This is a genomic window from Thiomicrorhabdus aquaedulcis, assembly GCF_004001325.1.
In the GTDB taxonomy this organism is placed as follows: Bacteria; Pseudomonadota; Gammaproteobacteria; order Thiomicrospirales; family Thiomicrospiraceae; genus Thiomicrorhabdus; species Thiomicrorhabdus aquaedulcis.
The window spans coordinates 979,908-1,095,250 of record NZ_AP018722.1; the positions used below are offsets into that span (position 1 = coordinate 979,908).

Annotated in this window: 111 protein-coding genes, 3 pseudogenes and 1 riboswitch (1 of these 115 only partly in view); of the genes and pseudogenes, 85 read left to right on the top strand and 29 right to left on the bottom strand. The window is 44.5% G+C overall.

The features are described 5' to 3' along the window. The 5 genes from nuoN to EP181_RS04435 form a co-directional block, all read left to right on the top strand. Positions 1–589, top strand: the end of a protein-coding gene (gene nuoN, locus EP181_RS04415) for an NADH-quinone oxidoreductase subunit NuoN (protein ID WP_127470582.1). 863 nt of this gene lie to the left of the window's left edge; 589 of the gene's 1,452 nt are visible here — the last part of the coding sequence; its start codon lies beyond the left edge, outside the window; its stop codon occupies positions 587–589. Between the two features lie 161 nt (positions 590–750). Then, positions 751–1,068, top strand: coding sequence for a DUF2818 family protein (locus tag EP181_RS04420; protein WP_127470583.1), 318 nt, complete (start codon positions 751–753; stop codon positions 1,066–1,068). 49 nt (positions 1,069–1,117) lie between these two features. After that, on the top strand, positions 1,118–2,386 hold the full coding sequence (locus tag EP181_RS04425) for a mechanosensitive ion channel family protein (protein ID WP_127470584.1): 1,269 nt from the start codon (positions 1,118–1,120) through the stop codon (positions 2,384–2,386). A gap of 103 nt (positions 2,387–2,489) precedes the next feature. After that, on the top strand, positions 2,490–2,951 hold the full coding sequence (locus EP181_RS04430) for a tetratricopeptide repeat protein (protein WP_127470585.1): 462 nt from the start codon (positions 2,490–2,492) through the stop codon (positions 2,949–2,951). 152 nt (positions 2,952–3,103) lie between these two features. After that, positions 3,104–3,979, top strand: coding sequence for an alpha/beta hydrolase (locus tag EP181_RS04435; protein WP_127470586.1), 876 nt, complete (start codon positions 3,104–3,106; stop codon positions 3,977–3,979). 161 nt (positions 3,980–4,140) lie between these two features. On the opposite strand, the gene EP181_RS04440 is transcribed toward EP181_RS04435, so the two are convergent. From EP181_RS04440 to EP181_RS12290, 4 genes are all read right to left on the bottom strand, one after another. Beyond that, a complete protein-coding gene (locus EP181_RS04440; protein WP_127470587.1) occupies positions 4,141–5,139 on the bottom strand; it encodes a cation diffusion facilitator family transporter in 999 nt (332 codons plus the stop codon). Positions 5,140–5,209: 70 nt separating this feature from the next. After that, a complete protein-coding gene (locus EP181_RS12280; protein ID WP_232023515.1) occupies positions 5,210–5,830 on the bottom strand; it encodes an L-lactate permease in 621 nt (206 codons plus the stop codon). After that, a complete protein-coding gene (locus EP181_RS12285; RefSeq protein ID WP_420824411.1) occupies positions 5,803–6,174 on the bottom strand; it encodes an L-lactate permease in 372 nt (123 codons plus the stop codon). The genes EP181_RS12280 and EP181_RS12285 overlap by 28 nt, the downstream gene beginning before the upstream one ends. After that, the gene (locus tag EP181_RS12290) at positions 6,159–6,890 is read right to left on the bottom strand and encodes an L-lactate permease (RefSeq protein ID WP_232023517.1); all 732 of its coding nucleotides are present in this window, start codon (positions 6,888–6,890) and stop codon (positions 6,159–6,161) included. The genes EP181_RS12285 and EP181_RS12290 overlap by 16 nt, the downstream gene beginning before the upstream one ends. Positions 6,891–7,043: 153 nt before the next feature. On the opposite strand from EP181_RS12290, the gene EP181_RS04450 reads away from it, so the two are divergent. Then, positions 7,044–7,784, top strand: a complete 741-nt coding sequence (locus EP181_RS04450; RefSeq protein WP_127470588.1) for an SDR family NAD(P)-dependent oxidoreductase — start codon at positions 7,044–7,046, stop codon at positions 7,782–7,784. Between the two features lie 90 nt (positions 7,785–7,874). Here EP181_RS04450 and EP181_RS04455 read toward each other — a convergent pair whose 3' ends face one another. Continuing rightward, positions 7,875–8,990: a pyridoxal-phosphate-dependent aminotransferase family protein gene (locus EP181_RS04455; protein WP_127470589.1), complete on the bottom strand. Its 1,116-nt coding sequence runs from the start codon at positions 8,988–8,990 to the stop codon at positions 7,875–7,877. Positions 8,991–9,167: 177 nt separating this feature from the next. Here EP181_RS04455 and EP181_RS04460 point away from each other — a divergent pair, with 177 nt between their 5' ends. The 7 genes and pseudogenes from EP181_RS04460 to EP181_RS04480 all read left to right on the top strand — a co-directional run bounded on the left by EP181_RS04460 (position 9,168) and on the right by EP181_RS04480 (position 14,808). Beyond that, positions 9,168–10,604 carry an FAD-linked oxidase C-terminal domain-containing protein gene (locus EP181_RS04460; protein WP_127470590.1) on the top strand — a complete coding sequence of 479 codons (1,437 nt, stop codon included), beginning with the start codon at positions 9,168–9,170 and terminating at the stop codon, positions 10,602–10,604. Then, positions 10,604–11,572: an FAD-binding protein gene (locus EP181_RS04465; RefSeq protein ID WP_127470591.1), complete on the top strand. Its 969-nt coding sequence runs from the start codon at positions 10,604–10,606 to the stop codon at positions 11,570–11,572. Before EP181_RS04460 ends, EP181_RS04465 begins: the two co-directional genes overlap by 1 nt. Positions 11,573–11,586: 14 nt before the next feature. Beyond that, positions 11,587–12,246, top strand: a complete 660-nt coding sequence (locus tag EP181_RS12295; RefSeq protein WP_232023518.1) for a 4Fe-4S dicluster domain-containing protein — start codon at positions 11,587–11,589, stop codon at positions 12,244–12,246. Between the two features lie 80 nt (positions 12,247–12,326). Then, positions 12,327–12,668, top strand: a complete 342-nt coding sequence (locus EP181_RS12300; RefSeq protein ID WP_232023519.1) for a heterodisulfide reductase-related iron-sulfur binding cluster — start codon at positions 12,327–12,329, stop codon at positions 12,666–12,668. Further along, positions 12,632–12,769 (top strand): hypothetical protein, encoded by a 138-nt coding sequence (locus EP181_RS12305; RefSeq protein WP_232023520.1) that lies wholly within the window; start codon positions 12,632–12,634, stop codon positions 12,767–12,769. Before EP181_RS12300 ends, EP181_RS12305 begins: the two co-directional genes overlap by 37 nt. An 83-nt stretch (positions 12,770–12,852) precedes the next feature. Next, a pseudogene (locus EP181_RS04475) lies at positions 12,853–14,495 on the top strand (formate--tetrahydrofolate ligase). A gap of 103 nt (positions 14,496–14,598) precedes the next feature. Next, entirely contained in the window at positions 14,599–14,808 is a 210-nt protein-coding gene (locus EP181_RS04480; protein ID WP_127470592.1) for a hypothetical protein, read from the top strand. 195 nt (positions 14,809–15,003) lie between these two features. Here the strand turns inward: EP181_RS04480 and cbiB are convergent, their stop codons facing one another. From cbiB to EP181_RS04505, 5 genes are read right to left on the bottom strand one after another with little or no spacing between them, the layout of a single operon-like run. Next, entirely contained in the window at positions 15,004–15,945 is a 942-nt protein-coding gene (gene cbiB / locus EP181_RS04485; protein ID WP_127470593.1) for an adenosylcobinamide-phosphate synthase CbiB, read from the bottom strand. Then, the gene (locus EP181_RS04490) at positions 15,932–17,020 is read right to left on the bottom strand and encodes an aminotransferase class I/II-fold pyridoxal phosphate-dependent enzyme (protein ID WP_127470594.1); all 1,089 of its coding nucleotides are present in this window, start codon (positions 17,018–17,020) and stop codon (positions 15,932–15,934) included. Before EP181_RS04490 ends, cbiB begins: the two co-directional genes overlap by 14 nt. Further along, positions 17,020–17,628 (bottom strand): cob(I)yrinic acid a,c-diamide adenosyltransferase, encoded by a 609-nt coding sequence (cobO, locus tag EP181_RS04495; RefSeq protein ID WP_127470595.1) that lies wholly within the window; start codon positions 17,626–17,628, stop codon positions 17,020–17,022. Before cobO ends, EP181_RS04490 begins: the two co-directional genes overlap by 1 nt. After that, positions 17,625–17,861: a hypothetical protein gene (locus tag EP181_RS04500; RefSeq protein ID WP_127470596.1), complete on the bottom strand. Its 237-nt coding sequence runs from the start codon at positions 17,859–17,861 to the stop codon at positions 17,625–17,627. Before EP181_RS04500 ends, cobO begins: the two co-directional genes overlap by 4 nt. 52 nt (positions 17,862–17,913) lie before the next feature. Further along, the gene (locus EP181_RS04505) at positions 17,914–19,896 is read right to left on the bottom strand and encodes a TonB-dependent receptor (protein WP_127470597.1); all 1,983 of its coding nucleotides are present in this window, start codon (positions 19,894–19,896) and stop codon (positions 17,914–17,916) included. Positions 19,897–20,080: 184 nt separating this feature from the next. Beyond that, a riboswitch (cobalamin riboswitch) is annotated at positions 20,081–20,284 on the bottom strand. A 345-nt stretch (positions 20,285–20,629) separates the two neighbouring features. Between EP181_RS04505 and EP181_RS04510 the strand changes: the two genes are divergently transcribed. From EP181_RS04510 to EP181_RS04525, 4 genes are all read left to right on the top strand, one after another. Continuing rightward, positions 20,630–22,120: a cache domain-containing protein gene (locus tag EP181_RS04510; protein ID WP_127470598.1), complete on the top strand. Its 1,491-nt coding sequence runs from the start codon at positions 20,630–20,632 to the stop codon at positions 22,118–22,120. Between the two features lie 35 nt (positions 22,121–22,155). After that, positions 22,156–22,803 carry a hypothetical protein gene (locus EP181_RS04515; RefSeq protein WP_127470599.1) on the top strand — a complete coding sequence of 216 codons (648 nt, stop codon included), beginning with the start codon at positions 22,156–22,158 and terminating at the stop codon, positions 22,801–22,803. Positions 22,804–22,919: 116 nt separating this feature from the next. Further along, positions 22,920–24,770, top strand: a complete 1,851-nt coding sequence (locus EP181_RS04520; RefSeq protein WP_127470600.1) for an autotransporter assembly complex protein TamA — start codon at positions 22,920–22,922, stop codon at positions 24,768–24,770. Further along, positions 24,724–28,551 carry a translocation/assembly module TamB domain-containing protein gene (locus tag EP181_RS04525; protein WP_127470601.1) on the top strand — a complete coding sequence of 1,276 codons (3,828 nt, stop codon included), beginning with the start codon at positions 24,724–24,726 and terminating at the stop codon, positions 28,549–28,551. The genes EP181_RS04520 and EP181_RS04525 overlap by 47 nt, the downstream gene beginning before the upstream one ends. A gap of 73 nt (positions 28,552–28,624) precedes the next feature. Here the strand turns inward: EP181_RS04525 and recN are convergent, their stop codons facing one another. Then, complete coding sequence (recN, locus tag EP181_RS04530) at positions 28,625–30,301, bottom strand: DNA repair protein RecN (protein WP_127470602.1); 1,677 nt, start codon at positions 30,299–30,301, stop codon at positions 28,625–28,627. Between the two features lie 62 nt (positions 30,302–30,363). Beyond that, on the bottom strand, positions 30,364–31,239 hold the full coding sequence (locus tag EP181_RS04535) for an NAD(+) kinase (protein ID WP_127470603.1): 876 nt from the start codon (positions 31,237–31,239) through the stop codon (positions 30,364–30,366). Between the two features lie 130 nt (positions 31,240–31,369). Here EP181_RS04535 and hrcA point away from each other — a divergent pair, with 130 nt between their 5' ends. From hrcA to EP181_RS04630, 19 genes are all read left to right on the top strand, one after another. Beyond that, positions 31,370–32,413 (top strand): heat-inducible transcriptional repressor HrcA, encoded by a 1,044-nt coding sequence (gene hrcA, locus EP181_RS04540; protein WP_127470604.1) that lies wholly within the window; start codon positions 31,370–31,372, stop codon positions 32,411–32,413. 41 nt (positions 32,414–32,454) lie between these two features. After that, on the top strand, positions 32,455–33,021 hold the full coding sequence (gene grpE, locus EP181_RS04545; RefSeq protein ID WP_127470605.1) for a nucleotide exchange factor GrpE: 567 nt from the start codon (positions 32,455–32,457) through the stop codon (positions 33,019–33,021). Between the two features lie 192 nt (positions 33,022–33,213). Next, positions 33,214–35,127 carry a molecular chaperone DnaK gene (gene dnaK / locus EP181_RS04550; protein ID WP_127470606.1) on the top strand — a complete coding sequence of 638 codons (1,914 nt, stop codon included), beginning with the start codon at positions 33,214–33,216 and terminating at the stop codon, positions 35,125–35,127. 409 nt (positions 35,128–35,536) lie between these two features. Continuing rightward, positions 35,537–36,703, top strand: coding sequence for a molecular chaperone DnaJ (gene dnaJ / locus EP181_RS04555; protein ID WP_127470607.1), 1,167 nt, complete (start codon positions 35,537–35,539; stop codon positions 36,701–36,703). A 41-nt stretch (positions 36,704–36,744) separates the two neighbouring features. Further along, on the top strand, positions 36,745–37,545 hold the full coding sequence (gene dapB, locus EP181_RS04560) for a 4-hydroxy-tetrahydrodipicolinate reductase (protein WP_127470608.1): 801 nt from the start codon (positions 36,745–36,747) through the stop codon (positions 37,543–37,545). A gap of 272 nt (positions 37,546–37,817) precedes the next feature. Next, a complete protein-coding gene (locus EP181_RS04565; protein ID WP_197723395.1) occupies positions 37,818–38,414 on the top strand; it encodes an NlpC/P60 family protein in 597 nt (198 codons plus the stop codon). Positions 38,415–38,732: 318 nt separating this feature from the next. Further along, positions 38,733–39,884: a glutamine-hydrolyzing carbamoyl-phosphate synthase small subunit gene (gene carA / locus EP181_RS04570; protein ID WP_127470609.1), complete on the top strand. Its 1,152-nt coding sequence runs from the start codon at positions 38,733–38,735 to the stop codon at positions 39,882–39,884. Positions 39,885–39,907: 23 nt separating this feature from the next. Next, positions 39,908–43,123: a carbamoyl-phosphate synthase large subunit gene (carB, locus tag EP181_RS04575; protein ID WP_127470610.1), complete on the top strand. Its 3,216-nt coding sequence runs from the start codon at positions 39,908–39,910 to the stop codon at positions 43,121–43,123. Positions 43,124–43,229: 106 nt separating this feature from the next. Then, positions 43,230–43,706, top strand: coding sequence for a transcription elongation factor GreA (gene greA, locus EP181_RS04580; protein WP_127470611.1), 477 nt, complete (start codon positions 43,230–43,232; stop codon positions 43,704–43,706). A 39-nt stretch (positions 43,707–43,745) separates the two neighbouring features. Next, on the top strand, positions 43,746–44,195 hold the full coding sequence (locus EP181_RS04585; protein WP_127470612.1) for a DUF4149 domain-containing protein: 450 nt from the start codon (positions 43,746–43,748) through the stop codon (positions 44,193–44,195). A 140-nt stretch (positions 44,196–44,335) separates the two neighbouring features. Then, the gene (locus tag EP181_RS04590; protein ID WP_127470613.1) at positions 44,336–44,689 is read left to right on the top strand and encodes a hypothetical protein; all 354 of its coding nucleotides are present in this window, start codon (positions 44,336–44,338) and stop codon (positions 44,687–44,689) included. Positions 44,690–44,846: 157 nt separating this feature from the next. Further along, a complete protein-coding gene (locus tag EP181_RS04595; RefSeq protein ID WP_232023521.1) occupies positions 44,847–45,665 on the top strand; it encodes a ferritin-like domain-containing protein in 819 nt (272 codons plus the stop codon). Between the two features lies 1 nt (position 45,666). Further along, positions 45,667–46,359, top strand: a complete 693-nt coding sequence (locus tag EP181_RS04600) for a class I SAM-dependent methyltransferase (RefSeq protein ID WP_127470614.1) — start codon at positions 45,667–45,669, stop codon at positions 46,357–46,359. Between the two features lie 8 nt (positions 46,360–46,367). Further along, complete coding sequence (locus EP181_RS04605; RefSeq protein WP_127470615.1) at positions 46,368–47,255, top strand: ROK family protein; 888 nt, start codon at positions 46,368–46,370, stop codon at positions 47,253–47,255. A 287-nt stretch (positions 47,256–47,542) separates the two neighbouring features. Then, entirely contained in the window at positions 47,543–47,749 is a 207-nt protein-coding gene (locus tag EP181_RS04610) for a cold-shock protein (RefSeq protein WP_127470616.1), read from the top strand. Positions 47,750–48,000: 251 nt separating this feature from the next. Next, on the top strand, positions 48,001–49,356 hold the full coding sequence (locus EP181_RS04615) for a DEAD/DEAH box helicase (RefSeq protein ID WP_127470617.1): 1,356 nt from the start codon (positions 48,001–48,003) through the stop codon (positions 49,354–49,356). Between the two features lie 195 nt (positions 49,357–49,551). Next, positions 49,552–50,751, top strand: coding sequence for a methyl-accepting chemotaxis protein (locus tag EP181_RS04620; protein ID WP_232023522.1), 1,200 nt, complete (start codon positions 49,552–49,554; stop codon positions 50,749–50,751). A 40-nt stretch (positions 50,752–50,791) separates the two neighbouring features. Next, a complete protein-coding gene (locus tag EP181_RS04625; RefSeq protein ID WP_127470618.1) occupies positions 50,792–52,072 on the top strand; it encodes a sensor domain-containing diguanylate cyclase in 1,281 nt (426 codons plus the stop codon). Between the two features lie 25 nt (positions 52,073–52,097). Continuing rightward, positions 52,098–52,337, top strand: coding sequence for a (2Fe-2S)-binding protein (locus EP181_RS04630; RefSeq protein ID WP_127470619.1), 240 nt, complete (start codon positions 52,098–52,100; stop codon positions 52,335–52,337). A 42-nt stretch (positions 52,338–52,379) separates the two neighbouring features. Here the strand turns inward: EP181_RS04630 and EP181_RS04635 are convergent, their stop codons facing one another. Beyond that, complete coding sequence (locus EP181_RS04635) at positions 52,380–53,444, bottom strand: peptidase M42 (protein ID WP_127470620.1); 1,065 nt, start codon at positions 53,442–53,444, stop codon at positions 52,380–52,382. A 55-nt stretch (positions 53,445–53,499) separates the two neighbouring features. Then, complete coding sequence (gene rluF / locus EP181_RS04640; protein WP_232023523.1) at positions 53,500–54,294, bottom strand: 23S rRNA pseudouridine(2604) synthase RluF; 795 nt, start codon at positions 54,292–54,294, stop codon at positions 53,500–53,502. A 181-nt stretch (positions 54,295–54,475) separates the two neighbouring features. On the opposite strand from rluF, the gene EP181_RS04645 reads away from it, so the two are divergent. Next, positions 54,476–54,829, top strand: coding sequence for a thioredoxin family protein (locus EP181_RS04645; protein ID WP_232023524.1), 354 nt, complete (start codon positions 54,476–54,478; stop codon positions 54,827–54,829). A gap of 27 nt (positions 54,830–54,856) precedes the next feature. On the opposite strand, the gene EP181_RS04650 is transcribed toward EP181_RS04645, so the two are convergent. The 3 genes from EP181_RS04650 to EP181_RS04660 are packed head-to-tail and all read right to left on the bottom strand — an operon-like array spanning position 54,857 to position 57,646. Continuing rightward, the gene (locus tag EP181_RS04650) at positions 54,857–55,747 is read right to left on the bottom strand and encodes an SDR family NAD(P)-dependent oxidoreductase (RefSeq protein ID WP_338064746.1); all 891 of its coding nucleotides are present in this window, start codon (positions 55,745–55,747) and stop codon (positions 54,857–54,859) included. A gap of 52 nt (positions 55,748–55,799) precedes the next feature. Next, positions 55,800–56,174, bottom strand: coding sequence for a thioredoxin (gene trxA, locus EP181_RS04655; protein ID WP_127470622.1), 375 nt, complete (start codon positions 56,172–56,174; stop codon positions 55,800–55,802). Positions 56,175–56,221: 47 nt separating this feature from the next. After that, entirely contained in the window at positions 56,222–57,646 is a 1,425-nt protein-coding gene (locus EP181_RS04660) for a class II fumarate hydratase (protein WP_127470623.1), read from the bottom strand. 332 nt (positions 57,647–57,978) lie between these two features. Between EP181_RS04660 and EP181_RS04665 the strand changes: the two genes are divergently transcribed. Beyond that, positions 57,979–60,111, top strand: coding sequence for an ATP-binding response regulator (locus EP181_RS04665; RefSeq protein WP_127470624.1), 2,133 nt, complete (start codon positions 57,979–57,981; stop codon positions 60,109–60,111). A 130-nt stretch (positions 60,112–60,241) separates the two neighbouring features. After that, positions 60,242–60,889, top strand: a complete 648-nt coding sequence (locus EP181_RS04670; protein ID WP_127470625.1) for a response regulator — start codon at positions 60,242–60,244, stop codon at positions 60,887–60,889. A gap of 142 nt (positions 60,890–61,031) precedes the next feature. Here the strand turns inward: EP181_RS04670 and EP181_RS04675 are convergent, their stop codons facing one another. Next, on the bottom strand, positions 61,032–61,751 hold the full coding sequence (locus EP181_RS04675; RefSeq protein ID WP_172959691.1) for a DUF5610 domain-containing protein: 720 nt from the start codon (positions 61,749–61,751) through the stop codon (positions 61,032–61,034). Between the two features lie 245 nt (positions 61,752–61,996). On the opposite strand from EP181_RS04675, the gene prfB reads away from it, so the two are divergent. The 6 genes from prfB (at position 61,997) to rfbD (ending at position 67,841) form a co-directional block, all read left to right on the top strand. Beyond that, positions 61,997–63,092 (top strand): peptide chain release factor 2 gene (prfB, locus tag EP181_RS04680; protein ID WP_127470626.1). Its coding sequence is split into 2 segments (ribosomal slippage): positions 61,997–62,068 and positions 62,070–63,092, totalling 1,095 coding nucleotides; the frame shifts between segments, so codons are not numbered across the junction. A 104-nt stretch (positions 63,093–63,196) separates the two neighbouring features. Continuing rightward, positions 63,197–64,708, top strand: a complete 1,512-nt coding sequence (lysS, locus tag EP181_RS04685) for a lysine--tRNA ligase (RefSeq protein ID WP_127470627.1) — start codon at positions 63,197–63,199, stop codon at positions 64,706–64,708. A gap of 343 nt (positions 64,709–65,051) precedes the next feature. Further along, complete coding sequence (locus EP181_RS12855; RefSeq protein WP_127470628.1) at positions 65,052–65,189, top strand: ArsR family transcriptional regulator; 138 nt, start codon at positions 65,052–65,054, stop codon at positions 65,187–65,189. Next, positions 65,171–66,337, top strand: coding sequence for a HipA domain-containing protein (locus EP181_RS04695; protein ID WP_232023566.1), 1,167 nt, complete (start codon positions 65,171–65,173; stop codon positions 66,335–66,337). The genes EP181_RS12855 and EP181_RS04695 overlap by 19 nt, the downstream gene beginning before the upstream one ends. An 18-nt stretch (positions 66,338–66,355) precedes the next feature. After that, complete coding sequence (gene rfbC, locus EP181_RS04700) at positions 66,356–66,949, top strand: dTDP-4-dehydrorhamnose 3,5-epimerase (protein WP_127470630.1); 594 nt, start codon at positions 66,356–66,358, stop codon at positions 66,947–66,949. Further along, positions 66,936–67,841 (top strand): dTDP-4-dehydrorhamnose reductase, encoded by a 906-nt coding sequence (gene rfbD / locus EP181_RS04705; protein WP_127470631.1) that lies wholly within the window; start codon positions 66,936–66,938, stop codon positions 67,839–67,841. The genes rfbC and rfbD overlap by 14 nt, the downstream gene beginning before the upstream one ends. 138 nt (positions 67,842–67,979) lie before the next feature. Here rfbD and EP181_RS04710 read toward each other — a convergent pair whose 3' ends face one another. After that, positions 67,980–68,987 (bottom strand): LPS O-antigen chain length determinant protein WzzB, encoded by a 1,008-nt coding sequence (locus tag EP181_RS04710; RefSeq protein ID WP_127470632.1) that lies wholly within the window; start codon positions 68,985–68,987, stop codon positions 67,980–67,982. A 302-nt stretch (positions 68,988–69,289) separates the two neighbouring features. Between EP181_RS04710 and EP181_RS04715 the strand changes: the two genes are divergently transcribed. The 39 genes and pseudogenes from EP181_RS04715 to EP181_RS04900 all read left to right on the top strand — a co-directional run bounded on the left by EP181_RS04715 (position 69,290) and on the right by EP181_RS04900 (position 105,901). Further along, positions 69,290–69,697: a nucleotidyltransferase domain-containing protein gene (locus EP181_RS04715; protein ID WP_197723396.1), complete on the top strand. Its 408-nt coding sequence runs from the start codon at positions 69,290–69,292 to the stop codon at positions 69,695–69,697. Positions 69,698–69,723: 26 nt separating this feature from the next. Beyond that, positions 69,724–70,935 carry a dTDP-glucose 4,6-dehydratase gene (rfbB, locus tag EP181_RS04720; protein WP_127470633.1) on the top strand — a complete coding sequence of 404 codons (1,212 nt, stop codon included), beginning with the start codon at positions 69,724–69,726 and terminating at the stop codon, positions 70,933–70,935. Positions 70,936–71,060: 125 nt separating this feature from the next. Next, positions 71,061–71,657: an ATPase gene (locus tag EP181_RS04725; protein WP_127470634.1), complete on the top strand. Its 597-nt coding sequence runs from the start codon at positions 71,061–71,063 to the stop codon at positions 71,655–71,657. A 409-nt stretch (positions 71,658–72,066) separates the two neighbouring features. After that, on the top strand, positions 72,067–73,965 hold the full coding sequence (glmS, locus tag EP181_RS04730; protein ID WP_127470635.1) for a glutamine--fructose-6-phosphate transaminase (isomerizing): 1,899 nt from the start codon (positions 72,067–72,069) through the stop codon (positions 73,963–73,965). A 3-nt stretch (positions 73,966–73,968) separates the two neighbouring features. After that, entirely contained in the window at positions 73,969–74,472 is a 504-nt protein-coding gene (gene rfaH / locus EP181_RS04735; RefSeq protein WP_127470636.1) for a transcription/translation regulatory transformer protein RfaH, read from the top strand. Between the two features lie 473 nt (positions 74,473–74,945). Continuing rightward, the gene (locus tag EP181_RS04740; protein ID WP_127470637.1) at positions 74,946–76,247 is read left to right on the top strand and encodes a nucleotide sugar dehydrogenase; all 1,302 of its coding nucleotides are present in this window, start codon (positions 74,946–74,948) and stop codon (positions 76,245–76,247) included. 430 nt (positions 76,248–76,677) lie between these two features. Continuing rightward, positions 76,678–77,745, top strand: a complete 1,068-nt coding sequence (locus tag EP181_RS04745) for an NAD-dependent epimerase (protein WP_127470638.1) — start codon at positions 76,678–76,680, stop codon at positions 77,743–77,745. Between the two features lie 5 nt (positions 77,746–77,750). Next, complete coding sequence (gene rfbB, locus EP181_RS04750) at positions 77,751–79,028, top strand: dTDP-glucose 4,6-dehydratase (protein WP_127470639.1); 1,278 nt, start codon at positions 77,751–77,753, stop codon at positions 79,026–79,028. Then, the gene (locus tag EP181_RS12310; RefSeq protein ID WP_232023525.1) at positions 79,025–79,420 is read left to right on the top strand and encodes a KilA-N domain-containing protein; all 396 of its coding nucleotides are present in this window, start codon (positions 79,025–79,027) and stop codon (positions 79,418–79,420) included. Before rfbB (EP181_RS04750) ends, EP181_RS12310 begins: the two co-directional genes overlap by 4 nt. 71 nt (positions 79,421–79,491) lie before the next feature. After that, a complete protein-coding gene (locus EP181_RS12315; RefSeq protein ID WP_232023526.1) occupies positions 79,492–79,863 on the top strand; it encodes a hypothetical protein in 372 nt (123 codons plus the stop codon). A gap of 3 nt (positions 79,864–79,866) precedes the next feature. Then, positions 79,867–80,733 (top strand): glucose-1-phosphate thymidylyltransferase RfbA, encoded by an 867-nt coding sequence (gene rfbA, locus EP181_RS04760; protein WP_127470640.1) that lies wholly within the window; start codon positions 79,867–79,869, stop codon positions 80,731–80,733. A gap of 169 nt (positions 80,734–80,902) precedes the next feature. Then, entirely contained in the window at positions 80,903–81,895 is a 993-nt protein-coding gene (locus EP181_RS04765) for an Abi family protein (RefSeq protein WP_127470641.1), read from the top strand. A gap of 17 nt (positions 81,896–81,912) precedes the next feature. Continuing rightward, entirely contained in the window at positions 81,913–82,053 is a 141-nt protein-coding gene (locus EP181_RS11895) for a hypothetical protein (protein ID WP_172959692.1), read from the top strand. Then, a pseudogene (locus EP181_RS04770) lies at positions 82,050–82,444 on the top strand (sugar 3,4-ketoisomerase). The gene EP181_RS11895 and the pseudogene EP181_RS04770 overlap by 4 nt, the downstream one beginning before the upstream one ends. Then, complete coding sequence (locus tag EP181_RS12675; RefSeq protein WP_127470642.1) at positions 82,437–83,015, top strand: acyltransferase; 579 nt, start codon at positions 82,437–82,439, stop codon at positions 83,013–83,015. The pseudogene EP181_RS04770 and the gene EP181_RS12675 overlap by 8 nt, the downstream one beginning before the upstream one ends. A 36-nt stretch (positions 83,016–83,051) precedes the next feature. Beyond that, positions 83,052–83,576 (top strand): GNAT family N-acetyltransferase, encoded by a 525-nt coding sequence (locus tag EP181_RS04780; protein ID WP_127470643.1) that lies wholly within the window; start codon positions 83,052–83,054, stop codon positions 83,574–83,576. A 16-nt stretch (positions 83,577–83,592) separates the two neighbouring features. Further along, the gene (locus EP181_RS04785) at positions 83,593–83,847 is read left to right on the top strand and encodes a hypothetical protein (protein ID WP_127470644.1); all 255 of its coding nucleotides are present in this window, start codon (positions 83,593–83,595) and stop codon (positions 83,845–83,847) included. Continuing rightward, on the top strand, positions 83,844–85,412 hold the full coding sequence (locus tag EP181_RS04790) for a DegT/DnrJ/EryC1/StrS family aminotransferase (protein WP_127470645.1): 1,569 nt from the start codon (positions 83,844–83,846) through the stop codon (positions 85,410–85,412). Before EP181_RS04785 ends, EP181_RS04790 begins: the two co-directional genes overlap by 4 nt. Further along, entirely contained in the window at positions 85,409–86,659 is a 1,251-nt protein-coding gene (locus EP181_RS04795; protein ID WP_127470646.1) for an O-antigen translocase, read from the top strand. Before EP181_RS04790 ends, EP181_RS04795 begins: the two co-directional genes overlap by 4 nt. Next, positions 86,656–87,162 carry a hypothetical protein gene (locus EP181_RS04800; protein ID WP_127470647.1) on the top strand — a complete coding sequence of 169 codons (507 nt, stop codon included), beginning with the start codon at positions 86,656–86,658 and terminating at the stop codon, positions 87,160–87,162. Before EP181_RS04795 ends, EP181_RS04800 begins: the two co-directional genes overlap by 4 nt. A gap of 111 nt (positions 87,163–87,273) precedes the next feature. After that, complete coding sequence (locus EP181_RS12040) at positions 87,274–87,594, top strand: hypothetical protein (RefSeq protein ID WP_197723397.1); 321 nt, start codon at positions 87,274–87,276, stop codon at positions 87,592–87,594. Between the two features lie 104 nt (positions 87,595–87,698). Beyond that, a complete protein-coding gene (locus tag EP181_RS12045; RefSeq protein ID WP_197723398.1) occupies positions 87,699–88,340 on the top strand; it encodes a hypothetical protein in 642 nt (213 codons plus the stop codon). Then, complete coding sequence (asnB, locus tag EP181_RS04810) at positions 88,341–90,230, top strand: asparagine synthase (glutamine-hydrolyzing) (protein ID WP_127470648.1); 1,890 nt, start codon at positions 88,341–88,343, stop codon at positions 90,228–90,230. It abuts the gene before it with no gap. Continuing rightward, positions 90,218–91,054, top strand: a complete 837-nt coding sequence (locus tag EP181_RS04815) for a glycosyltransferase family A protein (protein WP_127470649.1) — start codon at positions 90,218–90,220, stop codon at positions 91,052–91,054. The genes asnB and EP181_RS04815 overlap by 13 nt, the downstream gene beginning before the upstream one ends. A gap of 82 nt (positions 91,055–91,136) precedes the next feature. Next, positions 91,137–92,234, top strand: coding sequence for a glycosyltransferase (locus EP181_RS04820; RefSeq protein WP_127470650.1), 1,098 nt, complete (start codon positions 91,137–91,139; stop codon positions 92,232–92,234). A 9-nt stretch (positions 92,235–92,243) separates the two neighbouring features. Then, a complete protein-coding gene (locus tag EP181_RS04825; RefSeq protein WP_127470651.1) occupies positions 92,244–93,233 on the top strand; it encodes an EpsG family protein in 990 nt (329 codons plus the stop codon). Further along, positions 93,234–94,364, top strand: a complete 1,131-nt coding sequence (locus tag EP181_RS04830) for a glycosyltransferase family 4 protein (protein WP_127470652.1) — start codon at positions 93,234–93,236, stop codon at positions 94,362–94,364. It abuts the gene before it with no gap. 334 nt (positions 94,365–94,698) lie between these two features. Beyond that, complete coding sequence (locus EP181_RS04835; protein WP_197723400.1) at positions 94,699–95,496, top strand: glycosyltransferase family 4 protein; 798 nt, start codon at positions 94,699–94,701, stop codon at positions 95,494–95,496. A 3-nt stretch (positions 95,497–95,499) separates the two neighbouring features. Beyond that, positions 95,500–96,495: pseudogene (locus EP181_RS04840) on the top strand (NAD-dependent epimerase/dehydratase family protein). Positions 96,496–96,557: 62 nt separating this feature from the next. After that, positions 96,558–96,965, top strand: coding sequence for a nucleotidyltransferase substrate binding protein (locus EP181_RS04845; protein WP_127470653.1), 408 nt, complete (start codon positions 96,558–96,560; stop codon positions 96,963–96,965). A 110-nt stretch (positions 96,966–97,075) separates the two neighbouring features. Continuing rightward, on the top strand, positions 97,076–98,569 hold the full coding sequence (gene istA / locus EP181_RS04850; protein WP_127470654.1) for an IS21 family transposase: 1,494 nt from the start codon (positions 97,076–97,078) through the stop codon (positions 98,567–98,569). Then, positions 98,562–99,314 carry an IS21-like element helper ATPase IstB gene (gene istB / locus EP181_RS04855; RefSeq protein ID WP_127470655.1) on the top strand — a complete coding sequence of 251 codons (753 nt, stop codon included), beginning with the start codon at positions 98,562–98,564 and terminating at the stop codon, positions 99,312–99,314. The genes istA and istB overlap by 8 nt, the downstream gene beginning before the upstream one ends. 85 nt (positions 99,315–99,399) lie before the next feature. After that, positions 99,400–99,675, top strand: coding sequence for a nucleotidyltransferase domain-containing protein (locus EP181_RS04860; protein ID WP_127470656.1), 276 nt, complete (start codon positions 99,400–99,402; stop codon positions 99,673–99,675). 453 nt (positions 99,676–100,128) lie between these two features. Further along, the gene (locus EP181_RS04870; RefSeq protein ID WP_232023527.1) at positions 100,129–100,326 is read left to right on the top strand and encodes a hypothetical protein; all 198 of its coding nucleotides are present in this window, start codon (positions 100,129–100,131) and stop codon (positions 100,324–100,326) included. 239 nt (positions 100,327–100,565) lie between these two features. Then, the gene (gene galE, locus EP181_RS04875) at positions 100,566–101,579 is read left to right on the top strand and encodes a UDP-glucose 4-epimerase GalE (RefSeq protein ID WP_127470659.1); all 1,014 of its coding nucleotides are present in this window, start codon (positions 100,566–100,568) and stop codon (positions 101,577–101,579) included. A 614-nt stretch (positions 101,580–102,193) separates the two neighbouring features. Next, positions 102,194–102,499: a helix-turn-helix domain-containing protein gene (locus EP181_RS04885; protein ID WP_127470660.1), complete on the top strand. Its 306-nt coding sequence runs from the start codon at positions 102,194–102,196 to the stop codon at positions 102,497–102,499. After that, complete coding sequence (locus EP181_RS04890) at positions 102,496–103,740, top strand: type II toxin-antitoxin system HipA family toxin (protein WP_127470661.1); 1,245 nt, start codon at positions 102,496–102,498, stop codon at positions 103,738–103,740. The genes EP181_RS04885 and EP181_RS04890 overlap by 4 nt, the downstream gene beginning before the upstream one ends. Before the next feature lie 195 nt (positions 103,741–103,935). Continuing rightward, complete coding sequence (locus tag EP181_RS04895) at positions 103,936–104,772, top strand: transposase (RefSeq protein WP_127470662.1); 837 nt, start codon at positions 103,936–103,938, stop codon at positions 104,770–104,772. Between the two features lie 148 nt (positions 104,773–104,920). Continuing rightward, positions 104,921–105,901, top strand: a complete 981-nt coding sequence (locus EP181_RS04900) for an NAD-dependent epimerase/dehydratase family protein (protein WP_127470663.1) — start codon at positions 104,921–104,923, stop codon at positions 105,899–105,901. A 282-nt stretch (positions 105,902–106,183) separates the two neighbouring features. On the opposite strand, the gene EP181_RS04905 is transcribed toward EP181_RS04900, so the two are convergent. Continuing rightward, positions 106,184–106,468, bottom strand: a complete 285-nt coding sequence (locus EP181_RS04905) for an IS3 family transposase (protein ID WP_172959694.1) — start codon at positions 106,466–106,468, stop codon at positions 106,184–106,186. An 8-nt stretch (positions 106,469–106,476) separates the two neighbouring features. After that, positions 106,477–106,797 carry a hypothetical protein gene (locus tag EP181_RS04910; protein WP_127470665.1) on the bottom strand — a complete coding sequence of 107 codons (321 nt, stop codon included), beginning with the start codon at positions 106,795–106,797 and terminating at the stop codon, positions 106,477–106,479. Positions 106,798–106,883: 86 nt separating this feature from the next. Here EP181_RS04910 and EP181_RS04915 point away from each other — a divergent pair, with 86 nt between their 5' ends. Beyond that, on the top strand, positions 106,884–107,216 hold the full coding sequence (locus tag EP181_RS04915; RefSeq protein ID WP_127470666.1) for a hypothetical protein: 333 nt from the start codon (positions 106,884–106,886) through the stop codon (positions 107,214–107,216). A 237-nt stretch (positions 107,217–107,453) separates the two neighbouring features. Here EP181_RS04915 and hemL read toward each other — a convergent pair whose 3' ends face one another. The 8 genes from hemL to EP181_RS04955 form a co-directional block, all read right to left on the bottom strand. Then, complete coding sequence (hemL, locus tag EP181_RS04920) at positions 107,454–108,737, bottom strand: glutamate-1-semialdehyde 2,1-aminomutase (protein ID WP_127470667.1); 1,284 nt, start codon at positions 108,735–108,737, stop codon at positions 107,454–107,456. 123 nt (positions 108,738–108,860) lie between these two features. Continuing rightward, positions 108,861–109,511 carry a thiamine phosphate synthase gene (gene thiE, locus EP181_RS04925; RefSeq protein ID WP_232023528.1) on the bottom strand — a complete coding sequence of 217 codons (651 nt, stop codon included), beginning with the start codon at positions 109,509–109,511 and terminating at the stop codon, positions 108,861–108,863. Between the two features lie 28 nt (positions 109,512–109,539). After that, positions 109,540–110,043: a TlpA family protein disulfide reductase gene (locus EP181_RS04930; RefSeq protein ID WP_127470668.1), complete on the bottom strand. Its 504-nt coding sequence runs from the start codon at positions 110,041–110,043 to the stop codon at positions 109,540–109,542. Between the two features lie 162 nt (positions 110,044–110,205). Then, entirely contained in the window at positions 110,206–110,871 is a 666-nt protein-coding gene (gene rpiA / locus EP181_RS04935; protein ID WP_127470669.1) for a ribose-5-phosphate isomerase RpiA, read from the bottom strand. A 204-nt stretch (positions 110,872–111,075) separates the two neighbouring features. Beyond that, positions 111,076–111,600, bottom strand: a complete 525-nt coding sequence (locus tag EP181_RS04940) for a hypothetical protein (RefSeq protein ID WP_127470670.1) — start codon at positions 111,598–111,600, stop codon at positions 111,076–111,078. A 148-nt stretch (positions 111,601–111,748) separates the two neighbouring features. Then, positions 111,749–112,252 (bottom strand): copper chaperone PCu(A)C, encoded by a 504-nt coding sequence (locus EP181_RS04945; protein ID WP_172959695.1) that lies wholly within the window; start codon positions 112,250–112,252, stop codon positions 111,749–111,751. 118 nt (positions 112,253–112,370) lie between these two features. After that, a complete protein-coding gene (locus EP181_RS04950) occupies positions 112,371–113,000 on the bottom strand; it encodes an SCO family protein (RefSeq protein ID WP_127470671.1) in 630 nt (209 codons plus the stop codon). 211 nt (positions 113,001–113,211) lie between these two features. Beyond that, a complete protein-coding gene (locus tag EP181_RS04955) occupies positions 113,212–115,260 on the bottom strand; it encodes a TonB-dependent receptor domain-containing protein (protein WP_127470672.1) in 2,049 nt (682 codons plus the stop codon). Positions 115,261–115,343: the final 83 nt, after the last annotated feature.

Here is a 115,343-nt window from a genome sequence, read left to right on the forward strand (position 1 = left end):
TATTGCGGCCATTGTGCAAGACAATTTAAAACGTATGTTGGCGTATTCGGGTATTGGGCATATTGGGTTCTTATTGTTGGGGGTTATAGCCGCCACACCTGATGGTTATTCGGCCTCTATGTTTTATGTGATTGTGTACGCAATAACTGGTTTAGCTGGTTTTGGGATGATTGTTGCGCTGTCGCGTACTGGCAATGAATTTGACCGTGTCGTTGATTTTAAAGGCTTAAATGCACGAAATCCATGGTTAGCGGTAATGATGTTGATTGTTATGTTTTCTATGGCAGGTATCCCACCGTTTATTGGTTTTTGGGCAAAAATTATTGTGATTGAAGAGGTCATTAAAGCAGGCTTTACGTGGATTGCTGTTGTTGCAGTAATTACAGCTGTTATTAGTGCCTACTATTATTTGCGCGTGGTTAAAGCGATGTACTTTGATGAACCCGAAGATAACACTAAAATTGAACCGGTTAGCGGCAGTTTAAATTGGACGGTAAGTTTTGTTGCGCTTTCTTTGCTAGTATTGGGTTTAATGCCAAGTTCATTGATTAACTTGTGTTACCAGAGCATTAATTCACTGGCCTTATAAGCACTTAATAATTTAGATGTGATTTAGTTGATTTAGAGTTACCTTATGTAACAAAATAAAGCCCGTTTTAACGGGCTTTATTTTGTTAGAAACGCGTGTACTTAATTGTACGGGTCAGAATTTTTAAAAGTATTTTTAATAAACCTTTAAAGGACAGCAGAATGGACATCAATCAATCAGTTTGGTTATTACTTTTTACGGCGATTGTTTTAGCCAACATTCCATTTTTAATGGCGAATAGATTATTTTTAGTGATTAAAGTACCGCATAAGTCGATAGTGATTAATTTAATTGAGTGGTTTACGTATTTTGTCATTACCGGTCTATTTGCTTATTTATTAGAACAGAAAAGCATGGGGCATGTGGCTTCGCAAGGTTGGGAGTTCTATACTATTACTTTGTTTATGTTTATGATTTTTGCTTTTCCAGGATTCATCTATCGTTACAATCTCAAAAGTTTTTTAAAGAAACACGGCTAATAGTTTAGAGCTTGTTTAACGTGCGCTTTAGGCGCTGCAGTAGGAAAAAATGTTGGCCTTTCAAAATCAGTTTATAGTTGATTACTTACAAGACCCCCTGGTAAACATGGTGCTGGGTGTTGTATTGCTTATTTTTGTTGCCTGGTTGGCCAACTACATTGTTAAGCGCGTCTTATTAAGAGGGCTTTATACGCTGTTGGGCAATCATGCGCCGCAGCCGCATAATGGTCACAAGCTTGATTTTTCGTTTATTGATCGGTTATCCCATGTTGTTCCCGCGTTGATTATTTCTACTGGCGTCAGCCGAATCCCTGAACTTCCTAATGTAATTGTAGTCGTCACTGAAAATGTTACCAATGCCTTTATGGTGGTTACAGTTGGCTTAGTGTTTACAAGCTTACTCACTTTGTTTAATGGCCTTTACGAGCGCAAGCCAGAATCTAAAAATAAACCCATCAAGGGTTATATTCAAGTATTGAATATTATCATTTACTTAATTGCAATTATTCTTATGATTGCCGTTTTGTTCGACCGCTCGCCTCTGATTTTGCTTTCGGGCTTAGGCGCAATGGCTGCTGTGTTGATGTTGATATTTCAAGACACTATTTTGTCATTGGTAGCCAGTGTGCAAATATCATCTAACGACGTTATTCGTGTAGGCGACTGGGTAGAAATGCCGGATCTAAATGCCGATGGCGATGTGATTGATATTGCTCTGCACACAGTAAAAATTCAAAACTGGGACAAGACCATTACGACCATTCCAACACGTCGTTTTATGACGGACTCGTTCAAAAACTGGCGTGGAATGCAAGAATCCGGTGGACGAAGAATTAAAAGAAGTTTAATGTTTGATCAGCAAACAATTCATTTTTTGGATGCATCAGAAATAACTTGGCTTAAAAAAATTAATCTTTTAAAAGATTATATGGCGCATAAAGAGCAAGAAGTCGCTCAATGGAACACGGCGTTAGAACAAAAAGCTTTAGAACCCGTCAACTTTAGACGTTTAACCAATATAGGAACCTTTAGAGCCTATGTTATGTGTTATCTGCAGCAACATCCCAAAATTCATCAAGGCATGACACAAATTGTTAGACAGATGTCGCCCACGGCAGAAGGGTTGCCCATAGAAATATACTGCTTTACCGATACGGTTGTTTGGGCAGAGTACGAGGCTATTCAGTCTGATATTTTTGACCATTTGTACTCGATAGCACCTGAGTTTGGATTGAGGGTTTTTCAAAGTCCTAGCGGTTATGACTTAATGCAATTGGCTAAGACTGTGATGCCTAAAGGTGCCGTTGACGCTGTCTAAGCGGCTCAATTCCTATGCGTATTTTTTAGGTTACTTTTAAAGGTCTCTATAAGAATGATTTTAATCAGTGCAAATAAGTCTCTGATAGGCTGGGGTAAGGCAGATGTGGATAACAAGTGTGACCCGTTTTATGTTGGGTTTTGTGCTGATATTTGCAGCTTATAATTCAGTGGCGGCTGTCGTTCAAAACTCTGAAATGTTACTTTCAGAAGACGTTAAACACGCGATTAACGCTTACTCAAACAAAGAGTATTCACGCGCAATTCAACTGTTTACGCCGCTAGCCGAGCAAAACAATGTATTTGCCCAGTTTGGTTTAGCGCAGATGCATCGTTTAGGTCAAGGGGGTGCGGTGGATTATGCCTTGGCTTTAAAATGGTATTTAAAAGCGTCTCAAAGCAGCTATGGTGTTGCTCAAAGCCAATTGGGTGAAATGTATGAACAAGGTCTTGGCGTACCGGTTGATTTGGCTATGGCAAAAAACTGGTACCAAGTTTCGTGCAGCAATCAATGTTCACAAGGCTGTTTAAATTTTTCTAGACTTGAACAAACGGTTCAATATTAAACATAAGCCAGCGCGTGCGCTTTGCAAACTAAGCGTTGCTAAGCCATACGAAGCGATATGAAGAAGCAATATGAAACAATATAATTCGGAAGCTCGATTTCCTTAATCTAGTAGCACAACAAACACGTTAAGTTGTAAATAGAGGTGTCAAGTTGTCCCTAGTCTTATACGCAGTAGCCGCGTTAGTGATTTTGGCGTTGGTCTTTATGGCCGCCATTCATTTGGGGTTTAAAGCCCCCCGTATGGCAAATCAGCAAACGCCTAAAGAATATGGCTTAGCGTTTAAATCCATTTATGTCCCCAGTCATCAAAACACCACGCTGTCTTGCTGGTGGATGCAAGCACACCCAAGCAGTTGTGTCAGTGTGATTATTTTGCATGGTTGGGGCGCTAATAAAAGTACTTTACTGCCTTTAGCCAAACCATTTTTAGACTTAGGCATTAACGTATTATTAGTGGATGCACATAATCATGGAGACAGTCAAACGCGTGGTACATCGACCATGCCCAAATTTGCAGAAGATTTAGTGTCTGTTACCGAGTGGCTCAAAATTCATCAACCCCGCCAAAGTCAAACTCTGATTGTATTAGGGCATTCGGTGGGCGCTGCAGCGACCCTGTTAGCCGCTGCAAACACGCCGCAAGCCGATGGATACATTGCCATTGCCAGCTTTGCGCATCCGCAATTGATGATGCAACGCCAGCTTGGTAAGCTTAACGCTGTGCCGGGGTTGAGTTGGGTCATAAGCGCTTATGTGCAATGGGTAATTGGTGCGCGTTTTGATGCCATAGCACCGCTCACAAGTGTGAGTAAAATAGTTAAACCTGTCTTGTGCATTCATGGCACGTTAGACCAGGTGATTCCGCTAAGTGATTTTAAGCTGTTATGCCAAGCGGCTACGCCTTGGGTTCATTGCGTAGAAATTGCGGGGGCTGATCACGATTCGATTGACTTAATTGAGCAACACTTTGATACCATTCGGCTATTTTTGCACAATAGCCTTGGCGTTGATTATGGCCATATTTAATTGTTGTTAATAATGCTTGGATTGGCTGGTTAACCTGTTCTTTTTTAGGTTAAAGCACCCACATAGTGTTAAATAAATGCACTAGTTTTAAAAGTTAAACGCCTCACATCATTTGCGATTGAGTATTGTGCTGGGTCAATAATTGATTTATGTTTTGTTTGTCATGTTGTTTTTATGTCGTTTTGGTGCTGTTGGCTGTGTAATTGACCTTGCGATTGATCGCCAGTCACAATGCGCTCCCACTTGGCGTGCTGGGTAAAGACAATGTCCATGGCAATATAAGGGTATTGCTTGCGAAATACTTGGTAAAGAGTTTCTCGCATGTCATCTTGCGCCTCTACGCTGTCTAAAGACGTATTGGCTTTAACCGTAAAGTAAATATGCACCAATAAAAACCGACCGGTCATTACCAATCGCAGGTGATAGCCTTTATGAACCGAGGCGCTCACTACCGAGTCAATTAACGCATGAATGTTATCTTCAATGTCTTCACCCGGGTGCTTGCCCACAATCTCGTTCCAAGCATCACGAATAATACTTAACGGCACAATAATAATAAACAGCACCAATACAATGACCATTAGCGGATCAAAATAGGGCACCCAGTGAGCATGTTCACCTTGTTGCATAACCGCTGCCGCAATAAAAACCCCTAACATGGCCGCCGAAATATACCCATCCACCAACCAGTTTTTGGCATCCACTAGGGCCAAAGGTGAGTGCGCCAGCTCGCCCCAGTGTTTAATGACTGCCGCGCTCACAAAACAACCTATCGTGGCTAACACAGCGTAAAAAATGGCCATGTCTAAAATGACCATTTTGCCACCGCCATACAGTGAGCCTATGGCGTTAAATAAGGCGATTGTTAACAGGGTGATAATCATTAAACCTTTGGCCATATTAATCATGGGTTCGTACATCCAGTAGCCAAACGGATATTCATCGTTACTCGGTTTCATCACCAGTTTAGAGACGCGCAAGGTTAACAGGGCGATTAACAAATGGATAAACGAGTACAGGCCATCCAACATAATGGCATCCGAAAAGCTGGTAATGGCAAAGCCAACACCAATAATAACCATAAACACATTACCCCAAACCGAAAAGTGTAAGGCGCGTTTTTCTAACTTAATTAACTGCGCTTGTTTAGCCGCTGACATGGTAATTTCCTATTCTGTTCTTTTATAGCTTTAATGGTAATGTACTTCAATTTTTGTGCAAGGAACTCTTTTAAAACCATCTTGTTACGACCCAAACCAATACGCCAACGCTGATGACGTAAAACAGCATGGGCAGGAGCGTGTAGCGAATAATCTGCCCCTCTTTACCCACTAAGTTAACCACTGAAGCCGCCGCCACAACATTGACCACGCAAATCATATTGCCGGCGTTTGCACCCAGCATTTGCAAGGCCAAAATCCAGTGAGTTGGCAGGCCAGTGGCCAGCGCAGTAGACTCTTGAAATTGCGCAAACATCATATTAGAAAACGTCGCCGATCCGGCAATAAAACTCCCCAGTGCGCCCACAAACGGTGCGGCTAAAGGCCAGTTGCCTTCAAATGTGGTCGCGGCTAAAGCGGCCAGCTCCATGGGCATTGACAATAATTGCGCCTCATTTACCCCAGAATTAAGAAAAATTCGCACCATAGGCACCGAAGCACCTAATGCAATCACCGTGGGCAACATCACTTTAAAAGACTGCCACCAGGCCTGGTTAGCTTGTTTTAACGGCACTTTATGCAGCCACAAGGTGATGAGCGCCACCACAATAAATAGGCTGCCGGGCAAGTACAACGGCACCAGTTTGGCCGATATATCGGTGGCTAAAATCGCCGAAAATTCCAGCGACACGGCGTTAAGTAAGGATTTAAAAGGTAAAAATCTAGGCGACTTAACACTAAAATAACGGCCACCAAAGCATACGGTAACCAGGCCTGGTAAAGTGACAGATGATGATGTTTATGTGGCTCCATCGCCAAACACGATAATGCCGGTGATTTTTCACACCCTTGTATTTTCACCAGGCCTGGTGAATGTTTGTTTAGCACGGGTGTTAAACACTCGGGATGATCAGACTCAAACAACCACACGTTTTTAGGCGTTAAAAACCCTTTTTTGGCGGCCACCACAGTAATTGCCAGGCCTGCTAAACCGCCTAAAATGGCCGGAAACTCTGGTCCTAAGGTTTTAGCCACCAACAACGCCGGAATCGTAAACGAAAATCCACCCAATAACGCAAATTTCCACGCGCCCAAACCCTCGCGCCAACTTTTATTTTCACCAAAAAACGCGTTAAAATCAGCACCATAATCAACGGTAAAAAACTCGCCACCACCACATCAATAGTGCTGGCGCTCACCGCAATGTGCATAATTTCGTCATAACTCGGGTTGACCAAACCTTGACCCATGCCCACAATCACCGGCGTGCCCACGGCACCATACGACACCGCGGCGCTGTCGGCAATTAATGCCAACACCACCGCCGCCATCGCCGGAAAACCCAGCGCTAATAACAAGGGCGCTACAATGGCCGCAGGGGTTCCAAAACCGCTTGCGCCTTCTAAAAAGGCCACAAACAACCAGCCGACAATCACCGTTTGTACGCGACGATCGGGCGAAATGCGAGTAAATCCTTCGCGAATCACCTCAAGCGCTCCACTGACTTTTAAAGTGTTTAGCAGCACAATCGCACCAAAGACGATGATTAAAATAGACGCAGCAATGACCCAGCCTTCTAAAATCGACGCTGCAATTTGAACCCCAGGCACCTGCCAAACCCACCAAGCCAAAGCGGTTACCAAAGCCAGGCTTAACGCCATAGCTCGACTGGCAGGCATGCGTAAAATCACCAAAAAAAACAATACGGCCAGCACTGGCATTGCGGTGGTTAATGCTTGCACAAATGTCATAAAGAGTTTCTCAGAAAAAAACGCTAAAAGTCTAAAAAGCCAAAATAATAATACGAGACCTTTTCATGAGCGGGGGGTTGAAATAGAAAAAGACGTAACTATTCTACCTTTAGGCCATTTAATTTGGCGAGTTAAAACAGTCAGGAGATAGGCATGAAAAAACGCGTGTTAATAACCGGTGGCAATAAAGGCATTGGTTTAGCATTGACTCAACTTTTTTTACAAAAAACCGAGTTCGATATTGTGGTGGTGGCGCGTGATTTTAGTGGGTTTAAGATGCTGTCTTGGGCGCAAACACCGCGCATTCAGTGCATAGAGTACGATTTAACCGACTTAGACAATCTACCAGGCCTGGTCAACACCGTGGGCGACATTGATGTATTGGTCAATAACGCAGGATTATTGCAACCATTAACTTATGATGCCTATCCTATCGCAAATAGGGACTATTCGTTAAAACTGAATATTCAAGCACCGGTTAAGTTAATGGAGTTGTTTGGTGCGCGGATGGTGCAACGCGCTCAAATAAATGCGCTTCAATCATCGGCGTTAAGGGGACGCATGGTTAATAATGCCTCGATTGCTGGGCAAATTGGTCACCCTGATATTTGGTATGGTATTGCCAAAGCGGGCTTAATTAACGCGACCAAAAGTTTTTCAAAAGCCTTTGCAGGTCAGGTGATTGTGAATGCCGTAGCGCCCAGTCCAACCGCCACCGATATGTTAGATTCGATTCCGCAACATCGTCAACAAGCGTTTTTAAAAAAAACCATCAGCCAGCGCTTTGCGACCGCACAAGAGGTGGCACAAACTTTATTTTGGTTGGCCATCGACTCACCCGAATACATTAACGGGGTGTGCATTGATATTAACAACGGTGCGTTTCCAAGGTAGTGCGCCAAGGTTTAATAGAAATAATAGGGACAATAAAAAGCGCCGAAAACGGCGCTTTTTATTGGCTTTAATTTGCAGTAAAAAAGGTCTCTATTTATTTAAAACAGCTTTTAAGGCCGATAAAAAGAACAACACATTCTCTTCTTTGGCTGAAAAGCCCATTAAACCAATACGCCAGACTTTGCCCGCTAAAGCGCCCAAGCCGGCTCCAATTTCAAGGTTGTAGGTGTTAAGCAGTTCGGCACGCACGGCCGCATCATCAACGCCTTCGGGAATCCAAACCGAGTTTAATTGCGGTAAGCGGTCATTTTCATTGACTAAGAACTTGATACCCATCGCTTCTAAGCCGTCACGTAATTTAGCGTGCATGGCGGCGTGACGTGCCCATGAATTTTCTAAGCCTTCTTCTTTTAACATCACCAACGATTCGTGCAAAGCATACAGTGCGTTAACCGGGGCGGTGTGGTGGTAAGCGCGTTTAACGCCTTGTCCCCAATAGCCCATCACCAGGTTTAGGTCTAAAAACCAGCTTTGTACTTTGGTTTTACGGTTACGAACTTTTTCGAGTGCGCGCTCGTTAAAGCTTACTGGCGACAAACCAGGGGTGCAAGAAAGACATTTTTGCGTGCCAGAATAGACTGCGTCCACATTCCATTCGTCGATTTTAAGCGGAACGCCCGCTAAACCTGTTACAGAGTCGACAATGGTTAAGCAGTTGTATTTGTGAGCAATTTCGCATAATGTTTTAACGTCTGAGCATGCGCCTGTTGAGGTTTCGGCGTGTACAAACGCCACAATTTTAGCGTCTGGATTAGCAATGAGCGCGGCCTCTAGTTTTTCTGGGCTTACGACCGTTCCCCAGTCGTCATGCACTTCAACGCACACGCCACCGGTGCGTTCAACGTTTTCTTTCATGCGCCCACCAAACACTCCGTTAATGCACACAATGACTTTATCGCCTGGCTCAACCAGGTTAACAAAGCAAGTTTCCATACCCGCAGAACCGGGTGCCGACACCGGCATGGTCATTTCGTTTTCGGTTTGAAACGCGTATTTTAATAAGGTTTTTACCTCGTCCATCATGCGCACAAACTCTGGGTCTAGGTGGCCAATAGTGGGGCGCGCCATAGCCGATAAAATGCGTGGGTGAACGTCCGAAGGACCGGGCCCCATAAGGGTACGAATAGGTGGATTAAAAGATTGCATGGTGTGTAACTTCCTTGTATTGATAGCGGTCACGTTAAATATTGTATTTGATATTTTATCTGATATTTTATCTGAGTAAATTCAGAGTCGCTTAGATAAAATACAAAGACAGAAAAAGATATTTAAGGTGATAAAAAAATAAATGAAACTTGATTTAAATCAATTATAATCTCAATCATGAACGTTATACAAGAACTGAAAAAATCTCTGCCAAGCGGCAGCGTCATCTCTGATAAAGAGCAATGTACTCCCTACGAATGTGATGGGCTTTCGGCCTATCGTCAAACACCCCTTGCGGTGGTTCTGCCTCACAACATCGATCAAATTATCACCATTTTAGCCATTTGTAAGCGTTTTAACACGCCGGTGATTACCCGTGGCTCGGGCACAGGCCTGGCCGGTGGGGCTTTGCCCCTGGCCAATGGGATTGTGCTGGGTTTGTCTAAAATGAATAAAATTATTAGCATTGACCCGTTAGCGCGCACAGCCGTGTTGCAACCTGGGGTGCGAAATATCTCGGTGACTCAAGCGGTTGAAGCCTATGGTTTGTATTACGCCCCCGACCCTTCGTCGCAAGTGGCGTGCTCGATAGGCGGCAATGTGGCCGAAAATTCTGGCGGGGTACACTGTTTAAAATACGGTTTAACTGTCCATAATGTGTTGTCTATTACCATGGTTAACATGGCCGGCGACATTATTAAGTTAGATGAAAAAGACGATGGCGTGGATTTACTGGCGCTGTTAAACGGCTCGGAAGGCTTGTTGGGAATTATTGTTGAAGTTAAAGTTAAGTTACTGCCAAAACCCGACACCGCACAGCTGGTGATGGCCGGTTTTAGCTCTGTAAGCGCGTGTGCCGACGCGGTTACCAGCGTGCTTGAGCAAGGTATTATTCCGGCGGGTTTAGAAATGATGGATAAGTTTTCGATTATGGCGGCCGAAGAGTACGCCAAGGTCGGTTATCCACTGGACGCTGAGGCGTTGTTGCTGTGTGAAGTAGACGGCAGTTTTGATCAAGTTAAAGTCGACACGCAACGTATCTCAACCATATTAGAGCAAGCGGGTGCCACGTCGTTACGCGTGTCACAAAACGAGGCCGAACGTGTGGCGTTGTGGCAAGGGCGTAAAAATGCCTTTCCGGCGGTGGGGCGTTTTTCGCCCGACTATTATTGTATGGACGGCACCATTCCACGCAAACGTTTGGCGTTTGTATTGCAAGAAATTGAAAAACTGTCCATAAAATATCAGTTGCAAGTGGCCAATGTTTTTCACGCCGGTGACGGCAATTTGCATCCGCTGATTTTGTACGATGCAAACGTGCCAGGTCAATTGCATCAAACCGAAAAATTTGGTGCAGAAATTTTAAAACTCTGTTTAGACGTCGGCGGCACCATTACCGGTGAACACGGCGTTGGGGTTGAAAAGCTCGATTCGATGTGTCATCAGTTTGCCACGCCCGAATTAGAAATTTTTCACGGCATTAAAAACGTGTTTGATTCCACCGGACTTATGAACCCAGGCAAAGCCATTCCAACCCTGCACCGTTGTGCCGAAGTGGGGCAGATGCATGTGCATAATAATCAATTGCCTTTTCCTGAATTGGAGCGTTTTTAATGAGCGAGCCGTGGATTAATCAAATTTGCGACCAAGTTAAGCAAGCCGCATTTGAGCAAAGAACCGTGCAAATTGCTGGCAATCACACCAAAGTACCACTCGAAAATGGCTTTGAAGAGGTGTCACTTACCCAAAACGTCAGTGCCACAGGCATTGTGGATTATGAACCTTCAGAACTGGTGGTGACGGTTAAAGCGGGTACGTTGTTGGCCGATTTAAAAGCCGAGTTGGCGCAGCACAAACAGATGCTGGGATTTGAACCGCCCGAATACGGCGGCTCAACCATTGGCGGCACTTATGCTTGCGCTTTAACCGGGCCTTCGCGGCCGTTTAGAGGTGTGTTGCGTGATTTTGTGTTGGGGGCGAAAATTATTGATGGTCGCGGTCAGCCACTGGCGTTTGGCGGCAAAATGATTAAAAACGTCGCCGGTTACGATGTGTCGCGCATGTTAGCCGGTTCTAAAGGCTCTATGGCCGTGATCACCGAGCTGAGCTTAAAGGTGTTGCCGCTGGTGGAAGAGGTAACGTATTGCAAAGCCATACCCGAAAGTGACGCCATTGTATTAATGAATAAAATGGCGGGTACCACTTTACCCTTGTCGGGTTGTGCGTATTATGAAGGGTTATTTTATTATCGCGTGTTTGGCGAACACCCTAAACAAACCGACGTAACGGCCTGCACTAATGACATTTGGTTAACCTTAAATCCGTTTAAACCTAAATTACAAGCGCACCAAAAATTATGGCGGGTCGACACCGAAGGCCCCGCACCGTCTATTCCCAATACCCTTGCAGTGGGCATGTGTGGGCAACGTCGCTGGGTGGTCAGTGAAGATGCACCTGCCGAGTATTCGACGTTATGGCAAAGTTATTTTTCGCCGCGCCATAATGACACCTCGCCCATTGCCAACATTAAAGCCGGATTAAAAAACGTCTTTGATCCCTCAAACGTTTTTAAAACGCTTTAACCGAACCTTTACTTATGCAAACTCAAATTCCTGTCGATTTATTAAAAACCGCCCACGGCCAAACCGCCGATAAGATTTTGCGTTCATGCGTGCATTGCGGTTTTTGTCTGTCGGCCTGCCCAACCTACGGCTTATTGGGCGACGAGTTGGATTCGCCGCGTGGACGTATTTATTTAATTAAGCAGGCGTTAGAAGGCGGTGAGGTAACGGCCAATTCTCTAACCCATCTGGATCGTTGCTTAACCTGCCGTTCGTGCGAAACCACCTGTCCGTCGGGAGTCGAGTACGCCCACTTGCTGGATATTGGCCGAGAGTTTATTGAAGCCAAAAGCCCGCGCCCTCGCTTGCAGCAGTTTATCCGTTGGGGTTTGCGCAAAACCCTCACCACGCCCTTTTTGTTTAATACTCTAACCACTTTATGGCCGTGGGCTAAGCACAGTACCGTCAACAAGCCGTTACAAACTTTAGTGCGGCAGGCCAAAGCGCATACGCATGTTAAGCAAGTTTTGTTAATCAGCGGTTGTGTACAACCCGCCTTAGCGCCCAATATAAATTTGGCGACCATTCATGTGTTGCATAAATTGGGCATTGGTGTAATCGAAACCCCACAGGTGCAATGTTGCGGTGCGGTTGAGCATCATTTGTCGGGTTCTGAGGACGCATTAAAAAAATAAAACGCAATATTGATGCCTGGACACACGAATTAAATCACGGCGTTGAGGCGATTATTTCTAACACCAGTGGCTGTGGGGTGATGATTAAAGAGTACGCTCACCTGCTTAAGCACGACCCGTTGTACGCCAAAAAGGCCAAGCGTGTGGTTGAAAAGACCATGGATATTTCGGAGTATTTGGTCACCCAAGATTTAAGCCAGTTTAAGCGCGATACCCAGCAAAAAATTGTATTTCAATCGCCATGCACCTTGCAACACGGTCAAAAGCTACCAGGCCTGGTCGAAAAAACCTTGGTGTCTTTAGGCTTTCAGGTCAGCCCGGTGGTGGACAGTCATTTGTGTTGCGGCTCGGCCGGAACCTACTCTATTTTTCAAAAGAGTTGTCCATGCAACTGCGTGACAACAAGCTTAATCATTTATTAAAAGACCAACCGCAGGTGATTGTAACCGCCAATATTGGCTGTTTAATGCACTTGCAAAATGGTACGACAACCCCTGTAAAACATTGGATTGAGTTACTGTAACGCGCCTTAAACCCGCTGAACACACGCTTTACACACAAAGGATGTGCACTATGTCAGATATCGAAATTGCCCAAAAAGCCAATATGAAACCTATTATTGACCTCGCACACGCGGCGTTTGGAATTCCGGCCGAGCACCTAGACCCTTATGGGCATTTTAAAGCCAAGTTGTCGTTAGAGTATGTGGACAGTCTGACCCATAAAAAACCCAAGGTAAACTCATTTTAGTCACGGCCATTAGCCCAACACCGGCCGGCGAAGGTAAAACCACCACCACCGTGGGATTGGGCGATGCGCTTAATCGGTTGGGTAAAAAGACCATTATGTGTCTGCGCGAACCGTCTTTAGGGCCGTGTTTTGGCATGAAAGGCGGTGCCGCCGGCGGCGGCTATTCACAAGTCGTGCCGATGGAAGACATTAACCTGCATTTTACCGGTGATTTTCACGCTATTGGCGTGGCGCACAATTTATTGTCGGCACTGATTGATAACCACATTCACCACGGCAATGCCTTGGGATTAGACACGCGCCGCATTAAGTGGAAGCGTGTGGTGGACATGAACGACCGAGCTCTGCGCGATATTACCGTGGGGCAAGGTGGGCCGGCCAACGGCTTTTTACGTGAAGACGGCTTTGACATTGTGGTGGCCTCGGAAGTGATGGCCATTTTATGTCTAGCGGTAAACCGTGCCGACTTAAAAGAACGGTTGGGGCGCATCGTCGTGGGCTATAAAACCGACGGTACTACCCCCGTTTACGCCAGTGATTTAAAAGCGCATGGTGCTATGGCGGCGGTGTTAAAAGACGCCATTAAACCCAATATTGTGCAAACCTTAGAGAATAATTTGGCCATCGTGCACGGCGGGCCTTTTGCCAACATCGCACACGGTTGTAACTCGGTAACCGCCACACAAACCGCCTTAAAATTAGCCGATTACGCGGTCACCGAAGCCGGTTTTGGTGCCGATTTGGGTGCCGAAAAATTCTTAAACATAAAATGTCGTTCGGCCAATTTAAAGCCCTCTGCCGTAGTGATTGTGGCTACTGTGCGCGCGTTAAAGTTTCACGGTGGCGTAGCCAAAGACCATTTAAACCAAGAAAACCTCAGCGCACTCGACAGTGGCTTTGCCAATTTAGAGCGCCACTTACACAATGTAACGGTTAATTACGGTTTGCCAGCCGTGGTGTGCATTAACCACTTTACCTTTGACAGCGACGCCGAAACCGGCTTAATTATGAGCAAGTGCCAAGCGCTAGGCGTGCCGTGCGTGGTGTCCAAACACTGGGCACAAGGTGGCGCAGGTGCCGAAGAGCTTGCGCGTGAAGTGCTGGCGATTGTCGACAATCGTGAGCCGGGGTTTAAATATTTGTACGAAGATTCGCTGCCGTTATGGGACAAAATTGAAACCATCGCTACCCGTTTGTACGGTGCCAAAGAGATAGTCGCCAGCGCCAAAGTCCGTGGTGAGCTGGCCAAATTGCAAGAAAATTACGGCAACTTGCCCATTTGCATGGCCAAAACCCAAATGTCGTTTTCGACTGATCCCACTTTAAAAGGTGCGCCCAGTGGGCATATTGTTGAAATAAGCGACGTCAAGTTAGAAAACGGCGCGGGCTTTATTATCGCCATTGCTGGTAATATGCTGACCATGCCAGGCCTGCCCAAAGTGCCCACCGCCGAAAAAATTGATATTTCGGACGACGGCGTGATTACTGGTCTGTTTTAATACACATCAAACCCCTTGCTGGTTAGTTTATTTACCGCGACACTACTACCGTCATGCCGTGCCACGACACGGCATCTGCTCTGCATACGGAAAAATGCAATAGATGGCGCGTCAAGCCCGCAATGACGTGGTTTTTGTGGTGTTCAAACAGAATGACCAGGCCTGGTTAGTTTGTTTGCCACAACACTACTACCGTCATGCCGTGCCACGACACGGCATCTTCCTGGTACTCCGTAACGTCAATAGATTGCGGGTCAAGCCCGCAATGACCTGGTTTTTGTGGTGTTTAAACATAATGACCAGGCCTGGTTAATTTGTTTGTCACTACACTATTACCGTCATGCCGTGCCACGACACGGCATCTTCCTGGTACTCCGTAACGGCAATAGATTGCGGGTCAAGCCCGCAATGACCTGGTTTTTGTGGTGTTCAAACAGAATGACCAGGCCTGGTCGCTTTTATAACGACTCTAAACCATTATAAAAGCCACCTTATAAAAGCCACCATGTCACCCAAAAACCACCCTCCATCCCATCCAAACCACACTCATCCCCAATCCAAGCACCACCACCGCATCCACTTTATTGCGTAGGCTTAAGGCCGTTTGCAGGTGGTGTTTTGTGATCTGTTTTGGGTCGTTTGGGTCTCCAAAGTGGGCTTTGGGTTTGAGCGTTCCAAAGTACACTGTGTCGCCTCCCAGTTGACATTGGCAGTGCAGAGCCATGGCGCTGATGGGGAGTCCTGCGTTGGGGCTGTCGTGTTGGCGACCTGTGTGATAAAAGTCCCAAAACATTAATGTGCCACTTAACAGCCTAATCAGCACCGCAGTAAAGCGAGCGGGCAGCCAGTTGAGTAGATCGTCGAGCTTAGCACTGGCTTTGCCAAACGCTTCGTAACGTGCGGTGCGATAGCCGACCATTGAATCTAACGTGTTGACCGCTTTGTAGATGACCAGGCCTGGCAAGCCCGCCAGTAAAAACCAAAACAGCGGCGCAAGGTAGCCATCGCTTAAGTTCTCAGCGTAGGTCTCAATGCCCGCTTTAAAACACTCGCTGTCGCTTAACGCCTGGGTGTCGCGGCTTACCAGTAGGGCGATGGTCTGCTGTTTATGGGCAGAGTGCAACAGCGCACACACCGAATCGTACAACATGCGATGCGCCAACAAGGTCGAAGCCAACACCCCGGTTAACAACGCATTGACCAGGCCTGGTAACACGTTAAACGCACTCACCACCGCGACGCTCACCGCCACACACAACGCCAGCAAACTCACCAACAACCCCAATCCAGCCATAAAATGCGCACGGTAAAAGTGACGTTCGTAAAAGCCAATCCAATCCCCCATTAACACCACCGGATGACGAATGCCCTTAAACTCACCCCACAACCGATCCAATAACACCGCCAAAAGGGCACTGCTGACAATCAACAAAGAATCAAACAACAGCATGCAAATTAGCCCATGCGGACAACAAACGGCACTGACTCGCCTCGTCTTTCACCGCCACCCGCAAGGTAAAATCACCCAACCCAAAGCTCTGGCAATCACGCACCAAAATCCCGTTTTGAGCCAAAGCCCGCACAATCAAGCTCGCCTTAATACACGTCTTAACCAAAACAAAATTAACCCGACCCGGAAACACCCGCTCAACAAACAACGCCTGGTTAAGACCCATAATTAACTCAGATTTAAGACGCGTGAGCAGCAAAACATTCTGTACGGTCAAGCCAGGCTCAAGCATGCGTTGCAACAACAAAGCCTGATCCACCGCCGAAACAGGCCAATGCGCTTGCGGCCACTGCGCTAAAAACTCGGAGTGTGCAAACACAGTGCCCACTCGTAGACCGGGGCACGCATAAAACTTGGTTAACGACTGCAACACGATTAAACGAGGCCAAGCCCCCAACAAACTCCGTCCACTCAAGCCCGGCTCAAAACCAATAAAAGGCAAAAACGATTCATCCAGCAATACCCAACAATCCTGTTTACGCCATAAATCCAACAGAGGTTTAAGCGCCGCTAAAGACGTGTAATGCCCGTCGGGAGTAGAAGGATTAACCCACACCACCACGCTGTTTTTAGGGATGGGAATTTGCGCGAGTTGTTTGATGGATTGCGGTGCGAATGTTGTTTTATCCAGCCGATTTATAGGGTGAATTTTTGAACCAAAAGCCCTTGCAACCGCTTCATACTCGCCAAATAGGGGGGTGTATAAAACCGTGTGTTCGGGTCGTAAATAGGCCAATAAATTGTGTATTGCTGCGGATACGCCATTGCATATCGATATTGAGTCAGGCGGCACTTCAAAACGGGTTTGTATGGCGTCAATGAGTAAGCGATGACTGGAGTCTGGATAATGAAGTAACGCAAGCGGATTAAAATGCGGGCTGTGACTAAACTGCCACGGCGGAATGCTGGCCGAAAAGTCGAGCCAATTTGCCAAGGCCTCTTCGGCGGTGACCCCTTGTTTTGCGGCTTGCGCGTAAAGTTGACCGCCGTGTTGACCATCATGGGCAAACGTCATTAAAGATCAAAGCCTTTTTGGGCTTTAATGCCACTTTTATAAGCGTGTTTTTCGTCTTTTATGTCCGACACGGTGTCGGCCAACTCGCGCAGTTCGGCAATGGCGGAGCGGCCTGTTACCACCACATGTTGCATCTCTGGGCGTTCGCTTAGGGTGTTAAGGACTAACTCTTTATCCAAATAGTCGTAGCTTAAAAGGTAGGTGAGCTCGTCTAACACCACCAAATCGTAACTGGGGTCGGTCAGCATCTTGGTGGCCACTTCCCAACCGCGCTCCGAAGTGGCGATATCGCCCGCACGGTCTTGCGTGTCCCAGGTAAAACCATCGCCCAATACATGCCATTCGCACTTAGGTTGGGCGTTAAAAAACGCTTCTTCACCGGTGTCGGTACGACTTTTAATAAACTGACAAACGCCCACTTTTAAGCCGTGCCCAAGCGCACGCGCCACCATGCCAAAACCCGAGGTGGATTTGCCTTTGCCGTTGCCGGTAATCACCAGCAAAAGTCCTTTTTCATTGTCGGCGCGCGCAATGGCTGCATCAATTTGAGCTTTTTTGCGCTCCATGCGCACTTTGTGAAAATGGGCTTTTTTCTCTTCGGGGGTCATAGGTTGTTTCCTTTAATTGCGGTTTTAATGATAATGCTTTGCATAATCTGCAAAAGGGTGTCGATTTTAAGGTGTTCTTCAAAACAGTCGGCCAAACGTTCCAGTTGTTGTTCGCGGTGTTGGTTTAAATCAAACGGTTGGCTTGTTACCAGGCCTGGTAAGTTTGTAAACGGTTGTTTAAAGCGGCTAAACTTGAGCTTTTTGATGGTTAATAAGCTGTTTTTTAGCCGCACATCACTCGTCCAAAGGCTTCACGTTAAGCCACGTTATTTTGACTGAGTAAAACTAAAATGTGTAATTGGCCGACACATAATAATACCGCTCATATTGCGTTGGGTAGACTACTGTACTGGTGTTTGATGCCACATAAAGTCCATTGTCTTCATCCAGTAGATTGTTGACCCCTATTTGAATGTTGAGCTGTTTGTTGGCAATTTGGTAGCTTAAATCGGTGCTTTTGTATCCAGGATATTGACCGTTTGCATTGTCAAAGTCAGACATCGCAAAACTGTCAGACCCTTGTTTGTGCATTACTTTTAAACGGTGATTGGGCAATGTTGTAAAAAGGTTTGAGGTAAAGTCGTAATGGGCAAACAGTTTTAGTGTGTGTTCTGAAACCCCTGGTAAACGATTGCCTGAATAGTCTTTGCCAGCTTCTTGGTCAATGAGTGCGTTAACGTAGGTGTAGTCTGCTCCTGCGGTAATGGCGTTAAATTGTTGGGTAATGGCGGCGTTTAAGCCTTGTTTATGACTTTTATCTAAATTGGTGTTGGTAAACGTGCTTGAGTCGTAATAAATCTCATCGCTTAAATCAACGTAAAACAGCTCGGTTGTGAGTTTTAGAGTGTTTTGTTGATGTTTAAATCCAAGCGTGAAGGTTTGCGACTGTTGGGGGGTAATAAATTCATTAAACGCGCCACCAAAGTTAAAAAAGCGATCGATGTTAGGCGCTAAAAACGCATTGCTAAAAGACGTATAGACCGAGTTGTGCGCACTGAGTAAATAATTTAATCCCAGTTCGTGTGCCTGTAAATGGTCGTTTTGCTTACGTTTTTGAGTGGCATCTTGGTATTGATAATCAAATTGCTGTGCGCGCATTCCGGCACTTAAAACAAGTTGTTTAGTAACGTCTACGGTCATTAACCCATAAGCGGCCGTGTCGTTGCGTGTGGTGCGATTATTAGAGAAAGTGCTTTGACCATCCCGTTGCGCGTCACCTTTAGACAAGCCATATTGCAATAATACCGAGTTTAATTGCGTTTTAGCATCCAATTTATGGGTGGTTTGCTCATAGTCGAAAGCTGAATCATAAGTAACATAGGTTGAGTTTTTGTCTAAGCGATTAAGCGTGTAACTTAACTTGGTATTGGCGTTTAATTCGGTGGCTAAGGTTAACGTTTTGGTCGTGGTTTCGTAGGTTTGGTTGGTGTTGCCTGTTGTTGTGTTGGCGTCTGGGTTTTGTTTAAACTCTGTTAAAGGCATAGAGCCAGGGTAGTTCACGTCTGACTGATTTTTGGCAAGGCTAAGCGTGGCTGAATTAACCCCTTTTTGTACCCCAAACGTGCCCGCTAAATTGGTGTTGTCTGTGCTGTTACGCGTGCCATCCAGGTTAATTTCTTTACTGCCATGGGTGTGAAAGGCTTCGGCGTTTAAAGCGGTTAATAGGTTAAAACCATTTACAGAGGTGGTTTTTTTAACATTAAGCGTTTGTTGCGTGGTGTTGTTTGAACCGTAAGAAGTGCCCAGCTGGGCAAGTTCGGTGGCCGTAAAGTTTTTATTGGTGGTAATTATAATGGCACCTGCGGTAGCACCGTTGCCGTACAAAACCGCACCAGAGCCTTTAATAATAGCAATTTCTTCCACCGAATTTAGCGCAATACCGCTTAGTTGTGGGGGCGCTAAATCAATGTTATTGAGTGAAACGCCATCGACAATGATTTGCACATTTTCATGCCCTGATTCAGAACCATAACCCTGCATGTCTACCAGCGGTGCAAGTGGGTTACCGTAAGCAGGTTGAATTGATACAGTGGTATTTTGATTTAAAAAGTCGCTGATCGAACTGACACCACTGGCTTGAATGTCTGCGCGAGTGTAAGTTTTAGCGGAATAGGGGGTTTGCAGATTGTCCACCACAATGGCGGTATCTGAAACGTAAATAGAGTCTAATAAGGTGTTATTTTCGGCGCACGCCATTGTGCTGGCTAAAGTGTTAAGGGTGACGCTAAACGTGCTTAAAACAGCCACAGAAAGTTTTGAGAGTTTCATAAAAAATTTCCTTCAATTCATAAGGGTAAATGAACGAAGGCAAACGGACAGGCCTGGTCATTGACCAGGCCTGGTAAGATAAATTACTGGGCACACCAAGCAAGGGTTTACGCTTGCTTTTACTATGTGAATTTGGCTTATCTCCGCATTGCCCACCGCAATCGGTTTTGGCCTAGAAATAACCAGGCCTGGTTGTTTTTAGGCCGGTATCCGGGCTTAAGAGCGATTTCAGATTGCCTTCTCAGAACGGATGTTCCAATGGCGTGATAATCTGTTTTCTCTATCACCGTTGCGGGGGCAGCGTTGGATTTGCAATGAGTTGCACACCAAACTTCCCGTTTAACGTTAGCGCCGTGGCGGCTAACGCACCTAAAAAACAAGATTATACGAGAGCGAGCCTATTTAAACTACCCCTGCTCGTGCAACGGTGTTGACAGGTGAATGGTTTTTAGCGGTGTCTTGTTAGGGTTTACTCGTATTTATTTACGTATTATATTGCTGTTTACGTAGCGGTTTTTTGATTAAGTTCAATGGGTTAGTTATGTATGGTGCATGGCGCACCATAACCATGCATTTTAAGCGTGTTTTTTATTAAAATAATCGTTTATTTTCTCTAAACACGGGCAGTATGGGCTTCTTTAAATTTTAAAAGATTGTTATTAAACGTCTTTTAACGATTGTCATATTTTGTGCTGACTACAAAAATTATTTATCTACATTTAAGGTTTTTAACATGAGCCACATTCAACAAGACACCGTGCAGCGGTTTAAGCAATACGCTCAAGCATTGCCGCAGGTTAAACGCTATTTGGCGCAGTTAGAGCAACAAGATTTATGGTGGACGACCGTGGCCATGGTGGGCAAAATCAATAACGACAATATTGACCCGCAACTGTTGGTGTCGGTGGTTGACACCCAAAAGGCGTTTCAGGCGTTGCGCGACCAGATGATGGAGGCGCTCATTAACCGTTATTTAAACCAAGCACACAGCGAAATTAAACTTAAGGCTCAGGCCAGTATTGATATTCTTAATCGCAATTTATTTGAGCGCACCGCCGACGTAGGATTTTTAGCCGCCGACGAGGATTTGGTGCAGTTTATGGCGCAGCAACCTGCGGCCGATGAACCACAAAGAGCAAGCGCGTTGCGCCATATTGAAGCCCGTTTGGAAGAGTACGTCGCCAAATACAGCGTGTACGACGACATTGCACTGCTGAGTCCAAACGGTGAGGTATTGGCGCAGTTAAGCCGCGCGGGTCAGCAAACGCTGAATCATCACAATCAAGCCAAAACCTGCCACGAACCTTGGGTAACTCACGCCTTGCAAGGGCACACGTCCTACACCGAAGTGTATGCCCAAAGCAGTTTGTTTGGGTCGCAACCCAGCCTGTTTTACGCCAAACTTGTGCAACGTCGGGTGGGCGAGCAGTGGCAAACCGTGGGCGTTTTGTGTTTGCGCTTTAAATTTGAACAAGAGGTGAACACCATTTTTAACACGCTCAATCGAGCCGGGCATGAAAACGATGCGCAAGACTCCGTCGCACAAGCCCGAGAAATTGGCCATACAGCGTTTGAGTTTGCTTTGTTGGGCGCACAAGGTGAGGTTTTGGCCGGCAAGCCTCTTGCTGCTAACGTCCTAATTAAGCCATCGGTTACACATGAGGTTGAACTTAACGCCCAGGGCGCGCTTGAGTACGTGGCTCGCGCAGCAGGGTACGAAGGATTTATGGGGCTTGAATGGTTCAGTCGGGTGTCGATTAATCAGTCGGCCGCCTTTGTGCAGGGCACGGCGTTGGAGAGTTTAGACGGCTGCATTGAGCCCGCCTCAATGTTGTATTTACGCGATTTAGAAGAGACCAATCAACACGTTAGCGTGTTGCTGTTGATTGTTATTTTAAACGGCAAAATGACTTCGCTTAAAAAAGACGCCAAAGCGTTTTTGCCCGTGCTGGACAGTTTTCAGGACATTAGCCGCGCCATTGAACTGATTTTTAATGATTTTATTGGTCACATTCACCAAGTGATGCTTAAAACCATTCACGATAAAGTGCGTTTTAGCGCCTCGTTAGCCGCCGAACTGATGGATCGAAATCTGTACGAGCGCGCCAACGATTGCCGCTGGTGGGCGCTGAATAATCGCTTTAGAACCGTGCTCACCCAACACGATTTAAGCACTTATCAATCGCAAGGCCAGCCGTTAAGCAGGGCGCAAACTCAAGATTAAGCACCATTTTAAGTGAGATTAACGGGCTTTACACCGTGTACAGTCAACTGGTTATTTACGATCGCAATGGGGTGATTTTAGCGGTGAGTAATGCGGGCGAAACCGAAAGTAACGGTTTAATAGGGTCGGTATTTTCCCCGATGGCCGATGTAAAACGCACCCTTAACTTAAGCCAAACCCAGCAGTATGTGGTGTCGCAATTTGAGCCAAGCGATTATTACCAACAGCGTTGCACCTATATTTATCACGCGGCCATTGGTAGTACAGAGTATGTGGGTGGCACGGTTAAAAACGTCGGTGGGGTGGCGGTAGTGTTTGACAGTGAGCCGCAATTTAAAGCCATGCTAAACGATACGCAACCAAGTTATATAGTGCAAGCCATTCAGCAAGCCTCGTTTAGTGTGTTGGCGACCGAAGAAGGGGTGATTGTGGCGTCAAACAACGCTCAGTTTGTGCCGGGCGATAAAATGAGTTTACCCGCGTTGGGGGCGTTTGTGGCCGGAACATCCGGCAGTTTGGCGTGGAGTTTAACGCACGCGGCGCTGGATCAAACGCTAAGCAATCAACAATCAATCCTTCAACAATACGTGGTCGGTTATCACATGAGCCACGGTTACCGCGAATACAAACAAACCGATGGTTACATCAATAACGTGATTGCTTGGGTGTTTACGCCCATTTAATGTGGATATAATCTCTTTTACTAAAGTTTAAGGGTGGACAGGTTGATGAAGTGGGCAGTGATTGGTTGTAAAGAGCGTTTTGCGGGTGTTTCTTTTTGTCGCATTGGTTTTAGTGTATGAAGTTTTTTACAAGCGTTGTGTTTTTATTTTTTTTACACATGCAGTTTAACGTTGTTGCGGCAGAGTTTGGTGCCGTAAGCCAAGGCGAAGCCTCGTTAAAGCATCAAGTTAATCAGTCTAATGAAAATGTAAAACTAGAGGTTGTGGTTGATTTAGTAGAGACAACAAGTGGTGATGCAACAACGCCAACTGCTGTGGATAATATGGCTGAACTGTCTGAGAAACTAAAAAATGAAATTGGGTTAATTCACTTAAAAGACGATGAATATCCTGCACAGACCGACTTTCTATATCGTAGAGCAGAAAATGAAATTTTGGATGCTTTAAGAGCGCTTGGTTATTACAGTTCTAGCGTGACTAGCCAACTTGAGCGGCTCCCTAAAAAAACGCGTGTTACTTTTAATGTCGAGTTAGGCAAACCAGTTTATATTCGAGATATTCATTTAAACATTAGCGGAGCGGGCAAAGACTTACCAGTTTGGGCAGAGTTTCAAAAATTTCAATTGCAACTAAAAAAAGATGCCATTTTTAAACATCAAGACTATACGGATACCGTAAGCGCCTTAACCAATATTGCGACCAATGAGGGTTATATGGATGCCAAATTTACTCAGCGTGAATTTAAAGTCTATCCGCACCTTAATGTAGTGGATGTGAACCTGCATTTTAATACTCAAGAACCGTATCGGTTTGGCGTGGTGTTTTTTCATGGCAGTCAACAGATAGGCGATGCCTTTTTAAATCGCTATGTCGATTTCAAGCCTGGTGATATTTATAAGCAATCCCATATTCTTGCTCTGCAAAAAGCGCTAATAGACAGCCAATATTTTGGTTTGATTCGGGTCGCACCCCAATATTCCGAGCAAGAGGCGCGTCGTATTCCTATCGATGTTGAATTGGAAGACAGTCTTAAACATCTTTACGAGATAGGGGTTGGATATGGAACGGACACGGGGGCGCGTGTTTTGTTTGGTTTTGAAAATCGTCTGGTGAATTCGCAAGGTCATAGTTATAAAGTTGAAAGTTTATTTGGTGAAAAAGCACAGAACTTTAATTTTAACTATCGCATTCCAGGTGAACGTCCAGCTGAGCAAAACTGGAATGCCGGTCTTAAGTATGATGCGACACAATCCACTACTTTAGATAGAGAGTTGATGGCCATTACGGGTGACTACAGTTATCAAATTACGCCAAAATGGTCGATTAACCCTTTTATTTCATTAGAAACCGAAGAGTTTACCTATGAAAATGAAGCAACTGAGCAAACGCAAACTTTTTTATTAGGGTCTGGCTTTAAGAATCGTTGGGTTAATAGTGATGCCTACCCAACGCAAGGGTATCACCACAGTGGTGTGTTTAGAGCCAGTGTTGACAATCTAGTGTCCGATTCGCAGTTTGCGCAAATTGAGTTAAAAACCCGCTGGGTGTATACGCCGATGGAGTTCTGGCGTTTCCATGTTCGCGCCCAAACGAGATTGACGTTAGTAGATAAAAACCAATCGATTCCTTCAAGTTATTTAACGCTTTTAGGGGGCGAGACCTTGCGAGGTTTTGAATTTGAATCTATTGGTATTCAATTGGATGCCGATTCTGTCGTCGGGGCAAAAAACAGTGTTTCAGGGTCGCTGGGTACCGATTACCGCATTACAAAATATTTTGGCCTGGGTTCGTTTGTTGATATGGGTCAGTTATTCGATGATGCCGGAACACAAGATTTGAAAGTGGGCGCAGGTTTTGGCTTACGTGGCTATACACCGGTTGGCATGGCAAAACTTGATATCGCTTGGCCGGTTTCCGAATATGAGCAGCCTTGGCGTATTCACTTCTCACTCGGATTTGATCTATGAAGCGCCTGAGCCAAAAATGATGGGGATTTTATCGGCAGTTTTTAAGTGGAGCATCCGATTATCCGTTGGCTTGCTCATGGTTTTGTTGCTTGGTGTTTTCGCACTACTCTCGCTTACTTTGTGGCATCCACAGGCGGTTTCCACGGCTTTGCCTTATTTAGAGCACTATGTTGAACAATCTACCGGTGGACAATTACAAATTGAATCAGCAGAAGGGCGTTTAATCGACGGTTTAACACTGAATAACATCCGCTTTAAGAGCGCGGCACAAGAGGTGAAAATTGAGCAAATTAAATGGCAATGGCAGTTGTCTATGTTGTTTAATCGCCATCTGCAGTTTCAAACGTTTACTGTCACTCAACCCACGGTACGTTTAACGAGCAGTGATGAGCCGTCAGAGCCTTTAACAGAGCCGTTTAAGCTGTTGACGGAACTAGAGGCCTATGATTTGCGCTGGAGCATTGATCTTTTGAAGGTCTCTCAGTTGCGTTTGTCGATTGACGACCAGCCTACGATTAAGGTTGCGCATTTTGAGAGCGAGCTAGACTGGCAAACGCAAACGTTGTTTTTACAAAATTTAAAGGCCGATTACTTGGCTTATAAAGTGCAAGCACATAGCCATTTTGAGGTGGTCAATGCCCGCGAGTTTAAAGCCTTTTTATCGCTAAAATTAGCAGGCTCGGAGGGGTTTGAAACGATTAACGTATCCACCCAGGCCACGGGCGATTTAAAGCAGATTCGTTTTAATCTGGACATGATTGAGCCTTACAGGGTACGTTCGGAACATGTTGTCAAGATAGATGAAACCCTGATTCAGCTAGATTCAACGTTTAAAGAGCTTGAAGCAGCTTTTTCTGAACAGTGGCAGATTAATCAGCTGTCTGGGCAAATTCGTTCACAGTTTCATTTAAAAAATTACCTATTATCGAGTCATGGCAAACTGAGTCTGGACCTTAAAGGCAAGCCGCCAACGGCATTGGATTATCGCGCGGAATATGCGTCAAATGGGAAAGCGACTTTTGATTTAAAAACTCAATTTGAGAAGATGGGTTCTTTAAATGTGAAAGGGCAAGCCGATCTTCAGAAGATGAGCAGCACCGTGAGTGTGCAGGCAGATGCGCTGAATCTCCAATGGCTTGATGCCAGGTTGAATTACCAAATCAGTGCCTTATTTGATTTTACCTTGCGTGATTTTGAGCAACGCACCAGTCAGCTGGCAGTGAAACAGCTGGCGTTAACCGGGTTGCCTAAGCCATTCACTTTTAAAGGGGTCATTGACAGTCATTTGACTCCACAAAACAGCGAAGCAATCGAAAAATCAACTGTAGCACCCAAGGCAGTCGCTCCAGAGGGGGCATTCGATTATGCGATTGCAATTCAATCGGAAGCATTAGGTTATGCAGAGTATTTGGGAAAGTTTGCGGCAAAACTCAATGTTAGCTCGGATTTTAGTCATGTGAATGTTCACGATGCCAAACTTGTCGTGGGCGATAACGCGATTGATTTGAGAGGACAATGGGCAGAAAATACCAATCTTTCATTAAAAGCCAAGCTGAATAATCTTAACCAGTTGTATGCACCGCTCACCGGCAACGCCGTAGCAAATTTAACGGCGAAGGGGAGCTTGTTGAAAGACCTATCAGGATTTGACCAGGCCTGGTTAAACTTGCAATTGGATGCCAATAACCTCAGTTATCAATCTCCCGATGCGCCAGCTGATGAAAAAATGAGGATTAAGCAGGTTGCTTTAAACGTGCAAGCGCCTTTACATCAACTTGAGTGGACTGCATTCTCCCTTAAGGTGAATGAGGTAAGTAAAGTTAAGCGGATTGCTGATAAGATGGTGGAACAGACACTTATTTCTCAACTGAGTGCAGTGCGTCAAGAGTCTAAAAAAGGCTTGGCCAGCAGTCTTAAAATGAGTCATCCACAGTTAAGTTTTAATACTGAATTGTATGAGGTAAAACCCAGTTTAAAACAACAGAAAATAGCCTTGACACGTTTTGATATCGTGCAAGCAGATACCGGTAACTGGCAGTTGGCCAAGCCCCGTGTTATTGATTGGCAAAGTCCTTCCAAAATCTCAACCGATGAGATATGCATTCAATCGGTGAAAAATACTGACGCTAAAGTTTGTTTTAAGGCTTACGAACATAAGGCAACTTGGTCACTGGATGCCTTGCCAGTGTTTGATTGGGCAAAACCGTGGTTAGGTGAAAATGTCCTATTAACAGGACATCTTAACGGTCAAGGCTCTGCCGACTGGCGAAAAAAACTCACATTGCAACAAGATTTGCTTGTGCCTCAGTTGGATGTAACCGTGATTGTACAAGGCAATCAAATACCCATGCAGGTTAATAACTGGCAAACCAATCTCCAGCTCACGCCTAATCAGGCCGGTTTAAAAAGCGTAGCCGAAGTGAACAAAACGGGACATTTTAATGCCTTGGTTGAGGCGATAAAGTCAACTGACCAGGCCTGGTCACTTGCAACGTTAAACGGAAAAGCGCAGTTGACGCTTTCTAATTGGGCATTAAGCGAACAATTCTTGAAACTCGTTGAATTTAATCAAACGAACGTAAAGATTGAAACTACGCTTTCTGGCACACCTGCAGAACTACAACACAGTACTTTGGCCAATATTGACCTAAATTTTAATTTACCTTTGCTGGGGTTAAAAGAGCAAGCGGTGCAACTACAAGCGCAACTGACACCGAAAGCGGTTAATGCCACTGGCGTATGGAAGCAGCAGGTGGGTCTGGTGGGTAAACGACAAGCAGATTTAAACGTTAACTTGACGGCATTAGACACAGAGCCACACCTATTAGCGCATTTTAAAACCGATTCTATCGAGTTGCTAAAAACTCCGTTTGCGCACCTGATGACCGCGGCCGATATGCATATTTCTGTAATTAATAAGGCAACGAAAGTTGCGGGTAAAGTGGAGCTGCATGATAGCGAATTGAATTTGGATGAAATGCCGCTCCACAAACGTACCTCCACCAGTAACGATGAGGTTATCATTGATGAGCAAGGCCAGGTCGTAGTAAAAGAGGAGGGTGTTTCCAACCTAAGTTATGACGTTAGAATCGGTTTTGGTCAAAATGTCAAAGTCAGAGTTCAGAACTCCCTATTGTTGCTAGGCGGTGAGTTGCAGTTGGTGCAAACGCCCGATACTTCTGATATGAAGGCATTTGGCGAGGTAAAAATACGTGAAGGTTATATTATGTTAGATGAGCGTAATAAGATTCAGATTGATCAATCGGCTTTCTTATTTAACGGCGTGATTGGTAATCCAACCTTAAATGTAAATCTCTTTAGAATAGTAGGCGAGACAACGGCTAGATTGAATATAACAGGCAATGCTACGCAACCGCAGTTTGTGTTTTACTCAAAACCTGCCCTGTCTCAAGCGCGTATCATCAATTTAATGGTCTTTGGCCGTGCAGGCGATATGTCCAAAGAGCCAAACTATGAATCGCAAGTGTTAAGTGCTTTTTACAAACTCGGGATTCAAAACAACACGCCAGTGCTCAATACGTTAACCAGTTCATTGGGTATTCAAGACGTCTATTTTGATGTAGACGGTCAACAGGTCAGTAACCTGTTAGTTGGTCGGAGTTTAACCGATAAACTTTACGTGCGCTATGCGAAAGACTTAACTGAGCAACAGGGGCAGGCGGTGCAATTCTTCTATCAATTGACTGATCGCTGGCTACTCAAAAGCAATAGTGGAGACAGCGATAGCTCGGTGGATCTTATCTATCGTTTAGAGCGTTAAAGAGCATCTGCAGGAGGATTGAAACATTACAGGGCTTATTCTGTTAAGTCGGTAAGGTCTCAATTTGAGCCCTTTATTTTTGCTGTGCGCTCACCAGCATTTCTTGGGCGTGGTTAAGAGTTTGTTCGGTAATGGTCAATCCGCCCATCATGCGTGCCAGTTCTTGGGTGCGTCCAAGCGAATCCAACTCAACCACTTGCGTAAAGGTTTGTTGGTTTTGCGTGGTTTTAGAAATGTGCAAATGCGTGTGGCCGTGTGAGGCGACTTGCGCCAAATGGGTGATGGACAAAATTTGTTTGTGTGCACCCAGTTGACGCATTTTGTGTCCCACTACTTCGGCCACGCCGCCGCCAATCCCCACGTCCACTTCGTCAAAAATTAAGGTGGGCAGGCTTGCCACTTCGGCAGTCGCCACTTGTATGGCCAAACTAATGCGCGACAACTCCCCTCCCGAAGCCACTTTGGCCAAGGGCTGTAACGGTTGGCCAATGTTGGCCGTTACTTTAAATTCCACCTTGTCAAACCCCGTAGCGTTGCCGGGGTTAAGCACGCTTAAATCCAGTTCAAACAGACCATTGGGCATGCCCAATTGTTGCATGCCTTGGGTCACAATTTTGGCCAGTTTAAGCGCGGCTTTTTGACGCGATTGGCTGAGTTGCGTGGCGTGAGTTTGATAGTGTGACCAGGCCTGGTCAATGTTGTTTTTAAGGGTTTCAATGGACGAGTCTGATTGGGTTAAGGTTTGCAACGCGTGTTGAATGCTGTGGTGTTTTTCAACCAACTCTTCGGGGTTAAGGTGGTATTTTTTGGCCAACGCAAACAGCTGAGCCAAGCGTTCTTCAACGCGTTGAAGTTGTTGCGGGTCAATATCAACCGATTGAAACTGGTGCTGAATTTCGCCTGCGGCTTCTTGCGTTTCGATGAGTGCGCTGTTAAGCGCCACCAATGTATTGGCCAAAGTGGGGGTAAAGGCCGCAATCGACTCGAGTGCCGCAATGGCGGCATTAAGCTGTTCACTGGCACTGTTGTCGCTGTTTTCACCTTCAAGCGCATCGTAGGCTCGTTGACAGGCGCTGATGATTTCACTGGCGTGCGACAGTTGACCTTGTTCTTCAGACAGTGCCATAAACTCGTCTTTTTGGGGGGCGACTTCGTCAAACTCATTGAGCTGAAACTGCAATAGTTCGAGCTTACTTTGGTAGTCGGCCTGCTCGGTTAATAGGGTGTCTAATTGCTGTTTAAGGGCTTGCCACTGTTTGTAGTGCGCGCGGGTGGCGGCCAGTGCCTCGGGGTGTTGGGCGTAGGCGTCCAGTAACGTAAGCTGTTTTTGAGTTTGCAGCAGCGATTGATGTTCGTGTTGGCCGTGAATGTCAATTAAAAAACTGCCCAGCGTTTTTAAACTGCTGGCCGGAATAGGCCGACCGTTTATAAACGCTTTAGAGCGCCCTTCGGAGGTGACAATGCGGCGCAAATAACATTGGTGGTCGGCATCGTCCAACGCTTGTTCGGTTAACCAGGCCTGGACAAATGGCAATTGGCTGACGTCAAACAGTGCGGTAACGTCGGCGCGTTCGGTGTGGTGGCGCACCAACGCACTGTCGGCACGTTCGCCCAAGGCCAAGCCCAACGCGTCTAATAAAATGGATTTTCCCGCCCCAGTTTCGCCCGTGAGCGTGCTAAAACCGCGGTTAAAATTAAGCGTGAGGTGTTCAATTAAAGCTAAGTTTTGAATGGTTAACTCTTGCAGCATGGTGACGGGTTACTCTTAATAAAGACGCATAATTAAAAAAACAAATCATTAAAAAACAAAGTTTACAACTTGTCGCCCCAATGCAATTTGGCGCGCAGCAGCTCAAAGTGATCGTGGCCGCGGGGATGCAGCATTTTAATAAAATTTTTATGACGTGTCACGGTGGTGCGATGCGCGGAAGTGATGTTAAAGGTCACTTGTCCATCGCAAATAATTTGCGCCGCGCCGTTGCAGTTTTCGTGCGGGCGCAATTGCACCGTGCTGTGCCCCGAAATAACGTAGGGGCGCGTGCTCATGGTGTGCGGGTTAATCGACACCAAACTTAACACGTCTAGGCCGGGGTCTAAAATAGGTCCGCCGGCCGATAATGCATAGGCGGTTGAGCCTGTTGGGGTCGAAATAATCAAGCCGTCGGAGCGTTGACTGTTTAAAAACCGCCCGTCCACAAAGGTTTCAAATTCAATCATGCGCGGCGAGTCGGTTTTGTGAATGACCACGTCGTTAAACGCCAACTGTTCAAATACGGTTTTACCCGCGGTTTCAATCACCACTTTGATTAAATTGCGCTCTTCGCTGTCGTAATTGCCGTCCATCACTTCGTCCAACGTGCACAGCATCTCTTTGGGTGAAATGTCGGTTAAAAACCCTAAACGGCCAAGGTTAATGCCCAAGATGGGGATTTTATTGTCGACAATCGAGCGCGCTACGTCTAAAAAGGTGCCGTCGCCGCCTACCACAATGGCCACGTCAATTAAACCGTAGAGTTGGTCGCGTTCAATGACTTTAATACCATACCGCTCATGCGGAAAGTCATGGCACGAGGCCGAATCCAAATACACCGTTTTGTGTTTGGTTAACAGATGTTGCACCAGTTTATCGATGCTTTCCCACGATTGAATGCCGTTGTATTTGCCAAAAATGCCAATTTTTTGAAACATGAAATTGCTCGCTCACAAAGTTAATTAGGGTCAAGACTCTTGTATAAAGCCAATCCGCGCTTATAATTTAGCACTCAAGACTTGAGAGTGCTTAATGAGTACTTAATTAAAGACAAGGGCAAATTGCACCATGCTAAATGACCGTTCACACTATTTGTTTAAAAGTTTGATGGGATTATACCTCAATGACGGCAAGCCAGTAGGGTCAAGCACCTTGGCTAAATTGCCCGACATTGGCTTAAGTTCGGCCACGGTGCGTAACGTCTTGGCCGATCTTGAAAAGCTCGGTTTTATTCACGCCCCGCACACATCGGCTGGACGCGTGCCCACCGAGCGCGGCTATCGGTTGTTTGTGGACTCTATGTTGACGTATCAACCCATGTCGCCCAAAAGCATCGAAACCATCCGCCATGAACTCTCGCCCAATTTGAACCAAGACGCGTTGATGCAAAGCGCGTCTAAAGTGTTAACCGACATTACCGGCATGACCAGTTTGGTGTTGCTGCCTAACAAAGAACGCGAAATTTTACAGCACATTGATTTTATGGCGTTGGGTGGTAATCGGGTGTTGGTGGTGTTGGTGTTTAACGACCAAGATGTGCAAAACCGAATTATCGAGCTTGAAACGGCGGTTTCTGCCAGCGAGTTAGAACAAATTTCTAATTATTTAAACGCCCATTGCGTTGGCAAGAATTTGCAAGACGCTAAAAAAATGTTGGTGGCACAAATGGATAAAATTCGCCATTCCACCAATCAATTTATGCTGTCGGTGATTGAGGCCACAGACGAAGTGTTGACCCAACAGCTGATACCGCAACTGCCGTTTTTGGTGGGTGGGCAAAGCAAGTTGCTTAATTATCAAGAGTTGGCCAACTCGGATAAATTGCGCGCTTTGTACCAGGCGTTTGAGCAACACAGCGGTATTTTAAGTGTGCTAGACAAAAGCCTGGCCGCACCCGGTGTGCAAATTTTTATTGGCAACGAGTGCGGCAGTGCGATTTATCACGATTGTAGTATTGTCACCAAGCCTTACGAAGTGGACGGCGAGGTGTTGGGTGTTTTGGGCGTAATCGGCCCAAGCCGAATGCCGTATGCAAAAGTGATTCCTAAAGTGGACATTACGGCAAAAATATTAGGCTCGCTCTTGAAAAAAACCGAACGCAACCTTAGTTAAGGTGCACGTTAATAAATTTTAATCCAGATAGGGAAATCACCGTGTCAGACACTAAATCGACTTTACAAGATGATCTTAATACCACGCAAACTGCGCAAGAGAATGCTCAAGATGAAACGCTCGAACAAGTTGAGCAAAATGTAGAACAGGACATTGCCGCTTTATTGCAGGAATCTCAAGAAGAAGCCGCCAAGCATAAAGACATGGCGTTGCGCTTGCAAGCCGACATGGAAAACCTGCGTCGCCGCACCCGTTTGGATTTAGAAAGCGCGCACAAGTTTGCGTTGGATAAATTTGTGGATGCGTTGATTCCGGCGATGGATTCCATCGAAATGGGCATGGACGCGGCGGGCAAGGAAGAAGCCACGATTGAAAGTATTCGTGAAGGTTTGGACATGACGTTTAAACAGTTGTTGGATGTGTTACAACGCTTTAATGTTGAGCGCATTGATCCACTAAACGAAACCTTTAACCCACAATTGCACGAAGCGATGACCATGGTGCCGTCACCCGACCACACCAGCAATACGGTGATCATGGTGGTGCAAAAGGGCTATACCTTAAACGAACGTTTGGTAAGACCGGCGCGAGTGATTGTGGCGCAGTAAGATTTGATGTCTCGGCATTAAAAAACTCACACATTTTTTGACAGGTTACTTGAAAAACGTTTTGACAGACTTATATACAAACCATCAGTAATTCGTTAAACCAATTTAAACAATCTTAAACAATTTTAAAAATCATCAAGCTGCCTACATTTAATTTACAAAGTAGGCCGCACACAGAAACTGGAGAAGCACATGGCTAAAATTATCGGTATCGATTTAGGAACCACCAACTCTTGCGTGGCCATTATGGAAGGCAAAGAAGTAAAAGTTATTCCTAACGCAGAAGGCGCACGCACCACACCTTCGGTGGTTGCTTACACGCAAGACGGTGAAGTGTTGGTGGGCGATTCGGCCAAGCGTCAAGCGGTCACCAACCCAAAAAACACTTTGTTTGCTATTAAGCGTTTAATTGGCCGTCGCGCCGATGACGCGGTGGTCACCAAAGACAAAGACATGGTGCCTTACAGCATTGTGGCCGCCGATAACGGTGACGCATGGGTTGAAGTGGACGGTAAAAAACTGTCACCTCAAGAAGTGTCTGCACGCACGTTAATGAAGATGAAAAAAACCGCCGAAGACTATTTGGGTTACGCGGTAACCGAAGCGGTTATTACCGTACCGGCTTACTTTAACGACTCACAGCGTCAAGCCACTAAAGACGCGGGTAAAATCGCTGGTTTAGACGTTAAGCGTATTATTAACGAGCCAACAGCGGCGGCGTTGGCGTACGGTATGGACAAAGTCACGCGTGACAGCAAAATTGCCGTGTACGATTTGGGCGGCGGAACCTTTGACGTGTCTATTATTGAAGTAGCCGATTTAGACGGCGAAAAGCAAGTTGAAGTATTGTCTACCAATGGCGACACGTTCTTGGGCGGTGAAGACTTTGACATGGTTATCATTGATTACCTAGTAGAAGAGTTCAAAAAAGACCAAGGTGTTAACCTAAAAGCCGATCCATTGGCCATTCAGCGTCTGCGTGAAGCGGCTGAAAAAGCTAAAATCGAATTGTCGTCGCGTGAACAAACCGACATTAACTTGCCTTACATTACCGCCGACGCCACTGGGCCTAAGCATTTAAACATTAAAATGACGCGCGCTAAATTTGAAGCGTTGGTAGAAGATTTAGTAGCACGTACCATTGAGCCTTGCCGCATTGCGTTAAAAGACGCTGGCTTGTCTGCATCGGATATTGACGATGTTATTTTGGTGGGTGGTTCAACGCGTGTGCCGATGGTGCAAGCGCGTGTTAAAGAGTTTTTTGGACGCGAGCCACGTCGTGATGTAAACCCAGACGAAGCGGTTGCCATGGGTGCGGCGATTCAAGGTGGCGTATTGTCAGGTGATGTAAACGATGTGTTGTTGTTAGACGTATCGCCTTTGTCACTTGGAATTGAAACCATGGGCGGCGTAATGACCAAGTTAATCGAGAAAAACACCACGATTCCAACGCGTAAATCGCAAGTGTTTTCAACCGCTGAAGACAATCAAGGCGCTGTAACCATTCACGTACTGCAAGGTGAGCGTGAAATTGCGTCGGGCAATAAGTCATTAGGGCAGTTTAATTTGGATGAGATTCCGGCCGCGCCACGTGGCACGCCACAAATTGAAGTGACGTTTGACATTGACGCCAACGGTATTTTAAATGTATCGGCCAAAGACAAAAACAGCGGTAAAGAGCAACACATTACGATTCAAGCGTCTTCAGGGCTGTCGGAAGCCGAAATTGAAGCGATGGTAAAAGACGCCGAAGCGCACGCCGAAGAAGATCGCAAATTAAAAGAGTTGGTTGAAGTGCGTAACCAAGCCGATGCGATGATTCACGGCACGCGTAAAATGGTCACCGACGCCGGTGAAGCGTTGACCAGTGAGGAAAATACCGCGGTTGAAACCGCTATTAACGAGCTTGAAGCGGCTATTAAAGGCGACAGCAAAGCCGTTATAGAAGAAAAAACCGCTAAGTTGGCCGAAGTAAGTCAGCCAATTGCTCAAAAAGCCCAAGCCAAGCCACAAGGTGACGCGGCGCAGGCGCAAGGCAAAGACAAAGATAAAGCCGATGATGATATTGTGGACGCGGAATTTGAAGAAGTTGACGATAAGAAATAATCGTTCAAAATGAACGCTAAAAATTATCGTTAAAATGTAACGTTAGAGTCTGTATAATTCGGGCAATCCAATGGTTGCCCGTTTTTTTAGGCTTTTTTAACGCACTATCACTATTTGAAACCTTTGCATGAGTGAATGCACGAATAAAAATGGTTAAAATCCACCTGATTTTTGTTGGAAAACTTGCGAATAGCCAGCTATTCACTGCATTTCCCGCCGCAATCAGGCAAATTTTCCCGCATTTTTCTTTCGCGCCTCACTCGTGCAAAGGTCTCATTTTAATTACTGTTTTAATTACCATTTAAAAACAATTAGAACAGTCAAAATCATTTGACCAGGCCTGGTTAAATGCAATGACTGTTTTTGATTGCTTTTAAATGTTAATTGACCAAAGCAAACGACTACACCTATGAGCAAAAGAGATTATTACGAAATTCTAGAAGTGTCCAAAACCGTTTCGGAAGGTGAGCTTAAAAAAGCCTACCGCAAAATGGCCATGAAATACCATCCCGATCGTAATCCAGACAACAAAGAAGCCGAAGACCATTTTAAAGAAGCCTCTGAGGCCTACGAAGTGCTGTCCGACTCACAAAAACGCGCGACCTATGATCAGTTTGGACACGCAGGTTTAGACGGTCATCACGGTGGCGGTGGCTTTAGTGGCGGATTTGGTGATGCCTTTAGCGATGTGTTTGGCGATATTTTTGGCGGCGGCTTTAGCGGTCGTCGTGGCCCACAGCCTGGCAATGATTTGCAGTATGAATTGGATATTTCGTTAGAAGACGCAGTAGCCGGCACAACCGTCGATATTCGTATTCCCACCAAAGACGTGTGCGATTCGTGTGACGGCAGCGGTGCCGAGCCTGGCAGTAAAGTACAAACGTGCCCTACGTGCGGTGGTGCGGGTCAGGTGCGCATGCAACAAGGCTTTTTTGCCGTCAATCGTCCGTGCCCAACCTGTCATGGTTCGGGCAAGTTAATTACCACGCCGTGTAAAAAATGCCGTGGCGAAGGTTATACGCACAGTCATAAAACCTTGTCGGTTAAAATTCCGGCTGGGGTTGATACTGGTGATCGTATTCGTTTGCAAGGCGAAGGCGAGGCGGGTGAGCCTGGCGCGCCACGCGGTGATTTGTATGTGCGCATGCGTGTCAAAAAGCACGCTATTTTTGAACGTGATGGCAATACCTTATATTGCGACCTGCCGTTAAGTTTTGCGACGGCCGCACTGGGTGGTTCGATTGATGTGCCTACTTTGGGTGGCAAAGCCAGCTTAAAAATACCCGCAGGCACGCAATCTGGGCAGCGTTTTAAATTAAGCGCTAAAGGGGTTAAGTCGGTGCGTAGTTCGGCCATTGGTGACATGATTGTGCAGGTTCAAATTGAAACGCCGGTTAAATTAACCAACGAACAAAAAGCCTTGCTTGAAGCGTTTGATGCCAGCTTAAAAGGCAAGCACCATAAACAGCACAGTCCAAAAGAGCATACTTTTTTTGATTCGGTAAAATCGTTTTTTACCGGCGATGACGACAAAAAAGCCGATAAAAAATCTGATAATGACCCATGGAATACCTAACCTGGAATACCTAACTTGGAATACTTAATTTGGAACATCAAATGAGAGTAGCAATTATTGGCGCCTCTGGGCGCATGGGAAAAGTGTTAATTGATGCAGTCAATCAAGCCCAAGGGCTAAGTGTGTCGGCCGCCATTGAACGCCCAGACAGCAGTTTAATTGGCGTCGATGCCGGTGAACTAGCCGGTGTTGGTAAGCTGGGCGTAACCATTGTGGGCGATTTAGCCCAGGTGGTAGACGATTTTGACGTGCTCATTGACTTTACCACGCCGGCAACAACAGTCAAAAATTTAGCGGTGTGCGTAGCGCACGGCAAAAAAATGGTGATTGGTACAACAGGTTTTGACGCAGAAGGTTTGGCCGCCATTGATAAAGCGGCGCAATCGATTGCCATGGTGTTTGCGGCCAATTACAGTGTGGGGGTTAATGTCTGTCTTAATTTATTGGCGCAAGCCGCCAAAGTGCTTAATCAAGGCTATGACATTGAAATCATTGAAGGGCATCATCGCCACAAAGTAGACGCGCCCTCTGGCACTGCGTTACGCATGGGTGAGGTGGTGGCCGATGCATTGGGTCGAGATTTAAAAACCTGTGCGGTGTACGGCCGAGAAGGCATTACTGGCGCACGTGACCCTAATACCATTGGCTTTGCCACAGTGCGTGCCGGTGATATTGTCGGGGATCATACGGTGCTGTTTGCGACAGAAGGCGAACGTGTTGAAATTACGCATAAGGCCTCTAGTAGAATGACGTTTGCCAAGGGGGCGGCTCGTTCATGCGGTTGGTTGGCAACTAAGCAGGCCGGTTTGTTTGATATGCAGGACGTGTTAGATTTGCGCTAAAAATTTTGTAAAGGCCTTTACTGGCTGATTGTTAAGGTTGTTTTATAAAAGGTGGCTAGGATTTAATCCAGTCACCTTTTTTATTGGCTCAATTTTTGCATAGATTTGTAACTGACCAGGCCTGGTCAGTTCTGTTTAATGTTATTTTGCAAAGGTTTTAAGCATGTTTTATATAAGATCCAGCTTTTTTGCAGTCAATTGGCTTTAATCCGATAGGCTGCTAGGTTAAAGTGGGTAGAATGAAACTATGTTTAAAGCAAATGAGGTAAAGCATGCTTGGCTTAAATTTGGTAAACGGTAGTAGGGCGAGTTCGACGCTTTCATTTTTTTCAATGGGGTTGCGCGTTGGAGTATTGGCGCTTTTGGTCTTATTGGTGGGGTGCTCAAGCGCACCTAAATCACCCATTTCTGAACAGGGTGTTAAACCCGCGCACGATGCGTCTATCGGTGGTCAAATTAAAGTTAAGAAAAAGCCTAATGCGATTGATTTAACTCAAGAAAAGCCAGTAAAACAAGCCTTGGTTTCACAATTTTCTCTTTGGAAAGGAACGCCTTATCAGTATGGTGGTAGTACTCTAAAAGGCACAGATTGCTCTTCTTATGTACAAAGTACCTTTCGCGATAAGTTAGGTTATATTTTACCCAGAGACACCCGCAGTCAAGTTAGAGTCGGGTATACCGTGGACAAGTCGGCTCTTAAAATTGGCGATATTGTGTTTTTTAAAGTCGCTAAAAATACGATACACAACGGTATCTATTTAGGGCAATCAAGATTTATGCATGCCTCCACCAGTCTTGGGGTGACTATTTCAAGTTTAGAAAATGATTATTGGCGCAACAGTTACTGGACGGCACGAAGTTTACGTTAGTGATTGGGTATTGTACGAAGCTAGGGGTCACTAGGGGCGGCTAGGGCTAAGAAAGGATGCAGCCTCATATTTAAGGCAGTATTTAACCTAGACAAGAATGGGTTGTTCGGGTACAATCTCGCCAATTAATTTTTACGACTAAAATTAAGCATTTATTGCATTTACGGGGTATTTAGCTGGGATGGCCAACACCATTTAGCACAAAAAACGGAGTGAGTCCTCAATGGGGGGCTGGCTCCGTTTTTTTATATGCGCGGCGAATAAATCTTAAGAAGATGCAGTTTGATTTTAATCGGGTATTACTTGGATGGAAAATACATGACTCAGGCGACACAGGCTTTGCTAGCGTTAGAAGATGGCACTCTATTTTGGGGTGTTTCATTGGGTGCAGAAGGTGAAACAGTTGGTGAAGTGGTTTTTAACACTTCTATGACCGGCTATCAAGAAATCTTAACCGACCCTTCATATTTTAAACAAATTGTAACCTTAACCTATCCACATATTGGCAACGTGGGCGTCAATGAACAGGACAGCGAGTCTGCGGGCATTATGGCGCAAGGTCTTATTGTTAAAGATTGCCCCATGTTGATGAGCAGTTTTCGCGCTGAAAAATCGCTGCCTGACTATTTAAAAGAACAAAACGTGGTGGCCATTGCCGATATTGATACGCGTAAACTAACCCGAATTTTACGCGATAAAGGTGCTCAATCAGGCGTAATTGTGGCTGGTAAAAATATTGATGCCGCAGATGCCATTGCCAAAGCCAAAGCCTTTAGCGGCTTAAACGGTTTAGATTTAGCGCAAGAAGTCACCACGGCCGAAATTTATGAATGGAATGAAGGTTCTTGGTCGCTCGAAAACGGTCATCAACCCGTTGAAAATCGCACGGGTTACCACGTTGTGGCCTACGACTATGGCATTAAGCGAAATATTTTGCGTATGTTGGCCGATCACGGATGCAAGTTAACCGTTGTACCCGCCAAAACACCCGCTGAAACGGTTTTGGCCATGAAGCCGGATGGCGTATTTTTGTCTAATGGCCCAGGAGATCCAGCGCCATGTGATTATGCGATTGAAGCCATTCAAAAAGTATTAGAGGCAAATATTCCGGTGTTTGGCATCTGTTTAGGGCATCAGCTGTTGGCATTGGCCAGCGGGGCTAAGACGGTAAAAATGAAGTTTGGTCATCATGGCGCCAACCATCCGGTGCAAGACGTTGACAGTAAAAAAGTGATGATTACGGCTCAAAACCACGGTTTTGCTGTAGAAGAATCTACCTTACCTGCTAATCTAAAAACCACGCATAAATCACTGTTTGACGGCACGTTGCAGGGGATTTCTCGTACGGATAAATCGGCATTTAGCTTTCAAGGTCATCCTGAAGCCAGCCCGGGCCCGCACGATGTAGCGCCTTTATTTGATCAGTTTTTTGAAAATATTAAAAATTCTAAACAAGCCACTAACGCTTAATTGATAGAAATAGGAAAAACGTAATGCCAAAGAGAAGTGATATACAAAGTATTATGATTATTGGTGCTGGCCCTATTATTATCGGTCAGGCCTGTGAATTTGATTACTCGGGTGTGCAGGCGTGTAAAGCCTTAAAAGAAGAGGGTTATCGCGTTATTTTGGTTAACTCTAACCCAGCCACCATTATGACCGACCCAGATTTGGCCGATGCCACCTACATTGAGCCTATTGAGTGGCGCACCGTAGAGGCTATTATTGCCAAAGAACGACCAGATGCTATTTTGCCGACTATGGGCGGTCAAACTGCGCTTAACTGTGCGTTAGATTTAGACGCCAACGGCGTATTAGCCAAGTACGGTGTGGAATTGATTGGCGCGAAAGCCGATGCCATTGATAAAGCCGAAAACCGCGATCGTTTTCGTAAAGCCATGCGCAGCATTGGTTTGGACATGCCCGATTCAGATGTGGCGCACAACTTAGAAGAAGCGTGGGAGATTCAAAAGCGTGTTGGCTTTCCAACAGTAATACGTCCTTCGTTTACCTTGGGTGGTTCAGGCGGTGGAATTGCCTATAACAAGGATGAGTTTGAACAAATTTGTAAGTTTGGTTTAGATTTATCGCCCACTAAAGAGTTATTGATTGAAGAGTCTATTTTGGGCTGGAAAGAGTACGAAATGGAAGTGGTGCGTGATAAAAACGACAACTGCATCATTGTTTGCTCTATTGAAAACTTTGACCCAATGGGTGTCCATACCGGTGATTCTATTACCGTTGCCCCAGCGCAAACGTTGACTGATAAAGAATATCAAATTATGCGTAACGCCTCGTTGGCGGTATTGCGCGAAATTGGTGTTGAGACCGGTGGTTCAAACGTTCAATTTGCCATTAATCCTGAAAATGGGCGCATGATTATTATTGAAATGAATCCACGTGTATCACGTTCGTCGGCGTTGGCGTCTAAGGCTACTGGTTTTCCCATCGCTAAAGTAGCGGCAAAGTTAGCCGTAGGGTACACGTTAGACGAGTTGCAAAACGACATTACCAATGGCGCAACACCCGCGTCGTTTGAACCGACCATTGATTACGTTGTCACCAAAGTACCACGTTTTACGTTTGAAAAGTTCCCACAAGCGCAAGCGCGTTTGTCTACCCAAATGAAGTCTGTGGGTGAGGTGATGGCGATTGGACGTAACTTCCAAGAGTCGATTCAAAAGGCGTTGCGTGGTTTAGAAACCGATAAAAATGGTTTTGACGAAATCATGCCTTTGGCGACCATGGACGAAAAAGAGATTAAAGACATTTTACGTCAAGAGTTGCGTGATCCAGGCCCAGAGCGTATTTGGTATGTGGCCGATGCGTTTCGTGCGGGTTGGGATTTAGAAACGGTTCACGATATTTCTAAAATTGACCCCTGGTTTTTGGCGCAAATTCAAGATTTGGTTAACATCGAAGACGACGTTAAGCAACGTGGTTTAGACGCTTTAGATGAGACCATGTTGCGCAATTTAAAACGCAAAGGTTTCTCAGACAATCGCTTGGCTAAATTATTAAACACCGATGCGGCGTTTATTCGTAAATTCCGTCATACGCTTAATATTCGTCCCGTTTTTAAACGCGTGGATACTTGTGCGGCCGAATTTGAAACCACTACGGCTTATATGTATTCAACCTATGACGAAGAGTGTGAAGCCAAGCCAACCGATCGTGAAAAAATCATGGTATTAGGGGGCGGGCCAAACCGCATTGGTCAAGGTATTGAGTTTGATTATTGCTGTGTTCACGCCGCGATGGCATTGCGTGAAGACGGCTACGAAACCATTATGGTTAACTGCAATCCAGAAACGGTTTCAACCGATTACGATACATCGGATCGTTTGTACTTTGAACCCTTGACGCTTGAAGATGTATTAGAAATTGTGGCCGTCGAGAATCCAAAGGGCGTGATTGTTCAATACGGTGGGCAAACGCCGCTTAAATTGGCCGAGGCGTTAGAAGAAGCTGGTGTGCCTATTATTGGCACGTCGCCAGAGTCTATTGACTTGGCGGAAGACCGCGCGTGTTTCCAAAAAATCTTAAACGATTTAAATTTGTTACAACCACCAAACAGAACCGCCTCAAGCGTGAGTGAAGCCGTTGTATTGGCCAATGAAATTGGTTACCCAATGGTGGTGCGTCCCTCGTATGTATTGGGCGGGCGCGGCATGGAAATAGTCTACACCGAGCCGGATTTAATTCGTTATATGACCGCGGCGGTTAAGGTTTCTAATGATTCTCCGGTGCTGTTAGACCGTTTCTTAGACGATGCCGTAGAATTAGATGTCGATGCGATTTGTGACGGAGACCAAGTGGTGATTGGCGGCATTATGGAACACATTGAACAAGCCGGGATTCACTCGGGTGATTCGGCGTGTTCATTGCCTCCTTACAGTATTTCGGCCGAGATTCAAGACCGCATTCGTGTGCAAGTGGCGCAAATGGCCAAGGCGTTAGGCGTGGTGGGTTTAATGAACACCCAGTTCGCCGTGAAGGGCGACGATATTTATGTGTTAGAAGTGAATCCACGTGCTTCGCGTACCGTGCCGTTTGTGTCAAAAGCAATAGGTTTTCCGTTGGCTAAAATTGCTGCACGTTGTATGGTAGGTCAAAAATTAGCACAACAAGGCTTTGAAGTTGAAGTTAAACCTAAGCACTTTTCGGTTAAAGAAGCGGTGTTTCCGTTTATTAAATTCTTAGGCGTTGACCCGATTTTAGGGCCAGAAATGAAATCAACGGGCGAAGTCATGGGCATTGGCAAAAGTTTTGCCCAGGCCTATGCTAAAGCACAATTGGCCGCAGGCACCGTGTTACCACGTTCTGGTACAGCCTTTTTAAGTGTGCGTAAAGCCGATCGAGAAGATGTGGTTGTACTGGCTAATCAGTTGATTTCTAAAGGTTTTAAAGTGGTTGCCACGCGTGGAACTGCGGTGTCTTTAAAAGCGGCTGGTGTGGCGTGTGATATGGTGAATAAGGTAACAGAAGGTCGTCCTAACATTGTTGATTCTATCGTCAATGAAGAGATTGCTTTAATTGTGAATACATCGGATGGTTCGGTAAGTATTCAGGACTCGTCGAGCATTCGTCGTGAAGCCTTAATGCACAAAACATGTTATACCACCACGATGGCCGGCGCGTTTGCAATGGTTGAGGCAATGGACTATTTAGACGATCAGCCCGTGACCCGTTTACAAGATTTATTTTAATCTAAGATTAAATATCTTAGATTACATCATCTATTTTAAGCTACGCCAAAGCCATTGTGCTTTGGCGTTTTAGTTTGAGACCTTTGCACGTTAAAAAGGATAAAAAATGCAAAAGCATCCTATGACAAAACAAGGCGCAGATGCCTTACAAACCGAATTGGTTAAGTTAAAAAAAGAAGAGCGTCCTAAAATTACCGAGGCCATTGCCACAGCGCGTGAACACGGCGATTTAAAAGAAAATGCCGAATACCATGCCGCACGCGAACAGCAAGGCTTTATTGAAGCACGGATTGCGCAAATTGAAAGTGTACTAAGTCTTGCGCAAATTATTGACGTGACTAAGCTGTCGCCCAACGGAAAAATTGTCTTTGGTGCAACGGTCACGGTATTAAACGTGGATACGGATGAAGAGTTAACCTATAAAATTGTCGGCAATGAAGAAGCCGATTTAAAACACAATAAAATTTCGGTTAACTCGCCGATTGCGCGTGCTTTAATTGGCAAAACGGAAGGTGATGAGGTGATTGTACAAGCACCCAAAGGCAATATTGATTATGAAATTATCTCAATTCAATATATCTAAGCAGGCTAATTTTTTTAAAGTTTACCGCCTTGAGGCACTATGTACACGGTGATAAATGGGGTAGTGATTGTCTTAATCACAGTAATGCTCACCTTAGGATATTGGGTTACACCTTTATTATTTGGGCAGTTAGAGCCAGTTTTGGCGGGTGCGTTGGCGGCAAAATTGTTTAGCGCCAGCGCGTTGCTTGTATTGGGTATGTTAACTGTGGTGATTTTATGGGGTGTTTGGAAAAACGGAATTTTCATCACAAAATCCATGTGGCCACTTGGGTTAAGCATTTTTTTAATGACAGGGTTGTACGGTTGGGTAAGTCCCGCCATGCAAAGCATAAAATTACGCTATCCCAATGGGGTGGATAAGCTTTCAGTTGATTGGCCCATGTTTGCTTCGTTGCATGGGGTGTATCAAGTCTTGTATTTATTGGTGATTGTTTTGATGTGTTTTTGGCTGATAAAAAATCTGTTAAAGCCATTAAAAACCCTTTAAAACGGCACTAATAGCGCAAAAGAGGGGATAAAAAATGTTTATAAGCATTTCATTATTTTCTAACTTTTACGGGTTGCAATTTAACCTGAAAACCGTCAGAATTGATTCGTTATTGAGTCAACCAACCTCGGAGTTTACGAATGAAACACTTAACCATTAAAGCCTTATTTATTTCTGCCATTGCAGCAATGTCATTTAACGTTCATGCATCAGATGTTTACAACAATTGTTTAGCCGATGCAGAAGCATTGATTGAAACAGCTAAAACTAAAGGCGGAACCGCGGCTCGTGAAATGGAGCAAAAAACCACTGTTGAAGCATGTAAAGCAGAGCTAGCGACAATTGAAGCTAAATATGCAGACAAATCTGTTGGATTAAATCCTGCTTCTGTTATGACTCCTGCAGACCGTGCAAAGTGGTCAGCGTTGTTTGAAGCGATTGATGCTAAAAACTTCAAAGGGACACGTTACAACATGGCTTCTTACTACCGTTAATTTTTAACGCCCAGTGATTAAGACCCAAAAAACCGGTTTTTACCGGTTTTTTGCTTTCTACCAGGCCTGGTTTAAATAAAAACTATATGTGAGCCATTTGCACGAATGAATGCAAAGGCTTTACATTGGTTCTAACGCTAAAAAGTGTGTAAATTTAATGAAAAAAAATATATTTCAAGCGGTTTACGACTGTCTTATGCAAGCCGACTTAGATTGCAAAGTTGCGCAACTTACCCAGTTGCAAATAGATTGGTCGGATGATAATTTTGATTTTACACCCAGTGTAGAAGTGTTAAGAATCCCTGATCCAGGCCGCCCTAAAAATCCTATCTTAGTTTCTCCCAAAGAGTTGCCGCGTCGTCGTTTAGGGTCTGCAGAGGGTCATGCGGCCTTAATGCACTCTATTGCGCACATTGAGTTTAATGCGATTAACTTGGCGTTAGACGCCATTTATCGCTTTCAGTCTATGCCGGTTCAATACTATTTAGATTGGTTGGGCGTAGCGGCTGAAGAGTCGTATCATTTTCAAATGATTCGTGAACATTTGGCGCTCTTAGGATACGAATACGGCGATATGGTAGCGCACGATGGCTTGTGGATGACCACCTACGAAACCGACCACGATCCGATGGTGCGTATGGCACTGGTTCCACGTACGCTGGAGGCGCGTGGGTTGGATGTGACCCCCGCAATGATTCAAAAGTTGCGCGCTATTGGTGACAAGCGAGGGGTAGAAATTTTAAAGATTTTATTGCGCGATGAAATTGGTCATGTTGAAGTGGGTACGCGTTGGTTTAGATATTTGTGCAGCGAGCGTGGCTTAAACCCGTTTAAAACCTTTCAAGAAGTCGTTGAAAAGTATTATCACGGCGATTTGCGCGGACCTTTTAATTATGAGGCGCGTCAGCAAGCGGGTTTTTGTGCCGATGAAATTAACTGGTTAAAATCACTCAATCCAACTCAGTCAGGCATTTAAGATGAGCGATGTGGCTCGATTATCGGACAAACAGCGGCTACGGATTCAAACTCGGCATCGTGTTTCAGTAGAAAACTATGGCTATGAGCCGAAAGCACTGTATTGGAGTGATCGAACTGTGCAAGAAGTTCGCTTTAAAACACTTATGGACAGTTTACCCAAGAGGCTTTGTGTTGCTGAAAATACCCAAATAGGCAATGACCAGGCCTGGTCATTATTGGATATGGGTTGTGGCTTTGCTGATTTTAAGCGCTACTTAAATCGTCACGGTTTTTACCCAAGTTATCAAGGGGTTGATGTATCGCCTGTTGTGGTGCAAGCCGCGCGCGCGATAGAACCGGGTATTTTAATTTTTGAAGGCGAGTTGTCGGAATGCAAATTTGAGGTTAATCAATTTGACTATGTGATGTTGTCGGGCGCATTAAATGAAGTGGTCGAAACCGAGGTGGAGGGCACTGCGGCCTGTTACGGTGATTATGCTCGTGCGACATTAAAAAAGATGTACGCGCTGTGTAAACAAGGTGTCGCGTTTAATTTATTGGATGCACGGCATCCCTGGGTGGCCAGTCGAAGCGATTTACAAAGTTTTTTACCCGCCGATATCGTGGATTTTTGCCATACTTTTGCTCATAGAGTCACGCTGATTGAGGGCTATTTGGACAATGATTTTACCGTGTATTTGCACAAGTCGTAGGTGGGTTGATGCGCATTGGAATTGATTTAGGCGGCACAAAAATCGCGCTTATCGCCTTAAGCGAGCAAGGCGAAACATTGTATCAACAGCGGATGGCTACTCCAAAGGGCGATTATTTAGCCACGGTGCAAGCGATTGCAGGGTTGGTTGACCGTGCCGAGCGCAAGGTTAATTGTATCGCGCAGTCGGTTGGGGTGGGTATTCCTGGTGCGGTTTCACAAAAAACAGGTCGTATTAAAAATGCCAACTCAATATGCTTAATTGGTCAAGACTTGCAAGGCGACTTGCAAACCGCATTAAATCGGCCGGTAAAATTAGCCAACGACGCCAATTGCTTTGCACTGTCAGAAGCCATTGATGGGGCGGCGCAGGGCGCTGATGTGGTCTTTGGTGTTATTATTGGAACAGGTTGTGGTGGCGCGTTGGTGGTGAATCAGCGCATTTTAAGTGGCGCAAATGCCATTGCTGGCGAATGGGGACATAACCCACTGCCATGGCGCAATGACCAAGACATCGCGTTAGACTGTTATTGTGGATTACAAGGTTGCAACGAAACCTTCTTGTCGGGCAGCGGGTTAGAGCGACATTATCAACAGCGCGGCGGTACAGCGTTAAGTGCACAGAACATAGAAGCGCTAAGCGAGCAAAAAAATCCGTTAGCGGCGGCGTTACTTGATGATTACATTATTTGGTTGGCGAAAGGGTTGGCCAGTGTAATTAATGTATTAGACCCCGATGTGATTGTATTGGGTGGCGGAATGTCAAACGTAGCGCGAATTTATAGAGACGTACCAGCACTTTGGTCGCAGTGGGTGTTTAGCGATGAAGTGAATACACGCTTAGTGCCGCCTAAATTTGGTGATGCCAGCGGTGTTCGCGGCGCGGCTTGGTTGTAGTTTTAACCTCTTTAAGCCCCTTTAGACCCCTTTAAATCGCGCATTCCGATGCAATTAATAAAATATTGTATTAATAGGCTTTACATTTGGTGGTTTTAAGGTAAACTGCATCGGCTGGTAAAGATTACAGCGGCTATTTATTTATATCAGCGCTATTTAGATTGTACTTCAAATATCCCATCTTAATATGTTCGTAAGTAATTTCTGCATCTTTCAGCACTTTTTTGACCTTGTCGCGAAGACAAAGTTGATTTGTTATTATTAATTAAAAAAATTGGAGATTACTCATGAGTATGACTACTGGTACAGTTAAATGGTTTGATGAGAAGAAAGGTTTCGGTTTCATCGAAGCTCAAGACGGAAAAGATGTATTCGTACATTTCCGCGCTATTCAAGGTTCTGGTTACAAGAGCCTAGAAGAAGGTCAAAAAGTTCAGTTCGAAGTTGAAAACGGACAGAAAGGCCTTCAAGCCGCTAACGTAAGCGTTATCTAAATTTCTTTAAAAAGGTTAAGTAATTAACCTTTTTCATTGAATTCAGCGCTGTAAATAAACATTCTTAGGGGTGTTCTATTTACAGCGTTTGTTGTTTTAGGGTTCCCATTTTTGTAAGACATGTTTAACGTGTACTGCATTGCTAAATTGCCTCCATAATTACCCATTCTGTTATGGCCATTCGCCACCTTAAAACACGCACACCCAAACACCTATATAAATACATATAAATATAAAAAAGAGACCAACCTATGAGTTTTGCCTCACTGGGCTTATCGGCCCCCATTCTTGAAGCCGTTGCTAAGCAAGGCTATGAAACGCCATCGCCCATTCAAAAACAAGCTATTCCAGCTATTTTGGAAGGCCGTGACGTTATGGCCGCCGCGCAAACTGGTACAGGAAAAACGGCCGGTTTTACCTTGCCGTTGTTAGAACGTTTGTCTAAGGGTGAGTCGGCGCGAGATAATCAAGTGCGTGCTTTGGTGCTGACCCCAACCCGTGAGTTGGCGGCACAGGTGGCCGAGAGTGTAGAAACTTATGGTGCTAATTTGCCATTGCGCTCGGCGGTGGTGTTTGGTGGGGTAAAAATTAATCCGCAGATGATTAAGTTACGTCGCGGCGTGGATGTATTGGTGGCAACGCCAGGACGATTATTGGATTTATACAATCAAAATGCGGTTAAGTTTAAACAACTTGAAGTGCTTATTTTAGACGAAGCCGACCGTATGTTGGACATGGGTTTTATTAATGATTTGCGTAAAATCATGGCGCTGTTGCCAGCCGACCGTCAAACGCTGATGTTTTCGGCGACGTTTTCAGACGACATTCGCAAATTGGCTAAAGGATTGGTTAAAAACCCGGTAGAAATTTCAGTTTCTCCTGCAAATACCACGGTAAAAAGTGTTGAGCAATCCATTTGTCCAGTGGACAAAGGCAAAAAAGCCGAATTGCTGATTAAATTAATTCAAGAGCACCAGTGGTTTCAAGTCTTGGTGTTTACTAAAACCAAACACGGCGCTAATCGCTTAACCCAGCAACTTGAAAAAGCCGGCATAAAATCGGCGGCCATTCACGGCAACAAGAGCCAGGGTGCGCGTACGCGTGCATTGTCTGAGTTTAAAAGTGGTGCGGTGCAAGTTTTAGTGGCCACCGACATCGCTGCACGTGGTTTGGACATTGACCAACTGCCGCAAGTGGTTAATTTTGACTTGCCCAACGTTCCGGAAGATTACGTGCATCGTATCGGGCGTACTGGTCGCGCAGGTGCGACCGGGCACGCGATTTCGTTGGTGTGTGCCGATGAATTTGATTTGTTAAAAGACATTGAGTGTTTAACCGGTGAGTTATTAACGCGCAAAGTAGTGGCCGGATTTGAACCGGTTCACGCCTTGCCCGAGTCGCGCTTAGATACTCGTCCAATTAAGCCCAGCAGACCTAAAAAGCCTAAAGTTAGAAGTGAGCATCACGATGGCCAACGCTCTGGCGATGCTGCGCGTGGGCATAAACCGCCTAGTAATGGTGGTAACGGCGCAAACCGCGGTGGTCGTGGTTCGTCAAACCGTGGTAATGGCTCAAATAATGGCTCAGGTGGTCGTTCGGGTTCATAACGTTATTAAGCGAGACCTTTGCATTAAATAAACCCCAGTGGTTTGTTTGTCTGTATATCAAAACCGACCAGGCCTGGTCGGTTTTTTTGTTTTTAAATTCTGTATTTTTTATTATGCGGCTTCAAGTAATAAATCACTTGGACTGTTTTTTGCTTCTTAAATTTTATTAAAAAGTGCCCACAGGATAAACCCCGCATGATCTCATTTGATTTTAAACAACCCAGTATTTTACGAAACATGTTTTTAGCCTTTATGGGTTTTGGTGTGTCAATGGGCATTGTTTTTCCGATATTTTCAAACCTTTTTGTTGAGTGGAAAGAGGGCATGTTGGCTTGGTTTGTCTTGTCGTGCATTGCTGCGGGGATTAGCATTGGGCTGTTTAACTTTTGGTTGCTTAATAAAATGCTGCTACAGCGTTTAAAGCGGATTGGCGATGTGGCCAATGCCATTAGTCAAAATGATGTTTCTAAAAGCTGTACGCTACAAAGTAACGATTTTATTGGCGATATGTCGTACAGTTTTAATTTAATGACCGCTAACTTGCGAGAGATGATTGAGCGCATCACCGAGGTGTCACAACATTTAAACGTGGCGTCTTCTACCCTAATTTGCGAAACCCAAAACACCCAAAAAGGGGTTGAAATACAAAAGCAAGACACTCAGCAAGTAGAAGAAGCCATGCACAGCATGAACGCGGCGGTATTTGCCATGTCTAAGCATGCTCAATCGGCTTTGCAAGCGGCTGATGAAGCAAGCAGTGCCACAACTCAAGGTTCAAGTGTTGTTAAGCAAACTGCGCATTCCATTGGTCTGCTGGCAAATGAGGTTGAAGAGGCCACTGTGGTCATTAAACGTCTTGAACACGACAGTGGCACCATTGTGAGTGTTTTGGAGGTGATTAAAGACATTGCAGAGCAAACTAATTTATTGGCGTTAAACGCGGCCATAGAAGCGGCACGAGCCGGTGAGCATGGGCGTGGTTTCGCAGTCGTGGCTGACGAGGTGCGCATTTTGGCCAGTCGCACCCAAGCGTCCACCAAAGAGATTGAGCTTACCATTAGTCACTTGCAAAAGGCTTCGCAAGAAGCGGTGGGCGTGATGAATCGTGGTCAACAAAAAGCCCACGAAAGCGTACAACAAGTCAATAAAGCCGGACATTCATTGCAGGCCATTGAAGTGGCGGTGGACACGATTTACCAAACCAATTCACAAATTGCCAATGCCTCTAAAGACCAACAAAATCAAGCCAGTAGAGTGAATGAGAGCATTGAGCATATAAACGAAGAGGCGCAAAAAGTTGCCACCGGCGCGACTAAAACGTATCATTCTGGCAGTGAAGTGGGGCGTTTAGCCAAGCAGTTAAGCAAATTGGTTGGACAGTTTAAAACGCATTAAATACATCCATTAAGGTGTCTTAACGTTTTTAGGAATTTACATGATCGTGTCAAAACCTGGGTTATTGCAATCGGCGTCTATTAACAGTTTTTTAGAGGCGTTGGAGTTTTCGCTGTCCAGCCTGGTTATAACCGACGCGGATATGTCGGTCGATGGGCAGAAGTTTATCTACGTTAACGAACGTTTTAAGCAACAAACGCAATACAGCGAAAGCGAGCTGCTTAATAAAACCCCTAGAATATTGCAAGGGGTTGGCACTTCATCAGAAACCATTAAGCAATTAAAAACCGCGTTGCTCAAAGGTGAAACCTTTGTTGGCCAGACCATAAACTATCGCAAAGATGGCTCAAGTTATCCGGTGCGTTGGAGCATTAACCCCATTCGCAATGAGCAACATGAGATTATTGCGTTTTTGTCCAATCAACTTGAAATCACCGAGTTTGTAAAAGCACAAGATCAAGCGTTGTTTTTGGCCGAGGCGCTCAATCAATCGGCCGATGGCGCTTTAATCACCGACCTACAAGGCAATATTATTTACGCCAATCGCGCCTTTAGTCGGCTTACTGGGTACTGGTTTGCAGAAATTGAACATCAAAATGTTCGCATGTTTAAATCGGGCAAAATGAGCGCTGAGTTTTACGATGACATGTGGAGCAAGCTTTCTAAAAATCAACCATTTGAAGGGGTGTTTTTAAACGTACACAAAAATGGCAAGCTGTTTTTTGAGCAAAAAACCATCACGACTATTTTGGATCACGACAACCAGCCTTGCTACTATTTGGCGCTGAGTAAAGATTCGTCTGAGGTGATTAACAAAACCAATCATCTGGAATACCAGGCTTACCACGATCCGTTAACAGGCTTGTTTAATCGCGCTAAATTTGATGAGATTATGGACTATAAAATGCGTGTGTTTGAAAGCCACCATGCGCCGTTTTGTCTTATTTTGAGCGATATTGATAATTTTAAAATGATTAACGACACCTTGGGGCATGCGGTGGGCGATGAAGCCTTGCAACAGGTTGCCCATGTTTTACAAAGCAATTTACGGGACGCCGATGTGGTGATTCGATGGGGAGGAGAGGAGTTTTGTATTCTTGTGGACGCCAGCCTTGATAAGGCGCTAACAGTGGCCGAGTTGCTACGCTTATGTATTAATACCTCGGAATTTTCCATGTTGCCCAGCAAAACCCTCAGCATGAGCTTTGGTGTGGCGCAAATCTATCCTCAGCAAACGCCCGAAGAGTTGTTTGTTAAAGCCGACCAAGCGGTCTATTTGGCTAAAAAACTCGGTAAAAACCGTGTGTGTCGCGCTGATTAATCCAAAATTCTGTAACGGAAATCCCATGACCCCCGACGAAGCTTTAGAAAAATTACCTGAGATTTTAAAACGCAATTTAGACCGCAATTTATGCGTTTGCAATGAAGTGCCTAAATTAACCGTTATTAATGCGATTGCTCAGGGGGCTGACACGCTTGAGAAAGTGCGCGCTAAAACCTATGCCTCGGATGGCAATGGGTGTTGTGCGCGACAAATTGACGATTTATTAGAGTGCTTAGCGGGTTGTGATGCAATGGATAAATAACCCATAAAACGCGCCTTAACCCAGCCATGTTTTAATGTTTTATTAGCTCATTTCACCAGGCCTGGTCGAAAGGCTGAGTAAGAGTTTTAAAAAGGCCTCAACCGATTCAATCGAAGCCGATTCGCTCATGGTGTGATAGCCCGTGGTGGGAATTTGAATGGTGGTGCCGTCCACCAAGCCGTTTGAGGCGTTAATGATTCGACCCATTTCGGTGCTGCCCATAGAGCGCGGTTTTTCACCCAACGCGGTTAAACGTACGTTTTCGGCTTCAACATAATGGTCTTTATACAGGTAGCTTAATTGGTTTTGTTGGCACAGGCGTGCCACTAAATCGGTGGCTTCTTTATTAAACGCGGCGTTGGCGTCTTTTTCGCGTAAGACCAACAGTTGTTGATTGGCGGCCTCAACCGTGGGAAAAGGGCTGGTGTCTACCACAAACAAGCGGTTGGTCGAGCCGCCAAAGCGTCTAAACCATTCTAATAAATAACGCCAGCTTTTACCGGCTTCTTCTTGGGCGGTAAAAAAGGCCGTGCCTTCAAATCCTTGGCTAAACAGATGCACCAATGCGGCGGCGGTTAACACGTTATCAAGCTGGCCTTCTAAGCGACCATTGGTGATTTTGAGTTTGTCTTCAAACGCCACGGGCGTGCCAGCCACAGCGCTGTCTAAGCCATCAATTTCAAAAATTAAGTTGTTACGGTATTCGCATACGTAGGAGTTTTTAATCACCCCATTGCCACGATACGCGCCCGACCAAGGCTCGTACGCAAACACGGGCACTGAGCCAAATCGTTCGGTGATTTTAGACATCAGCTCTTCAGACACCGAATTATTAAGCAAGTCGGTGCGATTGGCCGAGATAAACGCCGCGTATTGAAACTCATTAGGCCCGGTTGAAATTAAACCGTGTCGGTCAATGTGCGCCGAAAACATGGTGCTAAACGGATCTTTACCCTGCGCGACCAGTAAGCCCTCGTACCACGTGACCTTTGCACCGCGCTCTTCAAGCTCGCGCTGTAATACTCTAAAAAAGGAGTGTTCGGCACCCACCACGCTGGGTTGGCGAATGAGGGCTTTTAATAAGTCGATAAATTCGGGTTGAATCATAATTAGATCTCTTTTGGAATGTATTCATCCATTTAACCAGGCCTGGTTAAATTATTTATTCTGCATTTATGGTCGCGGTTTTAGTTGAGTGCGCTACGGCGGCTTGAATTTGCGCCATTTCGGCTGGTTTTAAATTACGCCACTGGCCGGGTTTTAACTCACCCAGCTCCACCGACATAATGCGGGTGCGTTTGAGTTTAGTCACTTCGTAACCTAAAAATTCACACATGCGTCTAATTTGGCGATTTAACCCTTGGTTTAAGATAATTTTAAACACATAGCGGCTTTCCATCGACACTTTGCACGGTTTGGTGACGGTATCCAACACCGGCACGCCACGCGCCATGCGTTCAATAAAACGCTCATTAAGCGGTTTGTCTACTGTCACGATGTACTCTTTGTCGTGGGCGTTTTCGGCACGTAAAATTTTGTTGACAATGTCGCCGTCGCTGGTCAAAAAAATCAAACCCTCCGACGGTTTGTCTAACCTGCCTATCGGAAAAATACGCTCTTTGTGGCCAATGGCATCAATAATATTGCCTTTAATGTGGCGCTCGGTGGTGCAGGTAATGCCAATGGGTTTGTGGTAGGCGATGTAAATGCGGTCTGATTTATTGGTTGCGCTGGCTTTAATGGTTTTGCCGTCCACTAACACTACGTCGCCAGGCAACACTTTAGTGCCCAGTTGGGGCAGTTGGCCATTGATTTTAACGCGATTTTGTTCAATGAGTTTGTCGGCCTCGCGGCGTGAACAAAACCCCGATTCGCTGATGTATTTGTTAAGGCGTTTGGCGGTGCTGACGGCATTTTTAGAGGGATTGTGTACATCAGAGGCGACTTTACTGTTCACTGCGGTTCCATTGTTTGATTGGCATAGCGATAAAACAAGCAGTTTAGCAAAAAAAGAAGTTTTAAACCCCCTGAATTGCGTCCTTAAACGTAACATTACGTTTGACCAGGCCTGGTCAAAGCCAATTTAAGCGATTATTATGACGCCTAATTATTAAAACCCTTTAAGAAAGGAGGCCTAAATGCCCGACACGGACACCATGCAAGATATTCAAACTTTGGAACAATTAGAGGCTTTAAAGCAACAACACGATGCATTATTGGTGCTGTTTGGCGGTAAAAACTGTAATGTGTGTCATGCGATTAAGCCCAAATTAATTGAATTAATGCAGGCGCATTACCTCAAAATGCATTTAACGTACGTGGATTGTCACGTGGTCACCGAAGTGTGCGCGCAGCAGAGTGTATTAAGTTTGCCGACCTTACAGGTCTATTTTGGCGGGCAGCGTTTTGTTGAAGAAGTTCGCACTTTTAGCCTGCAAAAAGTGGTGCAGGATTTAGCCAGGCCTTATGCCATGCTGTTTGACGAGGCTTAAATCAAGCTTAAATCACGTTTACGCGATTTAGCGTTTGCCATCGCCACCGGCTTTGATTAACAAACGGTCAAGCCAACGGCTGGGCAGTAAACGTTTTAGTACAGCAAATACTCGGGTAGGCACGGTAACGCGGTAACGAATTTTTGCGTGCGGTGCTTGCAGGGCGTGCAACAGTGCTTTACAGACTGCGTCGGGGCCAAGAGTAAACGGCGCGCTTGGGCCAACGGTTTCTAAGCGGTCAATCATGGCGTGATATTGGGCTTGATGAACACTGCTGGGTACGTTAATCCAATGTTTAAACTGAATAAAAGCGTTTTTTCTAAAGTCCGATAAAATCGGTCCAGGTTCAATTAGACTGACTTGAATGCCGGTTGATTTGAGTTCTAAGCGCAAGGTATCGGCTAGGCCTTCAATGGCAAATTTACTGGCGTTGTACGCCCCGCGATATTGCATGGCGGCAAAGCCTAAAATAGAACTGTTGTAAATAATGCGCCCAAAACCCTGTTGGCGCATTAAAGGAATCACCAAATTGGTAAGCTCTTGGGTGCCAAACACATTGGTCTGAAACTGATGTTCGAGTGCCGCACGGCTTAAATCTTCGATCGCACCGGGCAGACCAAACGCCGCATTGTTAAACAAGCCCGCAATGGGTGCGATTTTTTGTTCATGTAAATGCTGCACAATTTGAGCAAACGCGTGGTTGATTGAGTCGCTATTGGCCAAGTCGCACTCAAAACAGTCTATTCCTAAGTCTTTAATGCGCGCCACATCACTGGGATTTCGACACGTAGCCATTACCTTGTAGCCCAGTTGGTGGCACTGCACCGCGCAATAATAACCAATACCGGTTGAGCACCCGGTTATTAATAAGGTGCTTGGCGGCAGGACACGCGGCAGGATACCCGTTTGGGTCAACACAGGTTTATGGGTGTTGTGAGTATTGGCCGTTGTGTTGGTTATGTTCGTTATCTTAGTTATGGTCGGCCGCCTGAGCGTCAGCGACGTCTTGATGCACTTTGGCCATGTCTAACGACATCAGTTGCGCAATGCCTTCTTCTAATGCGCCGGCTGGAATGGCACCTGGGTTAGAGTAAACCACAATTTTTTCACGCATAAATACAATGGTTGGAATCGAGCGCACTTGAAACATGCCCGCCAACTCTTGTTCTTCTTCGACGTTGATTTTGCAAAAGGCAATGTCTGGGTATTTTTCAGACACCTGCTCAAAAATAGGACCAAATTGTTTGCATGGTCCACACCATTCTGCCCAAAAGTCAAAAATAACAATGTCGTTATTGGCAATCGTGTCTTCAAATTGTTCTGTTTTTAAGTTTATTACGGCCATGTTTGGCTCCTTTGACGCAGTCTATAAAGTTGAAAAGTTGAATAAAATTAAACCGTTGGGTTGCCACCTTGCGTTAACAGCATGGGGTTAAGGTATTGTTTTAAGGTCGCTTGGTCCAAATCGGTCATTTCTAAAGCCACCTCTAAAACGGGGCGACCAGAGCGATAGGCTTCTTTGGCGATGGCCGCGCCTTTTTCGTAACCTACCACGGTATTCAGTGCAGTGACTAAAATGGGGTTAATGTCGAGCGCTTTTTGAAGGTTTTCTTGGTTAACACTAAACCCCGCAATCGCTAAATCAGCCAATTGAGTCGCCGCGTTGCTGGCAATTTCTAAACTTTGCAATAGGTTTAAGGCAATCATAGGTAACATAACATTTAACTGAAAACTGCCCGACTGCCCACCTACGGTAATGGCGGTGTGATTGCCCATAATTTGTGCGGCCACCATGCACACCGCTTCGGGAATCACTGGGTTAACCTTGCCCGGCATAATCGAGCTGCCGGGTTGCAACGCGGGCAGTTGAATTTCACCCAAGCCAGCAAGTGGCCCCGAGTTCATCCAGCGTAAATCGTTAGCGATTTTCATTAAACTGCACGCCAATACATTCAGTTGCCCGCTAAGCTCTACGGCGCTGTCTTGCGAGCTTAATCCCACAAAATAGTTGGGCATAGGGGTAAAGTCGATGGCGGTAATGGTGGCCAAATGAGCGCACACTAAAGGTCCAAATTCAGGGTCTGCGTTAATGCCTGTGCCCACCGCTGTACCGCCTTGTGGCAGTTGTTGAATACGTTTTTGAGTGTCTTTTAAACGCGCGATGTTGTCGGTAATTTGCACGCGCCAGCCCGACATTTCTTGGCTAAGGCGAATGGGGGTGGCATCCATTAAATGGGTGCGTCCGGTTTTTACCACGTGCGCCAGTTCACGTTCACGATCTTCGATGGTGTTGGCAAGATGTTGCAACGCGGGCAATAAAGATTCTTCTAACGCCAGTGCAGCGGCGACATGCACAGTGGTTGGAATTACGTCATTAGAACTTTGGCTCATATTAATGTCGTCGTTGGGATGCACCTCAACGCCGGTCATCTGTTTGGCTAGGGTCGCCAAGACCTCATTGGCATTCATGTTGGTGCTGGTACCCGAGCCGGTTTGAAACACATCAATGGGAAACTGCTCTAAATAACGCCCGTCAATAATCTCTTTAGCGGCGGTCTGAATGGCATCGGTTTTTTGTGCGCTTAACAATCCAAGTGCTTTATTGCTGTCGGCGCAGGCAAACTTAACGTAACAAAGTGCTTTAATAAATGCCGCAGGCAAAGGCGTGCCGCTAATGGGAAAGTTGTTAATGGCGCGTTGAGTTTGCGCGCCATACAAGGCATTAGCCGGCACGTCTAAAGAACCCATGCTGTCTTTTTCAATTCTAAAAGCGCTGGTGTGCGAGTGTGTTTGCGAGTGTAAAGTTGGTTGTGCCATAAAATAAGAGGTTCTTTGCTGTCGTTAGGTTTAAACACGAATATTTGCGTGTGTGATGTTTGGGTTTTGACTTAATCGTTAGTTTTATATTGGTTTTATCATTAATTATACGTGCTAAGTGCCTTATTTACGGCATTGCATGCAATGCCATAATGCATTTAAATCATCTTTTAAACGTTAAATTGAGTATTATTTTAGCATTATTGGTTCAAAATAATAGCCCGAGGCGTCACTAGGATAGTGTCGCACCCATCGTTGCACCAACCATCGCACCTAATGCCAGCAGTTTGTTGGGTTTTGCTTTAAATAAGACCTTTGCATGAGAAACTACATTGATAAATTGCTCTGAAACCATCGAAAACAGCCCGTTTAACCACGTTGACTTTGCCAATATATTGTTAAAAGATGCGGTATGGTGGGCGTATTTTGTTAACGAAACCGGTGAGCATTTGCAAATTTCAAGTGCATTGCAAGCCTATTTTGAAAAGCCAATGGTGTCTTTAGAAGACATGACCGGTTGCTACAATTCACCTATGATGCGCATTAAAATTACAGAAGCACTGCATCAAACTCAAGAAGACCACCGGTTTGTGGTGTCGTTTTGCACCAAAAAAGGCAAAACATCGTTTCAAAATCGCTTAAGCGTTATCGAACAAAACGGCCAAAAAATAGTCTGGTCACAGTGCATTGACATATCCGAAATGGTGGCATTAGAGCGTGAAATAGTCGACGCCCAAGGGCGCATGTCAATTACGCAAATGTTAGAACGCCAGGCGTTACTAGAAGAGCAAAACCGCTTTATTCAAAAGTCTTATCATACACAGTCGCGATTTTTGGCGTTACTAAGCCACGAATTGCGCTCGCCTTTATTGGGCATCAGCAGTTTATCTGAACGCCTGTTGGACAAGTACGCTGCCTATCCTGATATTGTTGAACCCTTAAGGGTGATACACATGACGGCCGAGCAATCGACCTATTTGGTGAGCGATATTTTGACCTACTCGCAAACTCAATACGATGGAATGAAACTTAGACCCGTTAAGTTTTCGTTGAAAGAAACTCTAGACAATATAAAACTTTTAACCAACTCCATTGCACACGACAAAGGTTTAATGGTGTCGTTAATTTATAACGACCAAGTCGATTGGGTAGTGGGTGATAGCTTGCGTTTATCACAAGTGCTTATTAATTTAATTATTAATGGCATTAAGTTTACCCATTTTGGAGGCGTCACTGTTGAGGTTAAAGCGGTTGAAGCAGATTCATTTTTATTTTCGGTTACCGATTCGGGCGAGGGGATTTTGGCCGATAAGTTAACCCAGATTTTTGAACCTTTTGCCCAGTTAGAAAACAGTCGCGGGATGGCTCAAAATTTGGGTGTTGGTTTAGGGTTATTTATTGTTAAACAATTAGTGACGTTAATGGGAGGCGAAGTGGCGGTTAAGTCGGTGACACATGTTGGCACCACATTTTACTTTACGCTTAGACTGCCGCAGGTCGGATCGTCCGAGATGGGACGTTTGGGTGTAAATGCACCTATCAGCCCATTGTCACAAAGGGTTAAGCAGAAAAAAGAACATAAAAAACAGCAACAATTATTACAAGAACAGCAAGTGCTTGAATTACAGAAACAGCAAGAAAAAAACAACAACATTGCATTGCACGCGCAAGACAAGCCTTACAAAATTTTAGTCGCGGACGATTCGCATATTAATCGCATGGTATTGTCGGGGTATTTAAAAGATTTGCACTGCCAAGTGTTTGAGGCTCAAGACGGTCAGCAGGCCTGGTCAATGTTTCAGAGTTATGATTATGACTATGTGTTTTTAGACATTCAAATGCCGTATTTAGACGGTGTCGAAGTGTGCAAACGCATTAAAAGTGCCGTTGATCAAGGTCTTACCCAGACATTAAAAGGTGTGTTTGCTATTACGGCCGGCGGCGAAGAAGCGCACGTTATACCTAACGGCGAAACCTTTTGCTCTATTGGTTTTAACGCCTGGTTGATTAAGCCAGTGTCTAAAAAACAAATTATGGCGTTGTTTCAGTTGCCAACACCGCAAACCTGTTTAACCCCCAGTCGTTGTCAGAATCCAGTGGAATCTTTATCGCTGATACATCCTCTTCCAAGTTCTGATTTAGAAGGTATAGAGGTCATACCCAAAGAGTTTTACACTTTAATGGACGAGTTTTTAAGCGAATTAAAATCAGGGGTGGCGCAATTAGGGGTTTTAAATAAAATGGCCGACTGGAAAACATTGCAAGCCAAAGCCCATTATTTAAAAGGCAACTGCATGTTGTTTCAGTTGCAAAAGATAGTGCAACAATTACGCACGATTGAGGCCTTGCCAGAAGAGCGATATCCATTAGACATAATACGAAAAAAGATTGTTGAGTCCCTTGAAAATATTGAAATAGGCATTAAATACCTTGAGAACTCATGGGCGATTAGTCATAATAGTTAAAATTAGAGTTGCAGAGATGATATATCTCAAAAGAGCCCTAAATTAATGAATTAATGAGTAAATTTGCTTGATAATTAACTCCTTTAGGCAATACAGCTCGCACAAAAACCCAAATAAATAAGGTAAAACAATGACTGAAAAAATTACAATTTTGTTAGCTGAAGACCATGCTTTGGTAAGAGCTGGTTTTAAATCGATTTTGCAAGCCGAAAGCGATTTTGAAATTGTGGGTGAAGCACAAGACGGCTTAGAATGTTTGGAGATGGTACGTGCAAAATCACCAATGGTTGTATTGTTAGACTTGTCTATGCCAAAATTAAGTGGTTTAAACGCAATCAGTCACATTAAGAAACGCTACGCTGAATCTAAAGTAATTGTGTTAACCGCTGCAGAAACTCCTGGCGTTTGGACAGAAGTTCTTGATTTAGGCGTTAGTGGTATTGCCATGAAGTCAATTTCGCCTAAAGAATTAATTTCAGGCGTGCGTAAAGTGGCTAAGGGTGAAACGTTTATTCACTCTGAAATACAGCCTATTTTAGAAGCCGAAACAGGCATGGGCAGCAAGAAATTGTCTGTACGTGAAAAGCAAGTGGTTAAGTTGGTAGCTGAAGGCTACAAAACCAAAGAAATTGCCGATATGCTTGAAATCAGTGATCGCACTGTATCAAAACACCGCGAAAACCTAATGACCAAAATGGGCGCGACGTCAACGGCCGAGTTAACCAACTACGCCAATGAGTCGGGCTTAACCAAAGTTGGTTTGCAAGAAATTGAGTAATTAATTTGTTATAGAACTGTTTTAGAGTAGCCTGTTTTAAAGTATTAATATAGCTTTAAACGGACAGTACAAAAGGGCTTTTTAGCCCTTTTTTGTTGTCTAAGATAAATGTAAATTCTAACCCGCTTGTGCAACAGCCACTTTATACAATGGTTGGGCTAGCATTAGCAGCATTAGCATTAGTCGTTGTAGCTGGATTCTCAGTTTGTGCAGGTTGCACGCCTAAAAAATCATTTTTAAACTTCGTTAAGCCTTCTTGTACTAACGCATAGGTTTTTTCGATGTTACTGGCAATGTCACCTTTTAACACATCTAAGCCACCTAAAATGTCTTTGGCCGAATCAAAGCCGTCTTTGATGCCGCCGCCAATCACGTCTAAAAAGCCGTTAATTAACGCCTCACCTTGCAGTTCGGGGTGAGCTTGTTGGTAGCCACTTAAAAAGGCGGTTGTGCCGTCAACGATGCGTTTAGCGGTGTTTTCGGGAGTCCAATAATCCATGCCGCCTTGAGCTTTTAACGCCGCCTCACTGATGGGTGGGGGCGTGTCCACGTCTGTTTGAGGCAGTTCGGCTTGCAAAATTTCGTTAATTTTATCCATTGCGGCCTGAAACGTCATCTTTAAGGCATCGCTGGGTGCGGTGGCCGGATCGCCAAACAAATGCGCTACCAAGCTGGCTTGGCGTTCGTTGCGAATGGTCATTTGAGTTACCTGCGCTTCGGTTTTTTGTGCCACCCCTTTTGCACTGGCCTGGTCGGCTGTGGTTTGTCCCAGTGCCGATTTATTGTTGGGATTGGCAGGCGATAAATCCGCCAGCTTTTGGTAGGCGTTAATAGGGCCGGTTGCGTTGATGTTCATAGCCATGGTAAGAACCTCTGTTTAATTTTTCTGGTTTTGGGCGTTTTGGAATGATTTTAAGATCATTTTAGAGTAATTTTAGAGTAATTTTATTATGCATTAAGGTTATCGGCCAGAGGGTAAACTTCTAAAGTATTTAAGGTTTTTAATCTACGTCTTGCGCACGATTGCGCGCGGTAAAGTTAAGCAAAATAAAACCGTAAATGGTACTATGTGCGGCTATTTTTAAATGTTATTTGGAATACAGTCTCATGGAATTAAATCCAGTTTACACCCGCATTGCCGATTATCAAGCTCGTACCGACATCCTTAGGGGGTATCTTTGACTACGAGGTTAAGGCCGAACGTTTAGTTGAAGTGTCTAGAGAGCTTGAAGACCCAGGCGTTTGGAGCAATCCTGAAAACGCGCAAGCTTTAGGCAAAGAAAAATCGCAACTTGAAAACATTGTCTCAACCATCGACGAGCTTACCTCGGGCACCGAGTCGGCCAAGGAGTTGTTGGAGTTGGCGCAAATGGATAACGACCAAGAGATGGTCGATGAAGTGGTGCTTGATTTAGACCGTTTGGGCGAGCGTTTGGATAAGCTGGAATTTCAGCGCATGTTTTCAGGTGAGATGGATCCCAATAACGCCTACCTTGAAATTCAATCGGGTTCGGGTGGCACCGAGGCGCAAGATTGGGCTAATATGCTGTTAAGAATGTATTTGCGCTGGTGCGATCGCCGTGGTTTTAAAACCGAAATTACCGAGATTTCGGACGGTGATGTGGCCGGCATTAAAGGTGCGACCATTCATGTGCAGGGCGATTACGCTTACGGTTGGTTGCGCACCGAGCTGGGCGTGCATCGTTTGGTGCGTAAGTCGCCCTTTGATTCCAACTCAAAACGCCATACGTCGTTTTCATCGGTGTTTATTTCGCCCGAAATTGACGACAGTTTTGTCATTGACATTAACCCAGCCGACTTGCGCATTGACGTGTATCGCGCCAGCGGTGCGGGCGGTCAGCACGTTAACCGTACCGAATCGGCGGTGCGCATTACCCATTTGCCCACCAATACGGTCACGCAATGTCAAAACGGTCGCTCGCAACACCAAAACAAAGCCGAGGCGATGAAGCAGTTGCGCGCCAAACTGTATGAGCTTGAAATGCTCAGCCGCAATGCCGATAAGCAAGAGCTAGAAGACTCAAAATCGGACATTGGTTGGGGCAGTCAAATTCGCTCTTACGTGTTGGATTCGGGGCGCATTAAAGATTTACGCACCGGAGTCGAAACCGGCAACACCAGCGCGGTGCTGGACGGCGATTTAGACCAGTTTATTATTGCCAGTTTAAAAGCGGGCGTGTAACGCCGTAGTTAAAAGCAAACAACAAATACCAAAAACACACTTCACCAGGCCTGGTTAAATGGTTAACCAGGCCTGGTCATTTAAAATACAGTGAGAGAAATGCAATGTCCGAAATGCAAACAAATGTGCCAGAAGTAGATGAAAACAAAATCATTGCTGAGCGTCGTGCCAAGTTAGACGCGTTACGCGCCACGGGTCACTCGTACCCTAATACCTTTCGTCGTAGCCAAAGTTCGGCCGAACTGCACGCTTTATTTGACGGTAAAACCAAAGAAGAGCTTGAAGCCGCTGAGCCCGTGCGTGTAAAAGTAGCTGGGCGCATGATGTTGCGTCGTATTATGGGCAAAGCCAGTTTTGCCACCTTGCAAGACCACGAAGGGCGCATTCAGGTGTACGTCACCCGCGACGAATTGCCCGACGAGTTTTATAACACTCAATTTAAAAAATGGGATTTGGGCGACATTATTGGCGTAGAAGGGTTTGTGTTTAAAACCAACACCGACGAGCTGTCCATTCACGTTGAGCACATTGAGCTGATTACCAAATCATTGCGTCCCTTGCCCGATAAATTTCACGGCTTACAAGACCAAGAAATCAAATACCGTCAGCGTTACATTGATTTAATTGTCAATCAAGAAAGCCGCGACACCTTTATATTGCGCTCTAAAATTGTGCAGCATGTGCGCGAATTTTTAATGCGTAAAAACTTCATGGAAGTTGAAACCCCCATGATGCACGTTATTCCTGGTGGCGCATCGGCCAAGCCGTTTAACACCCACCATAATGCGTTAGACATGCCGTTGTACTTACGAATTGCCCCAGAACTGTATTTAAAACGCCTAGTGGTCGGTGGATTTGAGCGCGTGTTTGAAATCAATCGCAGCTTTAGAAACGAAGGCTTGTCCACGCGTCACAATCCCGAATTTACCATGGTTGAGTTTTACGCCGCCTACACCGACTACCATGAGCTTATGGACTACACCGAAGAGCTTTTAAAAGAATTGGCTATTTTAGCGGTGGGTTCTACTAAAGTGCCGTACCAAGGTCAAGAATTTGATTTTGGCAAACCGTTTGCACGCATGTCGATGAAGCAATCGGTTTTACACTACTGCCCCGACGTCAAACCCGAGCAGTTAGCCACGCTAGACGCCGCACGCGACTTGGCCAAACAGATGAAAGTCCATGTACAAGACAGCTACGGATTAGGTCGAGTGATTACAGAGATTTTTGAAGAACACGTTGAATCTAAACTGCTTGACCCAACGTTTATCACCGAATACCCAGCCGAAATCTCGCCTTTGGCGCGTCGTAACAACGATAATCCAGACATTACCGACCGTTTTGAACTGTTTATTGGCGGGCGCGAACTGGCCAATGGTTTTAACGAACTCAACGACGCCGAAGACCAAGCCGAACGCTTTAAAGCCCAAGTAGCCGCCAAAGACGCCGGCGACGACGAAGCCATGCATTTTGATGAAGATTACATCACCGCACTCGAACACGGCATGCCCCCCACAGCCGGCGAAGGCATTGGTATTGACCGCTTAGTCATGCTTTTTACAAATTCCGCCTCAATCCGAGATGTTTTGCTTTTTCCACACATGCGTCCAGCCTAAAACCCTCTGTTACTTTTGTTACCACCAGCCCCGTTTTTACGGGGTTTTGTGTTTTTTGGTGTACACAATTTTGATTGCATGTAAACAAACAGCACGGGCAAAAGCAGGTGAGTAGGTTAAAAATTAAGCTTGATGGCAAGTCAGTTTTAGGGGCGTTAGGCATGCTTTATTATGTGATGAACAATAGAGGATTTTAGATAGTTTATTGCTTAAAATGGGGTTATTATTTGCAGGTAGATGCTATTCAATATTCTATTTATATTTTTATTCATAAATCTATTCATTAGTCTATTCATTAGTCTATTTATTTTAGTTATTAACATTAGGTTTAAATAAGGTTTTTATGGAGCCAATTGAAAGAGTAAAAAGCCTTCTTGAGCATCAAAATTTAAGCGGTTCTGAGCTGGCAAGAGTGACGGGTTTAAGCCAACCTACCGTAAGCAGGGCGCTAAAAAATTGCCCGTGGTTAAAGTTGGCTTAGGCAAGTTAACTAAATTTGCTTTAATTAAAGAAGAAGCGGCCTTGGTTCTATTCACCGTGGATGAATTTGGTCAAATTTTACCCATAGCCAATTGGTATGCTCAGTTTGGCGGCCGAACGCTTATTGTTCATCAGCACGGCGGTTGTAATGAGTTTGACGGACTACCCTTTTTTGTCTATGACCTTATTCCATCGGGGTTTTTGGGCAGTCTTGAATTAGCCGAGTTGCAAAAGCACGATGCCCATTTAAACCAAGACAGTCGCAATTGGTCGGCTCAACAAATAATGCATTATTTAACCCATTACGGAATCGATTTAGCCGGTTCATTCGTGGTTGGAAAACCCGCAGCCCTTGAGGCGCAGCAACTGAACTTTAAACCCATTAAAAAATCAGAGTATTGTGCCATTGCCTTAGAGGTGGCTAAACATTCAAATCGTGGGTCGTCGATAGGGGGTGAACAGCCTAAATTTACAATTTTTGATGGGCAAAAACATAAAATAGTAAAGTATTCGCCTAAACTTACGCATACAAACGCCATTGCACAACGACACCGGGATTTAATGGTTTGCGAATATTTAGCGTTGCAAACCTTCGCTCGGTTCGGTGTACTCGCAAGTGTCGTTGAACTGTACATCGAAGATCGATTTTATTTAGAAATTGAGCGGTTTGATCGAGTCGGTCAGTTTGGTCGTCGTCACATTACGTGCTTAAGAGTGTTGGATGCCGAGTATGCCGGGGTGGGAGGCGACTGGATTGATGTTACGCAAGTACTGTTAAGTCAAGAACTGATGTTAGCTGAGGATTTTTTTAATGTTCAGGTGGTCTATGCGTTTGGCAAGTTTATAGCCAATACCGACATGCACAACGGTAATTTGGCGTTCTTTTTAGACCCGCTTACTTTTAAACCCACTGGGCTTGCACCTTTTTACGATGTATTGCCCATGCACTACATGCCAAAACAGGGCGAAATTGTGCAAGAAAGCTACGTTGTGCCCCGGTTAATAAATGTAAATCCTAAGGCCAGGCAAAAGGCAAATAGCCTAACGCAGGCGTTTTTTACGGAAGTTAAAAACAATACTTTAATTTCAACCGCATTTAAAGATGAGTTGTTAAGCATTAATACAGCAAGCTTAACGCAAGTTGATTAGTTTAAACGAGGTAACGCATTGAATTGGACGGCACAAGCCCTGGAGGGCGTAGGGTTGATAACGCCCCATTGGATAAAGGATGCGCGTGGCACGTTTGCCGAGTTGGTGCGTGAACAGGCTTTGTCTGATGTACTGGGCTATTCGGTGCATTTTGTGCAAGAAAATGAATCGTTGTCGCATTTTGGCGTGTTGCGTGGCTTACATTATCAGCGTGCGCCTTACGCACAAGCCAAGTTAATTAGAGTGCTGGAAGGCACTGTGTTAGATGTCGCGGTGGATTTACGCCCAAAAAGCGCCACCTACGGACAGCATGTGGCCATCGAATTGTCAGCGCAAAGCGGTCAGCAATTGTTTATTCCCAAAGGTTTTGCGCATGGATTTGCGGTGTTAAGTCAAACCGCACGGGTAAATTACAAGGTAGACGCGTATTACGCGCCGGCGCATCAAGGCGGTATTAAGTTTGATTGCCCAACGCTGGCGATTGACTGGCGTTTGCCAAGCCAGCAATGGCAAGTGTCAAAGTTTGATGCGGATTTGCCCGCGCTGCTTGATCTTAAACACGATTTACAGGTGGCACAAAATTTAAAAGGCACCTTAAGTGAGCATAATTAATATACTGGTGTTGGGCGCACACGGTCAGCTTGGGCAAGCGTTTAACGCCGTAGCGGGGGAGTTTGTAGCGATAACATTGCACAGAGTAGGGCGCGAGTTGGACATTACTCAACCAGGCCTGGTCAGTGCTCTGTTAGCCAAAAACCAGTACGATGCCGTCATAAACTGCGCCGCCTTTACCGACGTAAACGCCGCGGAGCAGACGGTTGCAAGCGCTCAAGATGCTTATGCCTTAAACCATTTGGCTGTGGCAAGTCTAGCGCACACCCTAAAATTGCAAGGTGGGTTTTTGGTGCATTTTTCGACCGACTATGTGTTTGACGGCAACGCACACAAGCCCTACACCGAGCACGATACACCGTACCCTATTAATGTGTATGGCCAAAGCAAGCTTAAAGGCGAGCAAGCCATGTTAAAAAGTAATCCACCAGGCCTGGTGATTCGCACCAGTTGGTTGTTTTCGCCGTTTGGCAAAAACTTTGTCACCCATCTGCTTAACGTTGGGCGACAAGAGCAAACACAAACGCTTAATATAGTCAGCGACCAAGTGGGTTCACCCACCTCGGCACTCGATTTAGCGCGTGCGGTGTTGCAACTTTTAACGCAGCGCACCCAAACCCCACATAACCAGGCCTGGTTAACCACACAATTACTGCACTTTGCCAATGCCGGTCAAGCCAGTTGGGCGCAATTGGCCAGTGCGGTGGTGCAACAAGCCCAGCTGAATTGCACAATACACCCCATTTTAACCCACCAATACAGCTCACCCGTTAAGCGCCCAGCGTACAGCGTGTTAAACACTCAATCCCTGCAAACTCTATTAAATACGCCAATACGCTCTTGGCAAGACGCCCTGCAAGAAACGCTAAATTGGAAAAGTAACGCTGAGTAGTCGCGAGTAACCGCGTTAGTAATGGTTAAACAGCGGCTGTTTTATCTAAGGTAGACTTATCAAGAGCGCGGTTTTTAACCGCACGACGAATCAACGCAATAAAAACGCCCAACATCAAACCCAACACCGCCGCGACCGCTAAAATAAGCGATTTTTGGGTTTGACTTTTTCGCCAATCTCGGCGGCTTGGTCAATGCGAGCTACACTTAAACGGTCGGGGTTAATGTTAACCGCGTTTAAAGAATCGTAGCTTTCTTGCAACCCTCTTAATTTAGCAATGTAAGGGTCGTCTGACGTGCGTTTTAACAGCGCTGATTTTTCGGCTTCAAGTAACTTAAACCCCAAGTAATAAAGTGGCATGCCTTGGTTTTGAACGCTCTGAATTTCAACAGTAGGGCCCATTGTGGTGGGTTCTTCTATGTTTAAAGCGCGTGCAATCGCAATGGCCTCTTCTAAACTAGCTACTTTATCCATTCGCTGGTCTAGAGCAATTTTTCTAGCAGAAGTGATTTCTTGTTGTAACTGCTCTAAGCGCACTTTCTTGTCGTTATTGATTTCATTTACAATTTGAGTTTTTGAAATGGCTACCACTTCGGCAATGTTTTTATTTAACAGTTGCGCCAATAACGCTTCGTTAACGGTTAAAGAAAGTGCGACAGAAACTTGTCCAGAGGCGGTGTCTTTTTTGGGAAGAGAGACTGTGAAGTCTTTTAAAAATTGTTCAAAAGCCTTATTAAAAGCTTCTTGATATTGTGCGGCTTGCAATGTGTTGATGGTAGGCGCATACACTTCGACAAGATTATTGGCCTTAAAAAAACTTAACATAGCCGAGCGTGAATTTAAGTTTTGAGTAAAAATATCAAACACTCTTTGCGGCGAATAGCTTGCTGCACGCCCCAGTTGTACGTCTAAACGATTTAACTCTTGAACCAACTCTAATTCAGGCGGCAGTAAATACGCCGTAGATTTAAACGCCGGCTTAACACTAAACGCATAACCAGCGGCCAACACCATCACAATGATAATGGAGGCAACAATCGTCCATTTTTCTTGCACCAATCCCTGCCAAAGTTCAAATAAATCAATCTCGTCATCGGCGGCTAAGTGAGCGTTTTGCGGGTTAGTGTGTGTTACAGCATCTTGCATGGGTTTTCCTTGACTGTTAAACCGGGTTTTAAATCAGTTTTAATTTAACCAGGCCTGGTAAGCCTGATTAAGCTGGGTAAGTTGTTTTTTAAGAGTTTGGCATTATACAAAGTTTTGTTTGAAGGATACGTACAAGTTTGCAGATTGTTTTGTTAAACAAAGCAAAAATTAATCGAGACGATTGAACTATAATTTAAAACTTAGAATTTAACGTAATGCATTAATACACTCTGAGACCTTTGCACGAGTCAGGTGCGAAAGAAAAATGAGGAAAAATTAACCTGATTGCGGCGGAAAACGCAGTGAATAGCTGGCTATTCGCAAGTTTTTCAACAAAAATCAGGTTAATTTTAACCATTTTTATTCGTGCATTGACTCGTGCAAAGGTCTCACTCAATAGGCAAAGCACGATGAGATTAACCTGTCAGCAAATTGAAGCAATAAAGCAGGCTGTTACAGATATTTTTGGGTCGCAAGCTCGTGTAAAGCTTTTTGGCTCAAGAGTTAATGATCAGGCTAAGGGGGGAGATATTGATTTGCTCATTGTGAGTCAAAATGCCATCGAAAAACCCGTTCAACTTGCCTCTAAACTGGCTGCTAAAATTTACAGAGCCTGTTTAGGCCGAAAAGTGGATGTTGTCATTGATGCTCCAAATATTGAAAAGCAATCTATTCATAAGATTGCAAATGAAACGGGTATTTTTTTATGAATCAAGCCGTTTTAAATAAATGAATCATGAGCAATAAAAGTCTAAAAATACTGGTTACCGGCGGTGCCGGTTTTATTGGCTCGGCGCTGATAAGACACTTAATAAACCACACTGCGCACCGTGTGGTAAACGTGGATAAACTCACTTATGCGGGTAATTTAGCGTCGCTTACATCGGTGGCGCATAATCCCAGATACGTCTTTGAGCAAGTAGATATTTGTGATGCCGTGCAATTACAACGGGTTTTTGCGCAGCACGCGCCCAATATTGTGATGCATCTGGCGGCCGAAAGTCATGTAGATCGCTCGATTGATGGGCCGGCCGAGTTTATTCAAACCAATATTGTCGGCACTTACACACTGCTAGAACAAGCGCGGGCGTATTGGAACCAGCTCACCGGCGACAAAAAAGCCAGTTTTAGGTTTCATCATGTTTCAACCGACGAAGTGTATGGCGATTTACCGCATCCCGATGAATTAACACAGCGTCATGCCGGACTTAATCCGGAATATCTTCCCTTGTTTACCGAGCAAACCGCCTACGCCCCAAGCTCACCTTACAGCGCCAGCAAAGCCGCCAGCGACCATTTGGTACGCGCCTGGCACAAAACCTACCAACTGCCTATTGTGGTGAGTCATTGTTCTAATAATTACGGACCGTATCAGTTTGCCGAAAAGTTGATTCCCCTGGTGATATTAAATGCCCTAAAAGGCAAACCCTTGCCTTTATACGGCAACGGCCAGCAAATTCGCGACTGGCTTTACGTAGAAGACCACGCCCGCGCTCTGGTTCTGGTAGCCACCCAAGGCCAAATAGGCCAAACCTACAACATAGGCGGCCACAACGAAAAACAAAACATTCAAGTTGTCACCGCCATCTGTTCAATCTTAGATGAGTTGGTGCCTGTAAACACCAAGATGCCGGATCAAGTCCGGCATGACGAACTCCCGTTGCATCACGACGAAACACCTTTACGTCACGACGAAATACCTTTACGTCACGACGAAATACCTTTACGTCACGACGAAACACCTTTACGTCATTCCGGACTTGATCCGGAATCTGCCAAAGGTTATGCGCACTTCATAACCTATGTAAACGACCGCCCCGGTCACGACAAACGCTACGCCATAGACGCCAGTAAAATACAAAACCAACTGGGCTGGACACCCCAAGAAACCTTTGAAAGCGGCCTGCGAAAAACCGTGCAATGGTATTTAAACCACCAGGCCTGGTAAGAAGATTTGCAGACAATCTTTAAATCAAAAACAGTTTTGAGCAATATTTAGCGAGTTTATTGAGATAAATAGGTGATTTATTTAACACGGCAAACAGTGTTTGCAAAAAAAGGAATTAGGAAACGATGATAATAAACCACGTAAAAGAAATTTTTATTATTGCTGGACCTAATGGCGCGGGTAAGACCACGTTTGCATTAGGTTTAATTGACGAAGGAATTATAAAGCATTATCTAAACGCCGATGAAATCGCCAGAGAGCTTTCACCTTCAGACCCACAAAAAGCCAATATTAAAGCAGCACGGATTTTTTTACGCAGACTTAAAGTTTTATCGCTGGGTAATGAAAGCTTTGCCTTAGAAACAACACTCTCAGGCTTGCGTTATTTAGAGCATATAAAAGAGTGGCAAAGTGCAGGCTGGATGGTATCTGTTTTTTATCTACTTCTTAGCTCGCCCGAAGTTTCAAAACAACGTGTCGCAGAGCGAATTGCACATGGTGGGCATAGCATACCTGAAAAGGACATAGTGCGCAGATTTCCAAAAAGTATTATCAATTTTTATAGGTACTATTCTAAGCAAGTAAATTATGCCGAATGCCTGTACAATGAAAACCAAGAACCATTATCAATATTTGAAGTGAAACAAGGTCAAGTAATTATTAATCAAGTAGAGTTTTATGACTATTTTATGGAGTTAATTAAGCATGCAGAATCAAGATAATTACCAACCAGCATTTAATCGCGTTAAGCATTTAAAGCTCGCTGTAAGTCGCGTCGTGCTTCGCAGAAAAGCATTGGGTCAGTACATTGTGGTTGCCACAAAGGGTCAAATAGAACGCGTTGAATTTTCAGTAACACAAGCAATGCCAAAATCAAGTAAGCAAATTTAAGCTTATAGGCGGGTAGCGGCCAAAATCATTTGGCTACTACAATGCTTAATATCATCACATACTTTCTGCAACAATCAACTTCCCCCCCCCAAAAAAAAATGCAGTTATACGTACCAAGTGGTACACTACGCAGCCTGTTTAATATGGGTAGCTAGGGTTACACTTTTATCGTTAACCAATCTAAGCTTAAATTTAAGTAAAAAAATAAACCAAAAAAACGTGTTGTAAAGGCAAAGTACTATGTGTGGAATTGTTGGGGCGATTGCCGAAAGAAATAGTGTGCCAGTCTTATTAGAGGGGCTTAGACGCTTAGAATATCGCGGATACGATTCGGCCGGTATTGCCTTGCTTAATGCAGACCAGCAACTTTCACGCGTGCGTTCTTTGGGTAAAATTAAAAACTTAGAAGACAAAATTAATACCCTGATGAGTCCCCAGGGAGCTACGCCCTTTGCCGGACATATTGGCATTGCACACACGCGCTGGGCAACGCATGGCGCGCCGGCCGAGCACAATGCGCATCCGCATATTTGCAATAACCAAGTGGCGGTGGTGCATAACGGCATTATCGAAAACTATCAAGCGTTAAAAGCCCAACAGCTGCAACAAGGCTATGTGTTTACCTCGCAAACCGACACTGAGGTCATTGCCCACTGTGTGTTTGAACAGCTTAAACACACCACCGATTTGCTAAGTGCTGTGCAAAACGCCATTGCGCACTTTAAAGGTGCTTACGCCATTGCGGTTATTTGTGCCAACAATCCGCACCAAATGGTGGTGGCGCGCAAAGGCAGTCCGTTGGTGATTGGTGTGGGCATTGGCGAGCATTTTATTGCGTCTGATGTGAGCGCCTTGTTACCCGTGACGCAAAACTTTCTGTTTTTAGAAGAGGGCGACACCGCTTTAATTACCCGTGAAACCGTGCACATTTACAACGCACAAGGGCACTTGGTTGAGCGCGATATTAAACAATCGGCGTTAAGTTCGGCGGTGGTGGAGCTGGGGGAGCATCGCCACTTTATGCACAAAGAAATTTACGAACAACCGCAAGCCGTTTTAGATACCTTAGAAGGGCGCATTGGTGCGAGTAACGTCTTTATTAATGCGTTCGGTCATCAAGCCGAAGCGCTGTTTAAAACCGTGCAAAGTGTGCAAATTATTGCCTGTGGCACCAGTTATCACGCCGGTTTGGTAGCTAAGTATTGGACAGAAGACATTATTGGCTTGCCTTGCTACGTAGAGGTGGCCAGCGAATACCGTTATCGTAACCCCGTGGTGCAAAATAATACGTTGTTTGTCACCATTAGCCAGTCTGGTGAAACCGCCGACACCCTAGCCGCACTGCAACAAATTAAAGCGATTAAAGTCATTAAGGCTAATACACAGGCTAAGCAGATTAACATCACCACGCTGAGCATTTGTAACTCGGCCGAATCGAGCTTAACACGCGAATCGGACTTAACGTTTTTAACCCACGCTGGCCCCGAAGTTGGCGTGGCCAGCACCAAAGCGTTTACCACGCAATTGGTCGCATTGGCATTATTGGTGGTAAGCTTGGGTAAAGCGCAAAATACACTCACACCAGAGCGTGAAAAAGCCATTGTAAACGGTCTAAAAAAGCTACCAGGCCTGCTCACTAACGCCCTAAAGCACGAAGAAGCCATTAAAGAAATCGCCTATCAATTTGCCAATAAAAACAGCGCCATATTCTTAGGTCGCGGCACCATGTACCCCATTGCAATGGAAGGCGCGTTAAAACTAAAAGAGATAAGCTACATACACGCCGAAGCCTATCCCGCCGGCGAGCTAAAACACGGGCCTTTGGCACTCATTGACGACCAAGTGCCCGTCATTGCCATAGCCCCTAACGACGAGTTAATTGAAAAACTAAAATCCAACCTGCAAGAAGTCCAAGCGCGCGGTGGGCAATTAATCGTGTTTGAAGACGAAGAGTCAAAAGTCAATCAAACCAATCAACCAGGCCTGGTTATCTTAAAAACCACCAACAACGTAGGACGCATTACCGCACCCATCACCTTTAACATAGCCCTGCAATTACTGGCCTACCACGTAGCCTTAATAAAAGGCACCGACGTAGATCGACCTCGTAATCTAGCCAAATCGGTCACGGTGGAATAAATCATGAGCGATTGGTCGGTCATAATGACCAAACCCAAACAAGATGCCGTGGCAGAAGAGCATTTAATGCGCCAAGGCTATCACGTGTATCGCCCAAAAATAAAGGTGCAAAAAACCCAACGTGGCAAGGTAGTAGAGTGCTTAGAATCGTTGTTTCCGCGTTATTTGTTTATACAAATAACCAGCCAAAACCCTAATTGGGCACCCATTCGCTCAACCAAAGGCGTGTTTAAACTTGTGAGCTTTGGCAATCGCTTAGCCACCATAAACGCCCGTTTAATAGACGTTATTCAGCAAACAGAAAATGCAACGTCACACGATTATTTTGGCCAGGGTTTTGATTTAAAAGCCGGCGACAAGCTGCGTGTAGAGTCCGGGCCGTTTTATGGACTAGAAGCCGTGTTTGACTGCTACGACGCCAAAAAGCGCGTGGTCATGCTTATGTCTATACTAGGGCAAATGCAAAAAGTGGTGTTAGATGCCAGTCAAATACAAAAATTAGAGTAAAATCCAAAATCCTGCGTGCAAAGGCCTTGTAAGGCGGGGCAAGCATTGTAGGTTGGACGTCGCAAAAAGCGACTTTCAAAATAAAAGCCGCAGACGGAAAAATGCGCCTCACCGATGTCGCCGACACCGAACAACTTTTTAGATTTATAAAGTCGTCACCAGCCAAAACGCCAAGCACCTTTTGGAAAATAAATAAAAACGACCAGGCCTGGTGAAACGCAAGGCTCGTAATGCAACTAAAGCCCCAAACTCCGGCTTGCAATGGCTTTGTAAGCCGGGTGTAACGGCGTTATAACAACACGTAAAACAGTAAAAACAGGCTGTTAAAACAGACTTTAAAACAAATTTTCGAAATGCGTAACGACAGCGTAGGGCGGTAGCGTCTTTAAACGGTTATTATTGCGGGTTACGTAAGCTAAACTAAATTAATTTAGACAGACAAATTTAATTAAAAATAAAAAAGTAGAATAAGAATGAAGATTGCAGTGGCCGGAACAGGTTATGTGGGGTTATCTTTGGCGGTATTGTTAGCGCAGCACCATGAAGTGGTAGCGTTGGATATAATGGCCGAAAAAATTAACTTACTAAACAATAAAAAGTCACCTATTGCGGATGATGAGATTTCGGATTGTTTAGCCAATAAAACGCTAAACCTAACCGCTACATTAGATAAACAAATGGCCTATAAAGAGGCAGAATTTGTAATTATCGCTACACCAACCGATTACGACTCTGTGACCAATACCTTTAACACCCAGTCGGTAGAGGCGGTTATTGCTGACGTTTTGGCTATAAATCCTTGCGCTGTTATGGTTATTAAGTCAACGGTTCCGGTTGGTTATACAGAGCAGGTTAATGCCAAATTTAATTGCGACAACATTCTTTTTTCACCAGAATTCTTAAGAGAAGGCAAAGCACTTTACGATAACTTGCATCCCTCGCGGATTATTGTGGGCGAAAAATCCGAGCGTGCCAAACTCTTTGCCAATTTATTAGTAGAAGGAGCGGTCAAGCCAGCACAAGAAATTTCGGTGTTGTTTACCCACGCCACCGAAGCCGAAGCGGTAAAACTGTTTTCAAACACCTACCTTGCTTTGCGCGTTGCCTACTTTAATGAACTAGACACATACTGTGAAACCCACGGTTTAAACTCAAAACAAGTTATAGAAGGCATAGGTTTAGACCCTCGTATTGGCAACCATTACAACAACCCAAGCTTTGGTTATGGCGGCTATTGTTTGCCTAAAGACACCAAACAACTACTGGCAAATTACAATGACGTGCCACAAAACCTAATCAAAGCCATCGTAGACTCAAATACCACCAGAAAAGACTTTATTGCCGAACAAGTCATTAAAAAACTCAACGAAACCAAATCGCATAATGCAAAAAACGAGATGATTAATCAAGTTGAACATGACGGTAAGCAAAGCCGTGATTTTGAGCCAATCTCACGTCATTCCGGGCTTGACCCGGAATCTTCAGCGCCCACTGTTGGCATTTACCGCCTAGTTATGAAACAAGGCTCAGACAACTTTCGCGCCAGCGCCATTCAAGGTGTTATGAAACGTCTCAAGGCCAAAGGCATAAATATTGTTATCTACGAACCGGTGCTAATTGAGCAAGGCCAAACTGACTTTTTCCACTCAAAAGTCATCAGCGACCTAGCCCAATTTAAAGCCCAAAGTAATGTCATTATCGCCAACCGCCTTACCGATGACATTATTGACGTAAAAGACAAAGTGTATACTAGAGACTTATTTGGTAAAGACTAGTTGTACATAGCCAAGGATTCATTATATATATGCATTAACGATTGATGACCCGCGTGTTGAATCGCTTGTCAAAGAACTGTATCAATAGAAAAGTCTGTCTGATGATCCAGCTTTCATTGCTTTTTTGCAAAAAAGGAAAGTGCTTCGCGATCTACGCGAAAGCTATAGCCAATATTAAAATGGGTAGCTTTTGACAGAGGATGAAGTCTTTACGTCGGTCTGTAAAGCAACATCTAAATAAATTACGTACATCCCTTAGTTAGTTATTGAAGGCATTTCCCGAGTCGGGTGTGCAAATTCAGCTTGAAGACATGACATGTATGTATAAGGGTGGTTGTTCAGGGTTATTCTGTGCTTTATTTAGTAGACCCAAATAACATCATCATCCTACTGGCTTACAAACAAAACGAACCCAAATTAAATTAACATTATGAAACTAAACATACAAAACTCAAAACTCAACATCCTAGTCACTGGCGGCGCCGGTTTTATCGGCTATCACCTAATCCAAGCTCTAAAGCCATACGGCCATAACATCGTCGGCATTGACAATCTCAACGACTACTACGACCCCCAACTCAAACTCGACCGCCTAAAAGCCCTCGGTTTTGACAATCACCAAGTCGAAGCATTGGTGGCAAGTCAAAACGCAATACTAAACACTGACAGCTTAACATTCCAAAAATTAGACCTAGCCGACAGAGCTGGCATAGAAACTCTATTTAAACAAAACCAATTTGACGTTGTTGTAAACCTGGGCGCGCAAGCCGGTGTGCGTTATTCCATAGAAAACCCACACGCTTATGTAGACTCTAACCTAGTTGGCTTTGTGAATATCCTTGAAGGTTGCCGCCACAGTAAAGTCAAACACCTAGTGTACGCCAGCTCTAGCTCGGTTTACGGCATGAATATTAAACAACCGTTTAGCACAAGCGACCGAGTAGACTATCCAATCAGTTTGTACGCTGCCACCAAAAAATCCAACGAACTCATGGCGCATACCTACAGTCATCTTTACGGTATTCCAACGACTGGCCTAAGATTTTTTACCGTTTACGGTCCAATGGGTCGTCCAGACATGGCGTACTTTTCGTTCACCAAAAAAATCCTAGCCGGTGAAACCATTGACGTCTTTAATAACGGACAAATGCAACGCGACTTTACCTACATAGACGACATAGTAAAAGGCATTACCCGCGTAATGCAACGTCCACCGGTGATAAATAATGATGCCAGCATCACCAACGCCCAAGCACCCTACAAAGTCTATAACATAGGCAACAACCAACCAGTCACTTTGCGCCGTTTTATTAAGGCCATTGAAACCGCAACTGGTAAACAAGCCCACGAAAACCTGCTCCCCATGCAGCCTGGTGATGTGCCCATTACCTACGCCGATGTGGATGAACTCACCCGCGACACTGGGTTTAAACCCGCCACAAGCATTGAAGACGGCATTGCTAAATTTGTGGATTGGTATAAAGGGTATTACAAGTAGATTTTATGAAACTAAGCACTCAAAACTCAAAACTTAACATTCTAGTTACCGGCGGAGCTGGTTTTATTGGCTCTGCAGTCATTCGTCATTTAATTAACGACACTCAGCACAGTGTAGTGAATTTAGACAAACTTACTTATGCGGGTAATTTGGAGTCGTTAGCCTGTGTGAATGAAAATTCACGATATGCATTTGAGCAAGTTGATATTTGTGATGCTCTACAAGTAAAGCGTGTGTTTGAACAACATCAACCCAATATCGTAATGCATTTGGCCGCCGAATCGCATGTTGATCGCTCTATTGATGGACCGGGTGAATTTATTCAAACCAACATTGTTGGCACCTACACCTTGCTTGAGCAAGCACGGGCTTATTGGAATGCACTAGAAGGCCACAAAAAATCCAGTTTTCGGTTTCATCATATCTCAACAGACGAAGTTTATGGCGACCTACCGCATCCGGATGAAATAACCCCCAGTCATTCCGAACTTGACCCAGAATCTCTTCCGCTCTTTACCGAACAAACCGCCTACGCCCCAAGCTCACCTTACAGTGCCAGTAAAGCCGGCAGTGATCACCTGGTACGCGCATGGCAAAGAACCTATGGTTTGCCAACATTGGTGACCAATTGCTCTAATAACTACGGTCCGTATCATTTTCCAGAAAAACTAATTCCTTTGGTTATCTTAAACGCCCTAGAAGGCAAGCCGCTACCAATCTACGGCAAAGGCAATCAAATACGCGACTGGCTTTATGTAGAAGACCACGCACGTGCATTAGTCTTGGTTGCCACGCAGGGCAAAGTGGGTGAAACCTACAATATCGGTGGTCACAACGAAAAACAAAACATTCAAGTTGTAACAACCATTTGTGCAATATTAGATGAGTTGGCACCTATAAATACAAAGATTCCGGATCAAGTCCGGAATGACGAACTCCCGTTGCATCACGACGAAACACCTTTGCGTTACGACGAAACACCGTTGCATCACGACGAAACACCTTTGCGTTACGACGAAACACCTTTGCGTCATTCCGGACTTGATCCGGAATCTTCCAAAGGTTACGCACAACTCATAACTTACGTAAACGACCGCCCAGGCCACGACATGCGCTACGCCATAGACGCCAGTAAAATTCAAAAAGAGTTGGGCTGGACGCCACAAGAAACGTTTGAAAGCGGTATTAAAAAAACAGTGCAATGGTATCTAAACAACCAGGACTGGTGTAAACACGTGCAAGACGGCAGTTATCAAAGAGAAAGATTAGGTGCTGAGAAATGAAAAAGACACCTAATATAACCGTTCAAAATACGGCCATAAAACTCAAGCGAGTAGAATCGGCTGATTATCTTAGTCTTACGGATATTGCTAGGCATAAAGATGCTGAAAGAAGTGACTACATCCTACAGAACTGGATGCGTAATAAATCAACGATTGAATTTTTAGGGTTATGGGAAAAAATCAATAACGAAGATTTTAATTACGTCGAATTCGATGGAATTAAAAATCAAGCGGGTACAAATAGTTTTGTTTTAACGCCAAAACGCTGGATTGAATCAACCAATGCCATTAGTTTAGTTAGCAAGGCAGGTCGCTACGGTGGCACCTTTGCACATCCAGATATAGCCTTTGAATTTGCCAGCTGGATTTCAGCGGAGTTCAAACTTTTTTAATCAAAGAATTCCAGCGCCTAAAACAAGACGAAATAGACAGTAAACAACTTGAATGGAACTTAAGCCGAAGCTTGAGTAAGATTAACTATCGGATTCACACCGATGCCATACAAGCGCACATTGTGCCAAAACTCAACCCATCTCAAGTCAACATCACCTATGCCGACGAGGCAGACTTGTTAAACCTTGCGCTCTTTGGCAACACCGCCAAACAATGGCGAGAACAAAACACAAACAAACAAGGCAACTTGCGAGACTACGCCAGTGTAGAAGAGCTTATTATTCTATCCAATATGGAAAGCTATAATGCACAAATGATTAAGCAAACACTACCGCCCCAACAACGGTTAGTTGAACTTAACCAAATGGCGATGTGCCAAATGAACAGCTTATTGAAATACAAACCAATAGCTAAAAACTCAACATTAAAAATTAAGAGTTAAATTATGAAAGGCATAATTCTAGCAGGTGGTTCTGGTACCCGGCTTTACCCTATTACCCGTGGCGTATCTAAGCAACTACTACCGGTTTACGACAAACCAATGATTTACTACCCAATAAGCGTGCTAATGCTGGCAGGCATTCAAGATATTTTAATTATTACCACGCCAGAAGACCAAGCTGGGTTTATACGTATGTTGGGCGATGGCAAAGACTTTGGCGTAAATTTAAGCTACGCCGTGCAACCTAGCCCAGATGGATTAGCGCAAGCGTTTACCATTGGCCAAGAGTTTATTGGTAACGACAGTGTCTGTTTAGCATTAGGCGACAATATTTTTTGGGGTCAAGGCTTTAGCCCAATTTTAAAGCGTGCCGCAAGTCGAACAAAAGGCGCAAGCGTTTTTGGGTATCAAGTTAAAGACCCAGAGCGTTTTGGCGTAGTAGCGTTTGATGAAAACAAAAAAGCCATCTCTATTGAAGAAAAACCACAACATCCCAAATCCAATTTTGCGGTAACAGGGCTGTATTTTTACGACAACGATGTGGTAGAAATGGCCAAACAAGTCAAACCGTCCCCGCGTGGCGAATTAGAGATTACCACCATCAATCAAATGTACATGCAACGTGGCGATTTAAATGTTGAACTGCTTGGGCGTGGTTTTGCTTGGCTAGACACAGGGACGCATGAAAGTTTGCTAGAAGCCGCCATGTTTGTTGAAACCATCGAAAAACGCCAAGGCTACAAAATCGCCTGCCTAGAAGAAATCGCCTGGCGCAACGGCTGGCTGAGTAACGACCAAGTCGCGCAAACCGCCAAAGCCCTTAGCAAAAACAGCTATGGTCAGTATCTTGCGGATTTGTTGAGGTCATAAACTTGAATATGAAGATGCAGCCAACAACACAAAACAATACAGAAAATGTGAATCTTTCAAAGGGTTTATTGTATAATATTGTTCAACAACACCCCTCAAGCTTAGTAACTGGTTCGCCAGAAGCTGGCTCAAACCGAGGGGTTTCTTGTTTTCAGGGCGGCGAAAACCGATGACCGACCCAACCAAAATCTACCAAAAACCGCCTAAAACCACCGAGCAGCATATTCAACAGCTTGCCTCTCGGGGTCTGTGCTTCAATCGCTCCGGTAAAGAACGTGCATTGCGATACCTATCGCATATTGGTTATTACCGCCTTAGCGCCTACTTCATCCCTTTTGAAGAATCGTCGCAGGACAACAAACGCACGCACCTATTCAAATCCGGTACCGAGTTTAACCATGTGCTTGATCTATACATTTTTGATCGAAAACTCCGAATCCTGGTGATGGAGGCGATTGAACGAATTGAGGTATCCATAAGAGCTAACTGGTCGAATGCCCTGACCTTAAATAAACAGAGTCCGCATAAGCAAGATGCACATGCGTATATGAACCCAAGCTTATTTAAAAACCCATGGCAACATCAAAAAAACCTGTCTAGAGTGGCTTCAGACATAGCCGATAGCGAAGACCAGTCTGTTAAACATTACAAACAAACATACCTAGAGCCTTTTTTACCACCGACTTGGATTATGGTGGAAACCTTAACCTTTGGTAGCTTATCCCAATGGTTTGCAAATACCAAAAGCACTGCGGTAAAAAAAGCCGTTACCAAGGCGATTGGTTTGCCGACGATAGAAATCACGGAAAGTGTTTTGCAATCGCTATCACTGGTGCGAAATATCTGTGCACATCATGGACGACTATGGAATCGCCAGCTGGTTAAACAACTGCCCTATATACGCAAACTCAAACAATACATGGTCATTGAACAAATCAGGACTGAAAAGAGCGAGGTTCAGCACCAGCCAAGCAGAAAACTGTTTAACTTCCTAGTGGTCATTAACCACCTGATGAATAACATCCAACCTAAAACCAGCTGGAGCCAAAGGCTTGACGAATTAATGGCAACATTACCCCAAAGTCATCACCATGAATTGGGCATACCACAAAGCTGGAAAGGCTTTGTAAAACAGACGGCACAATTAAACACTCAAAACTAAACACTAAGCACTAATAAATGATCACAGAAAACAAAGCCTATTTGCCCAATAAAGAAAAATACAAATTTTTTGTAGCGCGAGATACCTTTGCAGGAATGAGGCGCACGGAAAAATGGCATGGCAAATTTTTAGTAGATTTAATTGGAATAAAATTATGACTATAAACGAACACAAAATCCTTGGTGATGAAAGAGGGCAGCTGATTGCGATTGAAGCTCAGAAGCAAATTCCTTTTGAGATTAAGCGTGTATTTTATATTTTGGTACAAAAGAAAATATACCACGTGGTAATCACTCTCATTACAAAACCAAGCAATATCTAATTTCGGTAGCTGGGTCTTGCAAGGTGACGCTAGATGATGGCAAAGGTAACAAAACGACTTATGATTTAGACGCCCCCAATAAAGGACTTTTTCAAGATGCCTTAATTTGGGGAACAATGCACGACTTCTCAGAAGATAATGTACTGTTAGTCTTTGCTAATGACTATTATCTAAAAGAAGATTACATCACGGATTACCAAGAGTTTTTAAAGGTCGTCAATGATTAAATACAAAATCCACCCGCTTGCCGATGTGCAAACCAACCAAATAGGTGAAGGTACAACTATTTGGCAGTTCAGTGTGGTTCTTAAGCAGGCGCAAATTGGTGCTAACTGCAATATCAACGCACTAACACTTATCGAAAATGATGTGATTATTGGCGACAATGTTACCGTCAAATCTGGCGTGCAAATCTGGGATGGCTTGCGCATTGAAAATAATGTCTTTATTGGCCCTAATGTAACGTTTACCAACGACTTTACCCCGCGCTCTAAACAACGCCCAGCCGAGTTTTTAAAAACCATTATTAAACATCAAGCCTCAATTGGTGCTAATGCCACAATCATTGGTGGCCTTACCATTGGCGCATACGCCATGATTGGTGCAGGCAGTGTAGTTACCAAAGACGTACCTAATTATGCGTTGGTTTACGGCAACCCCGCAAAACAGCATGGGTGGGTATGCGAATGTGGCACAAAATTAAATAAATTAACGTGTTTAAGTTGCAACAAGGTTTATACAATGATTAACAATGCTCTAACAGAACAGAACAGAACAGAACAGAACAGCCGTAAATGACAATCTGTTTTATGCTATCACCCGGCAAGGTGTGGCATGAAGCTCATTCAAGGCAAAAACATTAACCTGCGCCCAGCAAGAGTAGAGGATGCGGAATTTATTTTAGGTTTGCGATTGCAACAACATAAAACACAATATTTAAGCCAGGTAGAAAACAACCTTGCCAAGCAGCAGGCCTGGTTAAAAAGTTACCAACAAAAAGAACAGCAAGGCCTAGAGTATTATTTTGTGATTGAAAGCAAACAACACCAAAACTTAGGGTTAGTAAGAGTGTACGATTTACAACCCAATTCCTTCTGCTGGGGCAGTTGGCTTATAAAAGATGACTCGCCCAAAACCACCGCAATAGAATCGGCATTATTGGTGTACGAATTTGGTTTTGGAAAACTGGGCTACAAACAAGCCCACTTTGATGTACGCAAAGGCAATGAGCGCGTAATCGCCTTCCACCAACGCTTTGGGGCAAGTATCACGCACAAAGATGAATTAAACTATTACTTCAACTACAAACATGAAGACTATTTACAAATTAAACAAAAATACCGCCGTTATTTAAATTAAGCGGCTAGGAGGCAAGATGAGCCAGTTAGTGTTAGAGATAAAAAATGAAATGGTAAAAGAGCGTTTTATGTGGCTTTTACAACACTTTAAAAAAGATGAACTCGAAATTATTAGCGAAATCCAATCTCAAGACAACCAGGCCTGGTCGGACGAATACATCAAACAAAACTGGCGTCAATTGATCAAGACCAGCACCATGCTACCGAGCTATGAAGATAGTGAGCAGTATCGTGAAGATTATGGACAATATTTATTGGAAAAATATAAATGAAAAAGTTTTTAATTGATTTAAATGTTTTATTTGACAATTATGATTTGAGTCGTCAGGCCTTATTTCCTGCAACGATACAGGCACTTGAACAATTGAGAAACTCACAAAACGTTGAGCTGTATATTTCATCAAGCTCTTTGCATAATTTGCAGTATATTAAAATGACTAGTATCAGAAGAGAGCATCCTGCTATCACAAAAAACCAAGCCGAAACACTTGCGAATTATTTTATTAAAGAAGTCTTGTCTTACTGCAAGATCGCCAAAACCCCAAGCTACATCGACATCGATTATGACGATATTGAAGACTCGCAAATCATCGCCTCCGCGCGTGCTGTGGATGCCAAAGTGCTCACCCGTGACGAAGGTATGTTAGCCAAATACCCTAACGACACGATAAGCCCAGCCGATTTTTTAAAACAACAAACCGAGCCGCAAAAAGTCAGCTTTTTAGATCTCAAAGCCATCAACCAGCAATACACCAATGAGTTTGAACAAGCCTTCGACCAAGTATTAAATTCTGGCTGGTATATTCAAGGCAGCCAAGTCAAAGCCTTTGAACAAGAATTTGCCGACTATTGCGGCACCAAACACTGTATTGGTGTGGCCAATGGTTTAGACGCGCTAATTTTGGTGCTACGTGCATGGAAAGAGTTAGGCAAGCTCAAAGAGGGCGACGAAGTTATTGTGCCCGCCAATACTTATATAGCCAGTATTTTAGCCATTACCGAAAACCGTCTTAAACCAATTTTGGTTGAGCCAGATGCGCAAACCTATAACTTATCACCAGGCCTGGTAGAACAAGCCATTACCCCAAACACCAAAGCAATTTTGGCTGTGCATTTATACGGTCAGCTTGCACCCATGCCCGAGATTATGGCAATAGCCAAAAAACACAACCTATTGGTGTTAGAAGACTCTGCCCAATCCCACGGCGCACACATTGACGGCAAAAAAGCCGGAAACTGGGGCGATGCGTCTGGTTTTAGCTTTTACCCCGGTAAAAACCTTGGCGCACTGGGCGATGCCGGAGCCGTCACCACCAACGATCACCAACTTGCGCAAACCATCCGCGCACTTGGCAACTACGGCAGTCACAAAAAGTATGAAAATCTTTATCAAGGGCTTAATAGCCGCCTAGACGAAATGCAAGCCGCATTGTTAAGCGTCAAGCTTAAACACCTAAACGCCGAAACTCAACGTAGACGCCAAATTGCAGTTGCTTACACCAATAACATTAAAAACCCAGTAATAACGTTACCTTTTACAACCCAAAATATAACGCTAGCCAATTTAGACAATCATGTGTTTCATTTGTTTGTTATACGTTGCAAGCAAAGAGAAAAACTCCAAACCTATTTAATAGAGCAAGGCGTACAAACGTTGATTCACTACCCAATCGCACCGCACCACCAAAAAGCCTACAAAAACAACCAGGCCTGGTCAAACCAAAGTTATCCAATTACCGAAGCAATACACAACGAGGTCGTTAGCCTGCCTATCAGTCCGGTAATGACCGATGAGCAAGTGCAAACAGTCATTGAAGCGGTGAACGCTTTTAAATGACCCTAGTTAAAACATCAATACTAAGCTTTATTGCAACAGCCATAAAATTGTTAGCAGGCCTGGTTATAAACAAAGCGGTAGCGGTTTATATTGGCCCTGCAGGCTTGGCCATGGTAGGGCAGTTTCAAAATTTTATCCAATTGGTCATGACCGCTGCACAAGGTGCAATTAACAGCGGGGTTACCAAATACGCGGCAGAATACGGTAAAGACAACGAACGTATCCCCATTCTTTTTAGCACGGCAAGCAAAATAAGTTTAGTGGCTTCAGTGTTAGTGGGCGTAGGGATTGTTGTGTTTTCAAACTATGCATCCTTACAGTTTTTAAAGAGTGAAAATTACGGCTATATCTTTGTGATCTTTGGTTTTACCATTGTTTTATTCGTTATAAACAATCTATTACTTTCGATACTTAACGGGTTAAAAGAAATTAAAACTTGGGTAATAATTAATATTATTCAAAGCATCTATGGCTTAATTTTTACCACATTATTAATCGTGTATTTAGGTTTGGATGGTGCGTTAATCGCACTTGTCACCAACCAGTCGGTGATTTTCTTAATCGTTCTGTGGATGCTCAGAAAGCATCAAGTGATCAAGCTCGAAAACTTTAAAGGCGCATTTGACAAACCCGAAGCTAAAAAACTTGGTGGCTTCGCGTTAATGGCCATAACCAGCGCCGCCACGGTGCCAGTTTCCCATTTGATTGTGCGTAATTACATTGGCGAAAACCTAAGCTGGGACGATGCGGGTTACTGGCAAGCCATTTGGTATATCTCTACCATGTATTTAATGGTGGTGACCACCACACTAAGTATTTATTACTTGCCAAAGCTATCCGAAATTACTGACAAGGCTGTGCTAAGACAAGAACTGTTGCACGGCTACAAAATCATTATGCCGATTGTGATTGTCATGTCACTCACGATTTTCTTATTAAAAGACTTTATTATCTGGCTATTGTTTACCGAAGACTTTGCTCCCATGCGCGAACTTTTTTTATGGCAGTTGATTGGGGATGTGATGAAGCTTGCCGCTTGGCTAATTGCTTATTTAATGCTTGCCAAAGCCATGACCAAAACCTTTATCATTACCGAAATCGCCTTTAGTTTGAGTTTTGTTCTACTCTCGATTTGGTTTGTAGATCAATATGGGTTAGTAGGCATGAGTTACTCATTTGCCGTCAATTACTCGATGTATTTCTTCGTGATGATCTGGGCGACTAAGAGGGAGTGGAGTGGCGCATGATCGAATCCCTGATTGGCCCAATTTCTGAATGGTTGATTAAAAAAGGCCAGGATAAAATTAAAGAGTCTGCGGAGTTTCAAAACACACGCTTGGCGATTCGTCAGGCGGTGGTGCGGGAACTTCGCTTGAATCGGGCTTTTATTGACGAGGTGATAAAGCCTAAAGAAGACGCTACAGGTTTGACCCTTGCCATGGCTGAAGAATTGGATGTCAGTGCGTTTAATAAGTTGGAAGACTCGTTTATCCCGATCGAACTTTTTTTTGATTGCGAACGCCCTACATTAGATGAACAAAATACGGATGGTCAATTTTTAAACTGGTCAAACCAGCTTGAAAATGAAGCCTTGTGGGTCGAGCGTATTTATATGCGGTTACGCATTCTGCGAGCACGCTGGCGTTGTGGAAAAGCGCCAACAAATAAAAGTGTGCAATATGTCCGCTGGCTAATCGATACCTGGTTAAAACATCAAGCAAACCAAACAAAAACCCACCGGCCGGTGTAAATTTGTATAAACAAAAACCAAAGCTCATTAAGCATTAAAAATTAAGCATTCAAATTGAAAACAACCAGGCTTGTATGCCCATTGGGTAGCGTGGATGAGGAAAAGAAATAAGTGAAAATATTATTATTGGGCGAATTTAGCGCTTTACACAAAAACCTAAAAGAAGGTTTGGTTGAATTAGGGCATGAAGCAGTTGTTGCGGCAAGTGGTGATGGCTTTAAAAAGGTGCCGGTTGATATTTCATTTGACTCTAATTTGCCAGGTGTATTCGGAAAGATTGATAGAAAATTAAAACCCCTTTATTTGTTGAATAAATTAAATGGTTTTGACGTAGTTCAGCTCGTTAACCCCTACCCATTTCGCCATAAGTTTTTTCCAACAGAGTATTTTTATAAAAAAGTTAAAGATTTAAATGACAAGTTTTTTTATTAGGTGCCGGCGATGATGCCTATTTTTGGAAGTATGGCCGAAAGGCTTTAAAATATGGTCCTTTTGACGATTTTTTGAAATACGATCACGGTAGTGAAAATTTTCATATGGATACTGAAGATTCTTTTGCATTTAATGAAAGAGTCATTGAATTAGTTGATGGAGTTATTCCTATTATGTATGAATATGAAGTTAGCTATGCCAACCACCCTAAAAGGCTGCCAACCATTCCTATTCCAATGAACATGAATAAAATTCAGTATGAAGAAAATAAGTTGGGAAAAAAATTAACTGTTTTTCATGGCTTAAATCGTTATGGATTTAAGGGTACGCGTCATGTAGAAGAAGCATTCGATTATTTGTCGAAAAAGTACCCTAATGATCTCGAGTTAATAATCGACGGTAAAATGCCACTTAATGAATATCTTGAAGTAATGCAGCGCACCAATGTAGTAATCGATCAAATGTATTCCCATTCATTGGGCGTGAATGGTGTTTATGCGCTTGCAATGGGAAAAATTGTCATGGGTGGTGCAGAACCAGAATCTTTAAAATCTTTAGGTGTAGAAAGTTCACCTGTAATTAATTTACAACCAAATGCACAGTCGATTATTGATGAGGTTGAAAATCTTTTAGAAAAACGAAACCAAATTTCTGACTTAGGTTATCAATCAAGAATCTTCGCAGAACAAGTACATGGGCACACAAAAGTTGCTCAGCAGTATATCGAAACATGGGGTAAACACTAAATGTGCGGCATAGCAGGCCTGGTGGATTTTCGCCGCCAATCCAGTAAAGAAAACCTTCAAAAAATGACGGATGTATTGTTTCATCGTGGGCCGGATGACGGCGGTTATTTTTTTGAGGGCTTTGAGCAATCACAAGTGGGCTTGGGGCATCGGCGTTTGTCGATTTTGGATTTATCTAATCATGGGCATCAGCCGATGGCATTTGGTCATTTAACCATGGTCTATAACGGTGAAGTTTACAACTTTAAAGAAATTCGTTCGGAGTTGGAAAGGCAAGGTTATAGCTTTGAATCCCATTCTGATACCGAGGTGATATTAAAGGCGTATCACAAATGGGGTATTGAAGCGGTGCATAGTTTTAACGGTATGTTTGCCATTGCGATTTTTGATAGCCAAAAGCAAACTCTGACCTTGATTCGTGATCGTGCAGGTGTCAAACCATTGTATTGGTATCAAAAAGACGGTTTGTTTATGTTCGCCAGTGAGCTAAAAAGTTTTCACGAGCATCCTGCGTTTGTAAAAGAACTTAATCACGATGGCTTGGCCTTGTTTTTGCAATATGGCTATATCCCGCAACCGCACACGATTTTTAACCACACCTACAAATTAAAAGCGGGCCATTCGCTTGAATTAAACATTCAAAATTCAGAATTAAACATTACCAAATATTGGGATGTGATTGATTGCTATAACCAACCTAAGCTGGATATTTCTGAGCAAGAGGCCATGGACGAAACCGAGCGCTTGCTAAAATCCGCTTGCGAATATCGCATGGTGTCTGATGTGCCGGTGGGCATGTTTTTAAGCGGTGGCTATGATTCCTCTGCGGTCACGGCACTATTGCAATCCGAACGCACCGAAAAGTTAAAAACTTTCTCAATCGGCTTTCATGAAGAAAAATTTAACGAAGCACATCACGCCAAAAAAGTAGCCGAGTATTTAGGAACAGACCACGCCGAATACTACTGCACCCAAAAGGACGCCCTGGAAATCCTGCCAAAATTGCCAGAAATTTGGGATGAGCCATTTGGCGACGCCTCAGCTATCCCCACAACATTAGTTAGCCAGTTGGCAAGAAAAGATGTAACGGTGTCATTAAGTGCCGATGGAGGGGATGAAATTTTTGGGGGGTATGATAAATACACAGGCATTCAAAGAAAAATGCGTGCTTTTAATAAAATCCCCGGATTTTTACAAGCGCCCACACGATTTGCGTTAGGGTCCAAACTGACGCAATATGCTGCAGAAAAGGTGGGTGTATTCAACGCAAGAGATAGATTGAATCGTTTTTCTCAAATGATCGGTGAAAATGAAAAAGGTTTGCTGAAAAAAGGCTCACAGGTTTTTACAGATCAGGATTTAAATCGCTTTTTGTTAAATAAGCTCAATCCAGTAAAAACCGAATTCGATGCGGAAATTAACCAGGCCTGGTTGGACAATGTCTTGGCGATTGACTACAAGACTTATCAGCTTGATGGTATTTTAACCAAAGTCGATAGAGCCACCATGTCGGTCAGTTTAGAAGGGCGCGAGCCGTTATTGGATTACCGCGTTATCGATTTTGTTGCAAAACTTGATCCGAAACTCAAAATTAACAATAACAATAAAAAATACCTCCTAAAAAAGATAACCCATAAATATTTACCCAAAGAAATCATGGATCGCCCCAAAATGGGATTCGGCGTGCCTATTTTTGACTGGTTTAAAGCGGAGTTGAAAGACTATTTAATGAACTATTTAAGTGAAGATCGTCTAAAACAAGGCGGTATTTTCAATGTACAAGAAGTCCTCAAGCTGCGTGACCGCTATCTAGCAGGCCAGGATGTCAATATCAACCAAATATGGTTCCTGCTCATGTTTGAAATGTGGAGAGAGAGATGGATGCATTAAAACCTTACTTTACAATTTTTACACCAACTTATAATCGTGCTGATCGACTACATCGTGTTTACGATTCACTAAATAATCAAACGATGAAAGATTTTGAGTGGTTAATAATTGACGATGGTTCTACCGATAATACAAGAGAAGTTGTAGATGCGTTTATAAGCAAGAATGAAATGCAAATTAGATATATTTGGCAGGAAAATGGCCATAAGAAAAAAGCATTTAATCACGGCGTAAGAGAAGCAAATGGTTTTTTATTCATACCAGCTGACTCAGACGATACTTTCGAAGGTGACACTTTGCAAACCTTTAAAGAGGTTTATGAAAAACAATCTAATGATATTCAGAGTAAAATTTCTGGAGTAGTTTGTCTCTGTAAAGATGAGCAAGGGAATGTTATTGGCGACAAGTATCCATCCGATGAATGGTTATCTGATGGTCTGGAAATGCGTTATAAGTATTCAATTTCTGGTGAAAAATGGGGATGTATTAAAACAGATATCTTAAGATCTTTTCCATTTCCAGAAGAAGTTGAAGGACATGTGCCTGAAAACGTCATCTGGACGCCGATTGCGAAGAAATATAAAGCGGTTTTTGTTAATAAACCACTTAGGACATATTTTACCAATGAGTCCGATAGTATAACTCATTCAGGTTTTGCAAAAAAAAATGCACATGGCGCATACCTTCTTGCAAAAATGGTGTTAGAGAACGAACTAGGCTACTTTTTCAAGAAACCACTCAGTTTTGTTAAAGCGGCTGCAAATTACACGCGATTCAAACTAAATATTCCAGCAGATATAAAAATAAAACGCCTTTGTCTCTAGAGCAGAATCGATTACTGGGGGGGGGGCTGGTTTTGTTATGCAGCCCACTGGGTTTTCTGCTTTATTTGCGAGATTCTTGTAGATGAAAAAAGTAACGTTTCTAATCAGCTCTCTCGCCGGAGGTGGTGCGGAAGGTGTTTGCGTGAATGTAGCGAATGGCTTGGCTGAGCAAGGCTTGCAGGTTGATTTGGTGGTGTTGCATTTAAATAATGCGGCTTATCACGACCGAGTATCCGATAAGGTGAACTTGGTGGTTTTGGGGGTGAACCATGCGCGTTATGCGGGCATGGCTTTGTTGAAATACATTCTTAAACAGAAGCCAAAAACTATTTTGGTGTTTAATTACGAACTCGCAGTAATGTTAGTGATGTTGCGGAGTATCTTTTATTTTAAGACAAGAATTATCGCCCGAAACATTAATACGCTTTCACAAAAACGCAATCAGGCACAAGGCTTTTGGAGAAAATATGTGGTAAAGCCGTTGATAGACGGTTTTTACTGCAAGGTGGATCATGTTATCAACCAGTGCCAAGCGATGCGTGAGGATTTGATTAGCTTGTATCCGCAGTTGGCGGAAAAATCGAGCGTGATTTATAACCCGGTTGCTAAACATATTGAAGACTATGCGAAAACGCATGATTTAAGTCAGGTCGAAAAGCAAGATTATTTATTGTGCGTTGGGCGATTGGAAAAGCAAAAAGCGTTTCATTATGCGATAGAAGGTTTTGCTGGGGTGGCAAATGAGTTTCCCAATCTGCGCCTTAAAATTGTTGGGCAGGGGAGTTTAGAGCAAGTCCTAAAACAATGTGCGGTCGATTTGGGTGTAGCTGATAGGGTGGATTTCGAAGGTTTTCAAAAAGACATGATTCCTTATTACCTACATGCAGAAGCAACGGTTTTAACCTCACTTTACGAAGGCTTTCCTAATGTGCTAGTTGAGTCAATTACGCTTGGCACCCCCGTTGTTGCGTTTGACTGTCAGAGCGGCCCGAGCGAGATTATTCATGATGGCGTGAATGGGTATTTAGTAAAGTATCTGGATATTGAGGATTTTAAAAATAAATTAGCAAAGCTTATTAATTCAAATTTTGATCCATTAGATGTCAGCGCTAGTGCAAGTAAGAACAGCGTTTTAGAAGTATCCAAAGCTTACGAAAAAATAATTAATTCAGTAGGTTGAGGTTTACTTTTGCTTCCAGATTACCTAAAAAATAACAATATAAACTCAGGTTACAAGCTTGGTATTTTACTTTTATCTTTTGTTTACGCCTTTGTTTTGGCAAATTATATTCCAATGGATGGCTCAATAAAGGATAGGCTAAATTATCTCGAGTATGCAGGGGTTTCTGAGGTAATAATCCTAAAATATCTTTCAGAGGGTTATCTTTCTTTATTTGTAAACGAACCCGTTTGGTTGTCAATCAATATCATTTTAAACCAGTTTCTTGAACCCGAAACAACACTAAAGTTTATTATATTTTTCACAGCCTTTGTCACAGCTTACTTGGTTTTAAGGGTTAATCCGAAGTACTTTGTTTTTTTACTTTTTATCTTAGTTTTTCCACAGGTGATAGTTAAGGCTGTAGTGCATATCAGGCAAGGTCTTGCAATAAGCATTTTTTTATTGGGTTGGTTCACGCTCTCTAAACCTTGGCGATGGTTGTTGTTTGCAATAACGCCCTTAATTCATGCAAGCTTTTTCTTTGTCTTACTTCTTTACGGTTTTACCTGGTTTTTGCAACAGTTAAAGTTTGCATTAGACTTGAGAACGATAGCAACTGTTTTGCTTGGATTAATGATTGGTTTAGGACTTGGGTTTATCACTTCACTTTTAGGTGCGCGACAAGCAGGGCAATATGAATTTAGCACAGCAGCAGTTAGTGGTTTAGGCTTTTTATTTTGGTTGGGCGTTTTTGTGTTTTATTGGTTGCAAGGCAGAAGCTTTGCAAAAGAAAACGCATTGGCAATGGCTGCTATTGCGTTCTATCTAGCAACATATTTCCTAATCGAAGTCACGGCACGAATCTTTGAGAGTATGGTCATTATTGTGTTGTTGGCGAGCTTAGGATTAACTTCATGGCGCAGAAAAATTTTTATAGCAACGATAACAGCTTTTGTTGGATTGTCTTGGTTGTTAAGGTTAAATCAGCCATGGCTTGGTTGGGGTGCAGGTTTTTAGATGAAAAAAATTATTCATATCATCACGGGTCTTAATGATGGTGGGGCGGAGGCCGTGTTATATCGCCTGTGTAGATACGATGAAAAAGCTGAACATATTGTTGTTTCTATGATGGATGTGGGTAAATACGGAGGTTTACTAAAAAAAGAGGGGATTGATGTTCACTGTTTAAATCTATCGGCCGGTAAAGTTACATTCGCTGCTCTGTGGAAGCTGTATAGGCTGATTCGTTTGCTTAAGCCTGATGTGGTGCAAACTTGGATGTATCATGCGGATTTGATTGGTGGATTGGTTGCAAAACTTGCAGGCGTAAAAAAAGTTTTTTGGAATGTTCGGCAAACCTCTTTAGAGCCAGGTAAATCAAAACGCTCAACTATATTGATTGCAAAACTTTGTGCAAAGCTTTCGGGCTATATTCCGGAGCAAATTATTTACTGTGCGCATGAGGCACAAGCGATTCACGAAAATTTAGGATACAAAAAGGGTAAAGCTAAAGTTATCGGCAATGGGTATGATTTAGGATTGTTTGATCAGAATGCTCAATTTCGAGAGATGATTCGTAATGAGTTTAGCATCGCAACGAAAGAAGTTTTACTGGGTATGGTTGGGCGTTACGATCCGCAAAAAGATCATTCAAATTTGATTTCTGCTTTAGGTATCGTTAATCAAAAGGGTTTTGAGTTTAAACTGCTTTTAATTGGAAAACAGTTAGATGATAGTAATGACGAGTTGCTAGAACAAATCAAGAGTGAAAGTCTGTCTGATAATATTCGTCTTTTAGGGCAAAGAACCGATATTCCTTCTGTCATGAATGCCCTTGATATTCATGTATTGTCCTCTTCTTTTGGTGAAGGCTTTCCTAATGTGTTAGCGGAAGCCATGGCGTGTGGAGCGCCTTGTGTCACAACGGATGTCGGTGATGCGGCTTTGATTGTGGGTGAAACAGGTTGGGTTGTGCCACCTAAAGACCAACAGGCTTTGGCGAATGCCATTATGCAAGCGATTCAAGAAAAACAAGAAAATCACCAGGCCTGGCTAAATCGTCAAAAAGAATGCCGTGCACGAATAGTAGATAATTTTAGTATTGAAAAGATGATAGAGGGCTATCATCGTGTGTGGTCTGAAAAGTGAAAATTTGCCTTATTTCCCAAAATGCTTCACCAGGCCTGGTGATTTTCCGAAAGGATTTTATTGAGTATTTGGTTTCTCAAGGGCATGAGGTTTATGCGTTTGCGATTGATTTTTCGGATGAAGCTCGTGAAAAGGTTAAAGCACTTGGTGCAATTCCCGTTGATTATCATCTGAATAAAACCGGCTTAAATCCTTTTAAGGATTTGCGTGATACTTGGCGTTTGTCTAAACAGTTAAAAGTTATTCAAGCGGATGTGGTATTTAGTTTTTTGTTAAACCTTCGGTTTACGGAACTCTCGCAGGAAGGCTTGCAGGTGTTCCTCGCCGGATCGCAATGTTGGAAGGGCTTGGTTATATTCATACGCCTGCCCAAAATGGTTTTTCATTTAAAAAACGCATTTTGCAATTGGCGCATGGTTTGTTGTGTTCAGTGGGCTATGCGTTTGCTGATAAGGTGCTATTTCTCAATCCTGATGATCCAAAAGATTTGTCCTCAAAATCTCTGCTCTCGAAAAACAAGCTTCATGTTTTAGGGCCGATTGGTTTGGACTTGACCGCCTATCCTTACCGACCGGTTGATTTAGAAAAGCCGATTCGTTTTATTTTCATTGCACGGTTATTAGCTGAAAAAGGGATTTTTGAATATTTAGATGCTGCCCGTCTAGTTAAAGCCATTCATCCCAATGCCGAGTTCGTGGTGTTGGGAGGACTTGATCCAGATAATCCTGCCGCTTTGTCAAAACATCAATTGGATGAAGTGATTGCTGAAAATATTATTATCTATCCTGGTCATGTGTCTAATGTAAGTGATTGGATAGCAGATTCACATGTGTTTGTTTTGCCGTCTTTTTATCGAGAGGGGGTTCCCCGTTCTACGCAAGAAGCGATGGCGATTGGTCGGGCAGTGATTACCACCGATGTTCCGGGCTGTCGTGAAACAGTGGTTGATGGTAAAAATGGTTTTATAGTGCCACCGTTTGATGCGAATGCCTTGGCAGATAAAATGATTTATCTTATCGAGCATCCACAAGAAATTGAGCGCATGGGCAATGCTAGTCATGGTATGGCGGTTGAACGGTATGATGTGCATAAAATTAATCCAATCCTTGCTGAAATATTATTAGAGAAATAAATCATGACCGAAACTTTAAAACAAAAATACCTGGTTACCGGCGCCGCTGGGTTTATCGGCATGTACACCACGATTCGCTTGTTGGAAGCAGGCTATGAAGTGGTGGGTTTGGGGATTCCCGCCTGCGCGGGAATGACGGTTTAAAGTCGGGAATTGCTAGTTGATTGGAGATTGCCACGTCGCTGCGCTCCTCGCAATGACAATTTAACGTCGCATTTGGCGGATCGTGAGGGCATAGCGGCGTTGTTTAAAGCCGAGCAGTTTACGCGTGTGATTCATTTGGCTGCACAAGCGGGCGTGCGTTATTCGATTGAAAATCCGTTTGCTTATGTCGATAGCAATTTGATCGGCATGATGACTATTTTGGAAGGTTGTCGGCACAATAATGTTGAGCATTTGGTGTATGCCTCGTCCAGTTCGGTGTATGGCATGAATGCCAAGATTCCGTTTAGTGAAGACGATCAAGTGGATCAGCCGGTGTCGCTTTATGCGGCTACCAAAAAATCCAATGAGTTGATGGCGCACAGCTATGCCAAGCTCTACAAAATCCCCGTGACAGGGCTGCGTTTTTTTACTGTTTATGGCCCTGCGGGTCGCCCGGATATGGCGCCTTGGTTGTTTACTGAAGCGATTATCAATGACCAGCCGATTAAGGTGTTTAACCACGGCAAAATGCTGCGCGACTTTACTTATGTAGATGATATAGTGGAAGGTGTGATTCGCATTCAAGACCAACTGCCGGCCGGTGAAATACCTTATAACCTGTTTAATATCGGCAATAACGAACCGATTGAACTGGCGCGTTTTATTGCCGCGATTGAGGCCGCCACCGGTAAAACCGCGCAAAAAATCATGCTGGATATGCAACCCGGAGATGTCGAGCGCACCTATGCGGACACCGCCCGCCTAGAAACCGCTGTGGGCTACAAACCCCAAACAGAAATCGAAGACGGCATTGCCAAGTTTGTGGCGTGGTATAAAGAATATCGTGGGGTTTAATGTTTGAGTTTTCGAAATAAGCCTAGCATGAAGATTTTTGAGTTTTTTAAGGATGATGGTATATGGCTGAACAAGATATTCGCTGGCTACAGCGTTTTGAAAATTATCTGAAAGCACTCGGACAGTTGCAGTCTGCCTTGTCGATCTATGATGCGTCAGCGGATGCGCTGATTAAAGAGGGGATTTTGCAACGTTTTGAGTTTACGCATGAGCTTGCTTGGAAGGTGATGAAGGACTATTTGCAATACGAAGGGCATCAAGGGATTACGGGTTCACGCTCGGCAAGTCGATTGGCTTTTAATCTGGGTTTGATAACGGAGGGTCAGGTTTGGATGGATATGATTGAAAGCCGAAATAGAACGGTTCATACCTATGATGAGAACATTTTGGAGCAAGAGTTTGCAAAAGTTCAAGAGCGTTATGCCAGCGCATTTTTACAGTTTGCGCAAACTATGCAGGGTTTTAAATAATGTTTGGGTTGCCTGACTATTAAGCGACAATTACCTTGGCCGGTTTAGCGACAATTATCTTGGCCGGTTGATCTGATAAAGTTCGGCACAGCAGAACGGAGGAATTCACTGTGCCGGGAATAAGAATCTCAGATCAACAGGTCACAATTTATATGAAAAGTAGAAAGCATAATAGCCAAGTTATCGCGGCGGCCAAAGCCGGTATTTCAGAGCGAACAGCTAGGCGAATTGATAAACAAAACGAACAAAAAACGGCCAATCAACGCCAATGGCGAACCCGCAAAGATCCGCTTGATTCTATTTGGGACAGCATCGTTGTTCCTATGCTTCAAGTCGATGAATCGATTACACCGGTTGGTCTGTTCGATCACCTTTGCGAGTTTCACACCGATAAATTTAAGCCGAGTTCACGGCGAACACTTGAGCGACGCATTCATAAATGGCGAGCGTTTCATGGCGCGGGGAGAGAGGTGATATTCATCCAGACCCATGAATACGGAGTATTGGGGATCTGTGATTTCACGCACGTTCAGTCGCCTGTTACGATTGCAGGTGAGCCGCTAAAACACATGCTATTTCATTACCGTATGCCCGCCAGTGGCTGGGCTTATGCGCAAGTGATTTACGGCGGTGAAAGCTTCGCCGCCTTCTCGGATGGTTTGCAAAAGGCTTTTAAGACCGCAGGTGGCGTTCCTAAGGTCGTTCGAACGGACAGTCTCAGTGCCGCTTATCGGAACCACTCAAATGATGACGATTTAACCGAGCGCTTCAGCGAGCTTGTTACCCATTATGGGTTTAAAGCCACACGCAACAATCGCGGGATCGCTCATGAGAACGGCGCGATTGAGAGCCCTCATGGACACCTCAAATCACAGATCGAGCAAGCCTTGAAAATCCGAGGCCATTACGACTTTAAAAATCGTGAGGCCTATGAAACCTTTATAACAGACATTGTTGCTCGGCGTAATCGCCGCATCAGTGATAAATATTTACTTGAGCAGCGACAATTACAAGCATTACCACGGGTCATGAGCGTCAATTACACCGAGCATTACCTGAGCGTATCGCGCACGAGCACCATCGCACTAAAGCGGGTGACCTATAGCGTGCCTTCACGACTGATCGGTAGCCGATTATTGGTTCGCCTCTACGACAACCGATTAGAATTATTTTATAGCACGGATTTGATTCAAACACTTGAGCGGGTTTACGCAGTTAAGGGAGAACGCGCACGTCATATTAACTATGTACATGTCATTGACGCACTGGTTAAAAAGCCTATGGCATTCCGTCACTCACAGTTGCGTGACGACTTACTGCCGGACGACAATTACAAGGCCATCTGGCAATACGTTGATGAGAACCTTTTGGCGGATAAAGCCAGCTATTACATGGTAAAACTGCTGCATTTAGCCAAACAAAGTGGTTGTGAGCGTCAATTAGGGCGTTTTGTGGCCGCCGAAATCGCTCAGCGACAATTACCGGCCATCCGGGAGTGTGAAGCGCAGTTTTTGGTCATTGAACCGAACATCCTAAAGATGACGGTCAAACAACACAGCTTGAGCGCTTACAGCCGCATGATACCTGGAGGTCTACATGGATAACCTAACCGCCTCATTGCCTTTAATGCTCAAGCAACTGAAGCTTGCAACCATGGTTGGACAGTGGGACGCACTTGGCCAAAAAGCGGTAAAAGAACAGTGGAGCCCACAGCAATACTTATCTGAGCTTTGTCATATCGAACTGGCGACACGTGAGGATAAGCGCCTACAGCGCCTTTTAAAAGACGCTAAGTTACCGATGAGTAAAAACCTTGGCAACTTCGACTTCAGTCTTGTTGAGGGCGTCAACAAGCCGCTTGTTGCCCAGTTCATTGAGCAAACCTATTGGTTGAAGCTTGGCGCGAACATTTTGTTGTTCGGGGCCAGTGGCCTTGGGAAAACCCATATCGCCAGCAGCATTGGTTATGGCCTGATCGAGCAAGGTTATAAAGTGAAGTTTATGGCCGCCTCAGCCATTGTTCAACAACTCCAACAAGCCAAGCAGCACTTACGTTTGCAGGACGAGCTTCTGAAGCTCGATAAATACCCATTACTGATTGTTGATGACGTGGGTTATGTTCGCAAAACCGAACAAGAAACCAGTGTCCTCTTTGAGCTCATTGCGCATCGCTATGAGCGACACAGCCTGATCATGACATCGAATAAATCGTTCGAACAATGGGATGAACTTTTTGATGATTCAACGATGACCATCGCAGCCATCGACCGACTGGTTCATCATGCAACGATTATTCATTGTGAAGGTGAAAGCTACCGACGCAAAATAGCCATGAGTAACGGTAAATAAAATTCGGTATCAACCGGCCAAGATAATTGACGCTAGACCGGACAAAGTAATTGACGCTGTATAGCCTGACGATACATTAACTTCCATGCAGCAGGTATTTCATTGCTATCCTCAAGTTGAAAAGGTCATTATTTATGGTTCGCGTGCCAAAGGTAATTTTCGTATCGGATCGGATATTGACTTGACTTTGTTAGGCGAAAATCTCAATGGCTCAGTATTAAGTCATATTTTGGTTGATTTGGATGATTTAAATACGCCTTATATGTTGGATGTGTCTTTATTTAAGGATATTGGTTCGAAAGATTTGTTGGACCACATTGCGCGAATGGGAAAGGTGTTTTATTCAAGAGAAATTGCTTGAGGAGTCGCTAAAAGTTTTAGTAACGGTTGTTGATGGCTTTATCGGCAATAGCAAGCCGATTGAACTGTCGCGTTTTATTACAGCAATTGAAGCCGCAACGGACAAACAAACGCAAAAAATCATGCTGGATATGAAACCAACCCGGCGATGTTGAACGCATCGATGCCGACACCGTCCGCCTAGAAGCTTTGTTCGGCTAGAAACCGCAAACCGTAATCGAAGATGGTGTTGCCAAGTTTGTGTAATGGTATAAAGTCTATCGTGGGATTTAAGGCCACTGTCATTGCGAGGGCATAAGACAGTGGCAATCCATGCTTGAGGTTGTGCGAGATTTGTGATGGGTTGTTTTGCTGGTTGTGCATACTGAAGTCGATGAAAATTTAATTCGAATCATCTGTGCAAGATTGGCAACCAAAGCGGAGAAAAACAAATATGAACAATACAGGTAATGTTATGAAAGATGAGTACGATTCAGCATTATTTGATAATGCTGAAGTTGGAAAGTATGCTGAGCGTTTGCGTCAAGCTTCTAATGTAGTGGTGGTTGAGCCGGATATTGCAGCTGCTTTTCCAAATAATGCAGCAGTCAATAATGCGCTACGTGAATTATTAAAATTAGTACAACAGGTCAACTTGCCAAAGTCTGTTTAATACAGCAAATGTTGCGCGATTTTACCTGTCTGGACGATATTTTAGAAGGCACCTAGGCCAATACTGCTGTCTAGCTGCCGCCGTGGTTTATAAACCTAGTAAACCCAGAAATTGAAAATGGCATTGCCAAATTTGTGGAATGTTATAAACGCTATCGCAGTGTTTAAGACTGCTGACATTGCGAGGTGGATTATCCCGCGTCAATCCATTTAAAGGGTTTGAAATTAAGAAGGTACAGAATGATTTTAGTGACAGGCGGTGCAGGTTATATCGGTTCGCATACATGTATTGAATTGCTCCAAGCAGGATTTGAATTAGTTGTTTTAGATAATCTATCTAACTCCTCAATTGAGTCTTTAAAGCGCGTTAAGCATATCACTGGGCGTGAAATTGAGTTCATCGAGGGTGATGTTTGCGATCGTGTTTTGTTGCGCTCAATTTTTACGCGATTTTCAGTTGATGCAGTGATTCATTTTGCGGGTCTTAAGGCGGTGGGTGAGTCGGTGGCTTTGCCGTTAAAGTATTACGACAATAATGTCTCTGGAAGTGTTGCTTTGTTTGAAGTGATGGCGGAGTTTGACTGTAAACACTTGGTGTTTAGTTCGTCTGCAACCGTGTATGGCGACCCTGCGAGTGTGCCCATTAAAGAGGATTTTCCGCTATCGACCACCAACCCTTATGGGGCTTCGAAATTGATGGTGGAAAATATTCTACGCGATGTGTTTAAGAGTGATCCAGACTGGTCAATTGCTTTATTGCGCTATTTTAACCCTGTGGGTGCGCATGAGTCTGGCTTGATTGGCGAGGACCCCAATGGCATACCGAATAATTTAATGCCGTTTGTGTCGCAAGTGGCGGTGGGGCAGCGTGAATGCTTAAATGTGTTTGGTGACGATTACGATACGCTTGATGGCACCGGTGTGCGTGATTATATTCATGTGGTGGATTTGGCCAAAGGGCATGTGGCGGCGTTACGGAAATTAATGCAATCACCAGGCCTGGTGACATTAAATTTAGGCACAGGACGTGGGTATTCGGTATTGGAAATGGTGCGTGCCTTTGAGCAAGCCTCGGATAAACAAGTGGCCTATGAGATTGTTGCTCGCAGACCTGGGGATGTGGCGCAATGTTATGCCGACCCAAGCATTGCGTTTGAAGTGCTGGGCTGGAAAGCAGAGTTGGGCATAGAGCGGATGTGTGAAGACGCCTGGCGCTGGCAATCGAAGAATCCGAATGGGTATGGTGAGGGGTGAAGTGTCATTGCGAGGAGCGAAGCGACGTGGCAATCCATGGTGAGGATGTACGGGTTTTTGAGATGGATCGCCACGCTTCGCTCGCGATGAAGGCCGATTGATTTTAGGGCGTTATTTTCGGTAATATAAGGTTTGGTTAAGTTTTTGTGAGGGTTTGAGTATGTATGCTGTAGAGTTTGAAACGGACATTAAAAGTAAATACATTGAAATTAAGGACTATAGCAAGATTCTTAATAAGCATGCCAAGGTTATCGTCTTAGTTGAGGATTCGGAGATGCATGCTGTTGCGACTAATCAAAATGACTTTATTGCCACTTTATTGAGTCAACCTAGGCATATAACGCAAGGTTCTTCTTTTTGAGCCGAGAGCAAGCTAACAGGGTGAAGGGGTCAGGTCTTACATTACGACATTCAGTTAGTGAAGCCTAGATCTGCTGGTTGTGGAAGAATGCCTGCAAGGCAATCCATGGCTTTTCTCTTTACTTATTCTTTTTATTACTGTTAGTGAAACTATATGTCTATTTATTTCTATAAAGTGAAAGTATAGATTCACTTTGTCGAAATGTGAGTGTATTATTAGATGTTATGTTGGCGACGAAATAAGGTTGTTTGTAATGGCTATAAAAAGAACGGCTACGCTGTTTCCAAAACAAGAAAAGTTCATGAAGCAGTTAGGCGAAAATATACATCTAGCAATTAAACGCAGAAAGTTAACGCAAACTCAAATATCTGAAAGAACAGGGCTGTCAAAACCTACCCTTAGAAAAATTGAAAGAGGGGAAGGGTCTGTCTCTATAGGTCATTATATATTGGTTTTATCTGTTTTAGGGCTTGCTGAAGATATGGCTAAGGTTGCACAAGATGATGAGCTAGGGCGGAAGTTGCAAGATATAAAGTTGTTGAAGAGCCGCACATTATGAGTAGAGAAATCTATGTATACGCTCATTGGCAGGGAATGGATGCCCAAAAAGTGGGTGTGTTACGCGTTGATCAAGTGAGAGGGAGTGAGCATTTTAGCTTTACTTATGAAACAACGTGGTTAGTATCCAAATATGCTCAGCAAATTGACCCAGATTTAGGTTTATTTCAAGGTGAACAGCATAGTAACAATGACCGTAATTTCAGAGTATTTTTAGACTCTTGTCCAGATCGCTGGGGACGCCTGATTATGACGCGTCGTGAAGCGGTTTTAGCGAAGCAAGAGAACAGACGGCCGAGAAAGTTGACTGAAACCGATTACTTGATGGGGGTTCATGATACGCATCGCATGGGGGCTCTTCGTTTTAAACTCGAAGAGGACGGTCTATTTCTTGATGATAATACACATCTAGCGACTCCTCCTATTTCTTCATTGAGAGAGCTGGAACTGGCCGCCTCGGAAATAGAAGAGTCTGGAAAAGTAAACGATGCAGACTATTTGAAATGGTTAAGTATGCTTGTTTCTCCGGGTTCGTCATTAGGTGGTGCACGCCCTAAGGCCAGCGTAGTAGATGAAAGTGGTAATTTTTGGATAGCAAAGTTTCCTAGTCGATACGATGATTATGATATAGCCGCTTGGGAGATGGTTGCTTATCGATTGGCTTGCGTGGCGGGTATCGATATATCTCCTTGTATGATTGAACAATATAACAACCATCAGCATACATTTTTAACTAAGCGTTTTGACAGGGTAGATGGTGAGCGTCTACATTTTGCTTCGGCAATGACACTATTGGGGTATTACGACGGAGATGAGGGTGCAAGTTATTTGGAATTAGCTGAGTTTTTAAGTGAAAATGGCGCTAATACTAAAAGAGACTTAGCGCAATTATGGCGAAGAATTGTATTTAATATTGCAATATCAAATACTGATGACCATCTTAGAAATCATGGTTTTATCCATACGAGTAGGGGATGGTTGTTATCTCCTGCTTATGATCTTAATCCAGTGCCCGATAGTTCGGGTTTACATCTTAATATTGATGAGATGGATAATCGATTGGATTTTAACCTCGCTTTTTCAGTCATTGACTATTTTCAACTTAGTCAGGTAGAAGCAGAGGGTATCTATCGAGAAGTGATTGAGTCTGTTAATCAGTGGGAAAAAATCGCTGATGGATTAAAAATAAATCCACAAATGCGTGAATTGATGGCACCGGCATTTTCAGCGACAAGGCTGTAAAACCAGGCTGTGATTATGGGTAAAGGGGTCAGGGAAAAAGGGTCAGGTCTTACATTACGACATTTAGCCTAGTCTCAAAATGTACTTGCCGTTAGGCAATAAGCAATACGATGGTTTTGGGTTGGTCAAGTATTGCTGTGCTTTGGTTGTTAGCCGTCATAAGTAGCATTCGTAACGCAAAAGGGTTGGGTTTATATGTCAAGACCATTAAGAATTGAGTTTTCGGGTGCTGTGTACCATGTGACTTCTAGAGGAGATCGGCGAGAAGATGTTTATTTAGATGATGGCGATCGCCAATTGTGGCTTGATACGTTGGGAGAGGCTTGTGATCGGTTTGGTTGGATAATTCATAGTTACTGTCTAATGACAAACCATTATCATCTTTTGGTTGAAACGCCGAATGGCAATCTTTCAAGGGGGATGCGTCATTTAAACGGTGTTTATACTCAACGATTTAATCGCAAACACAATCTGTCGGGTCATTTGTACCAGGGGCGCTTTAAAGCAATTTTGGTTCAAGCGGATGCGTATTTATTGGAGTTGTCGCGCTATATTGTGTTGAACCCGATACGGGCCAATATGATAACTGACTTAAGCGCTTGGGAGTGGAGTAGCTACCCTGGCATGGTTGGATTGGTCGTGGCGCAAGATTGGCTGGCAAGAAAACCGCTTCTGCTGCAGTTTGATAGCAACCTGAAGCAGGCTGTAGCAAAATACACCTCTTTTATCAAAGAGGGGGTTAATAAGCCTTCGCTGTTGGGCCATGACTATCAGCATTCTATTTTAGGTGATGAGCAATTTATTGAAAATATTCGTGCGCAATATGCGGATATTCAGGACAAAGAAGTAACCAGCCAGCGGCAAATACGACGGCCGTTAAATGAATATGCTGATTGTTGTCAGTCGAAAAGTGAAGCGATGGCAACCGCTTACCTTGCTGGGCACTATACGATGAAGGAAATTGGCGATTACTTTGGTGTGCATTATGTGACGGTTAGCCGAGCGGTCAAGCTGTATGAATGTAAGACCTGACCCCTTTTGTGCTATGCTAGATGCCGAGCGTTTTTTGATTGATGCTCGTGTGCTGGATATATGGTCGCGTGATTACTTTGTGCAGTTGGCACAGCGTATTAAGTTTTTAGAGAAACTAAGGTTTTAATGAAGTCACAAGGGATAACAAATGAACGTATTTTTAACCGGTGCAACCGGCTTTGTGGGTTTGGCGTTATTAAACCGGTTTGTTGCCGATGGTTGTGCTGTTACCGCTTTGGTGCGCAATGCGTCGGTTGAGTTACCGGATGGCGTTAAGCAGGTGGTTGGGGATTTGGGTGATTTGTCTGGTTTGCAGATTGCGGGTCAAGCCTGCAATGACACGTTGTTAGCTGACCTATCTGGTTGTGACGTGGTGGTGCACGCCGCCGCTCGGGCGCATATTATGCGCGACGAGGTGAATGATCCATTGGCCGAGTATCGCAAGGTTAATTGCGATGCGACTTTGGCGTTGGCACGTTTGGCGGCGCAGGCTGGGGTTAGGCGGTTTGTGTTTGTGAGTTCGATTGGAGTTAATGGCAAACAAAATACTCGACCGTTTACTGAAAATGACGTGCCAGATCCGCATGATGCTTATTCTTTGTCCAAATACGAGGCCGAGCAAGGATTACTGCAGATTGCCAAAGAGATCGACATGGAAGTAGTGATTATTCGCCCACCTTTGGTTTACGGGGCGAATGCGCCAGGTAACTTTGGTAGTTTAGTAAAATGGGTGCGCAAGGGCGTACCTTTGCCTTTGGGTGCCGTGCACAATCAGCGTTCGTTGGTGGCGTTAGAAAATTTGGTCGATTTTATCGCCTTGTGTGCAGACAGCGCACGTTCACCCAAAGCGGCGAATGAAGTGTTTTTAATTGCCGATGGAGTAGATGTGTCCACTTCAGATTTGTTGCGCAAGGTGGCGAAGGCGTGTGGGGTTAAATCGCGGCTATTGCCAGTTCCGGTTGGGGTTATGTCGTTTGCAGCCGGTTTATTGGGTAAGCGGGCGGTAGCCGACCGATTGTTTGGCAATTTGCAAGTAGACAGCTCAAAAGCACAAAACTTGTTAGGCTGGAAGCCGGTGGTGACGATGGATGAACAATTAGAAAAAATAGCGAAGGAATATAATTCTTGATTTTGCACCTCAAGAGCACTTCCTGCGGGACGAATTTGGCTTGCTAGTTTTCACGAATCCGTTATGTTCATGATTCATGAAAACTTAGGGTTTGTGAAAATGATTGAGCAAAGCATGTACGATACACAGTCTATTTTACCAAAATCTTGGCGTACAAATTTTATAGAAAAGTCTGGTTCATTACACCTGGAGTTAGTGGTGAATTCAGAACTCTTTGAGTTAGAACTGATTGAAAGAAATGTTCATAGAAAAGAGAGTCTTGAAGCTTTTAAGCATTATGGACTAGGGATAAGGGTGCGGTTTTTTGGGGCGTTTTGCGACCAACCCTAAGGTTTTCATGAGCCGTGAGGTTTTAAATACGCCCATAGCAAAGCCTTCTTTTCTCAAGGCGTTGGATAATCGGCGTTTGCCATAGGTATCAAAACTCTCATCAAACATTTTTTCGGCCATTTCATTCATCTTTTCTTGTTCAGGTGGCACTGCCGGTTGGTAGTAATAGCTTGAAACGGGTAACTCCAGGAGGTTACACAGTTTCTCTATACTGACGTTTGATTCGGCCTTGACCATTCGCTTAATCATTTCAAGTTTGGATTGTCGCGTATGAACAAGGCTGTGGCCTTTTTTAATAGTCGTATATCCTCTCTTGCCTCGGCGAGTTCTTGTTTGAGCTCATGTATGAGCCGTTTATCGGCATCCAAGGGGATTTTGCCTTCGATCATTTCACCGCGTTGTTCAGCGAGATATTGCTTTTTCCAGCGCGTGACTGCAGAGGCAGCCGCGCCTGAAATTTCCATAATTTGTTTGTTGGTGTAATTGGCTTGCACCATCAATCTGGCGTATTCGTGTTTTTGTTTGGGCGTTACATTAATGCGATCTTTTCTGCTGTTATCGGTCATGATCCATATCCTATAGTTGAGGTAATTATAGGCTATGAAACCCTACAGGTTTATTAGACCATTACAACTTTTCAGGTCGTTCAACCTTGAGTGTTAAGCAGGATTTTTATGCCAAAATACTGTCTCATAATCTGATGATAATGCTCGGTTGGTTAGCGCAACAAAATATTGATGCAACCACTCAACATCGAAAGCACATTTATCAAGTTAATCTGGCTTATACGGCATCCAAGCTTAAAAATCGATTGATAGTGCTGATTGAAATGGCTCAAGGCTCATCGAAACAATGGTACCTTAGTCTGGAGAACTTGGTGATGCGAATAAGTCTTGCACCAGAAGCGATTAGAGAGGGACGAAGTTTTAAGCGTAAATTAAAGAATATCAAAAATGACATTCATTATGTTTGCTATAAAAATTAATTATAAACAATGGGTTATGTCTTAACTTAATGGCATTGGGGTCAGAGTAAAATTAAATAACGTTACTCTAACCCCAATTATTTCGTTTAAAACCAATTCAGCATCTAAAAACAGTTCAAAACAAAACAACCAGGCCTGGCAACTAAAGTTCTAGAAAAAAAGGGGACGCTAACCTGTCCCCTTTACCTTTCCATTAGTTCTCCCCAAAAAGCTTTTAGACGATTACGAAACCCGGCTTTACGCCAAGGTTTGCATGACGCGTTTGGCGGCGGCTATGGTGTTTTCGATGTCGGCGTCGCTGTGTTGTATTGAGATAAAACCGGCCTCGTAGGCGGAGGGTGCTAGGTAGATGCCTTGGTTTAACATGCCGTGGTAAAAGGCTTTAAAGCGTTCCATGTCACCTTGTGTGACTTGGGCAAAGCGGCGAATGTTTTTCTCAGTGGTAAAGAAAAACCCAAACATGCCGCCGACTTGATTGGTGGTAAACGGAATGTTAAGTTCGTCTGCCGCGGCCTGAAATCCGGCCATTAAGGCATGGGCTTTTTGGTCGAGTCGTTCAAAAAAGCCGTCTTCCTGAATTAAACTTAGGGTTTTTAATCCCGCCGCCATCGCGAGTGGGTTGCCTGATAACGTGCCGGCTTGGTAAACCGGTCCTAGCGGGGCGATGTGTTGCATAATGGCGCGTTTGCCGCCAAACGCTCCCACGGGCATGCCGCCACCGATTACTTTGCCGTAGGTGGTTAGGTCGGGTTGCACGTTGTAGAGGCCTTGCGCACCTTGCAAACCTACTCTAAATCCGCACATAACTTCGTCAAAAATAAGCACCGTACCGTGTTGATCACATACTTCGCGTAGGGTTTCTAAAAAGCCTTCTTCGGGCGGAATGCAGTTCATGTTGCCGGCCACGGGCTCGACAATAATGCAGGCAATTTGGTCGCCCATTTTGGCAAACAGCTCACGAACTTCGTTGGCGTCGTTGTGGGTTAGGGTTAGGGTGAGCTGGGCTAACGCTTCGGGTACGCCGGGTGACGAGGGCACGCCCAAGGTTAACGCGCCCGAGCCGGCTTTGACCAATAAAGAATCGGAGTGGCCGTGGTAGCAACCTTCAAATTTAACAATAATATCGCGCCCCGTGTAACCGCGTGCTAAACGAATTGCGGTCATGGTGGCTTCGGTGCCCGAGCTGGTCATACGCACCATGTTCATAGAGGGAATTAAATCGCATACTACGTCGGCCATGGTGGTTTCGATTTCAGTGGGTGCGCCAAAGGTTAAGCCTTTTTCGGCTTGCATTTGCACCGCTTTAACCACGTCTGGATGGGCGTGACCTAGGATAGCTGGCCCCCATGAGCCTACGTAATCAATGTATTGTTTGTCGTCGGCATCGGTTAAATACGCGCCTTTGGCCGATTTAAAAAACACCGGATCGCCGCCCACGCCTTTAAAGGCTCTAACGGGCGAGTTTACGCCACCTGGAATGTGTTTTTGGGCGGCTGCAAATAGATCGTGTGACTTGCTCATGTGGGTTCCTTGTGCGGATAACAAAAAATTGGGGTGATGCTCAGGGGCACCATTATACCGCCTGTGCCACTGGGTTAAAGACCAAATTGCACCCGATTGCTGGGCAATGCGGCTTAATGCGGCTTAGGGTAAGAATTGTTGTTGAATGCTCTGCGCGGCGGCGGTGATGTCGGGTTGTGCAAATACACCGTGAATCACTGCGACCGAATCGGCACCGTGCTTAATCAGTTGTTGTGTGTTGTTGGCGGTGACGCCTCCAATGGCCACCACTGGAATGCGCAGTTGTTGTTTGGCGAGTTGCAGAGTAGACAGCTCGGCTTGCGGGGCATTGGGTTTGGTGTTTGAGGTAAAAAATCGCCCAAAGGCAACGTAGTCGGCACCTTGGTCTTGCATCTGTTTGGCCCGTGGTAAGTCGTTGTAACACGACACGCCAATAATGGCATGTTGTCCTAACACTTGGCGGGCTTGCTTAAGTTGCGCGTCGTTTTGCCCAAGGTGCAGCCCATCGGCTTGGCTTTGCAGTGCCAAAGGTAGGTGGTCGTTAATAATTAACCAGGCCTGGTAGGTTTTACAAAGTTGTTTAAGCAAGCAGGCGGTGTGCAATTGATGCGCAAAAGTGGCGGTTTTGTCGCGGTATTGCACCCAGCGCGCGCCGCCTTGCAAAGCAAGTTTTACTTGGCTTAGTAAGGTGGCGGTGGATGCGCAATCTGGCTGGGTGATAATGTATAAGCCAGATACTCTAGGTTTAGCAACGCGCATAGTGGGCGAGGGCATAAGCGGGTCTAAGTGAGTATAAGCGGGATTAAAGTTGTGGGCTAAGTTGTTTAATACGCTCGGTTACTTGGTCAAAATGCACTTCGCCAATTTGTTGGTAGACAATTTTGCCATTGGGGGCAATTAAAAAACTGGTTGGGGTGAGCAATACGTTGCCAAAGGCTTTGGCAATGCTGCCGTCGGTGTCCATTACAAATATAAACGGATAAGGATTGCTTGAGATGAAGTTTTGCACTTGTTTTTCGGGGTCGTAGTCCATTGATACGGCAATGATTTCAAAACGATCGCCTAAGGCTTGTTTCATTTTGGCTAAATCGGGCATTTCTTTTATGCAGCCTGGGCATGAGGTGGCCCAAAAGTTAACCAAAATGGGTTTAAGGGGTTTTTCGAGATTTATGGTTTGACCTTGTGCGTCTTGCACTGCAATTTTAGGTCCTTGGCCTAATCCGTCTGAAAACACGGTTAAATAAAGTAGCGTGCCCAGTAGACCTACTACAAATAGACCAAAAATTTTACTGCCTAGGTTTTGCATAATGTTCTCCAAACTTACAATTGATTGGGTTTTGAATTTTTTATGCTTTATAAATTATAAATTTAATGCTTTATAAAGCGTTATAAAAAAGGGCCATAACATGACCCTTTTAAGTTTAAGTACAATTTAAGTGTAATTTTAGTAAATCGTTTACAAGCTCAGTTACGCGGTAATGGTTTCGACGCCATTGGCGGTGCCGCACAAAAATACATCGGCTTTGCGCACGGCAAACAAACCGTTGGTGACCACACCCACAATGCCGTTAAGCTCGTTTTCCATGGCCACGGGGTCGGTGATTTTTAAACCGTGGACGTCTAAAATGACGTTGCCGTTGTCGGTGGTAAAGCCGTCACGCAATACCGGCTCGCCACCAAAGCGTTTAAAAATTTCGCGGGCTACATAACTGCGCGCCATTGGAATGACTTCGATGGGTAATGGAAACTTACCCAAAACCGCGACTTTTTTGCTGTCATCGGCAATGCACACAAATTTTTTGGCTACGGCTAAGACAATTTTTTCGCGCGTTAAAGCACCGCCGCCGCCTTTTACCAAGTGCAAAGACGGGTCGGCTTCGTCTGCGCCGTCAATGTAGACCGAAATTTCGGCCACACTGTTTAAATCAAATACCGGAATACCGTGCGCTTTTAAGCGTTGCGCGGTGGCTTCAGAGCTTGCCACAGCACCTTCGATGGTGCCTTTGATTTTGGCGAGTTCATCAATAAAAAAATTGGCGGTAGAACCCGTGCCTACACCAATAATGGTGTCGGGTACAACATGAGCAATGGCGGCTTGCGCGACTTTTTGTTTAAGTTGATCTTGGGGTGTCATGGATAACCTCTTTTTATTGATTTTATAGTTTGTTTTTTTAGTTTAACTAATAAGTTTGGTGTTAAAAATAATGCGTCAAATTGTAATCAATTGCGCATTATTTGTACAGCAAGCCCTTAACAGCCCTTAGCCGCACTTACTGTGCAGCGTAAGTCGTAAAGCATTTAACCAGGCCTGGTTAAACGCTTTATGGTTTTAATTATATTACTTTGGTGCTACCGGCGGTGGTGCTACATCGGGGGTTTCAACCACTAACGCTGGGGGCATTTCGCCTTCTTTGCGATCGTGAGCGTCTACCACTAAGCCTGACTGGGTTACGTAGTATTTAGTGGGGTAAACGTGTACCGATTTATACACCATAGGACGCAATTGACGCGATTGTTCGGCTATTGGCTTGCCAATGGTCATATACATGCCGCACATGGTCATGCCGGTGACAATTTGATTTTTATCTAAATTTTCATGGTCTTTAACGCTTAATTGCAAGCGTAAATCCAGCTCGGCAATGTAGGGTTTACGTTCGGCTTCGGTTTTAAGTTCGTGGTAATCCACGCACAATTTAAGCGTGGGTATTTCGGACAATGGTCCACCACGATTGAGCAACTTAGGTTCTTGCCCAGGCTCCGCAGTGGGCATTTGCGTTTGCATGTTAGGTTGAGCCAAGACATTTGAGGTTATTAGTCCACTTAACAAAACCGCAATACCGCTGGAAATAATAGTTTTTTTCATAAAATCTCTCTCAATTAAAAGGTTTGCCAAAAAGTTAGCCCAAAAGGTTAACAAAGGCTGGCGTTGGGTTAAACATCAGTCACATGCAAAAACATAACAGCCCAAAATAGTACCAGTAAAGCCGCTGTTAAGCCATAGCCAAGCGTAATTACTCGGCGACTTTAGAGTGGCCGTTCATTTGCCCCATTTTGCTCATAAACGATTTAACTGGCATATCGACCTGTTTTTGGCTGCCGTCTTCAAATGTTAGGGTAACCGACACAGTTTGACCCTGCTTAATAGGATTAATCGGTTCAATTAACATAATGTGCAGGCCGCCGGGTTTTAAAAACGCCATGCCATTGGCGGGCACTTCAATAAAGGGTATTTGACGCATGCGCATTACGCCGTTGTCGTTGGTATGGGTGTGCAGTTCGACCACTTTGGATACCGCCGATTGGGCGCTGATAATTTTAATTGGGGCGTCACTGATGTTTTCAAGTGTCATAAAGCTGGCGCTGGCGGGTGCGCCGGGCGGTACTTCACGCGCAAACGGTTCGGTGATTTCAATGTCATCGGCTTGGCTGGCTAAGGCGTTTGCACTGGATAGGACGCTTAACAAACTAAAAGACAAAAGGGTGATTGTTTTTTGAATGGTTTTGATGGTTTTCATAATGACTCGCTTTGTATTGTTATAGGTGCGTTTAAAGGGGTTTTAAAGGTTAGGGTTTTTGCTTTAACCAGGCCTGGTGATTTTTGCTAAGCATGCTTAAAGCACAGTTAAAGCCTGCTTACGGCTTAGGTTGATAGAGTTGAATCGCCGCAATAAAATCATCAGGCGAGGTGGCGTGTGGCAGCTGGGTAAGCAGCTTGCCTTGGGCGTCTACCACATAGGTAAAGGCCGAGTGATCTACCGCGTAATTAGAGCCGTTATTAACGTCGTCTACTTTGGCGTACACCACGCCGTAGCGTTGGGCGATTTGTGCCAAGGTGTCTGGCGTGCCGGTGAGTCCTAACACATTGGCCTCAAAGTAACCGGCGTATTGTTGCAGACGTTGGGGCGTGTCACGTTCGGGGTCGACCGAGACAAATAAAATTTGTAAGTTATCTTTTTGCGCCTGGCTTAAGCCTCGGTAGGCTACCGATAAGTTGCCTAGGTTGGTGGGGCAAATGTCAGGGCAAAACGTGTAACCAAAATAGATTAAGACCAATTTGCCTTTAAAGTCGCTTAACGAATGCTCACCCGCAACACCTGTTAGCGTAAAGTCGCCACCGGCTGGACGGTCGTTAGAGATAAGTTGCGCGTGCCCAGTTGCGTTGACGGGTGCGGCTACTTGGGTTTGATTGGTTGGATAAAGTAACGCTCCGGCACCAATAAGAGCCCCTAATAATACAACGCTTAAAATAAGTTTTGGATTCATAATCACCACGGTTTAGAGATTTAAAAAGATTTAAAAAGATTTAAAAAGATTTAAAAAAATTTATGCAGAATAAAAAGACCTTTGCCCAAACAACAAAGCCACCCATGTTAGCAAACATTTGCAAACATGGGTGGCCAAGAGTATGAAATAACGCTTGAAGTTTATAGATAACTTTAAGCGTTAAAGACGGTAATGTTATTTAGCGTTGTTGTTAAAATTTAGCGTTTAAACGCGCCCATACACTGCGGCCTGGCTCGTACACTTTGTAGTCTGCCCCAGTCGTTGAATCCACTCGGTTTAGGTAGGTTTCATAGGCCTGGTCAAACAGGTTGTCAACACCGGCGGCCAAAGTAACAGATTTGTTGATTTTGTAATCGCCGTACACATCCAGTGTGCTCCAACCGTTGGTTTCAAGTTCTTTAGCGAGGGCGTTGGTTTCGGTTTGCGCTGTGGCAAAGTTAAAGCGCGTGCCGGCACTCCAATCGGTGGCTTGGTACAACGCATAGACGTTACCCGCCAACGGTGCAATGTTGCTTAAATTGCGGTTGTCGGTTTCGTTGGTGCCTTTGGTTAAGCTGATATTACCACCCACTTTTACACGTTGACTGGCTTGCAACGCGCCTTCAATTTCAAGGCCGTAAAGGGTGGCGTCTTTGTTGACGTAAACAACGCTGCCTGCGGGTAAGGTTGATTTAATGGCTTCGGGTTGATTTTGACTTAAATCGCGCAAAATGTAGTCGCTCACCGAATCGTAAAACGCGCTAACGCCCCATGAATGGGTTTTGGTCGCTTGCGACAAGCCAATGTCTAATTGGTTGTGTTGTTCGGGTTTGATGTCGGGATTACCGATCCACTGCCCGGTACCACCTTTGGCCATAAATTGCTCGGTGGCGTCAGGGTAGCGGTGGGTGCGACTTAGTCCGCTAAACACGGTAATGTTGTGGTCTAAAACACGCTCGTAACGTAGCAAACCATTAACATTGGCTTCTTCGGTTTGGGTGTCGCCTGAGTAATCAATGTAGGCGTCATTGTATAATTTTATGGCCGTTTGATTCGATTCTGTCGCAGTTTTAGCGTCTTTGGCTTGCGTGCTTACCGCATCATAACGTAAGCCTAAAATAACTTTTTGCTGATCTTTAAAGAAAGAGGTCGATTCGGCGAACACACTTTTGGTTTCTTGCAACACGTTTGGCCACATGTTAAAGACTGATTTATCATTCACTCGGTTATACAAAACAGCGGTTTTGTCTAAGGATTCTAATTGCACACCATAATCCAGTTGCGTGTGACCAATCATGCTGGTGAGTTTTACTTTTGCACCGGTGGTTTCAACGTCACTTATCACTTCGCTAAGTTGTGCCGGATTAAGAGGCGTACGCAACTCAAAGTTATTCATGGTGTGGTCAACCGTTGATTGATACAGGTCTACCTCAATAGCTTGCACCGCATCGCTAATTTTTTGACCTTTGTAGCGCAAGCGGCTGGTGGTGCCGTCAGACACGGGAGAATCCATGAACGCACCTTGAAACAGGGCATCTTCAACCAGGGTGTTTTCGTGCGATAAACGCAGTTCGTGGTTTTCAGACGGCGTCCAGCCTAAATCGATGTGACCTTGCTGGCTTTCGTAGCTTGAGTTTATTTCCTTGCCATTGCCATCTGTGTAATTGTCGGCCGATTTTTTAGAGCCTTGCAACACAATGTAGCCCTGTTTGCCGCCCGCGGCCACCGTTGCGTTTAGGTCGCTGGTGAGTCCATTTGAGGACGTGCCCATATTAATTTCACCGTTGTACGGTTTGCCCGCTTCAAACGTGGGGGCGTTGCGTTCAAACAATACAGTCCCGCCCGAACCGCCGGCACCATAGGTGACCGAATTAACGCCTTTAATCACGGTGACCGAATCAAAACTACTAAGTTCGGCGTAAGCGGTCGGTGGGTCCATGCGATTTGGGCAACCGCCTTCAATTTTTGCGCCGTCAATTAACACGTTTAACTGACTGGATTGTTGACCACGAATGTTTAAATCTACCCCGTGACCGCCCATACGTGCCGCATCTACGCCAGGGATTTGTCTAAGCGCGGTACCGGTTTCTGAATTACTGGTTTGGCTCAACTCTTGACGGGTTACGGTATCTTCTTGCGCAATTTGAGCGCTGGCCGCCACACCGACTTCTTCTAATTGAGCGGCGTACAGTGGTGCTGAAACAGAGGCTGAGGCTAACGCGGTGAATATGGCCAAGTTTAATTTGTTTTTAGAGAACATACAGATTCCTAATGTTTATGAAGTAATGTTTATGAAGTAAATAATGCGCTGTGTAAGCTCATTTAAGTGAGTTACGTAATGTT

Coding starts and splice junctions, on each gene's coding strand:
- EP181_RS04765 (WP_127470641.1), top strand. CDS start 80,903: ATGACCGACCCAACCAAAATCTACCAAAAACCGCCTAAAACCACCGAG.
- dnaJ (WP_127470607.1), top strand. CDS start 35,537: ATGAGCAAAAGAGATTATTACGAAATTCTAGAAGTGTCCAAAACCGTT.
- EP181_RS04820 (WP_127470650.1), top strand. CDS start 91,137: ATGAAAAAAGTAACGTTTCTAATCAGCTCTCTCGCCGGAGGTGGTGCG.
- EP181_RS12045 (WP_197723398.1), top strand. CDS start 87,699: ATGGATACTGAAGATTCTTTTGCATTTAATGAAAGAGTCATTGAATTA.
- EP181_RS04905 (WP_172959694.1), bottom strand. CDS start 106,468: ATGGTCAAGGCCGAATCAAACGTCAGTATAGAGAAACTGTGTAACCTC.
- EP181_RS04795 (WP_127470646.1), top strand. CDS start 85,409: ATGACCCTAGTTAAAACATCAATACTAAGCTTTATTGCAACAGCCATA.
- EP181_RS04525 (WP_127470601.1), top strand. CDS start 24,724: ATGAGCAGCCTTGGCGTATTCACTTCTCACTCGGATTTGATCTATGAA.
- cbiB (WP_127470593.1), bottom strand. CDS start 15,945: ATGCTGTTGTTTGATTCTTTGTTGATTGTCAGCAGTGCCCTTTTGGCG.
- EP181_RS12305 (WP_232023520.1), top strand. CDS start 12,632: ATGCAACTGCGTGACAACAAGCTTAATCATTTATTAAAAGACCAACCG.
- rfbA (WP_127470640.1), top strand. CDS start 79,867: ATGAAAGGCATAATTCTAGCAGGTGGTTCTGGTACCCGGCTTTACCCT.
- EP181_RS04535 (WP_127470603.1), bottom strand. CDS start 31,239: ATGTTTCAAAAAATTGGCATTTTTGGCAAATACAACGGCATTCAATCG.
- EP181_RS04660 (WP_127470623.1), bottom strand. CDS start 57,646: ATGGCACAACCAACTTTACACTCGCAAACACACTCGCACACCAGCGCT.
- EP181_RS04490 (WP_127470594.1), bottom strand. CDS start 17,020: ATGACGTTTGCCCATGATGGTCAACACGGCGGTCAACTTTACGCGCAA.
- EP181_RS12300 (WP_232023519.1), top strand. CDS start 12,327: ATGATTAAAGAGTACGCTCACCTGCTTAAGCACGACCCGTTGTACGCC.
- EP181_RS04455 (WP_127470589.1), bottom strand. CDS start 8,990: ATGCAATCTTTTAATCCACCTATTCGTACCCTTATGGGGCCCGGTCCT.
- galE (WP_127470659.1), top strand. CDS start 100,566: ATGATTTTAGTGACAGGCGGTGCAGGTTATATCGGTTCGCATACATGT.
- glmS (WP_127470635.1), top strand. CDS start 72,067: ATGTGTGGAATTGTTGGGGCGATTGCCGAAAGAAATAGTGTGCCAGTC.
- EP181_RS04635 (WP_127470620.1), bottom strand. CDS start 53,444: ATGATTCAACCCGAATTTATCGACTTATTAAAAGCCCTCATTCGCCAA.
- EP181_RS04780 (WP_127470643.1), top strand. CDS start 83,052: ATGAAGCTCATTCAAGGCAAAAACATTAACCTGCGCCCAGCAAGAGTA.
- EP181_RS04425 (WP_127470584.1), top strand. CDS start 1,118: ATGTTGGCCTTTCAAAATCAGTTTATAGTTGATTACTTACAAGACCCC.
- rfbB (WP_127470633.1), top strand. CDS start 69,724: ATGAGCAATAAAAGTCTAAAAATACTGGTTACCGGCGGTGCCGGTTTT.
- EP181_RS04625 (WP_127470618.1), top strand. CDS start 50,792: ATGATCGTGTCAAAACCTGGGTTATTGCAATCGGCGTCTATTAACAGT.
- rfaH (WP_127470636.1), top strand. CDS start 73,969: ATGAGCGATTGGTCGGTCATAATGACCAAACCCAAACAAGATGCCGTG.
- EP181_RS04885 (WP_127470660.1), top strand. CDS start 102,194: ATGGCTATAAAAAGAACGGCTACGCTGTTTCCAAAACAAGAAAAGTTC.
- thiE (WP_232023528.1), bottom strand. CDS start 109,511: ATGCCCTCGCCCACTATGCGCGTTGCTAAACCTAGAGTATCTGGCTTA.
- EP181_RS04520 (WP_127470600.1), top strand. CDS start 22,920: ATGAAGTTTTTTACAAGCGTTGTGTTTTTATTTTTTTTACACATGCAG.
- EP181_RS04845 (WP_127470653.1), top strand. CDS start 96,558: ATGGCTGAACAAGATATTCGCTGGCTACAGCGTTTTGAAAATTATCTG.
- cobO (WP_127470595.1), bottom strand. CDS start 17,628: ATGACCCCCGAAGAGAAAAAAGCCCATTTTCACAAAGTGCGCATGGAG.
- EP181_RS04645 (WP_232023524.1), top strand. CDS start 54,476: ATGCCCGACACGGACACCATGCAAGATATTCAAACTTTGGAACAATTA.
- EP181_RS04910 (WP_127470665.1), bottom strand. CDS start 106,797: ATGACCGATAACAGCAGAAAAGATCGCATTAATGTAACGCCCAAACAA.
- EP181_RS12310 (WP_232023525.1), top strand. CDS start 79,025: ATGAAAAAGACACCTAATATAACCGTTCAAAATACGGCCATAAAACTC.
- carB (WP_127470610.1), top strand. CDS start 39,908: ATGCCAAAGAGAAGTGATATACAAAGTATTATGATTATTGGTGCTGGC.
- EP181_RS04930 (WP_127470668.1), bottom strand. CDS start 110,043: ATGCAAAACCTAGGCAGTAAAATTTTTGGTCTATTTGTAGTAGGTCTA.
- trxA (WP_127470622.1), bottom strand. CDS start 56,174: ATGGCCGTAATAAACTTAAAAACAGAACAATTTGAAGACACGATTGCC.
- EP181_RS04895 (WP_127470662.1), top strand. CDS start 103,936: ATGTCAAGACCATTAAGAATTGAGTTTTCGGGTGCTGTGTACCATGTG.
- EP181_RS04945 (WP_172959695.1), bottom strand. CDS start 112,252: ATGAAAACCATCAAAACCATTCAAAAAACAATCACCCTTTTGTCTTTT.
- EP181_RS04940 (WP_127470670.1), bottom strand. CDS start 111,600: ATGAAAAAAACTATTATTTCCAGCGGTATTGCGGTTTTGTTAAGTGGA.
- EP181_RS04610 (WP_127470616.1), top strand. CDS start 47,543: ATGAGTATGACTACTGGTACAGTTAAATGGTTTGATGAGAAGAAAGGT.
- EP181_RS04460 (WP_127470590.1), top strand. CDS start 9,168: ATGAACGTTATACAAGAACTGAAAAAATCTCTGCCAAGCGGCAGCGTC.
- EP181_RS04950 (WP_127470671.1), bottom strand. CDS start 113,000: ATGAATCCAAAACTTATTTTAAGCGTTGTATTATTAGGGGCTCTTATT.
- carA (WP_127470609.1), top strand. CDS start 38,733: ATGACTCAGGCGACACAGGCTTTGCTAGCGTTAGAAGATGGCACTCTA.
- EP181_RS04725 (WP_127470634.1), top strand. CDS start 71,061: ATGATAATAAACCACGTAAAAGAAATTTTTATTATTGCTGGACCTAAT.
- EP181_RS04830 (WP_127470652.1), top strand. CDS start 93,234: ATGAAAAAAATTATTCATATCATCACGGGTCTTAATGATGGTGGGGCG.
- EP181_RS04900 (WP_127470663.1), top strand. CDS start 104,921: ATGAACGTATTTTTAACCGGTGCAACCGGCTTTGTGGGTTTGGCGTTA.
- EP181_RS04505 (WP_127470597.1), bottom strand. CDS start 19,896: ATGAAACTCTCAAAACTTTCTGTGGCTGTTTTAAGCACGTTTAGCGTC.
- EP181_RS04585 (WP_127470612.1), top strand. CDS start 43,746: ATGTACACGGTGATAAATGGGGTAGTGATTGTCTTAATCACAGTAATG.
- EP181_RS12295 (WP_232023518.1), top strand. CDS start 11,587: ATGCAAACTCAAATTCCTGTCGATTTATTAAAAACCGCCCACGGCCAA.
- EP181_RS04835 (WP_197723400.1), top strand. CDS start 94,699: ATGTTGGAAGGGCTTGGTTATATTCATACGCCTGCCCAAAATGGTTTT.
- EP181_RS04890 (WP_127470661.1), top strand. CDS start 102,496: ATGAGTAGAGAAATCTATGTATACGCTCATTGGCAGGGAATGGATGCC.
- EP181_RS12855 (WP_127470628.1), top strand. CDS start 65,052: ATGGAGCCAATTGAAAGAGTAAAAAGCCTTCTTGAGCATCAAAATTTA.
- EP181_RS12675 (WP_127470642.1), top strand. CDS start 82,437: ATGATTAAATACAAAATCCACCCGCTTGCCGATGTGCAAACCAACCAA.
- EP181_RS04420 (WP_127470583.1), top strand. CDS start 751: ATGGACATCAATCAATCAGTTTGGTTATTACTTTTTACGGCGATTGTT.
- EP181_RS04790 (WP_127470645.1), top strand. CDS start 83,844: ATGAAAAAGTTTTTAATTGATTTAAATGTTTTATTTGACAATTATGAT.
- lysS (WP_127470627.1), top strand. CDS start 63,197: ATGTCCGAAATGCAAACAAATGTGCCAGAAGTAGATGAAAACAAAATC.
- asnB (WP_127470648.1), top strand. CDS start 88,341: ATGTGCGGCATAGCAGGCCTGGTGGATTTTCGCCGCCAATCCAGTAAA.
- EP181_RS11895 (WP_172959692.1), top strand. CDS start 81,913: ATGATCACAGAAAACAAAGCCTATTTGCCCAATAAAGAAAAATACAAA.
- EP181_RS04595 (WP_232023521.1), top strand. CDS start 44,847: ATGAAAAAAAATATATTTCAAGCGGTTTACGACTGTCTTATGCAAGCC.
- EP181_RS04815 (WP_127470649.1), top strand. CDS start 90,218: ATGGATGCATTAAAACCTTACTTTACAATTTTTACACCAACTTATAAT.
- rfbB (WP_127470639.1), top strand. CDS start 77,751: ATGAAACTAAGCACTCAAAACTCAAAACTTAACATTCTAGTTACCGGC.
- EP181_RS04630 (WP_127470619.1), top strand. CDS start 52,098: ATGACCCCCGACGAAGCTTTAGAAAAATTACCTGAGATTTTAAAACGC.
- EP181_RS04740 (WP_127470637.1), top strand. CDS start 74,946: ATGAAGATTGCAGTGGCCGGAACAGGTTATGTGGGGTTATCTTTGGCG.
- EP181_RS12290 (WP_232023517.1), bottom strand. CDS start 6,890: ATGACATTTGTGCAAGCATTAACCACCGCAATGCCAGTGCTGGCCGTA.
- EP181_RS04605 (WP_127470615.1), top strand. CDS start 46,368: ATGCGCATTGGAATTGATTTAGGCGGCACAAAAATCGCGCTTATCGCC.
- EP181_RS04670 (WP_127470625.1), top strand. CDS start 60,242: ATGACTGAAAAAATTACAATTTTGTTAGCTGAAGACCATGCTTTGGTA.
- EP181_RS04430 (WP_127470585.1), top strand. CDS start 2,490: ATGTGGATAACAAGTGTGACCCGTTTTATGTTGGGTTTTGTGCTGATA.
- dnaK (WP_127470606.1), top strand. CDS start 33,214: ATGGCTAAAATTATCGGTATCGATTTAGGAACCACCAACTCTTGCGTG.
- EP181_RS04465 (WP_127470591.1), top strand. CDS start 10,604: ATGAGCGAGCCGTGGATTAATCAAATTTGCGACCAAGTTAAGCAAGCC.
- EP181_RS04870 (WP_232023527.1), top strand. CDS start 100,129: ATGAAAGATGAGTACGATTCAGCATTATTTGATAATGCTGAAGTTGGA.
- EP181_RS04675 (WP_172959691.1), bottom strand. CDS start 61,751: ATGGCTATGAACATCAACGCAACCGGCCCTATTAACGCCTACCAAAAG.
- hrcA (WP_127470604.1), top strand. CDS start 31,370: ATGCTAAATGACCGTTCACACTATTTGTTTAAAAGTTTGATGGGATTA.
- EP181_RS04450 (WP_127470588.1), top strand. CDS start 7,044: ATGAAAAAACGCGTGTTAATAACCGGTGGCAATAAAGGCATTGGTTTA.
- rpiA (WP_127470669.1), bottom strand. CDS start 110,871: ATGACACCCCAAGATCAACTTAAACAAAAAGTCGCGCAAGCCGCCATT.
- EP181_RS04615 (WP_127470617.1), top strand. CDS start 48,001: ATGAGTTTTGCCTCACTGGGCTTATCGGCCCCCATTCTTGAAGCCGTT.
- EP181_RS04860 (WP_127470656.1), top strand. CDS start 99,400: ATGCAGCAGGTATTTCATTGCTATCCTCAAGTTGAAAAGGTCATTATT.
- EP181_RS04710 (WP_127470632.1), bottom strand. CDS start 68,987: ATGCAAGATGCTGTAACACACACTAACCCGCAAAACGCTCACTTAGCC.
- EP181_RS04600 (WP_127470614.1), top strand. CDS start 45,667: ATGAGCGATGTGGCTCGATTATCGGACAAACAGCGGCTACGGATTCAA.
- EP181_RS04480 (WP_127470592.1), top strand. CDS start 14,599: ATGGCGCGTCAAGCCCGCAATGACGTGGTTTTTGTGGTGTTCAAACAG.
- EP181_RS04620 (WP_232023522.1), top strand. CDS start 49,552: ATGATCTCATTTGATTTTAAACAACCCAGTATTTTACGAAACATGTTT.
- EP181_RS04440 (WP_127470587.1), bottom strand. CDS start 5,139: ATGTCAGCGGCTAAACAAGCGCAGTTAATTAAGTTAGAAAAACGCGCC.
- EP181_RS04955 (WP_127470672.1), bottom strand. CDS start 115,260: ATGTTCTCTAAAAACAAATTAAACTTGGCCATATTCACCGCGTTAGCC.
- EP181_RS04785 (WP_127470644.1), top strand. CDS start 83,593: ATGAGCCAGTTAGTGTTAGAGATAAAAAATGAAATGGTAAAAGAGCGT.
- istB (WP_127470655.1), top strand. CDS start 98,562: ATGGATAACCTAACCGCCTCATTGCCTTTAATGCTCAAGCAACTGAAG.
- hemL (WP_127470667.1), bottom strand. CDS start 108,737: ATGAGCAAGTCACACGATCTATTTGCAGCCGCCCAAAAACACATTCCA.
- recN (WP_127470602.1), bottom strand. CDS start 30,301: ATGCTGCAAGAGTTAACCATTCAAAACTTAGCTTTAATTGAACACCTC.
- greA (WP_127470611.1), top strand. CDS start 43,230: ATGCAAAAGCATCCTATGACAAAACAAGGCGCAGATGCCTTACAAACC.
- dapB (WP_127470608.1), top strand. CDS start 36,745: ATGAGAGTAGCAATTATTGGCGCCTCTGGGCGCATGGGAAAAGTGTTA.
- EP181_RS04510 (WP_127470598.1), top strand. CDS start 20,630: ATGAGCCACATTCAACAAGACACCGTGCAGCGGTTTAAGCAATACGCT.
- EP181_RS04565 (WP_197723395.1), top strand. CDS start 37,818: ATGCTTGGCTTAAATTTGGTAAACGGTAGTAGGGCGAGTTCGACGCTT.
- EP181_RS04745 (WP_127470638.1), top strand. CDS start 76,678: ATGAAACTAAACATACAAAACTCAAAACTCAACATCCTAGTCACTGGC.
- EP181_RS04590 (WP_127470613.1), top strand. CDS start 44,336: ATGAAACACTTAACCATTAAAGCCTTATTTATTTCTGCCATTGCAGCA.
- EP181_RS04800 (WP_127470647.1), top strand. CDS start 86,656: ATGATCGAATCCCTGATTGGCCCAATTTCTGAATGGTTGATTAAAAAA.